Annotated in this window: 81 protein-coding genes and 2 pseudogenes (2 of these 83 running past the window's edge); 67 read left to right on the top strand and 16 right to left on the bottom strand. The window is 48.3% G+C overall.

Annotated elements, in window-relative coordinates; all coding sequences use genetic code 11:
• From MHI45_RS13325 to MHI45_RS13285, 9 genes are all read left to right on the top strand, one after another.
• Positions 1 to 1,362 carry the 3' portion of a UbiD family decarboxylase gene (locus tag MHI45_RS13325; RefSeq protein WP_076112592.1) on the top strand. It extends 63 nt beyond the left edge of the window, so only the last 1,362 of its 1,425 coding nucleotides appear in the window; the start codon falls outside the window, past its left edge; it ends in the stop codon at positions 1,360 to 1,362.
• Entirely contained in the window at positions 1,349 to 2,380 is a 1,032-nt protein-coding gene (locus tag MHI45_RS13320; protein WP_076112593.1) for a DUF1611 domain-containing protein, read from the top strand. The genes MHI45_RS13325 and MHI45_RS13320 overlap by 14 nt, the downstream gene beginning before the upstream one ends.
• Entirely contained in the window at positions 2,377 to 3,405 is a 1,029-nt protein-coding gene (locus tag MHI45_RS13315) for an enolase C-terminal domain-like protein (protein WP_076112594.1), read from the top strand. The genes MHI45_RS13320 and MHI45_RS13315 overlap by 4 nt, the downstream gene beginning before the upstream one ends.
• Positions 3,398 to 3,997, top strand: a complete 600-nt coding sequence (locus tag MHI45_RS13310; RefSeq protein WP_076112595.1) for a UbiX family flavin prenyltransferase — start codon at positions 3,398 to 3,400, stop codon at positions 3,995 to 3,997. The genes MHI45_RS13315 and MHI45_RS13310 overlap by 8 nt, the downstream gene beginning before the upstream one ends.
• Positions 3,998 to 4,011: 14 nt before the next feature.
• Entirely contained in the window at positions 4,012 to 5,418 is a 1,407-nt protein-coding gene (locus tag MHI45_RS13305) for an MATE family efflux transporter (protein ID WP_076112596.1), read from the top strand.
• Positions 5,397 to 7,106, top strand: coding sequence for a hypothetical protein (locus MHI45_RS13300; RefSeq protein ID WP_076112597.1), 1,710 nt, complete (start codon positions 5,397 to 5,399; stop codon positions 7,104 to 7,106). The genes MHI45_RS13305 and MHI45_RS13300 overlap by 22 nt, the downstream gene beginning before the upstream one ends.
• Before the next feature lie 106 nt (positions 7,107 to 7,212).
• Complete coding sequence (locus MHI45_RS13295) at positions 7,213 to 8,031, top strand: YwmB family TATA-box binding protein (RefSeq protein WP_076112598.1); 819 nt, start codon at positions 7,213 to 7,215, stop codon at positions 8,029 to 8,031.
• A gap of 320 nt (positions 8,032 to 8,351) precedes the next feature.
• Complete coding sequence (zwf, locus tag MHI45_RS13290; RefSeq protein ID WP_038596372.1) at positions 8,352 to 9,902, top strand: glucose-6-phosphate dehydrogenase; 1,551 nt, start codon at positions 8,352 to 8,354, stop codon at positions 9,900 to 9,902.
• A 486-nt stretch (positions 9,903 to 10,388) separates the two neighbouring features.
• Positions 10,389 to 11,975 (top strand): peptide chain release factor 3, encoded by a 1,587-nt coding sequence (locus MHI45_RS13285; protein WP_038596370.1) that lies wholly within the window; start codon positions 10,389 to 10,391, stop codon positions 11,973 to 11,975.
• Positions 11,976 to 12,117: 142 nt separating this feature from the next.
• Here MHI45_RS13285 and sspI read toward each other — a convergent pair whose 3' ends face one another.
• Positions 12,118 to 12,354 (bottom strand): small acid-soluble spore protein SspI, encoded by a 237-nt coding sequence (gene sspI / locus MHI45_RS13280; protein ID WP_076112599.1) that lies wholly within the window; start codon positions 12,352 to 12,354, stop codon positions 12,118 to 12,120.
• Positions 12,355 to 12,664: 310 nt separating this feature from the next.
• Here sspI and MHI45_RS13275 point away from each other — a divergent pair, with 310 nt between their 5' ends.
• From MHI45_RS13275 to MHI45_RS13225, 12 genes are all read left to right on the top strand, one after another.
• The gene (locus MHI45_RS13275; RefSeq protein ID WP_038596366.1) at positions 12,665 to 13,324 is read left to right on the top strand and encodes a potassium channel family protein; all 660 of its coding nucleotides are present in this window, start codon (positions 12,665 to 12,667) and stop codon (positions 13,322 to 13,324) included.
• A 391-nt stretch (positions 13,325 to 13,715) separates the two neighbouring features.
• A complete protein-coding gene (locus MHI45_RS13270) occupies positions 13,716 to 14,510 on the top strand; it encodes a TrmH family RNA methyltransferase (protein WP_076112600.1) in 795 nt (264 codons plus the stop codon).
• A gap of 1,242 nt (positions 14,511 to 15,752) precedes the next feature.
• Positions 15,753 to 16,049 carry a helix-turn-helix domain-containing protein gene (locus tag MHI45_RS13265; protein WP_076112601.1) on the top strand — a complete coding sequence of 99 codons (297 nt, stop codon included), beginning with the start codon at positions 15,753 to 15,755 and terminating at the stop codon, positions 16,047 to 16,049.
• 746 nt (positions 16,050 to 16,795) lie between these two features.
• Positions 16,796 to 17,293 (top strand): hypothetical protein, encoded by a 498-nt coding sequence (locus tag MHI45_RS13260; RefSeq protein ID WP_076112602.1) that lies wholly within the window; start codon positions 16,796 to 16,798, stop codon positions 17,291 to 17,293.
• A 122-nt stretch (positions 17,294 to 17,415) separates the two neighbouring features.
• Positions 17,416 to 17,787, top strand: a complete 372-nt coding sequence (locus MHI45_RS13255) for a hypothetical protein (protein ID WP_076112603.1) — start codon at positions 17,416 to 17,418, stop codon at positions 17,785 to 17,787.
• Between the two features lie 846 nt (positions 17,788 to 18,633).
• A complete protein-coding gene (locus MHI45_RS13250; protein ID WP_179091804.1) occupies positions 18,634 to 20,157 on the top strand; it encodes a KAP family P-loop NTPase fold protein in 1,524 nt (507 codons plus the stop codon).
• A 35-nt stretch (positions 20,158 to 20,192) separates the two neighbouring features.
• The gene (locus MHI45_RS13245; RefSeq protein ID WP_144024401.1) at positions 20,193 to 20,777 is read left to right on the top strand and encodes a hypothetical protein; all 585 of its coding nucleotides are present in this window, start codon (positions 20,193 to 20,195) and stop codon (positions 20,775 to 20,777) included.
• Positions 20,778 to 21,021: 244 nt separating this feature from the next.
• Positions 21,022 to 21,555, top strand: a complete 534-nt coding sequence (locus tag MHI45_RS13240) for a hypothetical protein (protein ID WP_076112605.1) — start codon at positions 21,022 to 21,024, stop codon at positions 21,553 to 21,555.
• Positions 21,556 to 21,960: 405 nt separating this feature from the next.
• Positions 21,961 to 22,239, top strand: a complete 279-nt coding sequence (locus tag MHI45_RS13235) for a hypothetical protein (RefSeq protein ID WP_076112606.1) — start codon at positions 21,961 to 21,963, stop codon at positions 22,237 to 22,239.
• 210 nt (positions 22,240 to 22,449) lie between these two features.
• Positions 22,450 to 23,100: a hypothetical protein gene (locus MHI45_RS13230; protein ID WP_076112607.1), complete on the top strand. Its 651-nt coding sequence runs from the start codon at positions 22,450 to 22,452 to the stop codon at positions 23,098 to 23,100.
• A 198-nt stretch (positions 23,101 to 23,298) separates the two neighbouring features.
• A complete protein-coding gene (locus tag MHI45_RS35170; RefSeq protein WP_076112608.1) occupies positions 23,299 to 23,394 on the top strand; it encodes an AbiH family protein in 96 nt (31 codons plus the stop codon).
• 756 nt (positions 23,395 to 24,150) lie between these two features.
• Positions 24,151 to 25,338, top strand: a complete 1,188-nt coding sequence (locus MHI45_RS13225; RefSeq protein WP_076112610.1) for an RES family NAD+ phosphorylase — start codon at positions 24,151 to 24,153, stop codon at positions 25,336 to 25,338.
• Positions 25,339 to 25,821: 483 nt separating this feature from the next.
• Here the strand turns inward: MHI45_RS13225 and MHI45_RS13220 are convergent, their stop codons facing one another.
• The gene (locus MHI45_RS13220) at positions 25,822 to 26,316 is read right to left on the bottom strand and encodes a PTS sugar transporter subunit IIA (protein ID WP_341119124.1); all 495 of its coding nucleotides are present in this window, start codon (positions 26,314 to 26,316) and stop codon (positions 25,822 to 25,824) included.
• Between the two features lie 63 nt (positions 26,317 to 26,379).
• Between MHI45_RS13220 and MHI45_RS13215 the strand changes: the two genes are divergently transcribed.
• Positions 26,380 to 27,087, top strand: a complete 708-nt coding sequence (locus MHI45_RS13215) for a GntR family transcriptional regulator (RefSeq protein WP_076112612.1) — start codon at positions 26,380 to 26,382, stop codon at positions 27,085 to 27,087.
• Between the two features lie 73 nt (positions 27,088 to 27,160).
• Here MHI45_RS13215 and MHI45_RS13210 read toward each other — a convergent pair whose 3' ends face one another.
• Positions 27,161 to 28,360, bottom strand: coding sequence for an enolase C-terminal domain-like protein (locus MHI45_RS13210; protein WP_038596358.1), 1,200 nt, complete (start codon positions 28,358 to 28,360; stop codon positions 27,161 to 27,163).
• A 253-nt stretch (positions 28,361 to 28,613) separates the two neighbouring features.
• On the opposite strand from MHI45_RS13210, the gene MHI45_RS13205 reads away from it, so the two are divergent.
• Positions 28,614 to 30,008, top strand: a complete 1,395-nt coding sequence (locus tag MHI45_RS13205; protein WP_340896589.1) for a PTS transporter subunit EIIC — start codon at positions 28,614 to 28,616, stop codon at positions 30,006 to 30,008.
• A gap of 335 nt (positions 30,009 to 30,343) precedes the next feature.
• On the opposite strand, the pseudogene MHI45_RS13200 reads toward MHI45_RS13205, so the two are convergent.
• Positions 30,344 to 31,453, bottom strand: a pseudogene (locus tag MHI45_RS13200) (NADH-dependent flavin oxidoreductase); the annotation flags it as partial.
• A gap of 385 nt (positions 31,454 to 31,838) precedes the next feature.
• Here MHI45_RS13200 and MHI45_RS13195 point away from each other — a divergent pair.
• Positions 31,839 to 32,342: a MerR family transcriptional regulator gene (locus MHI45_RS13195; protein WP_341119123.1), complete on the top strand. Its 504-nt coding sequence runs from the start codon at positions 31,839 to 31,841 to the stop codon at positions 32,340 to 32,342.
• 201 nt (positions 32,343 to 32,543) lie between these two features.
• Here MHI45_RS13195 and MHI45_RS13190 read toward each other — a convergent pair whose 3' ends face one another.
• Positions 32,544 to 33,095 carry a helix-turn-helix domain-containing protein gene (locus tag MHI45_RS13190; protein ID WP_038596349.1) on the bottom strand — a complete coding sequence of 184 codons (552 nt, stop codon included), beginning with the start codon at positions 33,093 to 33,095 and terminating at the stop codon, positions 32,544 to 32,546.
• Positions 33,096 to 33,242: 147 nt separating this feature from the next.
• Here MHI45_RS13190 and MHI45_RS13185 point away from each other — a divergent pair, with 147 nt between their 5' ends.
• The 11 genes from MHI45_RS13185 (at position 33,243) to MHI45_RS13135 (ending at position 46,509) form a co-directional block, all read left to right on the top strand.
• Positions 33,243 to 33,647 (top strand): DoxX family protein, encoded by a 405-nt coding sequence (locus MHI45_RS13185; RefSeq protein ID WP_341119122.1) that lies wholly within the window; start codon positions 33,243 to 33,245, stop codon positions 33,645 to 33,647.
• Between the two features lie 23 nt (positions 33,648 to 33,670).
• Positions 33,671 to 34,330 (top strand): alpha/beta hydrolase, encoded by a 660-nt coding sequence (locus MHI45_RS13180; RefSeq protein WP_341119121.1) that lies wholly within the window; start codon positions 33,671 to 33,673, stop codon positions 34,328 to 34,330.
• Positions 34,331 to 34,336: 6 nt separating this feature from the next.
• Positions 34,337 to 35,107: a DODA-type extradiol aromatic ring-opening family dioxygenase gene (locus MHI45_RS13175; protein ID WP_341119120.1), complete on the top strand. Its 771-nt coding sequence runs from the start codon at positions 34,337 to 34,339 to the stop codon at positions 35,105 to 35,107.
• A gap of 297 nt (positions 35,108 to 35,404) precedes the next feature.
• Complete coding sequence (locus MHI45_RS13170) at positions 35,405 to 37,180, top strand: cache domain-containing sensor histidine kinase (protein ID WP_341119119.1); 1,776 nt, start codon at positions 35,405 to 35,407, stop codon at positions 37,178 to 37,180.
• Positions 37,177 to 38,028 carry a response regulator transcription factor gene (locus tag MHI45_RS13165; protein ID WP_341119118.1) on the top strand — a complete coding sequence of 284 codons (852 nt, stop codon included), beginning with the start codon at positions 37,177 to 37,179 and terminating at the stop codon, positions 38,026 to 38,028. The genes MHI45_RS13170 and MHI45_RS13165 overlap by 4 nt, the downstream gene beginning before the upstream one ends.
• 236 nt (positions 38,029 to 38,264) lie before the next feature.
• Positions 38,265 to 39,560 carry an ABC transporter substrate-binding protein gene (locus tag MHI45_RS13160; protein ID WP_341119117.1) on the top strand — a complete coding sequence of 432 codons (1,296 nt, stop codon included), beginning with the start codon at positions 38,265 to 38,267 and terminating at the stop codon, positions 39,558 to 39,560.
• An 89-nt stretch (positions 39,561 to 39,649) separates the two neighbouring features.
• Positions 39,650 to 40,534 carry a carbohydrate ABC transporter permease gene (locus MHI45_RS13155; RefSeq protein WP_341119116.1) on the top strand — a complete coding sequence of 295 codons (885 nt, stop codon included), beginning with the start codon at positions 39,650 to 39,652 and terminating at the stop codon, positions 40,532 to 40,534.
• 12 nt (positions 40,535 to 40,546) lie between these two features.
• The gene (locus MHI45_RS13150) at positions 40,547 to 41,374 is read left to right on the top strand and encodes a carbohydrate ABC transporter permease (protein WP_076113204.1); all 828 of its coding nucleotides are present in this window, start codon (positions 40,547 to 40,549) and stop codon (positions 41,372 to 41,374) included.
• Between the two features lie 23 nt (positions 41,375 to 41,397).
• Positions 41,398 to 43,044: a bifunctional metallophosphatase/5'-nucleotidase gene (locus MHI45_RS13145; RefSeq protein ID WP_341119115.1), complete on the top strand. Its 1,647-nt coding sequence runs from the start codon at positions 41,398 to 41,400 to the stop codon at positions 43,042 to 43,044.
• A 370-nt stretch (positions 43,045 to 43,414) separates the two neighbouring features.
• Positions 43,415 to 44,443, top strand: a complete 1,029-nt coding sequence (locus MHI45_RS13140; protein ID WP_038596330.1) for an ABC transporter substrate-binding protein — start codon at positions 43,415 to 43,417, stop codon at positions 44,441 to 44,443.
• Positions 44,444 to 44,451: 8 nt separating this feature from the next.
• Positions 44,452 to 46,509 (top strand): iron ABC transporter permease, encoded by a 2,058-nt coding sequence (locus tag MHI45_RS13135; RefSeq protein ID WP_341119114.1) that lies wholly within the window; start codon positions 44,452 to 44,454, stop codon positions 46,507 to 46,509.
• A 217-nt stretch (positions 46,510 to 46,726) separates the two neighbouring features.
• Here the strand turns inward: MHI45_RS13135 and MHI45_RS13130 are convergent, their stop codons facing one another.
• The gene (locus tag MHI45_RS13130) at positions 46,727 to 48,163 is read right to left on the bottom strand and encodes a DHA2 family efflux MFS transporter permease subunit (RefSeq protein WP_341119158.1); all 1,437 of its coding nucleotides are present in this window, start codon (positions 48,161 to 48,163) and stop codon (positions 46,727 to 46,729) included.
• Positions 48,164 to 48,456: 293 nt separating this feature from the next.
• On the opposite strand from MHI45_RS13130, the gene MHI45_RS13125 reads away from it, so the two are divergent.
• From MHI45_RS13125 to MHI45_RS13110, 4 genes are all read left to right on the top strand, one after another.
• Complete coding sequence (locus tag MHI45_RS13125) at positions 48,457 to 49,029, top strand: TetR/AcrR family transcriptional regulator (RefSeq protein WP_341119113.1); 573 nt, start codon at positions 48,457 to 48,459, stop codon at positions 49,027 to 49,029.
• Positions 49,030 to 49,115: 86 nt separating this feature from the next.
• Positions 49,116 to 49,805, top strand: a complete 690-nt coding sequence (locus MHI45_RS13120; protein WP_341119112.1) for a TetR/AcrR family transcriptional regulator — start codon at positions 49,116 to 49,118, stop codon at positions 49,803 to 49,805.
• A gap of 62 nt (positions 49,806 to 49,867) precedes the next feature.
• On the top strand, positions 49,868 to 50,791 hold the full coding sequence (locus tag MHI45_RS13115; RefSeq protein ID WP_341119111.1) for an ABC transporter ATP-binding protein: 924 nt from the start codon (positions 49,868 to 49,870) through the stop codon (positions 50,789 to 50,791).
• Entirely contained in the window at positions 50,788 to 51,537 is a 750-nt protein-coding gene (locus tag MHI45_RS13110; protein ID WP_341119110.1) for an ABC transporter permease, read from the top strand. The genes MHI45_RS13115 and MHI45_RS13110 overlap by 4 nt, the downstream gene beginning before the upstream one ends.
• Before the next feature lie 17 nt (positions 51,538 to 51,554).
• On the opposite strand, the gene MHI45_RS13105 is transcribed toward MHI45_RS13110, so the two are convergent.
• The 5 genes from MHI45_RS13105 to MHI45_RS13085 all read right to left on the bottom strand — a co-directional run bounded on the left by MHI45_RS13105 (position 51,555) and on the right by MHI45_RS13085 (position 58,000).
• On the bottom strand, positions 51,555 to 52,952 hold the full coding sequence (locus MHI45_RS13105; RefSeq protein WP_340896611.1) for an ATP-binding protein: 1,398 nt from the start codon (positions 52,950 to 52,952) through the stop codon (positions 51,555 to 51,557).
• A 2-nt stretch (positions 52,953 to 52,954) separates the two neighbouring features.
• Complete coding sequence (locus MHI45_RS13100; RefSeq protein WP_341119109.1) at positions 52,955 to 53,641, bottom strand: response regulator transcription factor; 687 nt, start codon at positions 53,639 to 53,641, stop codon at positions 52,955 to 52,957.
• A gap of 20 nt (positions 53,642 to 53,661) precedes the next feature.
• Positions 53,662 to 55,131, bottom strand: a complete 1,470-nt coding sequence (locus MHI45_RS13095; protein ID WP_341119108.1) for a VCBS repeat-containing protein — start codon at positions 55,129 to 55,131, stop codon at positions 53,662 to 53,664.
• 160 nt (positions 55,132 to 55,291) lie between these two features.
• The gene (locus MHI45_RS13090; RefSeq protein WP_341119107.1) at positions 55,292 to 56,188 is read right to left on the bottom strand and encodes an ATP-grasp domain-containing protein; all 897 of its coding nucleotides are present in this window, start codon (positions 56,186 to 56,188) and stop codon (positions 55,292 to 55,294) included.
• 771 nt (positions 56,189 to 56,959) lie between these two features.
• Positions 56,960 to 58,000 (bottom strand): LacI family DNA-binding transcriptional regulator, encoded by a 1,041-nt coding sequence (locus tag MHI45_RS13085; protein ID WP_076113196.1) that lies wholly within the window; start codon positions 57,998 to 58,000, stop codon positions 56,960 to 56,962.
• A 479-nt stretch (positions 58,001 to 58,479) separates the two neighbouring features.
• Between MHI45_RS13085 and MHI45_RS13080 the strand changes: the two genes are divergently transcribed.
• The 6 genes from MHI45_RS13080 to MHI45_RS13055 all read left to right on the top strand — a co-directional run bounded on the left by MHI45_RS13080 (position 58,480) and on the right by MHI45_RS13055 (position 68,531).
• Complete coding sequence (locus tag MHI45_RS13080) at positions 58,480 to 59,382, top strand: ABC transporter permease (RefSeq protein WP_076113214.1); 903 nt, start codon at positions 58,480 to 58,482, stop codon at positions 59,380 to 59,382.
• Between the two features lie 17 nt (positions 59,383 to 59,399).
• Positions 59,400 to 60,281: a carbohydrate ABC transporter permease gene (locus tag MHI45_RS13075; protein ID WP_076113195.1), complete on the top strand. Its 882-nt coding sequence runs from the start codon at positions 59,400 to 59,402 to the stop codon at positions 60,279 to 60,281.
• 59 nt (positions 60,282 to 60,340) lie between these two features.
• Positions 60,341 to 61,951, top strand: coding sequence for an ABC transporter substrate-binding protein (locus tag MHI45_RS13070; protein WP_076113194.1), 1,611 nt, complete (start codon positions 60,341 to 60,343; stop codon positions 61,949 to 61,951).
• 285 nt (positions 61,952 to 62,236) lie between these two features.
• Positions 62,237 to 63,721 carry a glycoside hydrolase family 32 protein gene (locus tag MHI45_RS13065; RefSeq protein WP_341119106.1) on the top strand — a complete coding sequence of 495 codons (1,485 nt, stop codon included), beginning with the start codon at positions 62,237 to 62,239 and terminating at the stop codon, positions 63,719 to 63,721.
• An 18-nt stretch (positions 63,722 to 63,739) separates the two neighbouring features.
• Entirely contained in the window at positions 63,740 to 64,630 is an 891-nt protein-coding gene (locus tag MHI45_RS13060; protein ID WP_341119105.1) for an ROK family protein, read from the top strand.
• Between the two features lie 97 nt (positions 64,631 to 64,727).
• Complete coding sequence (locus MHI45_RS13055; protein WP_341119104.1) at positions 64,728 to 68,531, top strand: GH32 C-terminal domain-containing protein; 3,804 nt, start codon at positions 64,728 to 64,730, stop codon at positions 68,529 to 68,531.
• Between the two features lie 106 nt (positions 68,532 to 68,637).
• On the opposite strand, the gene MHI45_RS13050 is transcribed toward MHI45_RS13055, so the two are convergent.
• Together MHI45_RS13050 and MHI45_RS13045 are read right to left on the bottom strand one after the other, a co-directional pair.
• A complete protein-coding gene (locus tag MHI45_RS13050; protein ID WP_179091829.1) occupies positions 68,638 to 68,781 on the bottom strand; it encodes a hypothetical protein in 144 nt (47 codons plus the stop codon).
• A gap of 74 nt (positions 68,782 to 68,855) precedes the next feature.
• Positions 68,856 to 69,329, bottom strand: a complete 474-nt coding sequence (locus MHI45_RS13045) for a DUF2798 domain-containing protein (RefSeq protein ID WP_341119103.1) — start codon at positions 69,327 to 69,329, stop codon at positions 68,856 to 68,858.
• Positions 69,330 to 69,465: 136 nt separating this feature from the next.
• Here MHI45_RS13045 and MHI45_RS13040 point away from each other — a divergent pair, with 136 nt between their 5' ends.
• Together MHI45_RS13040 and MHI45_RS13035 are read left to right on the top strand one after the other, a co-directional pair.
• Positions 69,466 to 69,882: a MarR family winged helix-turn-helix transcriptional regulator gene (locus tag MHI45_RS13040; RefSeq protein WP_076113189.1), complete on the top strand. Its 417-nt coding sequence runs from the start codon at positions 69,466 to 69,468 to the stop codon at positions 69,880 to 69,882.
• A gap of 745 nt (positions 69,883 to 70,627) precedes the next feature.
• Positions 70,628 to 72,874, top strand: a complete 2,247-nt coding sequence (locus tag MHI45_RS13035; protein ID WP_076113188.1) for an AraC family transcriptional regulator — start codon at positions 70,628 to 70,630, stop codon at positions 72,872 to 72,874.
• A gap of 94 nt (positions 72,875 to 72,968) precedes the next feature.
• Here the strand turns inward: MHI45_RS13035 and MHI45_RS13030 are convergent, their stop codons facing one another.
• Positions 72,969 to 73,853: a carbohydrate ABC transporter permease gene (locus MHI45_RS13030; protein ID WP_038596286.1), complete on the bottom strand. Its 885-nt coding sequence runs from the start codon at positions 73,851 to 73,853 to the stop codon at positions 72,969 to 72,971.
• A gap of 295 nt (positions 73,854 to 74,148) precedes the next feature.
• Between MHI45_RS13030 and MHI45_RS13025 the strand changes: the two genes are divergently transcribed.
• The 9 genes from MHI45_RS13025 to arfA all read left to right on the top strand — a co-directional run bounded on the left by MHI45_RS13025 (position 74,149) and on the right by arfA (position 92,556).
• On the top strand, positions 74,149 to 75,090 hold the full coding sequence (locus tag MHI45_RS13025) for an ABC transporter permease (RefSeq protein WP_076113213.1): 942 nt from the start codon (positions 74,149 to 74,151) through the stop codon (positions 75,088 to 75,090).
• Positions 75,091 to 75,175: 85 nt separating this feature from the next.
• Positions 75,176 to 76,723 (top strand): extracellular solute-binding protein, encoded by a 1,548-nt coding sequence (locus MHI45_RS13020; protein WP_076113187.1) that lies wholly within the window; start codon positions 75,176 to 75,178, stop codon positions 76,721 to 76,723.
• Positions 76,724 to 76,825: 102 nt separating this feature from the next.
• Positions 76,826 to 77,980: a glycoside hydrolase family 88/105 protein gene (locus MHI45_RS13015; RefSeq protein ID WP_076113186.1), complete on the top strand. Its 1,155-nt coding sequence runs from the start codon at positions 76,826 to 76,828 to the stop codon at positions 77,978 to 77,980.
• A 10-nt stretch (positions 77,981 to 77,990) separates the two neighbouring features.
• On the top strand, positions 77,991 to 79,361 hold the full coding sequence (locus MHI45_RS13010; protein ID WP_076113185.1) for a glycoside hydrolase family 28 protein: 1,371 nt from the start codon (positions 77,991 to 77,993) through the stop codon (positions 79,359 to 79,361).
• A gap of 33 nt (positions 79,362 to 79,394) precedes the next feature.
• Positions 79,395 to 80,981, top strand: a complete 1,587-nt coding sequence (locus MHI45_RS13005) for a glycoside hydrolase family 43 protein (RefSeq protein ID WP_076113184.1) — start codon at positions 79,395 to 79,397, stop codon at positions 80,979 to 80,981.
• Between the two features lie 75 nt (positions 80,982 to 81,056).
• Complete coding sequence (locus tag MHI45_RS13000) at positions 81,057 to 88,433, top strand: pectinesterase family protein (protein ID WP_341119102.1); 7,377 nt, start codon at positions 81,057 to 81,059, stop codon at positions 88,431 to 88,433.
• 266 nt (positions 88,434 to 88,699) lie between these two features.
• Positions 88,700 to 90,526 (top strand): APC family permease, encoded by a 1,827-nt coding sequence (locus MHI45_RS12995; protein WP_341119101.1) that lies wholly within the window; start codon positions 88,700 to 88,702, stop codon positions 90,524 to 90,526.
• A 71-nt stretch (positions 90,527 to 90,597) separates the two neighbouring features.
• On the top strand, positions 90,598 to 90,822 hold the full coding sequence (locus tag MHI45_RS12990; protein WP_052092303.1) for a DUF6199 family natural product biosynthesis protein: 225 nt from the start codon (positions 90,598 to 90,600) through the stop codon (positions 90,820 to 90,822).
• A gap of 216 nt (positions 90,823 to 91,038) precedes the next feature.
• Positions 91,039 to 92,556: an arabinosylfuranosidase ArfA gene (gene arfA, locus MHI45_RS12985; RefSeq protein ID WP_341119100.1), complete on the top strand. Its 1,518-nt coding sequence runs from the start codon at positions 91,039 to 91,041 to the stop codon at positions 92,554 to 92,556.
• On the opposite strand, the gene MHI45_RS12980 is transcribed toward arfA, so the two are convergent.
• Complete coding sequence (locus tag MHI45_RS12980; protein ID WP_038596270.1) at positions 92,553 to 93,443, bottom strand: helix-turn-helix transcriptional regulator; 891 nt, start codon at positions 93,441 to 93,443, stop codon at positions 92,553 to 92,555. The genes arfA and MHI45_RS12980 overlap by 4 nt on opposite strands.
• A gap of 174 nt (positions 93,444 to 93,617) precedes the next feature.
• Here MHI45_RS12980 and MHI45_RS12975 point away from each other — a divergent pair, with 174 nt between their 5' ends.
• The 7 genes and pseudogenes from MHI45_RS12975 (at position 93,618) to MHI45_RS12945 (ending at position 107,357) form a co-directional block, all read left to right on the top strand.
• Positions 93,618 to 94,979: an ABC transporter substrate-binding protein gene (locus MHI45_RS12975; protein WP_341119099.1), complete on the top strand. Its 1,362-nt coding sequence runs from the start codon at positions 93,618 to 93,620 to the stop codon at positions 94,977 to 94,979.
• Positions 94,980 to 95,126: 147 nt separating this feature from the next.
• Positions 95,127 to 96,050: a carbohydrate ABC transporter permease gene (locus MHI45_RS12970; RefSeq protein WP_038596266.1), complete on the top strand. Its 924-nt coding sequence runs from the start codon at positions 95,127 to 95,129 to the stop codon at positions 96,048 to 96,050.
• Positions 96,051 to 96,053: 3 nt separating this feature from the next.
• Positions 96,054 to 96,911, top strand: a complete 858-nt coding sequence (locus MHI45_RS12965; protein ID WP_052092302.1) for a carbohydrate ABC transporter permease — start codon at positions 96,054 to 96,056, stop codon at positions 96,909 to 96,911.
• A 50-nt stretch (positions 96,912 to 96,961) separates the two neighbouring features.
• On the top strand, positions 96,962 to 98,923 hold the full coding sequence (locus MHI45_RS12960) for a glycoside hydrolase family 127 protein (protein ID WP_038596265.1): 1,962 nt from the start codon (positions 96,962 to 96,964) through the stop codon (positions 98,921 to 98,923).
• A 169-nt stretch (positions 98,924 to 99,092) separates the two neighbouring features.
• Positions 99,093 to 102,995, top strand: a pseudogene (locus tag MHI45_RS12955) (DUF5695 domain-containing protein); the annotation flags it as partial.
• The gene (locus MHI45_RS12950; RefSeq protein WP_341119157.1) at positions 102,969 to 105,590 is read left to right on the top strand and encodes an Ig-like domain-containing protein; all 2,622 of its coding nucleotides are present in this window, start codon (positions 102,969 to 102,971) and stop codon (positions 105,588 to 105,590) included. The pseudogene MHI45_RS12955 and the gene MHI45_RS12950, both read left to right, overlap by 27 nt.
• A gap of 1,017 nt (positions 105,591 to 106,607) precedes the next feature.
• Positions 106,608 to 107,357 carry a hypothetical protein gene (locus MHI45_RS12945; protein ID WP_341119098.1) on the top strand — a complete coding sequence of 250 codons (750 nt, stop codon included), beginning with the start codon at positions 106,608 to 106,610 and terminating at the stop codon, positions 107,355 to 107,357.
• 246 nt (positions 107,358 to 107,603) lie between these two features.
• Here the strand turns inward: MHI45_RS12945 and MHI45_RS12940 are convergent, their stop codons facing one another.
• Positions 107,604 to 109,937: a helix-turn-helix domain-containing protein gene (locus MHI45_RS12940; protein ID WP_038596261.1), complete on the bottom strand. Its 2,334-nt coding sequence runs from the start codon at positions 109,935 to 109,937 to the stop codon at positions 107,604 to 107,606.
• A 214-nt stretch (positions 109,938 to 110,151) separates the two neighbouring features.
• Between MHI45_RS12940 and MHI45_RS12935 the strand changes: the two genes are divergently transcribed.
• From MHI45_RS12935 to MHI45_RS12920, 4 genes are all read left to right on the top strand, one after another.
• Positions 110,152 to 111,675 (top strand): extracellular solute-binding protein, encoded by a 1,524-nt coding sequence (locus tag MHI45_RS12935; RefSeq protein ID WP_341119097.1) that lies wholly within the window; start codon positions 110,152 to 110,154, stop codon positions 111,673 to 111,675.
• 637 nt (positions 111,676 to 112,312) lie between these two features.
• Positions 112,313 to 113,875, top strand: coding sequence for an extracellular solute-binding protein (locus MHI45_RS12930; RefSeq protein ID WP_076114233.1), 1,563 nt, complete (start codon positions 112,313 to 112,315; stop codon positions 113,873 to 113,875).
• Positions 113,876 to 114,003: 128 nt separating this feature from the next.
• Positions 114,004 to 114,972 (top strand): ABC transporter permease, encoded by a 969-nt coding sequence (locus MHI45_RS12925; protein WP_038596257.1) that lies wholly within the window; start codon positions 114,004 to 114,006, stop codon positions 114,970 to 114,972.
• Positions 114,973 to 114,994: 22 nt separating this feature from the next.
• Positions 114,995 to 115,343, top strand: partial view of a carbohydrate ABC transporter permease gene (locus MHI45_RS12920; protein ID WP_076114232.1) — the 5' portion only. It continues 527 nt past the right edge of the window; 349 of the gene's 876 nt are visible here — the first part of the coding sequence; it begins with the start codon at positions 114,995 to 114,997; the stop codon falls past the right edge of the window.

The following is a 115,343-nucleotide window of genomic DNA, read 5'->3' as shown; positions in this document are numbered from 1 at the left end:
GCCATTGAAGTTATGGACAAAGAGATGGATACCTGCTGCGAGATTCCCAATCATTACGCCTATTACGGGTCCGGTATTCCGAACAAACACCAACCGGCTTATGGCCATCCTGTAATTTATAATCGTGTAAAGGGACACTCGATGCCGGTGCTTATCGGGTTGCTCAACTCAAGAGAAGCTTGTGCCGAACTGCTGGGAGTAGGACCGCATTCCATTGGTCGTGAACTGGCCGGGATGATTCATGACCGTTATGAGCCGGAATTGATCGATTCTCCTCCTTCACAGGAAAATATCATTAACCAAAACATCAACTTGTATCAACAGCTGCCTGTGCTTACCTATACTCCTGAAAGTGCAGGGCCATACATTACAACGGGTCTGGTGTACGCCCAAGATCCGGAAACTGGAGAGGAAGATGTAACGATACATCGCCTGTGCATTCAATCCGAGGATACGATGTCCATTTATTTTGTTCCGGGCAGACATATCGGCCACTTTTACGAGAAGGCGAAAAAACGGAATAAGCCGCTACCGGTTACAATCAATATTGGCCTTGATCCGGCGATTTATATCGCGGCAGGTTTCTCTTACCCGGCCTGTCCTTTGGGCTTCAACGAGCTGAATATAGCAGGTGCCATCCGCAAAAAAGGGGTAAAGGTAGCCAGGGCGGTCAGCAACGGGGCGAAATGCATTGCGTTCTCTGAAATCGTAATTGAAGGTTTTGTGCTGCCGGAAGAAGTGCAGGAGAATCCGCGCAAGCACGACGGCGACTCTCTGCCGGAGTTTCTGGGATATATCGGCGCGGCCCAAAGTAAGCTTCCGCTTGTCAAAGTAACGGCTATTACGTACCGTAGCCGGCCTATATATCAGACCATTGTAGGTCCTGGAGCGGAAATGTCCAATTTATGCGGCATTCCCACCGAGGCCAGCTTGTACAAGAGCATCAAAGAATCGATAACCGGCAACATATTGAACTGCTACTGCAGTGCAAGCGGCGGGGGGAAATTGCTGGCGCATCTTCAGTTCAGCAAATACGAGCCCCGCGATGACGCCAAGACGAGGCAAGCCGGAGTGGCCGCGTTTACTGCGTTTCATGAACTGAAGAATGTGTTTCTGCTGGATGATGATGTGGATATCTTTGACGAAAGAGAAGTGCTGTGGGCATTATCTACGAGATTCCAGGGCAACCACTCTATCATTTCCATTCCAAATTTGGATGGGCATCCTCTCGATCCTTCACAAAGGCCGGAGTTCTCTTCCTATAACACCGAGATCGGATCAACATATAAGACGGTGTTCGATTGCACGGTTCCCTACCGGATGAAGGAGCATTTCAGGAGGGCTGACTATGCCTTCAAATAAAAGAATAGCCATTCTGACTGGCGGCGAACTGGACACCTTACAGGCCAAGATGGCCCATGGAGTGATGAGGTACCGTAATGACATTGCTGTTGTTATCGACGCTAAGCACGCCGGCGGGAATGTGAAGATCATTGTGCCCTATGTGGACAAGGACATCCCGGTGGTAGCGGATTTCAGCGGAGCGTCGGCTTATGAATTGGAGGAGCTTCTGGTAGGTGTTGCCCCCCCGGGGGGGCAACTGCCCCCGGACTGGATAGGAATTATTATTCAGGCGCTTCAGGCAGGAATCCGCGTAATCAGCGGGCTGCATCATAAGCTCAATGAGATGGACCAGTTATTGAGGTATGCCCAGCCCGGTCAAATGATTGACCTGCGGTATGCCGGCCGGTACGAGGAAGTAGCCAAGGGACAAGCAGGGGCGCTGAACAACAATGTTATTTTGACCGTCGGATCGGATTGCGCCAGCGGGAAAATGACCACCGCCTTGGAGCTTTACAACGCTTCGCTGGACCGGGGGCTCCGGGCTGACTTTATTCCAACCGGGCAAACCGGAATGTACATTGCAGGTAAGGGATTTGCCATTGATGCGGTTGTATCAGATTTTATGGCCGGGGCGATTGAACATTTTGTCTGCCAATCGGCCACAGAGCATGACTTTATTTTTGTAGAAGGCCAAGGCTCCATTCTGCACCCGGCTTATTCGGGCGTAACACTTGGCCTGCTGCATGGTTCTGCACCTAACCTGATTGTCTTTGCCCATGATGTGTCCAGACCTAAACTGGCTTACTATGATAAAAGTATTCCGGCGCTGGAAGAGCAGATCGAACTTGTGGAGCGGCTGGCTAATTATCAAAGAGGTTGCAGAGTTCTCGGCATATCGCTGTTTGCCAAGGATCTGCATCCCGAGGAGGTCCGGGAAATGATTTATCAAATGGAATTAAAGCACCGCATTCCTGTATTTGCCCCGCTGGTATTTGGGTGTGACAAATTTATTGATATTTTGGAGGAGTACAGATGAGCATACGCTGCCAGCCGATGCCGCTGCAATTAAAGCAGCCGTTCAGAATTAGTCATTCCGTGTTCATCAAGCTGGATCATCTGTTATTGAGCATACACGCGAGGGGCGTATCAGCATTTGGAGAAGTGGCCCCCCTGCCTTTTTTTAATGAGAATTATGATATCGCTGAGCGGCAAATTCGCTATATTATCGAGCACCACTCATCCGCCATTATCCACATTGAGGATAGGGAGCAGCTCGTGGCCTTTGTCTGTACATTGAGCGAAGGCCCTTATCTAAAATGTGTCGTCTGCGGCTTCGAAATGCTGCTTCTGGATTATGTGGGCAAGCTTCTGAAAAAGCCTGCCTGGTCGCTCCTGCAGGTGGAATGTCCAAGGCCGAGGAAATCGGCGGTAACTCTGCCCATCTGCGAAAGAGGGGCAGTGGGAGCTCTTGCAGATATTCAGTTACCCCTCGTCAAGCTGAAATTGGGGGGAGAAGGTGACCTTGCGCTGTTGGATTATATCCGGAACGAAGGAAACCCAGGGCAGAAATATATTATCGATATGAACCGGGGCTGGACGCTGGAGGAACTCGCCACTCATCGTGACCGGCTGGCGCATGAATCCATCCTGTTTGTGGAGGAGCCTGTCGCCGTCAGCTCGATTGATATGGCCCGGAAAATTGCGGATCTGAAACTGGAGGTCCCAGTCTTTTTGGATGAGTCGATTACGTCGGAAGCGGAGCTGCACCGGTACCTGCCATTTATTGACGGGGTGAATATTAAAATTATCAAGATGGGCGGACTGCTGAAGAGTCTGAGTCTTATCGATTCTGTCGAAGGGCAACTGGATTTGCTTCTGGGATGCTTCCTGGAATCCAGCCTCTCGATTGCTTATGCTTTTCAGATTTCCGCGAAATTCAAATATGCGGATCTGGACGGGGCCAGTTTTATCGGGAATGATCACTTTACAGGCCTGAGATTCAATGACGGACAGATCGGCTTGCCGGATGACTATTACGGTTTAGGAGTTCAATATGTGTGATAAAAAGATCATTGTGGCGGTTACGGGCGCTTCCGGCGCATTGTATGCCTTGCATCTGATTGAACAATTGAAGAAGCGGAGCTGCAGGGTCTATGTCATTATGTCACAGGCGGCTGTGATCACTATGAAGCATGAAGTAGCGGACAGGCGCTATATCAGACAGGTGCTGTTCGCTGCTGACGGATTCTTTGACAATGACAATATCGGCGCTTCACCTGCGAGCGGTTCCTTTCACTATGATGCTCTGGTAGTGGTTCCTTGCTCTGTTAACACCATAGGGATGATTCATTCGAACCTTGCCCACAATCTGATCGCACGGACCGCTGCGGTTGCTCGGAAGGAGAGGCGGCAAGTCATTCTGGTCCCCCGGGAAACGCCAGTGTCGGCAGGGACACTGAAGCAATTATACGAACTGTGCCTTGAAGGGCTGGATGTTTGTTTTGCTGCGCCGGCGTTTTACTCCAAGCCGCAATCGCTGGACGATATCATTGATTTTATGGTGTTCAAAATCATGAATCTATTGAAGATAGACAACGATTTATCTCCGGAGTGGAACTCCGGCTGCCTGCATGAAACGGAACACTCAAGTTGAACGGAGGAGACAATTTGGGATTTAGAGATAAAGAGTTTAGGAGGAGCATCTTTGTCATTGCCCTGCCCATTATCATTCAACAGCTGGCCACGTCGTCTTTGAATTTCATTGATGTGATTATGGTGGGACGGCTGGGAGAGACTTCAATCGCCTCCGTGGGGCTGTCCAGCAACTTCACCTTTATTTACATCTGTCTGCTTAACGGAATCAGCACCGGGGCATCTATATTCGCCGCGCAATTTTGGGGAAAGAAGGAGGTACATCATGTACGGTCTGTCCTTGGCTTTTCATTGCTACTCAGTTTATCCGTCAGCCTGTTATTTTCCTTTGCGTCCATTTTCTTTCCCGGCCGCATCCTGTCCATATACACCAATGATCCGGAGGTTATTGAACAGGGCAGGATCTTTTTAAGGCTCGTCGGCTTCAGTTTCGTGGCTACCTCTATTACCTTCTGCTATTCGGCGGTGTTGAGGAGCATAGGGAATGCCAAGATTCCAATGTTTGTCAGTGTGTTTGCGTTAAGTCTGAATACGCTGCTTAATTACTTGCTAATCTTTGGAAATTTGGGGTTTCCTGCGCTCGGGCTGAAGGGAAGCGCTATCGCCACGCTGGTCTCAAGGCTGGTAGAGTTCGGATTAATTGTCAGTTCAGTTTATATTTTTAAGATACCGCTCGTCTTTAAAAGGATCAGGGATTTCTTTTCGGTTGGTTCAGGGTTTGTAAGAAAGTATTTTATAACGACGCTCCCCCTTATTTTAGGGATAACATTTTGGTCGTTAGGCCTGAACTTTTACAACATATCGTATGCCCATATAGGTACTCAGGCAGTAGCTGCCTATAGTGTGGCGGGTACGGTGGAACAGATCGCTTTCGTAGTGTTCACCGGTCTCTCGGGAGCCTGCAATGTGCTGATTGGAAACAGAATCGGCGCGGGACACAAGGACAAGGTGCTCAGTTATTCGCGAAGTTTCATATGGCTCGCTTTTACCGGCTCTCTAATTGTGGGGGCTTGCATCTACTTGCTCTCCGGACCGGTTCTTACCCTCTACAGTATGTCAGCTGAGGCACACACGACGGCCAGAACGCTGCTGCTCCTCATGTCTTGTTTCCTCTGCGTAAAAGTTGTCAATATGATACTGATTCAGGGTGTACTGAACGCCGGAGGAGATACAGTCTTTACGTTTGTGCAAAATAGTGCAGCCATGTGGGCAGTCGGCTTCCCAATGGCTTATATTGCGGTTTACCGGCTGCATCTTCCCATTTACTGGGTGTACATTTTCATTATGTCGGAGGAATTTGCAAAGCTGATTATCGGGGTGCCCCGTTTCTTGTCCAAAAAGTGGATTCATAATTTAACGGAGAATACAGCTTACCCAAATCAAAGGGGGCAAAGTGAAGAATGGATCGAAAACTCGATGTGACGGAGCTCGATGTGGCCATAGACAACCGGATGAAGGTTATTCCGCAGGCGCTTAACAGCAGATATGTCAGAATCATTGACCAGCTGCTTCCCAATGATGATCGTTTTTCTTGGAAGCAGCTGAACTGCTTTTATAAGCCGCTCGGAATGATATTTGGTTCCTTTCAGCAGCAGTACAATAGCCTTTTTTTGATGTATGTGACCTACTACAGCACGTATATGGCTGAGTCCTGGTTTCAGGAGGTGCCGATGAGCATGGAGGATTTGCTGGAATCCTTTTTTGAATATTATGAAGATTATCTGAAGAAACGGTTCCTGCTGGACATTCAGACGCACACTGTTGTTGACGAGGCCGATTTTAGACGAAGGATTGTTGAGCAGATTGACAGGAATGCGCGCGTGCTTGTCCCCGGAGATTTATACACCATTTACTATGACAATTGGTATAAGGCGAAACATCATCAACATTTCTTTCTGATTAAGGGTTACGACCAGCTCAGGGATATTTGCTATGTGCTCGATTCGCTGCAAATTGACGGGGGGACGAATGCCCTATACAAGGATTTTACCATTCCGTTCAATATGCTCTACGATACCCTGGCGGGCTATGCCCATACCTTTGCCAAACAGGAAGGGACAATGTTTTTCTGGACGGTTTCTGATCACGGGAACAGCACATGTGGTCTGAGTATGGAGGATGCTCTCAAGGACCATCTGGTTCATCTTAGGGAAGTGGAAGCCGGAAAAGTGGAAGTGAAGTATCCTGAACGGGAGATTACCCGGGTTATTAATGCTAACGGATATGACCACAATACATCGAGGCTGCTGGAATCGACATTTCTCGTTATGAATATGAGATCAGTCTATTATCAGCTGGTTTTTTCGTTCATAGAGCAAGCTGGCGCTGAAAAACCGGAGGTGGACAGCTTACGGGCCAGTCGTGAACAACTGGATGTAGAATGGGGACAGGTAAAGTCCAAGCTGATCTATAAGACACTGAAGCATAAACTGGATTTTGCGGATGTCGATTCCTCTATAAAGGTCTTAATTGGTAAGGAGGACTGCTTTAGATCTCAACTAATCGGCGTATTGTCTGGAGCTGTTCAGGGGAGCGGAGAATTCAGTACTGCAGACACCCATAGTTCGTCATTCACTCCAATCAATGAAAAGAATGCGGAAATCGTAATTCAGCAAGATCAAATCATATTAATTCATACGAGCGAGAAGCTGAATCTCAGCAGCATTGCTTACGATAATGCACCTCAAGCGCTTATGGCTGTTGGCGAACATAAAAATTGCAATCTGGAAGCGAAAGTTCAGATCAATGCTTCGGTCGGACGATATTTCAAAAGCGGACTTATGCTGAAATTCGGCAATGGCACTAAGTTGCTATTTGGAACGAACCAGGGACAGTCCTTGCAAATCGAGCATCTCGGTGTATTGAACGATCTAATGTATGATGAGGTTTTCCTGGATAATCCTTTCTTTCTGAAAATCAGCAAAATGGATAACATATATACGATGAGCTATAAAATAAAACAGTCTGAGCAGTATACAGAAGTGTACAGCTTTCATTGTGATGAAAAGGCGCTTGCGGCAGGGTTCTATTCTTTGACCTTCGAGCCTCTGGACCTCAAGTCGGTTTTCTCTGAATATAAGTTTACGGAAGAAGAACTTTCCGGAATTTAGCTGGATGTTCCTGAGTATTGGGATTCTGGTCTCTGGTGTATATCCCCTCTCAAAGTTGGTTATCCTGTCTAGTAGATTGCTAGATTGGATGAGAGGGAGATGCCGTATGGGACTGGGGAACGGGGGACAAGGGAAAGGTAAAATGCTGATGCTGATTCTTTGCATGTGTATGCTGGTGCTCCTGCTGGCCGGGTTCCGCAGCGGGGCTGACCAGGGAAGTGCAGCCGCATCAGCGGCCGCTCCCGCTTCATCAGACCCGGCAGCGTTGCCGCAGTCGCTGGAACTCCTGGCAGCTGTAGGACAAGAAGTTACGGCAGCAGGGTCTCCGTTGCGGCTTGTCCTGAAATGGCAGGGGGAATACAGCGGGAATGCTGTGGACACCGTTAGGGACGCAGACCTGCTGGCTGCACAGCTCGGACTCGGCAAGGCGGAGTCTAGCGAAGAATATGGACATGCTACTTACAGATCTTCCGGCTCTCCGGATTTGTATAGTAAGATATCGATGTTCTGGAGTGTGCTGGGTCAAGGCACCAGCTATGTGATTGTGACCGTTGAAACAGAGGATCTGCTGAAAGCTACGGCTTTGCAGAAAGTAGCACAAGAAGCGGGGACACTGATGCAGGCGGCTGGCATTACGCCGGAGTGGAATGCTTCACTTCAAGGTGTAGCGTCACTGCAGGACTCCCCCCGTGAAGCACTTGCCGGAATTGAAGGAACGATTTCCGGGCGGTTATCCGGGCTGAAAGCGGTGGAAGATTATGAGGATGATACGACCTACAGCCGGTCTTATAATGTTTCGGGGCTGAACAGGTTTGTGAATAGCGGAGATCATAAGGTAGCTCTGCAGGCAGCCGTACATAAGAACGGCAATGACAACAGCAATCGTGTGACAATCGGTTTGCCGCTGATTACCATTGAGTATTGATTCCGCAAAATATTAATAATCAGCAAATTTCAGCAAAAGCTTCGTATACCGGCTCCGCGTTTGCGGAGCTTTTTGCGTAACGTTATAATAGAAAATGGCTGGCAGTGGCCTACCCTTATCCGGGAGTATAAGCTGGAGTATGTAAACGAATAAGAAAGATTAATGGAAAATTACGAAATCCCGAGAAAAACTGTCAGGAATGTGATAGCATCCTTTCTGCGAATATGATAAAATGACATCACGTCGTCATGCGTTTTTTATTATTTGACGGACGTTGAGAATGATTGTCAACTATATTACATACAGAGAGATGAGGAGCCATGGCTGAAAATCAAACCCTTGATGCACTGCATACACCCGGCGCTGTATTTTTTATCTTTGGGGCAACCGGAGATCTAGCCCGGCGTAAGCTTTTTCCGGCGATTTACAGTTTGTACCGTGAAGGTAAGCTGACACATGATTTTGCGGTAATTGGCGTGGCTCGGCGTCCCCGCACCCAGGAGGAATTCCGGGAAGATGTGAAAGAGTCCATTCGCGAATTCTGCCGCTACCAGGCGGGAGATGCTGCAGAATGGAATGAGTTTGTGCAACATTTTGAATACAAGTCTTTGGACATCAATAATATCGACGGCTTCCGCGAGCTCAACGCGCAAACGGAGGCAATCGAAGAGAAATTCCGCATTCCGGGTAACCGTCTGTTCTATCTCGCCCTTGCTCCTGAGCTGTTCGGCAGCGTGTCGTTCAACCTCAAAGCCGGTGGCATGCTGCAAAGTTCAGGCTGGAACCGTCTGGTGATCGAGAAGCCGTTCGGTTACAATCTGGAGTCTGCTGAGCAGCTGAACGAACAGATCCGCCAGGTGTTTAAGGAAGAAGAGATTTACCGGATCGACCACTACCTGGGCAAGGAAATGGTGCAGAACATCGAAGTCATCCGTTTTGCGAATGCCTTCTTTGAACCGCTCTGGAACAACAAGCACATCGCCAACATTCAGATCACCCTCGGTGAAACCGTTGGGGTGGAAGAGCGCGGCGGATATTACGATCATGCGGGAGCGCTGCGCGACATGGGCCAGAACCATATTTTGCAGCTGCTGACGATGATCGCTATGGAACCGCCAAGCCGTTTGCTGGCTGAAGATATCCGTGATGAGAAGGTCAAGGTGCTTCGTTCGCTGCGTCCGTATGCTTCCTCCGAAGAAGTGCGCGAGAACGTGGTGCGCGGCCAGTACACCCAAGGCCTGTATAAAGGCAAGACCCTTCCGGCTTACCGCCAGGAAGACAAAGTGGATCCTGAATCCAATACCGAGACGTATTTCGCGGCGCGTGTATTTGTGGACAATTTCCGCTGGGCAGGCGTTCCTTTTTACATCCGTACGGGTAAACGTCTCCCGGTGAAGACGACGGAAGTGGTTGTAGAGTTCAAGGGTATGCCGACCAATGTCTATTTGGGCCAAAAGCATAACCTCGAGCCCAACCTGCTCGTCATCCGCGTGAATCCGATGGAAGGCATCTATGTGAAGATCAATGCCAAGAAACCGGGCTCAGAATCGGAAATTCAGCCACTGGCCATGGATTTCTGCCAAAGCTGCATGGTGGGGATCAACTCGCCGGAAGCTTATGAGCGTCTGCTGCATGATGCGGCGCGTGGAGATTCAACCTATTTCACCCGTTGGGATGAGGTTTCGTCGGCATGGTCGTTCGTGGACCGTATCGCCAAAGCGTGGAAGGAAGAAGCGGCTGATCTGGCTTCGTACCCTGCAGGTTCGTGGGGTCCGGTGGAAGCCGATCAGTTGCTGGCTCAGGAAGGTTTCCATTGGTGGCCGGTAAACGGACAGGAAGAAGACAATGTGGTCTGGCGGGTTAACAGCTAAGACCTGAATAAGCTGCAAGATTTAAGCTCCCCCTGCAGAGGCTGCAGGGAGAGCTTTTTTGCGATACCCCCGTTAGCGTGGGGACGGGTTTGTCCAAATATAAGAATTTATATGTTTCACACGATAACTTATCCTTCTATTTCTCGCTGAAACGATACCGTCCTTAAAAAGGACGGTAAAGCCGTTTCCACTTGGTGAAATTCACGCAAAATAGCCTCGTATAGGCCGAGGACTGTACAGAATAGGCTGCAATCGCTGTTTTTCTTACAAGATATTTGGTATAAGCCGCTTTTTTATAGATAAAGTTTGCCGGATTTTGATATACTTTAAAGGATGCTTTCACTAGAAGCGGAACTGGAGACTATTATGGGATAACAATGAATTCACCAATGAAGGGATTTGTACTCATGAGCAGAGCGCCGATTTGATGAACAACCCGTGTGATATAAGCAGAAGCATGAATTTATATATGAAGGGATATGTGCAATGAATAAGGCACCGGATCAGAAGCTGCAACAGGAAGTGGACAAACGCAGAACCTTTGCGATCATTTCCCACCCGGATGCGGGTAAAACAACACTTACGGAGAAGCTGCTGCTGTTCGGCGGAGCCATCCGGTTAGCGGGAACGGTTAAAGCCCGCAAGGCAAGCAAACATGCAACAAGTGACTGGATGGAAATAGAGAAACAGCGCGGGATTTCCGTTACTTCCTCTGTGATGCAGTTCGACTATTTAGACCATCGGGTGAACATTCTGGATACCCCGGGTCACCAGGATTTCAGTGAGGATACCTACCGTACGTTAACGGCTGCGGATAGCGCGGTTATGCTGATCGACGTGGCGAAAGGCGTAGAAACACAGACCATCAAGCTGTTCCAGGTCTGCGCCAAACGCGGTATTCCGATCTTTACGTTCATCAACAAGCTGGACCGCGAAGGCCAAAGTCCGTTTGATCTGATGGAAGAGCTTGAGAATGTACTGGGCATCCGTTCTGTTCCAATGAACTGGCCAATCGGCAGCGGACGTGAACTGTGCGGTGTGTACGACCGGATGAAGAATCAGGTGGAGCTGTTCCAGGGTGATGACCATTCCGTAATTAAAGTGCAAAAGGTGGAAAGCTACCGTGACCCGATCATCCGTGAGATGGCCGGTGAGTACCTGCATGATCAGCTGTGCCAGGAGCTGGAGCTGCTGGACGTTGCGGGCGATCCTTTTGACTATGAGAAGGTACTTCGCGGAGAGCTTACTCCGGTATTCTTCGGCAGTGCGATCAACAATTTCGGGGTGCAGACGTTCCTGGACAACTTCCTGGATCTTGCACCGAAGCCGGAGCCGCGCCGCAGTACAGTTGGCTCCATTGAGCCGACCAATGAGAAATTTACCGGCTATGTATTCAAAATCCAGGCGAACATGAACCCGGCCCACCGCGACCGGATTGCTTTCCTGCGGATCGTGTCCGGCAAGTTCGAGCGCGGCATGAGTGTCAAGCATGTCCGTGCAGGCAAAGACATCAAGCTGTCCCAGCCGCAGCAGTTCCTGGCTCAGGACCGCGATATCGTCGAAGAGGCGTATCCGGGCGATATTATCGGGCTGTTTGACCCGGGTATTTTCCGGATTGGCGATACGCTCAGTCAAGCCGGTGATATGGAGTTCGATGAGCTGCCGACGTTCTCACCAGAGATTTTCTCCAAAGTAAGCATCAAAAACGCGCTGAAATCGAAGCAGTTCCAAAAGGGTATTGATCAGCTGACGGAAGAGGGCATGATTCAGGTGTTCCGTACGGTCAACTTTGACGATATTCTGCTCGGAGTAGTCGGACAGCTGCAGTTTGAGGTGTTCGAGTACCGGATGAAGGGTGAATATGGCGTGGATGTTCAGCTGCAGCGGATGTCATACCAGTTCGCGCGCTGGATTGTGGATGAGAATAAACCTGACCCGGGCAAATTCCGCATCAACTCTACACTGGTTACCGACAAGAAGGGCAACTACGTGGTGCTGTTCGAGAACGAGTATGCGATGCGTACAGCGATGGAGAAGAACCCGACCGCGAAATTCCTGGAAACAGCTCCTTGAGTGTAGGCTGTTGACGAATTCAGGCTGCAGGTGCAGGGGATACAGCTGCACCTGCGGCAGTTTCAAATAGGTAGTAAAAACCTCCGCCCCCATGTGTGCAGATGCACCTTGGGTGACGGAGGTTTTTGGCTCATGAGGCTTTCTAGGATGTGATGGATCCGGGAGTAGTCTCCTCCAGATGTCTGTGGAGCAGACTAATCACATGATCCTGCTTGGCCTCTCCGAGGTCTTTCCAGACCATTTCAAACACGACGCCAAGTCCGGGAAGCGCAGCTTCCGGCCCGTCCACAGAGCCTTCAATCATGTGCCGCAGGTCTTCTTCGGACTGACCGTGTACTTTATGGAGAATCGCCTGGCGCAAATCAATGGTAACTGGCATAATGTACCCCCTTAAAAGTTTTGTGAGCAAAGCTTCCTGCAATTCTTCGTACAAAACTGCTTCGAAAGCATGTGCTTGGTTTTGTGAGCAAGGCTTCCTGCCAATTCTTCGTACAAAACTGCTTCGAAAGCATATGCTTAGTTTTGTGAGCAAAGCATCCTGCCAATGGTTCGCAGAACTGGCTTAGGAAGCCTGCTCATGCTGAAACGCCCTGTACTAATGTGCCCTGCGGCGATGCTGAAAATTCAAGTTTGTGTGTGCTTATGCTATACTGTGTGAGATGTAAAATGTGAGCGGGAGGTACACGGACATGGCTAAAAAACAATATGCCATCATCGGAATGGGACGTTTCGGCTCAAGTGTAGCCAAGGCGCTCAGCGGGATGGGATTTGATGTGCTGGCCATCGATTCGGATGAGCAGCGCACACAGGAAATTTCGGGAATTGTTACCCATGCTGTATCTGCAGATTCCACCGATGAGGAAGCGCTGCGCGCACTGGGCATTCGAAATTTCGATGTTGTCGTTGTGGCAATCGGAGAAGATATTCAGGCGAGTATTCTTACGACGCTGATCTTGAAGGACCTTGGGGTGCCGGCGATTCTGGTCAAGGCCAAAAGTGAGCTGCACGGCAAGGTGCTAAGCAAGATCGGTGCAGACAAAGTCATTTATCCCGAACGGGACATGGGCATGCGGGTGGCGCATCATCTGGCCTCGCCGAACATCCTTGACTATATTGAGCTGTCGCCGGATTACAGTATTCTGGATATGAAGGTTCCCAGGCCGATGCTGGGCAAAAACCTGCAGGAGCTGAATATCCGCGCCAAATATGGCTGCAATGTGATGGCGATCCGCCGGGGCGAAGAAATGAATATTACTCCAAGAGCCGAGGACCGGCTGGCCGATGGCGATGTTCTTGTCATCGTTGGCCACAAGGACAACCTGACCAAGCTGGAGATGGCGTATCAATAACGCACGAGCAAATGAAGTGTAACGTGGCTCTCGTGGTGCTGTAGGAAGTGTTAAATGCGCTGCCGATAGTGGCCGGATTTGCTTAGTTGCACTCTGTACAGCTATTTGCTTCGTTAACCGCTTGTTCAGAAGGATAGATGTATTTCGTGCAATTAAAATTTAGCATACCCCCGGTTTATAGCCATAATGATGATTATAAATGTACAGACTACAACTAAATTGGAATTAGCGGTAAAAAGCGTGATTTTAGTTGCAGGAAATACACTTAAAATGAAGCTGTGTGCAGGTGCAGCGTGTTAGAGAAATACATGGGAAGATCGTAGTGACTGCAAGGAAAAAGGCAGCAAAGATGCGATAACTAAGCTGCAGGTGAACAGAAAGGTAGGACCTCATGGAAATTATGTCTCCGCAAAATACGCGGGTGAAGGAATGGGCCGGACTGCAGGAGAAGAAACACCGCGATAAGTCCGGCAAATATATTGTGGAAGGTATTCATCTCGTACAAGAGGCGCTGCTGGCCGAAGTCGATGTGGAAATAGTGGCGTATGACCTCGATAAGGGCATGCCGTCTGAGCTGAAGGAACTGCTGCAGGCGGTACAGGGTATGGAGGTCATCGGCGTATCAGCGCCGGTGATTGCGAAGTGCAGCAGCACCAATACGCCGCAGCCGGTATTTGCGGTGGTGCGCAAGGAACAGCAGGGCGTGGAGACGATCCTTGCGAAGCCGGATAGTCTAGTCGTTGTGCTGGACGGAGTTCAGGACCCCGGCAACGTGGGGACGATCATCCGCAGCGCGGATGCGGCAGGCGCAGACGGCGTGATCCTCGGCCAAGGCTGCGCCGATCTGTACAACCCGAAGACCATCCGTTCCACGATGGGCTCGATGTTCCATCTCCCGGTGGTGGAGGGCGATTTAAGTGTTGTTTTGCCGCAGGCGCGGGAACGCGGCGCGCTCTTAGTCAGCACCTCGCTGACCGGTGAGGACTCCTGCTACACCCACGATTTTCACGGCAGCCAGTGGCTGCTGATCGGCAGTGAAGGCAAGGGCATCTCGCCGGAAACGGCCGCGCTCGTCGATAAAAGCATTATCATCCCGATGGCTGGCCGTGCCGAATCGCTCAATGCGGCGATGGCAGCGACGATACTGCTGTTTGAGGGGATGCGGCAGCGGGGGTTTAACAAATAAAAAATTCCTGTCCAATTTCAAAATAACCGTCCAGGAATAAAAATTAGTGTCCACAAGAAGACCAAAGACTGGAGAAGATCGATTTTCCCTCGATCAATTTTCCAGTCTTTTTGTCACTGCGGTAGAACATAATGCAGGATTTTTAGCCTGTTTCTCGAATATTTACTCCATCAGAAACCCAAGCAGCTCAAGGGTTCAGAGGTTGTGGGAGGTCTTTACTCAAGCTTTTACTCAAGCCATTGCCCTGGTTTATAAGAACCTGATCCCAGTGTTCCCCTGACATTTACCCTGTCTTTTCAGACACGAATTATTATTCGTTTTCGTTCACAATTGAACCAGTTTTCTTCCAATTCTCCATGGGTTAAACCTCACATGGGCGGACAACAATTATTATCTTGGAATTGGCGGTGAAGCCTTGTGGGGCAAGGGATTGGGGAGGGTTGGAAGAGGGAAACATTTGGGACAGGAATTTTTATGTCTTTACAGGGGGTTTAACTAAACAATAATTCCTGTCCATTTTCAATAAAACTGTCCAGGAATAAAAATTAGTGTCCACAAATACCCAAATACTGGAGAAGATCGATTTTTCCCTCGATCCATTTCCCAGTCTTTTTGTCGTTGCGGCAGAACATAATGCAGGATTTTCAACCTGCTTCTCGAATAATCACTCCATCAGAAACCCAAGCAGCTCAAGGGTTTTAACAGTTTTCGGGCTGGATTCATCTCAATCCTTTAACTCAATCTTTTTCTCAATTGTTTTAATCCGATTTCCAATTTCAGGACATGAATTATTATCTCGTTTCGTTCACAATTGCTCAGATTTCGCCCCCGATTTTTATCCGATTTCTCTCCCGAAAAAAACAACAATTATTATCTCGATTTTTCTTCGATTATACCTCGGAAGCCTTGTGGGGCAAGGGATTGAGGGAATTGGGAGGGGTTGGTAGTTGTGGACAGTTATTTTTATTTTCTTACAGGGGTATCCACCGCAAATAAACCCATCTCATGTGAGTTGTAATTCATCTTGTCATCGTTTGTAACGTAGTTTGGCACCGATTTGGAACGTAGTTTGTCACAACAAAGTCAGCCCCGATGTGTCTGAAAGCCTTGGTACATCGGGATTTTTTTGTTCTTTATATTTAAGTGGACGATTTTTTATCAGAAAAACAAAAAGATGATAGGCAGAAAAATACATTGAGAAATCGTTGTAACAACCTTTGACACAATTCGTCTTATGGAGGGGTGAATTTTAATGTCATTGGAGAGAACATAAAAAGACTTAGAAAGATACATAACTATAATCAAATTGAGTTTGCAAAGTTAATCGGAATATCCCAAGGTAGTTTAAGTGATATTGAGGCAGGAAAAAGTAAACCTTCAATTGATACAGTTATTTCAATTCATCAGTATCTTGGTTGCTCGCTTGAGTGGTTATTAAAAGGAAATGAGGATTCATCCTCTAGCGTTGAACCTCATAAAATAAACAACAAATTAGATAAAGAATTAAGACTCTTTGAAACTGAACTAGTAAATATTTAAAAAACTAGATACACATAATCAATTAGAAGTCTTGGGAATTATTAAACTTAAATCAAAAAATGGAGGATAATGAGCAGTAGCGAGTAATATTTTCGTCATGATGGTTCGAAAGAAAAATAGGGTTAAACGAATATTGATAAGCCGGCAACGTAAAAGGTATTTACTTTTGCTGTCCGGCTTATTTTTATATAAAATGGAGGGTAATAGTTAACCGCCATTAACCTAAGAGCGATTTCTTGTACCTACAAATAGTTGAAGCAATCACTATAGCATTACTTTTTTAAATGACTCATCCTCAGTATCTCTTCGTACAACCATCCGTTCAGATCCTATTTCGAACATTAAACCTACTATAGCACCAAGGTCTTCTGAGAGTAATGATCAGTGACTTTTGTCGGAAAACAAAAATGTGTTCCGTATGGAATCCGCATAAATTGTGGGTTTTTTCTTTGATTCTTGTCAAAAGCTAATGTCAAGAATCTGCACCAATTTCCGAATTAGGCCGAGAAGGTATACCGCTAACCGATTTATTAAAAGTAATGGCCGGAGCTAGGGTATTCAAAAAGGGAAATGTCAAGAAAACACTAATATTCTGTACGGGAAGTAAGTGTTAATTATGGATTGGGCTAACAGGAAGGAAAGTTCAATGATTTCGCGAATACCCTTAAGATAGACTATTTTACGAAGCTCGTAAAAAAGACGTTATGTGAAATCAGCATAAATAAAAGATTGAAAGAGTGGTATGAATGACTGGATGCAGATATTTATTTGTTTCTAATGGAGATAAGATTATAAAGATCTCCCAACCCAAGAATCACAAATATAAGTCTGTACCTCAATTAGCAAATCAGGATGTACTTGAGGTCATTTTGTATTACAAAAATAAAGACAGGAAGCCACACCAATTGCTTACGGTCGGATTTGATCGATTCCGATTAGATTCCAATGGTAATTATGAAGAAACAGAAGCAGATAGGAAAAGAGCTTTTCATAATTTCTTTGCTTTTGGAATGCCTAGTTTACTCGAAGAAGTAGAATCAGAGGATAAACCACTACCTATACCTGTTGCTCCGATAGTTCCAACCTATAATGAGAAAAGATTGTTATACAGTTACATAAATGAGAAGTTACCTAACTTAGCAGCTGATGCCCCGTATATAGTAGAGAGTAAAATTAAAGCATTGAGAGAGAAATATGAAGAGTTTAAAATGATGGCAAAGAAATCCAAGAACCGACTTAAGTAGTTCGGAGAAGATGCTGACATCACATAACATTATATTCGCGCATCGGGCATATGCCCTCGGTCCGGCAGAGGGATTTCACGGAAGCAGAGGGCAGCCGGACACATCCGACTACGTCGGACGTCGTGAATACGGGAACGTTAGCTGAAATTCCAAAGAAAGGAAGAGAGTATGGAAAATCTATTAAGCAAATATCTTTCTTTGAAGATGAAATGATTCAATTAAGTGAAGAAAAATATAAAGAGTATTTTCATTATCCAAATAATGCACTATCACTCTTACTTCATTTTGTTGAGAACGTTAATGAAAAAGGATATGTTTTTATTCTATTCCTTACACAATTCCAAAATTCTATGTATTTATCAATGTTATCAACACTTAGTAGACATGATATTCAAGCTATGATGATACTTCGTTACGCTCTTGAATCATCCGTCTTGGCTGCCTACGGACTGACCAATACTAATATATATGAATTTGTGAAAACAGATAAATAAGGATACGCTCACGAAGTAAGAGAGGTTAAGAAGAAAGCATACAAATGGCTTGAAAACAATTATCCCGAACATAATGAAATGATTAAAAGAAATAAAGACCTAATTAATGATTACTCTACCCATTCTAATATTATCCCGACATTTGGGAATATTGATTTTTCCTCGTTTCCCAGTACGACTATATCCTTCTTTGATGTTGAGGATGATCTAATAATTAAACAGAGACTGTGGTGGTTAGGTAATATAATCTTTTGTTTACTAGACCTCTACGACGAACTTTCAAGTGAAACAAAAATATTCAATGTGAAGAAAGATTTTTATAGTTCTATGACAAAACTTGCTTCACAAAACAATAAAATTTTAGTTGAAATACAAAAAAATGAAAGATTTAAAAAACATGAAGGAATTGTACTGAAGAACTCTCTTTAAGCATCTCGAAGGAACTTCAGCTAACACAGTATTCACGCTGCGGGCCATACGGCCCTTGGTCTGCAGAGGCATTTCGGAGAAGCGGAGTCAGCAGACAACCCTGCACTGGCTAAGTCCGTCGGACCCGGAGCTAGCGCCCCTTAAGCCAGTGAGGGTTCGTGATTACGGGAACGTTAGCTAAAATTAATTAAATATATATATTGGTATAAGTTATTTATAGAAGATCCGGTGATAGGTCGACTTTGTCCATTGTATGCCTACTTGGTTTGTATAAGTATTTTCTGAGAAGCTAAGATATTGGGCAACATTGTATTCTCAAAGATAAGAGCTATCCAAGTCGGAATAGAATTTGAGAGCTATTAGGCGACCGAGAGAGAGAATTAATGAAGTTATATTTTTCTGAGAGGAATGGGTAATGTGATTTTTAAATTGTTCCAGAAATCATCTTCATCTGAAGGCACCGAAGTTATTGAAGTAGATAATTCCTCAAGAGGGGAAAAGTTAAATGAATTTAATGTAATTAGTGATAATCCTATAACTCTATTGCAAGATGATACACTTGGTAGAGCAGAATTTTCCCAATCATTTGCGCAACAGATTCTTTCACTTGATACGAGATCAGGTAATGTAGTTGGAGTACTTGGACCATGGGGCTCAGGGAAAACGTCTTTTGTTAATTTAGCAAGAAACGAATTCCAAAATGCTGGTGTGGCAATTTTAGATTTTAATCCTTGGATGTTTAGTGGCGCCGTGCAACTTATAGAATCATTTTTTAATGAGCTAGCGGCTCAGTTAAAAATGAAAACAGAACTCTTGGAGTTGGGGAAAGAGCTTGAAGAATATGGAGAATTGTTTTCTGAAATGGCCTGGTTACCTTTTGTAGGTCCATGGATTGAGAGAGGACGAGGAACCGTTAAGATTATAAGCCAGATACTTCAAAAAAGAAAAGAGGGTGTAGGTGGTCGAAGAGCAAAAATAGAGAAGGTCCTTAGAGATCTTAATAAAAAAATAATAATTGTACTGGACGATATTGATCGTCTTTCTACATCTGAAATTAGAGATATCTTTAAGTTAGTTCGACTTACAGCTAATTTTCCAAACATAATTTATATTGTAGCTTTTGATCGGGCGCGGGTTGAAGAAGCATTGAGTGAACAAGGAATACCAGGTCGCGATTACTTGGAGAAAATCCTTCAAGTTACAGTCGACTTACCGGCTATACCAAGCCAAGTACTCAACAAACAAATTACTTTGGCAATTGATCAATCCTTAAATGCTATTGAAAAGACAGGGCTGTTTAACGAACAAGCCTGGCCAGATGTCTTTATCGAAATCATAAGACCGCTTATACGTAATATGCGAGATGTTCGAAGATATGCAATATCTATTAAAGTAACTGTAAGCGCCTTAGACGGTAACGTTGAATTAACTGATGTACTTGCATTAGAAGCTATTCGTATATTTATTCCTAATGTATTTATACTATTGCATGAAAACATTGAAGCACTTACAACTACCTCAGGAATTGGCTATAGAGAGCGTGATTCTCAGCAATCAAAGGGTAGGATTGAAAACTTAGTTAAAGCTGCTGGAAAAAATTCAGAGATAGTGCTAGCTCTGATAGAAAGACTATTTCCTGCAGCTCAAAGACACATTGGTGGTAGCAACTACGGCTATGAATGGAAAAAAGAATGGTTGCAAAACCGTCGAGTTGCTCATGAAAATGTGTTACGGTTGTACTTGGAACATTTAGTAGGTGAGGAATTAAAAGTATTTTTTAATGCTGAGCAAGCTTGGGTGTATATGGATAATCGTGACCTACTTGAAGGTTATCTTCATTCGCTCGATTCGACTATACTCAGGATGTTATTGCTTCGCTTGAAATTTATGAGGATAAATTCTCGCCAGAACATGTTATTCCTTCAACAATCGTACTTCTAAATTTACTACCTAAGCTTCCAAAGAGACAGCGTAGCATGTTTGATATAGATACTCGTGCAGTTGTCGGGCGAGTAACATACCGTCTTATTAGATCATTGAAAGATCCTATTTTAATAGAATCGGCCGTTAGAGAAATTTCGCCAGAAATAAAATCACTTTCTTCAAAATTAGAGTTAATAAACCAAATTGGTTATCGAAAAGGAATAGGACATAAGCTTGTATCTGAAACTGCTGCAAAAGAATTTGAGGAAAAATGGATTAGCGAAGTAACATCAGCTAAAGTAGAAGACCTGTTAAATGAGAGTGAACTTTTTAAGATCTTATCTATTGTAAAGAGAGAAATGAATGAATCTGGAAATCCATTTGTCATTGACGCCTCTCCACAACTAACATTAGCTATTCTTATGACTTCTCGGAGTGAAGTAATTACCCAAGCAATGGGGAAACGTGCGTTCAATAGATCTGGGCGTTTAGCTTGGGATGCGCTAATTAAACTCTATGGCGATGTGGAAACTCTTAAAAATCGAATTGAAGAACTTAAGTTAACCGAGCCAGGAGAGTTGGATGATGTGGTGCAATTAGCTGATAAATATATTAGCGGTTGGCGTCCGCAAGACTAATATTATAAGTTACCATTTATCAAAAACACCTCTACAAGAGAAAAGAGATTTAAATAAAAAATAGCATTTTAGAGGTGTTCGAAGAGGAAATTAACTTCAGCTAACATAATATTCAAGCAGCGGCTCCTTACGGAGCCTTGGTCTGCTGGATGTATTCCGAAGAGGCATTTCAGCAGACACATCCGACTACGTCGGACGTCGTAAATACAAGAACGTTAGGCGAAATTCCTTAAAGGAGAACAACATGAAAAATTCTTTGAGAAGTGCAGATGCAATATTAACATCAATTCTCAAGTTATTATTTTTGTATGACTTAATTTTTATAATGGTAATGAGACCAATTGAGTGGTTAATTGCTAAAAGATTATCTAACGCGCTAGTTCTTTCTAAGAAGACTTTAAATATGAGCATTAAAGGAAAGCTATTAAAGAGTTTAAAACAGAGAGACTATTTAAAAGACGAAGCATCAATAATGATTAGTTTACGAACTGAATTCTCAAAAGGAATAATGGCTTTGGATTTCACAAAAAGTAATGAGTATTTTACAGAAGTAAATGAAAACTTTTATAAAGTGGTTATACGAGAACTCAATAGAAATAAATCAAATACATTAAAAGTAGAAGTAATAAAAGAGTATCAAAGAAAACAATTAGGAGCCAAGTTATACGTAATTAGTGGAAGATATATTTGGTTATGTATCTTTAATAGAAAAATTAAAGAACTTAAAGAGAGACTTAATAGAATAGAAACAATTAAAAAAATTAAAATTTATACCTAAAACTATTAAATCATTTTCTATGAAGAAGGAACTTCGCCCAACAACATATTCACGCTGCGGGCCATGCGGCCCTTGGTCTGCAGAGGCATTTCGAAGAAACTCAATCAACAGACAACCCTGCACTGGCTAAGTCCGTCAGACCCGGGGCTATCGCCCCTTAAGCCAGTGAGGGTTCATGAATACACCAACGTTAGGCGAAAGTAATGCAAACTCAAAATTGAGGGTGAAGCATCGATGGAAGAAGAATTGAATGAAACATTACAATCAATACAGGATCGAAAAGTTTGATTAGTTCGATTGGCTGGGAATTCATTAATTATATATTGTGATTGTGAACCAGGTAACCTGAACCAAGGATTTAGTATTTGGTTAGAACCGACATGGCATTTTAGGAATACTGAACGAGTGATTACCGGATCAAGAGAAGCTCAAACCGAAGATGAAGTAGAACATTCCAATATTACAGAACAATTAAAAACCCTATACTTTAAGACAATAAAGAAATTATCTATAGAACCAATAACGAATGATGTAGTGATCGAAATAGATGAAGGAAACATAATAAAAACATTTGTATCAGATCCGAATGATAAGGAATCATGGCAGATTAGAAACTTTAATAAAGGTATAAGAATTATAGGAAACCCAAGGGCTATTCAATTATTAAAGACCTACCGTAAGTAATTTCAATGAAGGCATTTTATTCGCCTAACAACGTATTCACGCTGCGGGGCATACGGCCCTTGGATCGCCAGAAGGTGAGAAGCCAGGAGGCGGAATCAGGCGATCAACTCCTGCGAGGCTAAGTCTTCACCCGGCGCTGACGCGCCTTAAGCCTCTCGGGTTCGTGAATACAACAACGTTATAAGAACTTGGCCCATAGAGGAGAAGACAATGGAAACTTATGCTCACTTTGTTTCAAAGAAAACGAATCAAGGGATAAAAATATTTAGACACCATACAGATTTTCATTCTATAAACGGCCCTGGTAAAGCAATAGGCTTAGTTGTAATGATGAATCCAGGAGATGCGAGACCTGTTGATGATATCCTCTTTAGTACACTCGAAAATTCTGAATATGAAACTGAAGAACCAGTTCTGACATTGCCTGATAATACAATGAAAAAGGTTATGCGGATGATCCGAGAAGCTTATGATGATAATGGAATCACACTTCCACATCAATATTCAATCCATGTTGAGAATATATTTAATATTCGTGAGAAAGACAGTGATAAGGCTAAAAGATATGCAAGAAGTATAAGCGGAATAAACCATCTAATGTTTAAATCCAGAGAATTATTGAACAACTATGATTTTGTATTTTTCGCTTGGGGCAAATTAGATATAGGGGTAGAACGTCAAAAAGACCTACTTACAAAATACCCACAAGCAATAGTCGTTAAAAAATTGAATTACAAAGGTACTCTCATGGATGTAAGTTATCCAGTACATCCTCTATACATGAAAACTGAATACTTTCTAAAGGCATCAAAAGATAAGATAATGGTTAGATTGCTCGAAGAAGACACCAACATCTTATAACACAGTATTCACGCTGTGGGCCTGACGGCCCTTGGTCTGCAAGAGGCATTTTTAGGGGAGTGGAATCAGCAGACAACCATGCACTGGCTAAGTCCGTCGGACCCGGGGCTGTCGCCCCTTAAGCCAGTGAGGGTTCGTGAATACAACAACGTTATCTGACATACATGCATTAGAGTAAAATTAAAAGGAGCGGACAATATGGAACTATTTGTAATAGGGAATGGCTTTGATATCGTTCACAAACTCAGCACAAGATATACTGATTTTAGAAGTTACATAGAGGAGAAATCATGAGGTTTTCTTTCTAGGTTCGAAGAGTTATACGGCTTTTATTCTGAAGGTGATAAAAAAATCTGCAGAAGATTACCTATGGAAAGACTTTGAGAACAATTGATCTGAAATTAGAGAAGAGATATTGGTGGATAGCGGGACATCTATTGAATTAGAGTTAGAATCTGGTGATGTTGGTATATTGGAGTGGATACATTGGATTCCTATTGGGAGCAGGAATATGGTTTTATCGAAGAGTTACAGAATTACCTTTATGAATGGGTTTCACAGATTGATATTGATGTAGAGAGAAAGACGGAACTAATAAAAAGCGATCGTGATGATCTCTACTTGACATTTAATTACACATACATGGCTCTCGCTGCATCAACGAGTGGAATTTATAATTGTATAAGGTCATATCTGGCAACATTGGTTTCCTATAATATACAGCATCTATGTGATCCTCTTTTAATTCTCCAATCGGACCATTAATGATGAGTCCTGTGGTAGTTACTTTGATTTGATAGTCTTCTGGCTTATCGGTATTAATTCTATAAAACTTTACTCTGTGTTTGAAATTACTAATCAAGTAATCCACAGTTTGATCAATTGTGCTTGTAATAACCAATATTGTTTTTATAAAGAGCACCCCTAGGTTTTTTGTATATGACTAGTATACATTATTAGTTATTCTCTCATCATGTGCGGTAGTTAATCTGTGAATTATATCTTTGTTAATTAAAAATTTAGAAACTATCGCGAGGAGGATGCAGAAAAATGGACCTTCAAAAATACATAGAGGATAGCTTTGAATCATGTGAAGAATGCAATGAAGAGTATATTAACTTTTTAGAGGAACAGAATGAGGACTTTCCAACTGAAATATGTTTTGAAGTGTGGAGGTTACTAGAAGAATTAGATATTCCACTTGAAGAATGGAAAAAAATTGATGCAAAGTGCCCCATGTGTGAGGAGTTTCTTATGTTAAGTACAATTTTGATAAGAAATACTTCGGAATTTGAAAAATGGACGGAAGATAAAGCAGTGGAATTATTAAGCGATGAAGTATACGAATGTCAAGCGTGTAACTCAGGTGAGATTCCTTCAACCCAGAAATATGGTGATCCATTTGATTTGAAAATAATATCGGATTTATATAGTGAATTTGGTGTTCCAAATTCGCTTGAAGAAAAGATCGAAGGACGTATAAGATGTAATTGTGGTGAAGCATTGGATTATGATCAACCTTATGTAACTGAAAATAATGTTAAAATCTGGTATGGAGATGATTTAGAAGCGGATTTTACAGAACAAATAATTAATACTTTTTTAGTTTCGAGTGATGATGCTACAGTATTTACTAGACTTTTAATAAACTATCCAATGATGGCTTTAGAACATGATGTTGGTCGAAAAATTTATGAGGCCTTTCTTAATAAATCTGTAAAGGGTTTAATAACACTATCACAAGGAACCATCCTCTATCGGGGTAGAAAAAGAAATGTTATAGAAAGGCATGTACCGTTTGTAGAGTCTGAATTATGGGCTCCACCAGAAGGGATTCCTGGTCAAGGACGCTACAACCCCAGTGGAGTTCCAGTTTTGTATTTGACGGATAATAAATCGACAGCGTTAAAAGAAATTGACCTTCAGAATGGAGAAGCCGCTGAAATTGGGCAGTTTGTTACTTTAGCTTCTTTAACCATCTGGGATTTGGAAAATTTGGATATTGATGAATTTGTTTCTCTCCCATCATTAAATCGGGGATCAATATCGAAAGAATATGTATTCCCTAATTTTCTCGCTCAATGTGCTGGAAAAGCAGGGATTAATGGCATCAAATATAACAGTGTCAAAGATAAAAATGGCAACAATATTGCTCTTCTAAATTATAAAAGGGATTATAATTTGCATCTTCTTTCTAAGAAAATAGAAACAATCGACTATTCAGTAATGCTTCGTTGAAGACAAGCCTCACCTATGTTAAGGTGTATTCAATGTCGGAAACTCTTTGTGCCAGGTGTTGTTACAAAAATCAACGGTTTATGCCAATTGTAGGTACAAGCTGTGCTAAAATAGCGTTACAAATTCGCTCGAATTGGCCCTTTTTTATGCCAACTTGAAATACAACTCACATCCCACTGTGAGTTATAACATAAAGTAGGACTGTTTTTAAGCATGAATGAGACCGTTTATAGCTTCAAAATGAGACCGAGAAATAGCAGCAATCCCTTGTGTGACAAGAGATTGCTGCTATTGGTATGTGGGCAGGGCTATAAGTAATACAGCGTACAACCGTTATTTATACCACACTGAATTTTTATATCATATGTTAAGACATACCAGACCAATTTGTACTTCTGTAATCAAATTATTAGCGGAAACCCATTTAATTATCAAAATATGAAATGCAGACTTCAAAACTGCTACAAGGCAGCCCTGAACAACTTAATAAAATATACGTAACACCGTCTCGTTCTTAGGTTGTTTACTCTCGCTTACAACCTCGACCCGCGATATGTTGTCCTGTCCTCCTGGAATAACAATGGGCGTAACAGTAGAACATCCGTTTTCCCGGAGAGTTTCCATATCAAATTCCAGCAGAAGTTGCCCTTTTTTCACCCGGTCGCTGTTGCTTACATGAGCTGTAAAACCCTTTCCTTTAAGAGAAACGGTATCCATGCCAACATGAATGAGCAATTGAACGCCGGAATTGTGCTCGATGAGAATAGCATGCTTACTCTTTTCCATGATATGGGCGATAATGCCGTCAAAAGGAGCAATGACCCTGCCGGAATCTGGCAAGATGGCGAAACCCTCGCCCATCGCTTTACTTGAGAAGGCTTCGTCCTGAACTTCATCCAGAGCTAAGAATTGACCGGAGAGAGGCGATGAGATATCTATGGAAAGCGATTCTATCTTTTTTTTCTTAAACCCAAACATAGGTTTTCCTCCTGTAACTGTGTGTTAGAATAGCAATGAAACAACGAATAGGGGGCCTGCCTTGTGAACAAAAGAGACTTTGTCATCCATGATCTGCTCAGTAAAATCTATCAAAAACATTATTCAGACTGGAAGCTTCCTACAGAAAGAGAATTGGCGGCGCAATATAAGGTTTCCAGATTTACAATACAAGAATCCATTAAGAAGCTGAAATATATGGGTATGGTTAAGGTTGTCCAGGGCTCGGGTATTTTTATTAACAAAAATATTCAAGCCAGTCCGCTGATCTACAACTCACTTACAGAGAATCCTTATTCCAATATTCAGTCTAAGGTCATCGAGCTGCAGAAGCTTCCTTCCACCCCTAGTGACCAGCAAATCTTTAATATAACTGCCGAGGATGAAGTGTGGATGTACCAGCGCTTGAGAATCGTTAACTATCAGACAATGCAGATTGAGCAGTCGAGATTGCCTGCGACATTATTCCCTGTATTAACACAGAAGGATGCCGAGAATTCCATTCAGTCATTTGTGAAAAAGCATAAGTTCACTATCTCACATTACCTGAATACTTATGAGGCAATCTCGCTTGATAAAGAACAAGCGATGTTCTTGCAGCAAAAAAAGAAAAGTCCAGCAATGAAAATTTCAAGCCGTGGAATACTGAATAACGGTACCATTTTTGAAATCAGTGAAATTGTGGCTGTCGACTATAAGTGCACGTACTTGACGGCCTTCAACAACGAGCATCACAAAAGAAGAAACCTCTGATACGCAGCTAATCATTGACCTGAAACTCTCCGTGCTGACCGCCTGTGCCGGAGAGTTTTTTGCTGCGCCTTAATTACGGCGTCATTAGCGTCCCGTCGGGTAATCTGGCCTGTGTCCATTCATGCATACGGTATTCCACCGGGAAGGCACCTGCCTGTTCCTCATTGAACTCCACGCCGATGCCCGGCAGATCAATCGGATAAATATAGCCATCAATGGCGTCAATATTGTGCGAAAATACGCTGCGGGTGTTTGCTTTAATCGGAATATTCTCCTGAATCGCTGCATTATGCAGATGAATGTTGAGATGTGTATTGACGGCAATTCCAATTGGCGTAATATCGGATGGTGTATGCCAGGCGATACGAACCCCGAAAGCCTCGCATAATGCTCCAAGCTTCAGCGCAGGTGTAATTCCCCCGATTTGGGATACATGGCAGCGGATGAAATCAATCTGTCTACCCGCAATCAGGTTTCTCCATTCCAGCGGATTGTTGAACAGTTCGCCTGTGGCAATCGCCGTTGACGTTTGTGAGCGGATCTGCCCTAACCATTCATTCTGATCCGGCGGCAAAATATCCTCGATAAAGTAGGGTTTATACGGTTCGACCGCTTTGGCAAATTGCACGGCCTGATTGGGGAATAACCGTTCGTGAACATCATGAAGAATATGGAACCGGTTGTTATACTTTTCCCGCAAAAGAGCAAACATTCTGACCGTAGTCTCCATATACTCGTCCTGATCATAATAGGAGCCCGCTGTGGAAGTGGCCGGAGAGTGCAGCTGTGAAGGATTCCCTCCGTAGAAGCCAAGCTGGCAACGGATGTGCTTGTATCCTTGTTCAAGGAGTCCATCGATCTCGCTGTACAGATCTTCAATATTGTCAGCAACTGCATGAGTATATGCCGGAATGGCATCCCGTGATTTGCCGCCAAACAGCTGATACAATGGCATACCGGCGAGCTTGCCTTTAATATCCCATAGAGCCATATCAACACCGGAAACTGCATTATTCAGAATAGGTCCGTTGCGCCAGTATGAATTGACCATCATCATATGCCACAAGTCTTCAATATGGTTGGCGTCACGGCCAAGTAAAATCGGTCTGAGGTATTCCTCTATGACGAGCTGGACGGCTTTGGGCCGTTGCTGAAAAGTGGCGCAGCCATATCCAATGACTCCATTATCCGTAGTTACCCTGACAACCACCAGATTATGACGGTCAGGTTTTAGTATAAAGCTTTCCACATTAGTGATGATGGAAGGGTTCATGTTTCTCCTCTTTTCTACAATTTCTAAGAGTATTGAACCATAGTTTGAAAGGAAGAATCAATTTGGTTTGGTAAACCGGTTGAATAACGAAAGATATCAGTCCAATTATGATGGAAATTGAATAAAAACCCTTTGTTATAAAGGTTTTTTTGATAAAGGCGAACCGTTTTGGACTGCTTTTATTAGAAGTTTCTTTATGATACTATTCAGTGTGTAAACGGAACCAATATCCATTAGGACAGGAGAATTCTTGATGAGCAAAGAGAAAGCTATTAAGGACATGATTGCAGGTATAGGTGGTGAGGAGAATATTGAAAACGCTTGGCATTGTATGACACGACTTAGATTTGAGCTGAAAGATAAAAATAAAGTAGATATTGCGAAAATCAAAGAGTTGGACCCAGTACTTGGTGCGCAGTTCAATCAAGACCAGTTTCAAATAATACTAGGTCCTAAAGTCGGAGAATATTACACCGTTCTGGCTAATGAGCTCAAGCTGAAGGATGCGCAGAGTCCTGAAGAGGAGAAGGGAAGCAAGCAAAAAGTAGGTTTTGTTACTCTCTTCATGAACATAGTATCTGGCGTATTCGGGCCCATTGTACCAGCAATTGCAGGTGCGGGATTAATCAAAGGACTTATTGCCGGTTTGACTGCACTTCATTACATCTCGGATAAAAGTGAGACCTTTCAAATAATAAATATGATGGCCAGCGGTGTGTTCACTTTCCTGCCATTCTTCCTGGCAGCTTCGGCGGCCAAGATTTTTAAGACCAATCAGTATTTGGCCATTGCCATAGCGGCAACTATTATGTTCCCAACGATGGTGGATGCGGCGAAAGCCGGTGAAATATCCTCCTTTCATTTCCTTAATCTGCTCCCGATTCCTGTTTTCAACTATAGCGGAACCGTCATCCCGATTATTTTTGCCGTTTGGGCGATGAGTTATATTTATGGCTGGGTTAACAAGATTGTTCCGGAAGTGCTCAGAACGGTAGTTACCCCAACGTTGACTCTATTTATCTCTGGATTTATGGCTTTAGCTGTTATTGGTCCAATCGGTGTCTATTTAGGAAACGGACTGGCTTGGCTGGTTCAAGGCTTGTTTGACATCTCCCCTGTTCTGGCTGGTGTGGTTGTTGGTGCGATTCGTCCAATAGCTGTCTTTACGGGCATGCACCATGCCATGACCCCAATTGCGCTGCAGAACTTTGCAACACAAGGCTACGATATGTTAATGCCAATGATGTGTATGGCTAACTTCTCGATTGTAGGCGCAACCTTTGCCGTGTATTTTAAAGTGAAGACCCCGAAAGAAAAAACAATTATCGTCTCCGCTGCCGTCTCCGGCTTGCTGGGAATAACAGAGCCCGCTTTGTTCGGGGTGTTAGCAAAGTACAAAAAAGCCTTCTTGGCTGCCACGATTGCCAGTACGGTTGCTTCCGCCTACATTAGTTTCTTCGGTGTCCGTTTGTACGGATATGTACTGTCCAGTATTTTCAGTATTCCGGCATACATCGGCCCCTACTTTGTCTATGCAATTTCGGGAATGTTCATTGCGGTTGCGGTAGGTTTTACCGTTTGCAATCTACTTCTGAGTAAAAATGATGTTGAAAATGCCAATAAAGCCTCCCTGCAGTCTGCACAGTAATGCAGCAAATATGTTATTTGTGGGAAGAATTACCGGCCCGAACTTAATTTTCGCAGGATATTGAAAAGCCCGCACTCGGCCTAACTGGCTGACTGTGGGCTTTTGTCTAGGGAGGGAGAATTTATCCTATTGCAAAGTTTGTGCCAAAATAACGTTACAGAATACCCTAAATAGGGACGCTTTTTGTGCCATAGTGAATTACAACTCACATTAGTGTCCACAAGAAGCCAAAAGACTGGAGAAGATCGATTCTTTCCCCGATCCAATTCCAGTCTTTTTGTCGTTGCGGCAAATTTCCATCTTCTTATAAGGGGGGGGTAACCTTGATTTGCAAACGGGAACCATCCTGGGGTATTGATAATTTTCTGCCATAATGGATCAGAGATCCCCAATTGTTCTTGATCATTTAAAGTTAACTCAGTACGAATTTCAATTTCCTTACCTTGAGTTATTTTTTCAACCCAATCTGGATCGATAATCAATTCTCGTCCAAGTGCTATAAAAGGGACACCTGATTGTAACGCTCTAAGCGCTTCATCAGGTGTGTGGATTGAACCTACACCGATAACGGGAACTCTTTGCCCAACGAGCTCATAAATAATTTCCATTCTAGAGCGATTGTCCTCTACTCCACGTCTAGGCTTAGACCAGAAGTTCATTAAAGAGACATGCAAATAATCCAAGTTTTGGTTTGCCAGGGCATCTATCAATTTTAGTGTATCGGCCATTGTAATACCGGGTGTCATTTCTTCTTCTGGGGACAACCGATATCCCACTAGAAACGGCTGTTTGGCATGTTCAGCCACCACTTTTTTCACTTCATCTACAATTGCGAGCGGAAACGCCATACGTTTGTCCACATTTCCTCCCCAGCGATCATCACGCCGGTTTGTGTATGGTGAGAAAAATTGTTGAATAAGGAATCGATTTGCCCCGTGAATCTCTACCCCGTCGAAACCAGCCTCGATCGCCCTACGGGTGCTAGCGCCAAACGCATGAATGATCTCTATAATTTCCTGCTCTTCGAGTGCTCGAGGAATCACACTTCCCCCTTCCTTAGCAACCGCACTCGCACTTACAATCTCACCATTGGGTACCACTTCAGGCAGACATTCGCGACCACCATGAAAGATTTGTAGAATGGCTTTTGCCCCGTGTTTCTTTATTGCTGTTGCCAAACGTTGCAGGCTTGGGATCATATCATCACGATCAGCCCCCACCTCCCCGCCAAACATCTTCCCATTTGGTGTCACCACGGTACTTCCAGTGACAGCTATTCCAACACCGTTCGAACGACTTTCGTAATACGCGGTTATCTCATCAGATAGCGTACCGTCTTGCTGAGAATAAGAAATGGTCATGGGTGCAAGAACGACGCGGTTCTTTACTTCGACCCCATTCTTGAAACGAAACGGCTCCATTAAAGGTTGATATTTAGAGTTCATAGTTGTTCACTCCTGTTATCTTTACTGTAATTACTAAACGTATTATATAGATTGAACTTATAATTCTTCTATTTTGGGATTGGTCGTGACTCCAGAGAATGTTTGGACTTCCGGCCGCTATCGCTCCTGCAGTTCCAAAATTCCCCTCCACCACTTTTCCCTAAATGTATATTCTCAAGCTCAATCTATATAGTGCGATATTTTCACGTTGGTTCGTATCCGCTGTAGGTTTCCTCCTTCCCCGTATAACGGCTATGTTATTTGCCGGAGTCGGCTCAAAGTCAAGACATAAATACAGAATTAGTTGTTCCAAGGTTAGAGACTTGACTTGGAGCCGACTCTAAGATGTATAATGCCCCTAAGTTTCAATTTCCGGAGGTGCGGGATGATAACCGAGCAAACGTTCACGATAAAGCAAACTGCGGAGCTAACTGGACTTTCTGAGGACACGATCCGTTATTACGAAAAGATTAATTTGCTTCCTCAGGCGGACAGGAAGGACAATGGGCATCGCGTCTACCACCAGAAGGACATCAATACGATCCGGTTGATAGTCTGCCTGAAAAAAACGGGGATTTCCCTGGAGGCAATGAAGCCATTTTTGAAGGTATCCGCTGATGCTGATCCCACCGAACATCTGGAATTGGTTGAGGAATTAAGGAGCCAACGGGATAATATTGTCAGCCAAATCTCATCACTTCAGCAAATCGTTGATTTCATTGACATAAAATTAGAAGAAGGGCGACCCCGAGGGGAATGCTCAGATCAAACTCCAGACGGCGTTCTAGAAGAATTTAAGGAGACAAAAACAAAGCCCATTTCCGTCGTAGAGATGAGTTATTTTTCTGCATCTGCGAAAACGGGCAAGTTACCGAATGCGATTAAATAAGCTTATTAGCTCATAAAACAGTGGCAGTCTATGACTGCCACTGTTTTATGTAGTTGGGGTCAATATAATATTTTGTTTTCTTTAGATTTGCATGTGCGGAGTGAAAACTCTAGCTTTATACACGACAAGATATTCGCTTTAGTTTTCATTTGTAATATCGGTGCGCGTTGGCAGGTGGTTCTTGTATAGAGGGCTTTTGGCTTAGATGAGGTCCTGTCCGTTCTCGTTCTCTGTATAGATGGAGATTAGCACGATTGCTGTATCTTCCCCAATATTTCTTACTAAATGGGGTGTACAAGCATTCCAGCTAAAGGAATCCCCTTCACCAAATTCAGCCCCATCTTCCCCTTGTTCCGCGTATATACTCCCTTTTATGACCACATGTACCTCCTCGCCTTCATGCGCATGGGGGGCATCTCCAATCATTGTACCCGGAGGAAATTCTACGATCATCATCCGTACGTTCTTTGTGGAACTCAAGTGTTCCACTTTTAGATGTTCTGAACCGCTAGTTGTGATGGTCCGTTCGTCTTTCCGGACAATTCGCATTCGTTCTTCTTTCTTTAAAAGCAAATAGGCTAGCGGTACTTTTAAGGCGTGGGCTATATTTTCCAGCGTTGAAATGGACGGTGAAGTCTTATTTGTTTCAACCTGACTCATAAAGCCTTGGGACAGGCCGGTCATTTCGCATATTTGAGCGATAGTGATATTTTTACGTTTCCGGATTGCTCGTATAGTAGAGCCAATATCCATCTGAGCACACCCCCCAAAAAAATATTTGTAATACAAAACTTAATTTCATATTATCAATTTTTATATTGACAAGTCAACGCAATTCGTTTTTAATTACACATATAGATTTTATATTTTTATTACTAATATTTTAGGGGAGAGAGACGAATGAATAGAACAACTGTTGTTTCCATTATTATGCGTGTGGTGCTGGGCATCATCTTTGTATTTCATGCTGTAGATAAGTTTCAAATGGGTCTTGGCAATGTAGAAGCGTGGTTTAGCTCACTGGGGGTTCCGGGATTTGTAGCTTATGTTGTTGCAGTGATTGAGCTTGTCGGCGGTATTATGCTTATCCTGGGATTGTTTACTCGTTATGTATCAGGATTATTTGTGATTGTGCTCATCGGGGCCATTATGACGGCCAAATTATCAGTGGGATTACTAGGTAATGGTCAGATGGCTGGGTTTGAGCTGGACCTTGGATTCATATTGATCTCGTTGTATCTGGTTGTTGCTGAACGAACACCGCTATCTGTTGACCATTTTATTATGAGCAAGCGCAGTAGATAACTTACAGCAAGGAGGAGACTAAGATGAATCCTATTTATCAATATGACGTTCACTTACCGGTTAATCTGGAGCAGGGGAAGACATATCCGACGATTTTTACATTGCACGGCAAAGGATCGAATGAACAAAATATGTTCGGTTTGGTCGCTCCATTAGCTCAAGATTTCATCATCATTGGGATTCGCGGTAATTTGCCGCTTGGTGCGGGATACCAGTATTACGAATTGAAGAGTCTGGGAAACCCGATTCGGGAAATGTTTGACCAAGCGGTTAAAGATCTCGAAGCTTTCATTCATTATGCGACGGAGAAGTATCCGATCGATCCTGACAAACGTTATTTGCTCGGTTTTAGCCAAGGTGCAATCCTGTCTATGACGCTTGCGCTCACGATGGGAGAACAGTTAAAGGGAATCGTAGCACTCAACGGATATATTCCTGAATTTGTGAAAACGGAGTATTCACTTCGAAGTGTTAAGGATGTTTCCATATTTGTCTCGCATGGAGAATATGATTCCGTGTTCCCGGTTCGTATTGGGCGCGAGACATCTGCCTATTTAAAAGACCAAACGGAGCGCATAACTTTCAAGTTATATCCGACCGATCATGGCGTATCTGAAGAGAACCAGCTGGATTTTTTGAAGTGGCTTAAGAAGGATGCCGAATCAAATATAAATAAGGAGTGAAGACACATGATGCCATCCTATTTTTTTGCACATGGCGCACCATCAATCGTACTAGAGGATAACGAATATACAAAGCTGCTTAAACAATTTAAAGACCACACGCCAAAGCCGAAAGCGATTGTTCTCTTCTCCGCTCATTGGGAGGAGGCGGTACAGACGGTTGGCGCTGCTGCAACGTATGAGACCATTTATGATTTTGGCGGGTTCCAGGATGAGCTGTACCAGATGACTTATCCGGCCCAAAGTGACCGCTCGTCAGTAGAGCAGATTCAAAACCTGTTTACCAAGCATGGGGTTGAGAATACCCGAAATGAAACAAGAGGTCTGGATCACGGGGCATGGGCCGTTCTAAAACTGCTATATCCGGATGCGGATATCCCTGTCATAGCGCTATCTGTAAATCGTTATCTGTCTAATGAGCAGCAGTATCAAATTGGGAAGGCATTGGCGGAGCTTCGCGAGCAGGATGTGCTTATCATCGGAAGCGGTGGAACCGTTCATAATTTAAGTGCATTGAATTGGCGGTCCGAGGAGGTTGACGAGTGGGCGGAACAATTCGACAACTGGATTCAAAGTAAACTGGAGCTATGGGATGCGGAAGCCCTGTTCCAATACCGCGAGCTCGCTCCTCACGCCCAAGAGGCCGTACCAACCAGTGAACACTTCATTCCGCTTCTTCTCGCGATGGGAACGGGTGACGCTAACCGTAATGCGAAACTTCTTCACCGAAGCTACCAGTACGGTAACCTAAGCTTAAGTTGCTGGCAATTCAATTAAGATCGTATGGCAGTCGCAGAGATGAGATGTTTTTCCGCATCTGCGAAAACGGGCAAGTTACCAAATGCGATTAAATAAGCTTGTTAGCTCAATCATACAGTGGCAGTCTAGGACATTTTTCTTGTCTAGGACTGCCACTTTTTATGTGCCGGGGTCATTCTATATAGATTGAACATCCTGTACTCTGAGATTAATCTATATAATCAACAGACTTGCTTTAAAATGTTATAGTTATATAAAAAATATGATTATCAATTTCGCTGAAATATTTAATATACAACGGAGGTCAGACGAAATATGCCACTGCGGCAAAAGATTCTAATCAGCAACATTCTTATCGTATCACTGGCTCTGGTAATCTTTATAATAAGCATTCATAGAATTGTCTTTAATCAGACCTTGGAAAGGACTTCAGCAAGCTCGCAGCAAGAAGTGAAACTGATAAAACAATCTATGGAGACCGTGTTTCAATCTGTTCAGAACTTCTCGAAATTCGCTTTGATAAATCAGGATACACAGAAGGTGCTCAGTAGAGATACCGTAGCAAGCGATGACGTTTCTGCTCTGAAGTCAATACATAATACGCTGGCTGCGATGCTGGAGACCGAGCCGAATATTGATTCCGTTATTATCGAATCCTTAAGCGGCGAACTCTATTATACCTCCAATTTGACCGGTGTTACTTTGCAGAGTCTCGGTATTTATCCCAAAGAAGCGATTGATGCTGCAAAAGGTGGAGCGGTCTGGGGAGATACACTGCAGCCATCATTTCTGTCAGGTATGAAGAAGAAGAATATGATTAGTGTGTGCAGAGTTATTATGAGCATGGAGAAGGGGACTCCGCTTGGTTATATTTATGTGAATATTGACGAGCGGACACTCGCCCGGATGTACCATAATGAACATTCTAATCAGAATCCTACTTTGGTCATTAACCAGGACGGAATTATAGTATCCTCGAATGAAGCATCACTGGTCAGTCAGGCGATTCAAGATGACTCTCTTGCCAAATGGGCGAAGTCAGCGTCTGAAGGGAGCAGGACCGATCAAGTCGATGGAATGCGTTATTTAGTATCCTTACAAAGCCTTGATCCCTATGGCTTGAAGGTTGTCCATCTTGTTACCACTTCGGAGTTGACCTATGGGTATTGGAAAATCGCATTATTAATGGTCGGCTTCGGACTGATCAGCATGCTCTCGGCAGCGTTTTTGTCCTTTGTGTTCTCGCGGCTTCTAACTCGGCCCCTCAGCCAGCTCAGTGAGGTGATTGTTGAAGTAGGTGCCGGGAACTTTGATGTACGTGCATCCGCCGAAACGCAAGATGAAATTGGCAGGCTGGGAGCGACATTTAATGAAATGGTGGAGCATATTCAGGGGTTGATGCTAAGAATTGAAGGTGAAGAGAAGACGAAGCGGCTGCTGGAGCTAAGGCTGCTGTATTCGCAGATCAAACCGCATTTTTTGTATAATACGCTGGACACGATACGTGCGATGGCTGTGATGACGAATGCTAAAGAAATAAGCAGCATCCTTAAGGCGCTCGGCGAATTCTACCGGATTTCACTTAGCAATGGACAGGAGCTAATTGCTGCTGCACAGGAAAAAAAACATCTGGAAAGCTATCTGTACATTCAGCAAATCCGCTTTAAAAAGCTAGATTACCGGATTTCGTTTGAACCGGGAATAGAGGCCTGCCAAGTGCCTACGATGCTGCTGCAGCCTCTTGTCGAGAATGCGATCCACCATGGAATCAGAGGGATGCCTGACGGAGGATTGTGCGAAATCATAGGCTATACGGAAAGGACGGGCGAGCAGAGCAATCTCTGCTTTATTGTACGTGACAACGGCAAAGGCATGAGTGAAGAGGAAAAACGGCTTATTTGGTCGGACAATGGCGAAGAAGAGGTATACAGCTTCGGACTTAAAAATATTCAGGACCGGATTCAACTGAGGTTCGGTGAATCTTATGGCATTGTCCTGACATCTGAACCAGGCAATGGAGTAGAAGTGCAGGTACGCTTGCCGCTGATCTTGAAAACGAGCGGACAGGAGGAGGGGACAGCTAGACTATGAATACAGCGCCGGTAGCCCGCGTCCTGATTGTAGATGACGAATATTATTTCAGGCAGCTTTTGATCCATTTGATTGATTGGACTTCTGCCGGTTTCGAGGTGGTCGCAGAGGCTGAAGAGGGTTCGGCAGCCTTGAAGATTATGGAGGAACAAGCGATTGATCTCATTATTACAGATATTGAAATGCCGAATATGAATGGGCTCGACTTTGTAAAGGCCGTCCGCGCCCTAGACTCAGCTGCAAAGCTGATTTTCATCACAAGCTACGACAACTTTACTTATGCACAGAAGGCTATTTCGCTCGGAGCGGATCATTATTTGTTGAAGCCCATTGATGAGGAAGCGGTTGAACAAGCACTTATAACTATCCGTACGCAATTGACTGAGAAATGGGAAGCAGAGCGTTATATTAATCGTTTGAAAAAAGAAGCGGGTTATGTACAAGAACCGGAAGCGGGACAGTCAACTGAGGAAGGAAGGCGTCAGGGCAGCGGTAAACGGCTGGTTCGCAAAGCGGTTGATCATGTGACTGCGCATTATGCCGATGACAGCTTGTCGCTTCAGAGTACAGCGAGTGTCCTCTTCGTGAATCCGAGCTATTTAAGTCACATGTTTAAGAAGGAGACAAGTGAGTCTTTTGTAGAATATGTGACCAATGTCCGCCTTGGCAAAGCTATGGAGCTGTTGCGCAAAGGGGCTGCTGCGGATGAATCCCTGGCTCCAAAGGTAGCGACGATAGCACATCAGGTCGGCTATAGAGATCCGTTCTACTTTAGCAAATGCTTCAAGAAGAAGTACGGAATTACCCCAAATAAGGTATACGAGGGGTCCAATGTAGAGAGAGAGTGAGCAGTTTCTAGTTGAAGTCCGGTTTTCCAGCCGGGCTTTTTTGTTCGTGCAAAGTAAACCTGATGTTCAGGGGATGTTAACACGGGTGTGGTTTGTAAACTCAGTGTTAAGTAATATAACATACCTAAAAATTTTACTGTCAAAACCAATATATATCCATTCGAACCTAGCTTCACACTTGTTAAGATTGTACCTGTAGCTCGTATCCGTAAATTTTGAAAGGTGGTCCAAATCAGATGTTTGGTAAAAAGTTTGGGGTTATTGCAGCATCCGTCGCGCTTGTTAGTGTAGTGCTTACTTCTTGTGGAGGTGCGGAAGTAAACAATGGAGGGACTCAGAGCAAGGAAGCGACAGCAGCGGATAGTAAGAAATCTATCACGTTATGGATATTCGATGCAGATCCGATGTACCAAGCAACTGCCGAAGCTACCGCAGCGGAAATTGGCGCTGAACTGAATTATGAATACATACAAGATGAGACATACAAAACTAAACTAAGTGTTGCGCTTGCCGCAAATGAACTTCCGGATGTTTTCCAACAGCATGCCGGAAAGTCATACCGGACCCCTGTTCTGCAGTCGAAGACAGTTGCTCCATTGAACGACACGCTGGATTCCACGGGACTAGGCTCGCAATTTCTGGACAATCAGTTGGTAACAGAGGACGATGGCAACATCTATTCCGTTCCATCCAACATCAGTACAACACTGGTTCTTTACTATAACAAAAAGCTGATGGGTGAGCTTGGCGCTTCTGCTCCAACAACGTGGGATGAACTTCAGGCGTTGATTAAAACCGCAAACGATGAAGGTGTGATCCCAATCGCACTCGGCGGAAAAGAAAGATGGCAGGCAGATCTGCTCTACAACATGCTTGTAGCGCGTGAGGACGTTAATGCCTTCGATGAGGCGATTAAAGGACAAGCTAAATTCACAGACGCACCATTTGTTGATGCAGCGAATCAGGTGGTAACATTGGTGAACTCAAATGCCTTCCAAAAGGGTTTCCTCGGCTCCGCCTACCTGGATGCACAAGAACTGTTTAAGAATGATAAAGCCTTGATGTGGATCGACGGCAGCTTTAACTTCACTTCTCTGTCGACTGCAATGGGCGACAATTTGGGGTATATTGCATTTCCGAAAACGGGTGCGGAAGAGATCCACAGTTCAACAATCGGTTTCCAGAATGCCGAGGCGCCTTACTCATTGTTTGTCAACAACAGCTCCAAAAATGTGGATGCAGCCAAAGAATTTGCCATTCGCATGTCTTTGAAGCTCAATGACGAATTTGTTAGAAAAGGTCTGCCCGGATATGCCAAAAGCGACGTTAAGTCTGAATCACAGAATGAGCAGCTTTCAGCTTACGCTACAGATATCGGTAAAACCACTAAAACACAGGCGATGTGGTTCGGTCTGCTTTCAGCAGATGCAGGTCAGGAATACCGTGATCTGACACAGCAGCTATATGGTGGCGTGTTGACAGCTGCGCAGTTCACAACTGAACTGGAAACCTTGCTTCGCAAGGCAGAGTAAGCTGTAGCGTTTCAAAAATATATTCTGGGAAAAGCGATGCAGTCAGTTGGACCGCATCGCTTTTCTGCAACTTGACAGGTGGGTAAGTGATGGAAAAAGCGCTCTCAAATAAAAAAATATTAGCTTTGTTTTTATTGCCCGGATTAATCGTGTTTCTGATCTTCTATTTTGTGCCTATTTTGATTACAGCCTATTACAGTCTCCAAGATTGGGACGGCATCAATCCCATGACCTTCATTGGACTAGACAACTACATTGAGATGTTTACGGTTGATAAAAGCTTTTGGCAGGCGGTATGGAACAGCTTCGCCTTTTTGCTTGTAGGTGTGTTTATCCAGTTGCCGATTTCGTTTGCCTTGGCGATGCTGGTCTCCCGAAAAATAAAGGGGCGTAAATGGTTCCGCAATATTTACTTTTTCCCTGTAGTGATGTCAACAACAATGGTGAGCCTGCTATGGGTCAAAATCTATGATCCGAATATCGGCATGCTGAACACGTTAATGGATGCCATGGGACTGGGCAGTTGGACACAAGCGTGGCTTGGGGACACTAAGACGGCACTACTGTCCGTATTAATCGTAACCACTTGGCATTACGTTGGTTACAATATGCTGATCCTGTTCGCCGGAATGCAAGGTATCCCGGAACAGTATTATGAAGCAGCGAAGCTGGACGGAGCGACAGGCTGGAAAGCGGTACGTTATATCACTTTTCCTTTATTATCCGATGTGCTGCGGATCTGTATCGTCCTGAACGTTATATATGCACTGAAAACATTCGAAAGTGTGTATGTGATGACTAACGGAGGACCGCTTGATTCAACAACTGTGATTGCGCTGAAAATGTTCCAGGAAGCGTTCCTGAAGCAGAATTTCGGTTACGGCAGCGCGCTTGCTGTATTTATGGTGCTGGAATGTCTCATTATTGCCTGGGTGATTAATAAGTTGTTGACCCAGGAGAAAATTGAATATTAAGGAGGACAGGTCATGCTCAATAAAACGAGAAATACAGCTATTTACATACTGATGATCATCATCGCCGTCCTCCAGTTGTTCCCGCTCTACTGGCTTGTGGTAAGTGCGTTTAAGGATAACTCGGAGATTATTGGCGGAGCGGTCTGGGCGTTGCCCACCAAATGGCGTTTAGACAATTTCACAGAGGCTTGGGTAAGCGCTAAAGTCAGCCAATACTTTTTCAACAGTGTGACCGTCACGCTGGTTACACTCTTTTTTGTGCTTCTGTTTGCTTCTATGATGGCGTATGCTTTGACACGCATGAAATTCAAATATAACGGTGTGATCTTGTTCATTCTTTTGATGGGCGTCATGGTTCCGATTCACGCTACGCTAATCCCGCTCTTTATGATACTCAAGAATCTTGGCATTCTCAGTTCGAGATTATCTATTATTTTGCCGTATATTGCTGTGAATTTGCCTATTGGCGTATACATGCTGTCGGCTTTCCTGCGGACTATGCCGAAGGAACTGGAGGAAGCTGCATTTATGGACGGCTGTGGAGTCGTTAAATCCTTCTTCAAAGTTGTGCTGCCCCTGCTGAAGCCGCCACTCGCTTCGGTAGCGATCTTCGTGTTTTTAGCCGTATGGAATGAGCTCCTTATGGCTGCGACCTTTATTCAAAAGCAAGAGCTGCGGACTTTGCCGCTGGGCCTGATGAATTTCAGCGGTCAATACAGCATTAGCTGGGGACCGCTCGCAGCAGCCATGGTCATATCGACCCTTCCCATTCTACTGGCTTACGTGCTGTTCAGTGACCAGATGGAGAAGAGTTTTACCGCAGGTGCAATTCTGAAGTAAAGAGACGAGAGAAGGATGGAATTATGATTGAACGGGCGGACACCAGTAATATATTGAATATCGTAATTATTGCCACCTCGGATCTTCACGGAAATCTGTGGGGCTATCGTTACGAAGACGGTGTGGATACAACGAATGACGGGATGGCCAGAGTCGCCTCCTATGTCCGGGAGATCAGACAGAGTGGAGCCGAGGTCATTCTGATTGATAATGGTGATGTGTTCCAAGGGAATATGCTGACTGATGATGTCTTCAATAAGCGGCTGGATAGTGTACATCCGGTCTCTGTGGCGCTGAATGCAATGGGGTATTCGGCCATGACCTTGGGCAATCATGAATTTAACTTTGGTCTTGCCCTGATTGAGAAATTCAGGCGGGAGCTGGAATTTCCAGTGCTTGCTGCGAATGCCTGTTATCACAATGGGGAACTGTTTGCAGAGCCTTATACGCTTGTTGAGGTACAAGGTATTAAGATTGCTGTTATCGGTCTGACTAACCCTAATGTCCCGCGCTGGGACGGCGGGAAGGTGGAGGCTCTGCGCTTTGGCCCCATGGCTGAAACGGCACAGACGATTGCAGCCTCGCTGAGGGCTGAAGGTAAGGCTGACATTATTATGATCAGCGCGCATGCCGGAATGGTGGCGGAATTCGATGAAGAAGGCGGTTCGGATGCCGCTGAACACATTGCCAGGCTGGTTCCTGAGGCTGATGTGCTGCTGGTCGGTCATATGCACATTACGGTTAAAGAACGTATTGGTGATACCGTCATTGGAGGACCGCGCGACCGGGGGCGGGAAGTGGTACGCTTCGACCTTACGGTCGAGCTTGGCGGTGAAGGACCCCGGGTTGTGAACCGGGAAGTCTCGATTGTTGATATGGCCGGCTGGGAGCCGGACCCGGATTTCCGGAGTCTGGTCTCAGAAGCGCATGAAGAAACACTTCGCTTCATCGAGCAGGGAGGTGGAGTATCCTCAACAGAAATGGACGGTGGCGTTCTGGGCTATGCGACAGCCGACTTCCAGCCACAGGATGAAATCAGTGGCGTGCCAGCGGGAAGATTGCAGGATACAGCAGTCATTACATTGATTCAGAAGGCGATGCTTCAGGCCAGCGGTGCGGATGTTGCCGCCACGAGCCTTTTTTCGGACAAGGCGGATTTGAAGCAGGGCCCATTGACGTACGCTGATGTGTACCGCATTTATCCATTCGATAATTTGCTGTACATTGTCACTGTAACCGGTAAGGAGCTTAAGGCTTATATGGAAGCCTCAGCAACGCATTTCAAACAGTGGCAGCCAGGTGACTCTGCGATTAGTATCAACCCCGAGGTGCCGAGTTATCTCTATGATATGTTCGCTGGTATCGATTATCAGATCGACCTGTCGCAACCCTCCGGTAGCCGGATCATAAATGTGATCTACAAAGGCAAACCGCTTGCCGATACCGGACAGCTGCAGCTTGCTGTCAACAATTATCGCTACAGCAGCTTATTGAAGGCGTCCAAATTGGTTAGCGCGACAAAACATTGGGAATCGGCATGCAGCATCCGGGACATGCTTGTAAGCTACATCCGGGATCGTAAGACGTTATCGCCGGAAGTTGATGACAACTGGTCCATTGTTGGGATAAACAGGCAGGGTGTTTCTGAAATTAGTGATAAGGCTAAATAATCAAGAATCCTTGATATACCAGGTTTCTTATCAGGGAGGACATAAGCAGTAAAAAGGCTCCAAACGTCAATACTGCTTGTCATCTACTCAATAATTCCGGCAAACTGCATGTTGTTTGCCGGAATTATTTGTGTCCCGGGCTATGCTCTCTGTGTTTTTGATCAACGGCTGCTTGCTTGAGCAGATTAGGCGCAAGAGACAGCTACCCGACCTCAAGTTTCACTTTCTCCATAAATTTAAATTTTAACTTTGACATTCCGGGAAATCGCATATAAGATAGCTAATATGAATAGAAATGATAATCATTATCAATATAACGATAACGATTATCATAGAGAACTTATATCTGAATATCAGGGGGATTTACAAAATGCACAAAAGGTTGTTGAGTTTAGTTCTGGTTATTGCTGTCATACTGGTTGTGGCAGGTTGTGGATCCAACAATACGAAAAGTCCGGCAGCTAACGAAAGCGCAACTGGCAATGCAACTGCAACTGCAACGAATGCTGGCAGTGAAGCGGCGAGTGGCCCGATTGTACTGAAGGATGCTAAAGGTGAGGTTAAGCTGGACAAGCCTGCGCAAAAGGTCGTAGTGCTGGAGTGGACATTTACTGAAGATATTATTGCCCTCGGCATGCAGCCGGTAGGGAATGCCGATAACGAAAACTATAAGGTGTGGGTAACTGGCGAAGCGCCCCTGGATGCAGGCGTGACTGATGTCGGTACACGCGGTGAGCCGAATCTGGAGACAATTGCGGCACTGAAGCCGGATTTGATTATTGCGAATACAGACAGCCATGAAGCCATCTATGAGCAATTGAAGGGCATTGCGCCAACGCTGATTTTCGGCCTGTATCCGCCTGAAGGCCAAGGCGATCAATACACGATGATGGAAGATATCTTCAAAACGATTGCAGCCGCTGTCGGCAAGACCGCGGAAGGTGATAAGGTCCTGGCAGATTTGGATGCGCATTATGCGGATGCCAAGACGAAGCTGGCCGCTGCAGGCAAGGAAGGCTTGAACTATGTACTGACGCAAGCCTACAGCTATCAGAATGCAGCGACGATGCGTCTCTTTACGGATAATTCTCTTGCGGTACAGACGCTGGACCGGATCGGCTTGAAGAACGACTGGAAACCCGAAGCTTTTGAGGCTTACGGATTCAGCACATCGACAGTTGAAGCATTGCCTGCGGTTCAGGATACCAATCTGATCTATATCGTCCAGAAGGATGATGATATTTTCTCGAACGAACTGAAGGATAATTCCGTCTGGAAAGGCCTTACCTTCGTGAAGGAAAAACGCACCTTTGGATTAGGCAGCGCAACTTGGGTGTTCGGCGGTCCGGTCTCCTCCAAGGTTATCGTGGATGAAGTTGTAAATAGTTTAACGAAATGAGTACTTTGATGAACGAGAATAGTAGCAAGGCATCCTCAATCGGAATGACCTGGCGGCTAATTGGAATATTTGGGGGCGGCCTTGCCGTCCTCTTCGTTCTATTCCTCCTGAGCCTCGGCTTCGGAGAGGCCAAAATTCCGGCAGCCACCCTATTGGATGGATTGCTGAACCGCCAGGATGTGATGGAGCATAATCTGCTCTGGGATATCCGGATGCCGCGTACGGTTATCGGGATTCTGGCCGGGGCTGCTTTAGCTGCGGCTGGCGCATTACTGCAAACCATAACGAAGAACCCGCTCGCATCCTCGGATACGCTGGGGATTAATGCCGGGGCTTACTTTATGGTTGTCCTAGGTGTGGTTGCTTTCCCGGCTATGCAGCAGCAGTTCCCGTTTTTGCTGGCTGCGGGAGGGGGACTTCTGGCGGCAATGGCCGCCTATTTCCTGGGCGGAGGCAAGGCGGCTACGCCTGTCCGGCTGGCCTTATCGGGTATGATCGTATCTATGGTATTGGGTGCGTTCACATCTGCCTTACATATCTTCAAACAGACGGAAACACAAAATTTATTCTTATGGGGCGCAGGTTCCCTGATTCAACTGGACTGGGATGGTGTCCGGTACGCTTGGCCTTTCGTCCTTGCGCTGATTGGGGCGGCAGTATTCGCCGGCCGGCAATTCGATGCGCTTGAGCTTGATGAGTCAACCGCCCGCTCGCTGGGACAGCGTGTGGGGTTAACCCGGGCAGTGGGCCTGGGCATATCGGTGCTCATGGCTGCGATCGTGGTCAGTGTGGTCGGACCGATAGGTTTCGTCGGTCTGGTCGCTCCGCATCTGGTCCGGCTTAGCGGTATCCGCAAGCATCGCCTGCTTATTCCCGCGAGTGCCTTGTGGGGAGCATTGCTTATTACGGCAGCGGATACGCTTGCGCGTGTGGTGCGGAGCAATGTAGGTGAGATACCGGTCGGTGCGGTTATGGCGATTATTGGAGCGCCATGGCTCATTTGGCTGGTGCTTACCAAGATGAAGAATATTTCCGGTTCGGGCTCCGGACAGTCATCCATGAGTGTTGGGGGAGCCGCGCTGCGTATGCGTTTTGTTCCTACGGCGATATTCATGACCGCACTGCTCCTCGTTGTCATCCTTGTGAGCTTATCGCTTGGGGGAACGAGAATTCCGCTGGCTGATTTGCTGGGCAGTCTTATCCCCGGGGGAGATCAATCGTTTTCTGTACTGCTGAATCTGCGGCTTCCGCGTACTCTCGTTGCAGCTTGCGGCGGTATCGCGCTGGCCATCAGCGGTGTCTTAATTCAAAGCGCTGTCCGCAATCCGCTGGCCGACGCTTCGATTATCGGCGTGACCTCAGGCGCCGGACTTGGTGCGATGATCGTACTGTTCGCATGGCCTGCATTGACGGTAGTGGTTTTACCTTTTGCCGCAATTGCGGGTGGGGTTGTCGCAGCAGCCTTTGTATTCTTTCTGGCCTGGCGCAAAGCCTTGAATCCGTCCGTGCTCATCCTGCTCGGAATTGCTGTATCGGCCGTCGGCTCTGCGGGCATACAGGTTATGATCGTTAAGGCAAGCCTGTGGAGCAGCAGTTCCTTTATTTGGCTGACGGGTTCGACCTATGGCCGGGGCTGGAATCAGTTTTACAGCCTGTTTATCTTTCTGATTGTCCTTGTGCCGATTGCATATTATCTGGGCCGGAAATTTGATTTGCTGGCGTTTGGCGACGAGAGTTCAACAGGTTTTGGCTTGCCGGTTCGGGGAACTCGGCTATGGGCTATGATTATCGGCGTTTTGCTTGCAGCGGGAGCCGTTGCCAGCGTAGGGACAATCGGATTTCTCGGGCTTATGGCGCCGCATGCAGTACGGATGATGATCGGGCATCACACAAGACGCTCCATTATTTTGTCGGGACTGCTGGGGGGATTAATGCTGGTCATTGCTGATACGATCGGAAGAACCATAATGGCCCCGATAGAAATACCATCAGGCCTGATTATTATGATCATTGGAGCTCCATATTTCCTGTTTCTAATGTACCGTTCACTTGTCAGCAAGAAGTAAAAGGGATAGAGAACTAGAATGGCTTAAAACCGGTACCTTTTTAGGTATCGGTTTTTGTTTGTACGCTCAGTCGATTGTATAAATCACCCAGTCTCCCTGGTCGTTCTGACCAAGAGCGTACATCATTTTGACATCCTCAATCGTCTGAGTATTCGTATCCAAACGTTTTTCTCGTTATCTGGAACTTCGTTGTGGTGTGTACTGGTTATTCTGTAATCTAGACTTCTTCCGCAGTGATTGTTTTCAGTTTCTGTCCGGACTCTTTCCCGGAGGTTTGTCCCACTTGTTTGATGAAGAAGGAGAGCAGCAATCCGATAATGCCGATTCCTACAATAACGAGATAGGCGTCATTGATGCCCTGAATCGAAGCTTCCATTATCATGTGCTCCTGTGTTGCGCCCTGGGCGCCACCTGCAGCCATCATCTCCTGCATATGTGTTGTGGTACGGCTTGTCATCACCGTTACGAGCAGAGAAGTGCCTACGGCACCGGCCACTTGTCTAACGGTATTGGAGATGGCTGTACCATGAGCATTAAGCTTGGCTGGCAATTGATTCAACCCTAAGGTTTGTATAGGCATGAGGAGCAGAGCCATCCCGATCCGCCGGCCTGTTGACATAAGTACCAGATAACTGTAGCTGGTCGAATCTGTCAAGTTCACAAAGCTTAGCGTCGTCGCAATCGTGATCAGTAGCCCGATGATGGCCAGCCATTTTGCGCCGAACCGGTCAAACAGCTTGCCGGTGACCGGCATGAGCAGTCCCATTATAAGCGCGCCGGGAAGCAGCAGCAGACCGGATTCCATGGCCGTATATCCGCGTGCATTCTGAAGATACAGAGGCAGCAGCATCATATCCGCGTACATCACGATCGTAACGGCGATACTTATGACAGTGGTTAAAGAGAACATATTGTATTTGAAGGCCCGGAGATCAAGAAGCGGGTTTTGGGAAGCCAGCTGCCGCCAAGTAAACAAGGCGAGAGAAAGGATGCCTGCACCGAGAGACAAAAGCACCTCCGCGCTCGACCAGCCTGCGCTTGCAGCCCGGCTGAAGCCATACAGCAAAGTTCCGAAACCGATGGTGGAAAGGATGACGCTGACCATATCAATTTTGGGATAAGAACGTGTCGATACATTCCTCAAATAAATAAATCCGCAGATGATCACAATGACAGTAAGTGGGATCATCCCGTAAAACATCATTTCCCATGTGTAATGTTCCAAAATATATCCGGCCAGAGTTGGCCCTATCGCAGGTGCGAAAATAATCGCTAGCCCGACCATACCCATGGCTGCTCCCCGCTTTTCACGAGGGAAGAGGGCTAATATGACATTGGTAAGCAGCGGCATAATAATCCCGGCGCCGGCTGCCTGAATCATGCGCCCGGTCAGCAGAACAGGGAAGCTTGTGGCAAGGGCCGATACGATCGTTCCTGCCAGGAAAATAAACATGGAAGTCTGGAAAAGCTCACGCGTAGTAAATCGTTGCATTAAATAAGCCGTAATCGGAATCAGCACTCCGTTAACGAGCATATAACCTGTTGTCAGCCACTGGGCTGTTGCCGCTGAGATGTTAAAATCAATCATTAATCCCGGCACGGCAACGCTCATTACGGTCTGATTCAACGTCGCAAGAAAGGCTCCCAAAATCATAATGAATAAGATGGGTCCCTTTTTTATGGAACTGCTTGTTGCTTCTATCTCTTTACTCACTCCACTCCATCCTTTCAAATCGTAGATCTTGGACTTAATATACAAGGTGTTGTATAGTTTACAATGTATAAATCAGATTATAAATGAAATTTACATGTAAGCAAGCAACGCTTTCTGAAAAAGTGTTTATTAGTTTACAGTTAATTCGAATTTGTTGTTTTACTGTTTAAAAAGCTACAATTATATAGAAGATGTAGTTTACGATGTGAAAGCAGAAGAATGGAGCGAGAAAAATGAATAAAACAACGTCTCGAACAGATCCACGCATACTCCGCACGCGTCAATTGCTTAGAAATGCCGTGATTGAACTGTTAGAAGAAATGGACATCGAGAAAATTTCGGTAAACCGCATTGCAGAGCGGGCAAAAATCAATCGCGTTACGTTTTATCTGCATTACCGGGATCTCCCGGATATGCTGGAAAAGATGGCAGATGATATGGTCGAGGACATTCATCAGGTAATAAACAATCATTCGGAGTTGGCAGACAAGGAGGATTGGCCGCTGCTGGAGAACCTTCTCAAGCATATTGAGGAGAATGCAAGATTTTACAAAGTTATTCTTACATCGAGACAAATTACGATCTTCACAGACCGATTGTTCAAGCTGCTGTCGGAAATGATTGCTGAAAGACTGGAGCGAAAGCAAGGCGACCCGGGGGACTCATCAGCAAACATACAAAGAGAGATTGCTATTTGGTACGGTTCCGCAGCCTTGATTGGTACGATTGTCGCCTGGCTTCGAAAGGACATGCCCTATACACCGTCCTATCTGGCCAGACAAATAACGTTGCTCCGCTCACAATAACAGATCAATAGAATATAGGTATTCTTGACTTCGGTAGTACATTTAAATATAATCTAACTAGTTAGTTATAAAAAGAGGTGAAAACCATGACGCCAGCAGAGAGCGGGAGCAAGGACAATGGCAAGCGAAGTTCACGGACTTACGATGCAGCCCGAACCAAGGGGATGATTCTTGACGCAGCGGAAGAGACGTTTGCCGAGCTTGGTTATTCAGCAGCGCGAATCGACGGGATTGCGAAGGCTTCGGGGTATAACAAAAGCCTGATCTATCAGTATTTCGGCGATAAGCTGGGACTTTACACCGAAGTAGTCAAACGTGCCGACCAGATTAGTGAACAGGTAACCGGGGCGGCAATCGCCGAGCTGTTGAAGAACCCAAGTCTCATGAGTGACCCTGTTGTATTCAAAAGTTTTCTGGAGAAGATTACACGGCAAATGTATGAGTTTCTCCTGGAGTACCCGCGATATTTGAAAATCCTGTTCTGGGAGGCCGCTGAGGATTGGAAGACCTGGAATCAAATCACCTACCGCCCGGATGATATGACTCAGCTGCATGAGCTGGCCATAGCCGCGAAGCAGAATGGAATCCTCCGGCAGGATTTCGATCCGGCGATGTTTCCGATTCTGATTCTGAATGTGACGACAGCGACGCTTCAGTCCTTTTCACGGTATAAGGAAGTGATGGGCAAGCTGGACTCCCCGGAGATGAAGGAGCACACCATGGATCAGATTGCGAAGTTTGTCATTTATGGTGTCATGGAGCCATCTTTACTGTAGAAGATGGCTTTTATTTTCATCAAATATAACTAACTAGTTAGTTTATAAAAGGAGGCGATAATGTGAATGCTATTATTCAGACTGAAGGCTTAACGAAACATTACGGAAGCCATCATGCTGTAGACGGAATATCACTGCATGTTGAGCAAGGGGAAATCTACGGATTTCTGGGACTGAATGGTGCGGGCAAAACGACGACGATACGCATGCTGCTGGGGATGATCCGGCCGGATTCCGGAGCTTCCTATTTGTTCGGACAACGTGTGGATGCCGGCAGTCACAAGCTGTGGGCGAACGTCGGATACATGGTGGAGACCCCGTATTCTTATCCTGAGCTAACGGTCCGGGAGAATCTGGAGATCATCCGCCGTCTGCGGGGCATACCGGAACACGATGCCATAGATTCTGTAATGGACAAGCTGCAGCTAACCGCCTACCGGGACCGCAAGGCCGGTAAATTGTCACTCGGCAACGGGCAGCGGCTGGGTCTCGCCAAAGCAATGCTGCATAATCCAAAAGTGCTGATTCTGGATGAGCCGACGAACGGACTGGATCCCGCTGGAATTGTTGAGGTACGGCAGCTGCTTAACGAGCTTGCCCTGACTCACGGGGTGACAATATTTATCTCCAGCCATATCCTGGGCGAGGTCGCCAGACTGGCGACACGGATCGGTATTGTTCATCATGGCAAGCTGCTTCAGGAAACGGAGGTCAGGGAGCTGCAGCATGTTCTTCAGAAACATCTGCTTGTGCAGACCCGTAATCCTGAAGCTGCCCGGATAAAACTGGTTCAGCACGGCTATAAGGTGAAATTCTCCGAGGAAGGACTACGGCTCTCTGACGATCATGCGATAGCTAGTCCGGAGCAGATATCGAGGCTGCTGGTCCATGCAAATATGCCGCCCATTCAGTTGAGTGTAGAAGAAGAGGATCTGGAAGCTTATTTTCTTAGAAAAATTGAAACCGGAGGGGGAGCAACAGAATGAATCAATGGTTATCAGCCATAGGGGGAGAAATCTTAAAGCTTCGCCGGTCCAGGCTGCTTTGGATATCACTCGGCACCAGCATCCTGCTGCCGGTTATGCTGGGGCTTGTTTTTTCCGGATTGCTGGGTTCTCAGAACAACATAGAGAGTATATTGGATGTGCCGGGGTTCATGGATGAGCTTGGTTATGTGGTTTCGATCGGAGGATTGATCGGATTCGGTTTTATATACAGTTGGATATTCGGCCGGGAATACTCCGACCGTACGGTTAAGGATTTACTGGCATTGCCGCTTTCCCGTTACAGTGTGGCAGCCGCTAAATTAATGGTTGCCACAGTTTGGTGTGAGGTCCTGGCACTCCTTATGTTTGCGGTTGGAGGCCTTACCGCCTGGTTTGTCCAGTTGGATGGCTGGAGCCTTGAGATCATCGCGCAAAGCTTCAGGGAATATGTATTGCTCTGTCTTATGGTTATCTGCCTATGCATCCCGGTAGCCTGGATGGCCAGCGTTGGACGCGGGTATATGTCTGCGTTTGGGTTCATTGTGCTTACCATCGTGATATCCCAGCTTGGCGGAGGCATTGGAATTACGGAATATATTCCATGGGCCATCCCCGGGCTCCTCAGCGGCGCTTCGGGGGAGGAAAATGCCCATTTGCAGGCTCTGAGTCTCAGCCTTCCGTATCTGACCGGTGGTATTGGCTTGATCGGCACACTCTCCTGGTGGCGTTATGCTGATCAAGCATAATTGATAAAAGGGGCACCTCACTCCACCGGGTAGCGCGGCAGCTCCACGATGACTGAGGTTCCCTTGGTGAATTCGCTCTCGATGCGCAGGCGGCCGCCATGCAGCTCGATAATTTCTTTGCAGATGGCAAGGCCCAGTCCGCTTCCGGACTGGCGTGATCTGCCTTTGAAGAATTTGGTCCCGAGCTTCGTGAGGTCGTCAGCTTCGATGCCTTCCCCGTTATCCGCGACTGTGATGATAATTAGGGTTTCATTATAGTCCGCCGTGAGGCGGACCTCCCCCTGGGCAGGAGTGAATTTGAAAGCATTGTCCAGCAGATTTACAAAAACCTGCTTTAACCGGTTGAAATCCCCATCCACGGGCAGCGGCTGATCGGGAATATCGGCATAGAGCCGGATTTGTTTGGTCTGGCCCCGGTACCTGAACTGCAGCAGCAGATCCTCAAGCAGACCCCTGAGGTCATAAGGCTGGAGCGAGACTTTTATCTCCCCAGCCTGGAATTTGGAGAAATCCAGCAAATCCTCGACCAGACCGATCAGACGATCCGTTTCCCCGGTCATTACCTCAAGACCCTGCAGGGTCTCTTTTTTATCAGACAAATCACCCACAAGCAGCGTTTCACCCCAGCCTTTGATCGAGGTAAGGGGAGTGCGCAGCTCATGCGTGACGGAAGAGATGAAATCATATTTGATTTTTTCGCTTTTGACCATTTCCTCTGACATGTAATTCAGTGTGACCGCCAAGGTGCCGACCTCATCGTCATACCGTTTTTCCGCCCTTACGTCAAAGTTTCCGGTAGCCATCTCTTTGGCGACAGAGGTTAATTGCTGAATAGGTCCAACGATCCGTTTAGCAATAATCAGGCTGAGTACAAAGCCAAAAAGAATGACGAGCAGCCCGACCCAGGCGGCATTCAGGACAATGTTGATAATAACGTCGTAGAGGGGCTCTGCTGAAACAGAGTAGCGCAGTACCCCAATGTTCTCCCCGGATTCCCTCAAAGGAATGGAAACGGCCATTATCCGTTCACCGTTGAGAGGGGTAATACTCTGATAGGTCCCCTTGCCGCTGATCAAAGCATCTTTGACGTCAGGGGTCTCAATATGCTCCGAGCTTGCGAAGCCGAATGAATTGATAATGACATCACCTGCCGGACTGAGCACTTCAACCTTGCTGCTCTCTTCAGTCGAAAGGTTCTCCAGAATGTACCGGGCCCGTTCATTGATCGAGTAGCCCTCCAGATACTTGTTGAAAAAGGTGGCGGAGGTAACGGCCCGGGAAGACAGGGTCTCCATCGCGCTGCCCAGGTAGTAGTAATGGACTGCTACAATAAATACCCCCTCCAGCAGCAGGACGATCAGGAGCAGAACAATGGTGATGTAGACGATAAGCCTAGACCTGATTCCCTTCAGCAATGTTAGACCCTCCATAGATAGCCGAATCCCCAGACCGTTTCGAGGTATTGTGGTCCGGAAGAGCCCTGCCCGATTTTTTGGCGGATTCGGCTGATATTCACATCTACAATCTTAAGCTCTCCCATAAAATATTGCCCCCATACGGAGGTGAGAATATCGTCACGGTTCATAGCCTTATTAGGCTGCTCCATAAGCAGTTTGACGATGGAGAATTCCGTGGGCGTCAGGGGAAGCTCGAGCTTGTCTTTCAGTAATTTGCGTTCATCCAGCATCAGTGTAAATGGAGGAAGCTCAATATGGTTCTCTTGTGCGGACACTTCTCCCGGATACATCCGCCGGTAGAGCGACCGGACCCGGGCAACCAGCTCAACCGGACTGAAGGGCTTAACTACATAGTCGTCTGCACCGGCTTCCAGCCCCATCACCTTATCGACTTCCTGGCTTTTGGCAGTCAGCATAATAATGCCAAGCCGGGGGAACATGCCCCGCAGGCGTTCACACACCTCGAAGCCGCTGACACCGGGAAGCATCAGGTCCAGAATAGCAATATCAAAATCCTTCTGATCCCGGGCGGCAGCCAGAGCCTCTTCGCCTGTGGAGGCCTCGACAACCTCGAAGCCCGCACGCTTAAGATTGACAAGCAGAAAATCGCGTATGGGCTTCTCATCTTCCAGTACCAGCACTTTCATGGGTGCCCTCCTTGTTCTAGCTATTGCTGGGGCTTCTGCGGCGTGCCGGCCAGCTGCTGCACTTCGTCAAGCGTCAGCTTTAGCTGTTCATACTCCTGAAGGGAGGAGCCGGTCAGCTTGCCGGCTGCATCTGCGGATGGAAGAACAGCAACAAGCACGGACGGCGCTGTACTATCCTCCGTATTTTGCAGCTCATACAGCAGTTTATAGGTTGTGTTCTTCGCCAGCAGTGCCGCTTCGGCAGTCTGCCAATCCTTTTTGGAGATCTGGCGCAGCTCCAGAAGCGGGGCCTGCTCATTAGACGCTGCATTGGTGTAGCTAAACTGGATATGCTCCCAAGCCGTAGGGGATTCCTCCGGGGCCACAAGCTTGTATTTACCGGTCCAGGATTGCGGAATGTGGAAATTGTAGCCCCATCTGTCGAAATGCTCCTCCACAAACTTCAGTCCCGATTGCCCGTCCCACTGATAATATTTGGTGATGAAGGGAGTGGCCAGCGGGGCAAAGCTCTCTGTACCCGCAGGAGGGACAAGGAATCCGATCTCGACAATGCCATCACCGTTAATATCTGAGCTATACAGCGGGTAATCCTTGATCGCCATATTGTTCTCACCCAGCAAACCGTTTGTTTTCGAAACAAGTGGCCCCAGCACAATATCCCTGCTGTCTGCCAATTCGTCACGCTGATAATCCTCTGTTGCAAGTATATCAATAAATTTGCCATTTTCCCAAGTCAGCAGAGAAGTGTAGGAGGAATGTGCACCAACCGCCGCATCAATGAACAGGGCATTTTTGGATGGCGCCGCTTTTGTAAACAAGGCTTGAAACACATACCCGTCGATGGTCTGGTCGGACAGGGTATGCAGCTTGCCGTCATGAAGCCGGATAACCTGCAGGTGGGATTGCGGCTGGGTGTCCGTGGTGAACGTTCCCTGGATCAGGGCGATATCTGTCTGACCTTCATTGGTCAGATTGCCGACAACCAGCTGGTCATAAGGCTGCTTGAGCTTTTCGGTCAGCTCACCCCCACTCAGACTGTAGACGGACAGTTCCTTGCTCAAGCCTTCGCCGCCGCTGAACCCGAGCAGCATATCCGCTGCTCCGTCTGCGGTAACATCTATAAACTGTACGTAATCCAGCTCACTGCCGACTCCCGTAATCGTAGTCAGCTTTTTCCAGTCGGCGCCGGGTTTGGACAATACGAGGGTATTGATTTCATAATCCGTTTTGTCCGTCTTATAGAAGGCCAGAATTTCATCCTGACCATCCTTGTCGAGATCCTGCAATTGAATGGCACTGCCGGATTCGGAATTGATGGGCACCGTCAGGTGGGCATTCGCCGGAAGAAAAGACTTCACAATACTTGTAATGGTGCCATCGGCACTGCCCTGCGAAGGGGCCCGGAGTAAATCACTGGGAGTCTTGGGTGCACCGCAGCCTGCAGCAATAATCGATAATAAGAGAAGGGCGCTTAGGCCTGATTTGTTCATAAGATATAATCTCCTTTAGTTCATCTGTGGCTAGTATATCCCAACCCTTCGGCAAAGTAGTTTCAAAATGGTAAAGGCTAAACGGGAGTCTGGCTGTTTGGATAGTGCCTTGTATATAAGTGTCCAGCAAAAAGCTAGAGCAGCGGCGGATCGGTCATTATTAGTCTTGAAGTAACCCCTCATAAAACGCTCTGACATCCATCTGCTCGGGCAGCCCCGAAACTCCGCCGTCTCCCAGCTCTACAATAATCCAGCTTCCCTCTGCAGTTTTGGCGATGTCCATGGTGAAGAAGCGGCTTGTAATCGTGCGGGCAATTTCCATAAAAGGGGTCAGATCCGGCTGATCCTCATCGTAGGTAACATCATCCCAGTAATTCAGAAAAGCTATGATTTGATGATCCAGAAAAAATATCCGGTATTCCTTGGAAAGCGGCATGCCGCTCTTATCGTGTGATTGCAGGTACTCCAGAGGAACGAATTCACGGATAACGATTCCTTCGCTCAGTCCGGCCCCCTGTCTTTCGATGAAGTTCCACACCACCCGCTGTACATTGCCGTGGTCTGAAGCATCCGGGATATAGCAGGCATCAACCCATTCGTGCTTTCTTGACTTCACATAGTCCTTGACGATTAAAGGAGATTCGCCGAATACGGCAATTTGTTCGAACAGCTCCTTCCAGTCGGCGGGCTTGCTTGGACTTGTGCGCCAGATGGTGCGCGGTGTCAACGATGCGATCATCGAATAGGAATAGGGCAAGTAGTGACAGTGAGCATAGGCGGTAGAATCATTGATAAGTTCAATATTCTTTGATTGGAGTGCATCGTAGAGCTGCTGATAATGCTGCGGCTTCATCATCCAGCCCCGGTAAATTGCAGATTCCATAGAGAGCGCAGGTGTAATCTGCCGGATGGACCGGGCTGCCTGGCCTTCCATCAAGGCCTCCAGTGAAACGAGCTCCGTCTTGAAGCCGGCAGCTTGAGCTGCATGCCACTCCGTTTCATAATCCATATCCACCCTCTTGGCATCCAGCGGATCCTGGCAGAAAATAATCCTCATAATACTCTCCCTCATCCCTTAAGCTTGTTTACCTTCCATTATACTCTCTTAGGTAGCTCTGCGAAGCCAGCACGCCCAGCGATTACGGAAATCAGGGAACCGGGAAATATTGCGGGACAAATGCCCGCAGCTCATGTGCAGCTAGTAGCATTCAGTGTGTGACACATGTTAATTACAGATTTTTCTTGAAAACTTATAATAATTTGGCATTAGTAAAATAAGGGGATGAAAAGCAGAAATGAAGAGGGACACCGTGTTTTACATTGTAGCGGGAATGATTGCAATTACTCTGCTGTCTAATTTTATTGCGTATCGTTCATTACCGGACCAGCTGGGAATACAGGTGAAATCATTCCAGTTCAAGGCTGAGGATTTCACAAATTATATTCCTAAGCGGGTATTCCTTTTTTTGATACCGGGTATTCAAATTGTTGCATCTATTTTTAGGGGGGAAAGGAAATCTAAGACCTCTCTGTTAGTGTTGAACACGGTTTTAGTAATTGTGAACAGCTTCACCATTTATATAAATCTTTAGCTATATAAGTTGAACTTTAGACTTACCGATCCGGCATAGAACGCAACTGCGGTGAATGTTTGGACTTCCGGCCACTGTTGTCTCCCGATTTCTTGATTTATACCGCTATTTGCGGTTGAAATCCGGAGACAAAGGTGGTCGCTATCGCTCCTACAGTTCCAAAATTCCAGAACAAAAGCATCCCTTCACGTGAAAGGGATGCTTTTGTTGAATGTAAGCGTTTATAGGTTTCACAATCAGCTAATATTCGGGGTGGAATCTCTAATGATTGGTTTTGTGTAGATATGAGAGACCTGATAAGGCTGCTCTGGATAGGTGATGCGTGACAGCAGTATTTCGGCTGCTTTAATGCCCATTTCATTACTGTAGATATGAACGGTGGTAAGATGAGGCTCAATAATCTTTGATTCCGGGCCGTTATCAAAACCGCAGACGACAATATCACCGGGAATGGAGTGATTCAGATTCTTCAGTGATTTCATAAAGCTTACGGCGATGTAATCGTTCGCACATACAAAAGCGGACGGGAGCTCGGCAATGTCATTCAATCTTTCATCCGCCCAGCCGGGACTGGAGAAAAAGAGATTATCCTCATCGAGAACGCACTGGCCGGGATCGAGCGGGATTCCAGCCTCGGTCAGAGCACGATTAAAACCTACCCATCTTTCATTAAAGCTCCGGCAATGATTATAATCCCCGATAAACCCCAGGGTTTTGTAACCGCCCTCAATCAACTTTTTAGTAAGCTGATAGGTACTGTGTTCGTTCTCCATTAACAACACGTCCGCCCGGAATTCAGGGTAGCAGACATGTGCGGAACAGTCGATGAAAATGGTCGGAATCTCAAGGCTTGTAATCAGGTTACTGTATTCCAAGTTAAACAGCTCAATACATATGATTCCGTCCACATTGGATACATCGAAATTGTTAGGGAGGGACAGAGATTTCTGCTCAATCTCCCGGATGATGTGAATGGACAAATTATATCCTTCTGCGCTGATCCGCTTTTCCAGGCCGCTGATCAAAGTCGATCCAAAATGCGAAGTATTCGGCAAATTCTCCGTTAATAAAGCAATGTTTCTCGAGCTCTTTGGCAGGACACTTTCGGTTTCCATTAAAGAAAACTGCTTGTATTTCAACTCAATCGCCTTTTTGATAACTTTGTTTCTGGTTTCTTCAGGCAATCCTTCCGTTCCGTTCAAGGCTTTGGAGGCCGTGTTTCTGGAGATCCCCAGAGCATCAGCGATATCCTGTATCGTTACTTTTCCCCGTGCCATATATGTAATTTCACCTCTATATTATTGTTTTCTTTCACTCTGCAAATAGCGAGCGGGTGCGCTTCGCTTTACTCCCTTAAATGTATAATAGTTTTCTCAAAATAGCAACGTTAATTTTACAAATGAACAATTGAGTTTACATTATGTAATAGTATTGTTTGGTAATTATTTCTGCATTGGTGTTTGAAATGAATATATTAAGTTGAATAAATGCTCTTTTTCTAAGGGAAACCTCCCATTTATCAATTTTGACAATATTTTCAGGGATTTTAGATGCGAAATTATTGTCAAATGAACAAATATATTTTTACAAAATGTATTGACTCGTGATGAAGTCTTTGATAAATTGTAAATGAAGAAGGGCAAGAACGTCAAAATGTAAGCCTTTCACTAGTGAAAAACATTGTATAAGAATGGAGGTCAAGGCATTGCATAACTCAATTGAAGTGGATCACAGAAAACTGGTGACGGGGCGGAAGATGTCCCTGTTTGAATATTTGAAGAAACATTACTTCCTTTATTTAATGCTTGCACCGGCACTGGTTCTGACCCTTATTTTTAAATACGGTCCTATGTATGGTGCGATTATTGCCTTTAAGGATTTCAGCCCAATCAAGGGAATTATGGGGAGCGAGTGGGTAGGTTTTTACAACTTCGAGAAATTCCTGTCTTCCCCAAACTTCGAAGTGATTTTTATGAATACGCTTAAATTAAGTTTTTTCGGCCTGATCTTGAGCTTCCCTGTTCCCATCCTGCTGGCCTTGATGCTCAATCAGGTTCGCCGGGCCGGAGTCAAAAAGAACATACAGTTATTCTTGTATGCCCCTAACTTTATATCCGTCGTTGTTGTGGTCGGCATGCTGTTTATCTTCCTGTCCCCGACAGGACCTATCAACCAGCTTTTTAGCTGGGCAACCGGTGAACCGGTGATGTTCATGTCACGTCCGGAGTACTTCCGCTGGATCTATATTCTTTCGGATATATGGACAGGTGCGGGATGGGCCTCCATTATCTACGTTGCGGCTCTTGCCAATGTGGACCCTGAGTTACATAACGCAGCCAATCTGGATGGGGCTAATCTTCTTCAAAGAATACGTCATATTGACCTTCCGACCATTCGTCCGATTATGGCCATTGTATTTATCCTTGCCGCGGGCGGCATCATGTCGATCGGGTTTGAAAAGGCTTATCTCATGCAAACGGCAACGAACATGCCAACCTCTGAGATTATTCCGACGTACGTTTACAAAATTGGTTTGCAGTCCGGTGACTATGCATACTCAGCCGCAGTAGGACTATTCAACTCTATTATCAACGTCATCCTGCTCATTACGGTGAATTTCACAGTGAAGAAACTGAATGAGGGCGAAGGTCTTTTATAAGAAAGGAGCAACAAGTCATGTTCATCAAACATTCCCGGCTGGACCGCTTTATTCTTGTGCTGAACGCCACCTTTTTGACCCTTGCTGTATTGATTGTGGTGCTTCCGCTCATTTATGTGGTGATTGCATCCTTCATGGATCCGTCAATCCTGCTCAGCCAAGGGCTGTCGTTCAAAATTTCAGATTGGTCATTGGATGGCTACAAGATGATTCTTACCAATCCGGCAATGATCCGAGGATTCGGAAACGCTGTTTTTTACGCCTCTTCCTTTGCCATTCTTACCGTTTTGGTCTCAATCTGTGCGGGGTATGCCTTATCGGATGACCGGATGAAGGGTAGAGGTTTTTTTATGACAGTGTTCCTCTTTACGATGTTCTTTGGAGGAGGACTGGTCCCGACTTATCTGCTGGTTAAGAATCTGGGGCTGCTGGATACGGTCTGGGCTGTCATCATTCCCGGGGCGGTCAATGTATGGAATATTATTTTGTCCAGAACATTCTTCAAAGGCGTGCCGAATGAACTGAAGGAGGCGTCCAATGTGGACGGGGCTTCAGAGATGAGGATTTTCTTCAGCATTGTATTGCCGCTCTCTAAACCGATCATCTTCGTGCTTGCGCTGTATGCCTTTGTCGGCCAGTGGAATTCCTACTTTGATGCCATGATTTATCTGGATAATCCGAAGCTCCACCCGCTGCAGCTCGTGCTTCGTTCCATCCTGATTCAGAATCAGGTAGATCCCGGCATGATCGCTGACCAGATGGCCATGGCGGAAATGAAACGATTGTCTGAAATTATCAAGTATGCCGCAATCGTTGTCTCCAGCCTGCCGCTCATTATTATGTATCCGTTCTTCCAGAAGTACTTTGAAAAAGGTGTCATGGTCGGTTCCATCAAATAGGACACGGCTGCACATAGATAAAGTTCTTTCATTCCTATTTACTTTGGAGGTCATATTCTATGAAAAGATCAAAAAGATCAAAAGTGTTGTCAAAAGCAGCTTCTGCGTCTGTACTTGCTTCATTTATGTTCCTTGCCGCATGCGGCGGCGGGGGAGGAAATGCTGCCGGTGAAAAACAGGATCCTAGCGGCAAAGTCACCTTGAACTTCATTACCCAAAGCTCCCCGCTGGCACCTGCCGATCCGAACGAAAAGCTGATTAATAAACGTCTCGAAGAAAAAACGAATGTGCATATTAACTGGAAAAACTTCACCAGAGACGTGTTTGTGGAAAAAAGAAACCTGGCTGTCGCAAGCGGTGATCTCCCTGATGCTATTTTCAATGCCGACTACAGTGATTATGAGCTGCTGAAGCTTGCTAAAGACGGTGCTATCGTGCCACTGAATGATCTGATCGAGCAGAATATGCCCAATTTTAAAAAAGTGCTGGAAGAAGCCCCTGAATACAAAAGTATGATTACGGCACCCGACGGTAAGATTTATGCATTTCCTTGGATTGAAGAGCTTGGGAACGGAAAAGAAAGAATTCAGGCGGTAGACAGCATGCCTTGGATCAACGTGGAATGGCTTAAGAAGCTGGGCCTCGACATGCCGACAACCACGGAAGAATTGAAAAAGGTGTTGATTGCCTTCAAGACACAAGATCCGAACGGCAACGGTCAGGCAGACGAAATTCCCTTATCCTTTATCAACAAGCCGGGTGCGGAAGATCTGGCATTCCTCTTCGGTTCATTCGGATTGGGAGAGAATCCTGACCATGCGGTCGTAAGCAATGAAGGCAAAGTGATCTTTACGGCCAAGGAAGAAGGCTATAAAAAGGCGGTGTCCTTTATCAATGACCTTTATAAAGAAAAACTCATTGATATCGAAGCCTATACCCAAGACTGGAGTACTTACCTGGCCAAAGGCAAAGATCAGAAGTACGGCCTCTACTTCTCTTGGGATAAAGCCAATATCTCCGGAGCAAACGATGCTTATGAAGTGATGCCGCCGCTCGCAGGTCCGGATGGGGAAGTCAACGTAACCAGAACCAACGGTCTCGGCCTAGGCCGCGGCAAGATGGTTGTGACAAGCGCCAATAAAAACCTGGAAACGACAGCAAAATGGGTAGATCAGCTGTATGATCCCGTTCAATCCGTACAGAACAACTGGGGAACCTACGGGGACGACACACAGCAGAACATCTTCGAATTTGATGAAGCCAAAGGAATGCTGAAGCATTTGCCGCTGGAAGGCGCTGCTCCTGTGGAGCTTCGCGAGAAAACAAGTATTGGCGGACCGCTGGCTATTCTTGATTCCTACTATGGCAAATATACGACCATGCCGGATGATGCCAAAGGCCGTATGGACATCATCAAGAATATCATGGCTCCAAAGATGAAAGCAGAGAACGTAATGCCGAGCGTATTTCATTCGATTGATGAGCTTGACCGTCTGACGACGATTGAAACTGACTTGTTCGCCTATGTACTCAGAATGCGTACAGAATGGTACCAGAACGGAAAAGTCGATGCACAGTGGAATGATTATTTGAAGGAGCTGGACCGTCTTGGCCTGCAGGAGTGGCTTGAAATTAAACAGGCAGGCTACGACAGAGCGACGGGAAAATAAATATATAAAAAATAAATATAAGCTGAACTAAAGTACACCTAGAGGCGAAAGCGGCGGAGGGGAAGTTTGGAACTGTAGGAGCGTAAGCGTCCGCCTGAAAGCTTTCCGTAGGAAAGCTCGCTTCGAAAGCATAGGCAGTCTTCGGATTTCAACCGCAAACAGCGGTCATAATCAAGAAATCTGAAGACAACAGCGGCGGAAGTCCAAACATTCCCCGCAGTCCGCGTACTACGCCAATTGGATAATCTAAAGTTCAGCTTATCCAGGAGCAAAGGAGAAATCATAATGTCAGCTATTACAAAACAAAACTACCGGGGTGCCTATCATTTTTCACCCAAAGAAAAGTGGATGAACGATCCAAACGGCTTGGTATATTTCGAGGGAGAATATCATTTGTTCTTTCAGCATCATCCCGGCGGAATGACCATGGGGGACATGCATTGGGGCCATGCGGTCAGTAAGGATCTGGTGACCTGGGAAGAGCTGCCGATCGCGCTGGTGCCGGATGAACTGGGGATGATTTTCTCGGGAAGCGCCGTTGTCGACTGGAATAACACGACAGGATTTTTTGAGGATCAGCCAGGGCTGGTGGCCATTTTTACCCATCATTTTGACATGCCGGAAGGACAACCTGCCGTTCAGCGTCAAAGTCTGGCCTATAGCAAGGACAAAGGCAGAACTTGGACCAAATACGAAGGGAATCCGGTGCTTGAGCATGATACCTTCATTGATTTCCGTGATCCCAAGGTGTTCTGGAACAAAGAGAAGAGCGAATGGGTGATGATCGTAGCCTGTGGCCAAACGGTAGGTCTGTATAATTCCCCTGATCTAATTAACTGGACCTTTGCCAGCGAATTCGGCGAGGGCATCGGATCTCATGACGGTGTGTGGGAGTGCCCGGATTTGTTCCAGCTGGCTGTTGACGGAACCAAATCGGATACCAAATGGGTAATGCTCGTCAGTATTGGTGCAGATCCTGCCTTTGCGGAAGGCTCAAGAACGCAGTATTTCACGGGTGACTTTGACGGAGCGGTATTTACTCCTGACGAAGAGTCCCGGAGCATCCGCTGGCTGGATCATGGCAGAGATAATTATGCCGGTGTGAGCTGGTCCGATCTGCCCGAGGAAGACGGAAGACGCCTGTTTATCGGCTGGATGAGCAACTGGATGTATGCACCCCAGACGCCGGCGGAAGGGTTCCGCGGAGCAATGACGATTCCACGGGAGCTTTATCTGGAGTTAAGGAACGGGCAAACTACGCTCATTCAGAAGCCTGCAAAAGAACTCGAAGCCGCACGTGCCCCGGTCCTTTCCCTGAAAAATGTCTCTGTTCAAGAAATTAATGCAGCCTGTGCCAAGCTTCATCTTGAGGCTTACGTTATTGAGGCGGAGGTTGCTCATGGGACATCTGCCGGCTTTAAAGTAAAGGCAGGTGCACAGCAGCAAACCATGGTCGGGATTGATGCGCAGACGGAAGAATTGTATGTAGACCGGACAGCCTCCGGGAAGCATGATTTCCACAAGTTGTTCCCGGGACGCCACTCAGCGAAGCTTGCGGCACCGGGTACAGCCTATGATCTGCATATTTATGTGGACCGTTCCTCCGTTGAAGTGTTCTGTGGTGGAGGCCAGGCAGTCATTACAGATCTCATTTTCCCTGAATCCGAATCTACCGGTCTTGCTGCGTTTGCCGACAATGAAGAGGACTTGTTCCTTTCGCTGGATATCTACAATCTGGCTTCATCTACCGCAAACGGCAGCAACCAGTAACCGGGAGGGTTAAGTGACATGCGTATAGGAGCGATTGAAGCAGGCGGGACGAAATTCGTATGCGGGATCGGGGATGAAAACGGGAGATTTGAACATCGGATCAGCTTTCCGACCGAACATCCGGATCAGACCTTGCCCAGAGTCATAGAGTATTTTCAAGACAAAGGGGTAGAAGCGATGGGGATTGGATCATTTGGTCCAATTGACATCCGCCAAGACAGCCCGACCTACGGTTACGTTACGACAACACCTAAGCCGGGGTGGGGGAATTACAATCTGCTCGGGACTTTAAAGCAAGCCTTTCCGGTCCCGTTCGGCTTCGACACTGACGTGAATGCAGCTGTATATGGCGAGGTAAAATGGGGGGCTGCTCAAGGCCTGTCAAGCTGCTTGTACATTACGGTAGGCACGGGCGTTGGCATCGGCGTGTATTCGGAAGGCCAATTAGTTCATGGTCTTGTACATCCTGAGGGCGGGCATCTGTTGACGAGGCGCCATCCTGAAGATGATTTCGTTGGTAGTTGTCCTTACCATGGGGACTGTCTCGAAGGGATGGCGGCAGGTCCTGCTATTGAAGCCAGATGGGGGAAGAAAGGCCACGAGCTTCCGGTGGATCATAGAGCCTGGAAGATGGAAGCCTTCTACATCGCCCAGTCCATAACGGATGCTATTCTACTGCTCTCTCCGCAAAAAATAATTTTGGGCGGCGGGGTTATGCAGCAGCCTCAGTTGTACCCGCTCATCCGGGAGGCTGTGCTCCTGAACCTGAACGGATATGTCAGTTCAAGTGCCATACTGGACCATATGGAGGAGTACATTGTTTCTCCGGGCCTTGGCCAGCAGGCGGGGTTAGGCGGGGCTTTGGCATTGGGACTCACAGCATGGAATAATCGAGTTTCTTCTATATAATACAGCAAAAGATAAGGCCGGCCAGTTATGATGCGTAATTGGCCGGCCTTGCTCTTAGTAAGAGCGACATATCATTTACAGGAAGAGAGGGTAAAGGATGAACCGGAAATCAAAATTTACACTAACCATTCTGTTGGCTGCGGGAGTCATGATAACTTCAACAGGGATTGTTGCCGTTAATGAGGATACAGTCTGGGCCGCACCGGCAGAGCAGAAGTCCGGCAGACTGATAAAGGAGGGGCTTTCTATTTCTGAAACCGTTACCAAAACAGCTACAAACTTGACGGGATGGCGAACAGCCGGAAAAGGCAAGCTGGAGGATACATCAGAAGGGCTTCTGCTGACATCCGATCCTGAAGAAAAAGTGCTGGCGATTTCCGAAACGTCAGCAGATGATTTTATATATGAGGCTGATGTCATGATCAAGGACCGGCAGCCGGAGGCTGCGCTGCTTTTCCGTTCCAGCGAGGAGGGTCAGCGTTCATACATGCTGCAAATCGTACCGGATGCCGGACTTATCCGCTTAAAAGACGGAAGCAGCGGAGAAGGTAAATTGCATGAGGAACGTAAGGTTTCCCTGGTACAAGGTGAAATCTACCATCTTAAAGTGAAAGCGGAAGGGGCCCTACTGAAAGTGTATTGGGGGAATCAATACAAGCCTGTGATTGATATCCAGGACAATGCACATCTCTCTGGACGGCTTGGACTCCAGGTCTCGGGTGGAGCGGCCTTGTTCCAAAACATTAACATAAGCGATCTGAAGGGGAATCTGGATACGGTGCTGGCAAGTCAGGGACAGTGGCAGCCGGATATCAGCGGTAAAAAAGGGATCTCTGTAAATCAGAGCAAGGCGCTGCAGATCTATAGCAGGCAAGCTGCTGATCTGGTGTATGAAGGAGTGATCTCATTTCGTTCCGCTGCTGTTGCAGGCCTGGCCTTCCGTTCCTCTTCTGACGGTGCTAAGGGATATGAAGCCTCTCTTGGGAAAGAAGGGAATCAGGTACATGTCACTTTAACAAAAGCAAACGGCACAGTAATTGCCAGTTCCAAGCGGACTTATCCGAGTCCAGCGGGGGCAAAACATGCGCTGGAAGTGCAGGCGAAGGGGAACCGGATTCAGATTTTCGTGGACGGGTATACTCCGGCAGCAATAGATGTTAACGACAGTTCTTACGCTACCGGATACGCCGGACTTGTCGTAAATCATGGAACCGCTTACTTTCAGGACACCTATGTTACGGACGCTGGCAGTTACAATAATGAAAAATACCGGCCCCAGTATCATTATACGCCGATCCGCGGGGCCGTTAGTGATCCGAACGGGCTTGTCTATTTCGAAGGGGAATATCATCTCTTTCATCAGGATGGAGGCACATGGGCTCATGCCGTCAGCAAAGATATGCTGAACTGGAAACGCCTGCCGATTGCCCTTCCATGGAATGAGTACGGACATGTCTGGTCCGGGTCTGCTGTGGCAGATTTGAAGAATGCCTCCGGTATGTTCTCGGATTCAGGCGGCAAAGGCCTCCTTGCCTACTACACCTCCTTTAATCCGGATGCCTCTAACGGCAACCAGCGTATAGGTCTGGCCTACAGCAAGGATCAGGGACGGACATGGGAAACTGCCAAGGATCGTCCAATTGTCATTGAGAACCCCGGAAAGAACGGAGAAGAACCCGGGGGATGGGACTTTCGTGATCCCAAGGTGATCCGTGATGAGGAGAATAATCGCTGGGTCATGGTGGTATCGGGCGGTGATCATATCCGCTTTTTCACATCAACTAATTTGCTCGACTGGACCTTGACCGATAATTGGGGTTATGGGGATTATGTCCGTGGCGGGGTGTGGGAATGCCCCGACTTGTTTCCACTTACTGTACAGGGAACGACAGAGAAGAAATGGGTTCTAATGATTAGTACAGGAGCGAACCCGGCAACAGGGGGTTCAGATGCGGAATATTTTGTAGGGAGCCTGACTAAGGAAGGCAAATTCGTGAACGACAACCCGGCTGGAACCGTGCTGAGGACAGACGCCGGCAAGGAGTTTTATGCATCCATGTCCTTCTCTGATATGCAAGACGGCCGCAGAGTGATGCTGGCTTGGATGTCCAACTGGGATTATCCCTTCGCCTTTCCCACGTCTAACTGGAAGGGAGAGTTGACGATCCCGAGAGAAGTTATCCTAATCAACACCCAAGACGGAATTCGTCTGGCCCAGAGTCCGGTGAAGGAGCTGGAATCCCTGCGCAGTGAACTCTATTCCGCAGCTAACAAGGTGGTCAGTCCTTCTTCTCCTAATCTGCTGAAAGGCATGACCTCAGGTGCCTATGAAATTGAAGCTACCCTGGAGATTTCCGCCGGCAGCAGCGTATCGGAGTTCGGCTTCAACGTACGTGAGGGAGCGGATCAGAAGACAGTTATAGGTTATAAGCCGGGCGGGAGCACAATGTTTGTGGACCGCTCTCTTTCCGGGGAAACAGATTTCTCCAGCCTGTTCAGTACGAGACATGAAACGAAAATGCCGACAGAGAACGGCCAAATCAAGCTGCGGATTCTGGTGGATGAATCTTCGGTTGAGGTTTTTGTAAATGAAGGGAAGTCCGTGTTCTCCGAGGTCATTTTTCCGGACCCGGCCAGCAGGGCAATGAGTTTCTATAGCAAGGGCGGCAATGTGAAGGTTGTTTCTCTGAAAGTCTATAAGCTTGGATCGGTATGGAATCCTGAGTCGGGTTCGGCAACCCGGATTGTGCTGGATACCAGTGACCGTGAACTGGGGGTTGGGCAAAGCGAAACAGTGCAGGTGATCGTAGAAAACGGACCCGGCAACGGCGCCCAGCCGCTGAAGTGGAAGTCCAGCAATGAAGATGCCGTAATCATAAAGGCGGCAGGCAATTCCCGTGTAACCCTTGAGGCGAAAAAAGCGGGCGAGTCTATCATTACAGTATCTACACCGAATGGAAAGGCATCCGCAAGTTTTGATGTGAAAGTGTTCGGCGGAACATTTCATACCAACCTCAGCGGCTGGACGCAAGATGTGTCCAAGGCTTCTTGGCTAGTTAGCGGGGATGGAATTCGCGGAAGTCACTCCAGCGACGCAAATTATGTTGCTGAGGAGAAGGCGGGAAACTTCTCGTATGAAGCCGAGATGAAACTTGGCAAGTCGGGAGGTGCAGGCTCCCTTCTGTTCCGTGCAAGTCCGGACGGACGCAGCGGCTATTACTTGAATCTGGATCCTAATATGAAGGCAATCCGTCTGTTCTACAAAATCGATGGACGTTTTGAAGAACGGCAGGTTCTGGCGAAGGTTCCAGCCTTCATTCTGCCGGACCGGACGTATAGTTTAAAGATACAAGCGGACGGACCTCATATTGTGGTGTATCTGGGCGGGCAGAAAATAATAGATCTGAAGGACGGAACCTTTGCAGCAGGCCATTTTGGACTTCATGTATTCGGAGGGTCTGTCTCCTACCAGAATGTTAATGTGAACGGGGCAGCAACGGAGAACTTGATAACATCAAGCCTGGTGAACGAAACGTTCCGGAAATCCATTTATACAGCAAATCCGGTGAAGGGTGAAGCCGTAACGGTCCGGGATGCAAATGAGATATCTGATCAGAAGTGGGTATTCGTGCCGACGGGAGATGACGCTGATTCCTACTCGATCCGTACGGCCTCGGGTCAAGCCCTTGATCTGAACACAGAACACAATTCAATTCAGCTTTATGCTTATCTGGGTTACAATAATCAGCGTTGGATCATCCATAAGAATGGGGATGGTTCAGCATCCATCCTCTCTGTCCATAATCAGTTGGCGCTGGCTGTCTCTGAGGATGGTTCGAAGCTGACGTTAGAGGCTCCTCAAACCGGTGAAGCCCGTCAACAATGGCTTATTGAGTTTTGAATGTATATTCAGCGCAGTAGAAATTACTTGTAATACGTTAAACAGTCCCGATGCAGATCATAGGCATCGGGACTGTTTTTATTGCTGGAAAGCAAGGATAGAGAATTTAAATTTGCTTGCTGTTTTCGCCCTTTATCTCCTTGCGCAGAAGGAGGGATTCGGCATAGGTAATCATGGCCTGAAGGAAAAGGATGAGCACAAGCACCACGACTAGAATAACAAGAGAGACACCGTCCTTTTTGTTAAGCATGACGGATATCCTTTCTTGAAATGCTCTGAATATATACCCATTATTAGCCAAGGTGCCGGGCAATTAAGCAAAGCCTATGCGCTTTGCACAGCACTGTTTACCGGGTAGATCCTGGTGAACAGGAAACGGGTTAGCGGCCCTACAACAATCAGCTGTAGCGGCAGGGCGCAAATGATGTTCAGTCCGGCAGTGGACAGATAGTGACGGAGGAAGTTGTCTCCGAATCCGTAGTGTGCTAGTGTGCCATATAGGGACATGCAGAGCACCATACCGCAGACCATGAAGAAGGAAATGAACATCACCTTTTTAATCATAGGATCGGCCGGTTTAACCAATCTAAAGGCCAGACCCTTGGCCGCTTTACTGACGATGACAACATCACAGAATAAGGCGACGACGAGTGCAGGAAGTAGACCGATCGCAACATCACGGAATAAGGTATGGGTTAAGCCAGTGTTTAACATCACGTTGTAAAAGCTCATTCCTACGACCATCAACACGCACATCATACAGGTGAATACTAAAGCTTCTTTCTTGTTTCTGCCCATTGCTCAAACCCCTTAACATTTAAGTTTTTCAAACTTCACTCATAGTATCAGTGGGCGGAAATATTGTCAACCTAGTTGACAAAAATTCAATCTGATTGTTTATTTTAGTTGTATCTTTATATTGGGGGCCTTTTTTATGAAAGACTATATCCTTGGTTTGAACTTGATAGATTTAGTCAGTGAGAAGCATAATGCTCTGCGGGAAAAAGTAAATGAAACCAGCGGTGAGCAGTTGAACAAGACTGAGACACATATTCTGGCGAAGCTGGAGCTGCATGGCATGCTCACAATTTCGGAGATCAGCAGGCAGATCGGCATATCCCGCCAGGGTGCGCAAAAAACGATTAACGTTCTGCTGGCTGAAGGATATGTGGAAACCGCAGTGGTAGAAGGGAACTCCCGTGACAAGCATATTGTGCTAACACCTAAAGGTATTGCGGTCTGCCGGAGCATGCTGGAGATCAAGCAGAGCATCGAGGCGGAGATCGCCGCCAAAATTGGCCGAGACCAGGTGGAAACGTTGAGAAAGCTGCTTACGGAGGATTGGCTATGAGATTGTAAGGGGCTGCTGAGGAGCTGAGGAACTGAGGTTCTGGGATTCTGAGGTTCTAAGACTCTGAGGTTCTAAGCACTCAGGCTTCTAGTTTCTAAAGCGCAAATTAGTTCTAGATGAAACGTTGCTTTGGGAGACGCTGTAAGTTGTAACGGACTGAGGAGACGCTATTGTCCCGGAAAAAGCCAATTATTGATACAAGCGGACCGCAGAGACGTTATTTCAGCAAAAATGCAGCTGCCGCGCAGTAAAATAAGCAAATAAGGCCGCTGGGGTCCGCAAGACTCCGCCATTAGCCCGATTTCAGCAAATAGCTTCTCTGGAGTCCGTTACGAGGAGAATGGTGGCGGGGGAGGCAGTTTGGTCACCAGCAGAGTGAGCGCAGCTGCCCTCCCGCAGGATTTCCAAAGAAACCCCGCCCGGGAGCCTATAGAGATTTCGGATTCAAACGTACAACGCCGCGCATCAAGGATCTGAGTGTTCTGATCCAATTCTCAACTGCTCGCGAAGCCGGATGTGTGAATCCGATAAATAATTTTTTTCGGATTAGATGAGTTCGATAAATCAAGATTCCCGGTGGCTTACGGTGAGCCTTTTTATTTTGGGCGGGATGTTTCCTTTTCCTGTCTAGGCAGGAAAGAAGCTTGCAGGTTCAGCGGGTGTTATGCACACGTTAAAAATCCTTGGATTTCGATTCATGAAAACGCTATAATTGAAAATGATTACTTATTGAAGGAGCCTATCTATGAAAAAGGGCAGGATGTTTTATAAGATTTTTATTCCGATTCTGGTATTGGGCATCGGCCTCGTCATCAGCTTCGGCAGCTATATTTATTTGACGACGATTCATTCGGTTATTGATAGTGTTGCCAGCGGCAAGCAGAGTCTAATCACCCAAATCAAAAATACGCTGGAGCAGAAAATTAAAACCATAGAGTATGCCTTCAATACTTACAGTACGACCAGTTCCTTCAGCGAGGTCGTCAACAATCCGATGACAGAGGAGGACTTTCAGGCGTACCGGGATATCAATTCCCAGCTCAACTATATCGCTACGATGGGGATGGATGTCGGCGTAAAATATTCGCTGATCAGTCTGGTGCAAGACTGGAAAATTTCTGATGGAAGCCTTTCTCTTCTAACAGAGGAAAATCGGAAGAACCTGTACGAAAGTTATATCAACAATCAGAACAAGGGATTGTTCTGGATCAAGACGGATAAAGGAATCCGTTTTGTGAATACGCTTCCTGTATTCTCTCAGAACAAGCAGGCGATTGGCCTAGCCGATATTTCGCTGCAGACACTGCGGAATATTCTGCAGACGGAGGACAACACCACAGTGTTCATTCTGAACCGGCAGGGTGAACTGCTGTATGAATCGGCAACCGGGAAGAACCTGTTGACCAGCGGGCAAATGCAACGCATCACCAATATTGCCGAGAATGAAAGCCAGACTGGGACAGTAGCCCTGGAGAAAGCCAATTATCAAAAGGTTGAAGCCATTTATGCCAAATCTTCTTATAATAATTGGATTTATGTCACGCTTCTGGACCAGCAGGAAATCTCCGATGCCCTGGCCACGACCCGTTTCGGCTTAATCATCCTGGGAGTGGTGATCACCCTGCTAATTGTTGTGGTGGCCTATGTAATCTCCGTGCATTTCACCAAGCCGATCCGCCAGATTCAGCGCAGGCTGGCGGTCAGCACCCAGCCGGAGGACAAGAATGAGATCGACTGGATTATCAATTCAATTGATACGATTCTGTCGGAGAAGGAAAGTCTGGAGGGACTTTTGGAGTCAGAATTGCCGCAGCTGGAAACGCAGTTTATGCTGAACCTGTTCCGCAGCCGGATTACCGCCGAAGAGCTGGAGCTTAATATGTCCCGCTTCGGTTATTCCCCCACGGAGGATTCATTGTATTCCACGATGCTGATCCAGCTTGATAATTACGGGGAACGGCAGGCAAGCGACAAGGATCTGCTGCTTGTCGCAGTCAACAAGCTGGTGGAGGAATTGATTCCGAAAGCGCGGAGAATGATTCCGATCTTGCTGAATGACCGGACGCAGGCAACCATTCTGATCTATGAGGGAATGAATGAGCAGGAACACCGGAAGCAAGCGCTCGAGGATGCGAAGAAAATTATCAAAACAGTCAGGGATATCCTGAAGCTGTCAGTCAGTGTCGGCATTAGTAATCTCTATCAGGATTTGGCCTCCAGCAAGGAAGCCTGCGAAATGAGCAAGCAGGCGCTGCATCATCGTCTGAATCTGGGCAAAGAGTCGATTATCTTTTATGAAGATATAGCAACGGTTATTTCAGGTCCTGTCCTGCTGCATTATCCGGTAGAACTGGAATCACAGCTGTTCGACGCCATCCGGCTCGGGGATGAGGAGCTGGTATCGCGATCCTTGTACCCGCTTCTTGGCGAAATGATGAAGTATAGCAAGAACCCGCTCAATTTCGAAGTTACCCTGATCCGGTTCGTGAATAATCTGATTCAGCTGGAACAATTGATTGGCGTAGAGGTGCTGCTGACTCAGGACAATTATGCCTTGTATCACCGGCTGCTGGATATCCGCAATCCGGAGGAGATTGAACGCATTCTGGTGAATGAAGTCATCCGGCCGATGGTAACCAGCATGAAGGAGAAGACGACCCGCCAATTCCGCAGCCTCTCCGACCAGATTGCCGCCATTGTGCGCGCCGAATTTGATCAGGAGCTGTCGCTGGAGATTATCGGCGAGCGTCTGCATTACAGTCCGAACTATTTGAGCAGCATCTTCAAGAAGGAATTTGGTGTAACCTTCAGTGAATATGTCATGAACTACCGGCTGGAAATGGCCAAGAAATGGCTGGTGGAGAGCGAGATGACCATTAAGGAGATTGCTGAGCGGTTGCAATATCATAATCCACAGAACTTCATCCGCTCCTTCCGCAAGAAGGAGCATGTGACACCCGGTGCATACCGCGCAATGAAACAGGACAAGTAGGCGGTGGAATAGACGAAAACAGCCAGTCTCCGGTTGCCGGAGACTGGCTGTTTTCGTTGCTTGTAGGTTGTGAGAAGGCGAAGCTTATAGCATATCAGCCTTTTACCGCGCCCAGCAGTGCACCTTTCGTGAAGTGCTTCTGCACAAACGGATAAGCAATCAGCATCGGAACGGTGGCAACAACGATAACTGCCATCTTGATCGTTTGTGGAGGAGGAATGACATCGACTGAAGTATTCTCTCCCTGCATCCCGCTGGAGACGATAACAATCTGGCGCAGCAGCACCTGAATCGGCCATTTCACAGAGTCTGTGATATATAGAAGGGCGGTAGTGTAAGTGTTCCAGTAAGCCACCCCGTAGAACAGGGAGAGGGTCGCAATCGAAGGCAGCGCAAGCGGCAGCATGATTTTGAGGAATACGCCAAAATCATTAGAGCCGTCGATCTTGGCTGACTCCTCCAGACTGTCCGGAAGCGCCTGGAAGAAGTTGCGCATGATGATCAGGTTAAAGGCATTGATGGCCACAGGAAAAATCAGCGACCAGTAAGAATCAATGAGTCCGAAATATTTAACAACGAGGAAGGTAGGGATCATACCGCCGCTGAACAGCATGGAGAACACCACAACAAAATTGATGAGGTTTCTTCCATATAAATATCTGCGGGATAATCCGTAGGCCATCAGAGCTGTAAGAACCATACTTACCACCGTACCTACCAGAGTGACTCCAATGGATACGGACAGGCCTTTAAAGATCGTGGATGTTGACAGGATATAGCGGTAAGCATCCAGGGAGAAGGTGGTCGGGAACAGAATGAATCTCTTCTCCACTACTTCCTGTGTTGAGGCAAAGGAACTGGCAAATACATTGATAAAGGGTAAAAGACAGATGAGTGAAATGAGTGACAGCAGGGTGGTGTTTACTATGGTAAACAGCCGGTTGCCCAGAGATTCTTTTTTGAATGATGATTGCGCCATACGGTTTTCCTCCTTGTAATCGTTTCAATGAAACTTTATCAGGGGTGCTGTATTCCGTATATAATCATTAGCAATGGCTTTATTTAGGTTAGAAAAACGGGTTGATAGGGGGCATGATCTTTATGTATTATAGTAATCCCATTAAGGGGTAGAAGCTAAAAAAACAGCATAACAGCGCGGTTCGAGCCTCCTTCGTAACTAATGATTATATACGTAATCAGCAAATGACCGTAATCTGGGAATCGTAAAGAAACGCGATCAAGGAGGCCGAACATTGAAAGAGGCAAATGTCACTATGGAGTTGAACGCTGCGCCGGTGAGGAGAAAGCGAACCCCGCACAGCCTGCTGAGTTTAAAAAGACACAAGCTATTGTATCTGATGATACTGCCGGGATTTTTGTATTTTGTAATTTTTAAGTACCTGCCTATGGGCGGAATGATTATCGCCTTTCAGGATTATCAGCCGTATCTGGGCATCACGGGAAGTCCTTGGGTGGGGTTCAAGCATTTCGTCCGTTTGTTTACGGAACCAACCTTCTTTATGCTGCTGCGCAATACACTCATCTTGTTTGCGCTAAATATTGTAATCTTTTTCCCGCTGCCGATTATTCTGGCGCTGATGCTGAATGAGGTCCGGAACAAAATGTTCAAGAGTGTGGTTCAGACCATCATTTATATCCCGCATTTCCTGTCATGGGTTATCATTGTCTCCATTACTTATGTATTCATGAATGTGGACGGCGGGGTACTGAATGAGATGATTGCCGCGATGGGCGGACAGAAGATCAGCTTCCTGACTTCGCCAGAGTGGCTGCGCACCGTGTATATCGGACAGATCATCTGGAAAGAGCTTGGCTGGTCGACCATTATCTATCTGGCAGCCATTACTGTAGTAGATACCCAATTATATGAGGCTGCGGAGATGGATGGTGCAGGGAGATTGCGCAAAACCTGGCATATCACGTTGCCGGCGATTCGCCCGGTAATCATCACCCTGCTGATTCTGAAAATCGGACATACGCTGGATCTTGGATTTGAGCACATGTATCTCTTAATCAACTCCCTGAACCGCGAAGCTGGCGAAATCTTCGATACTTATATATACACCGCCGGTCTCAAGAATGGCCAATTGAGCTTCAGTACTACTGTCGGCCTGTTCAAAGGCGTGGTTGGTCTCGTCCTTGTCATGCTGTCAAACAAGCTGGCTAAGAAGGTCGGAGAAGACGGCGTATATTAAGCAATACACACTGAATTCAACCTCCGCCTTCTTGGCGGGGGTGGAAGATACAGCAACACCATTATGTATAAAAGGGGTAGTGTACATGAATCGCAATTACAAGAAGCTTGCAGCTTTGATGTTGTGCAGCGGGCTTGTGCTCACAGCTTGCGGGGGTAACAACAATAACGCTAATAACGGCCAGGCTGAAGCTACGAATGCAGGGGCAAATTCATCCGGAGCAGCCGAAACGACTGCCAAAGCCAAGATTAGCTGGATGAACATGCTGCATACGGCATCACCGCCAACAGACACTGTACTGAACAAAATTGAAGAATTGACGAATACGGAAATTGAATTCTCCTGGGTTCCGGATCCATCCAAAGAAGAACGCATCAATACCGCACTCGCTTCTGATTCCCTCGCGGATATGGTCACCCTGACGATCCTGGATAACTCTTCGGTCCGCAATGCCTTGAAAGCGGGCGTGTTCTGGGAAGTGAGTCCTTATCTGGATGAATTCCCGAATCTGGCGGCGATCTCCCAGGAAACCCGGACTTCGGCCTCGATCGAAGGAAAGCTATATGGCATCCCGTTCCAGAAAGCGGTAGCCAGAAATGGTGTCGTTATCCGCAAGGACTGGCTGGATAAACTGGGTCTAGCAGTGCCGAAGACTACAGACGAACTGATGGAAGTTGCGAAAGCGTTTACGGAGAAGGACCCGGACGGCAACGGCAAAAAGGATACAACCGGCTTTATGGACCGCAGCGACCTCGTCTACGGAGCGTTCAAAACATTAGGCTCTTACTTCGGAACACCAAACATCTGGGCTGTGGATGATGCGGGCAAGATGACACCGGAGTTCGATACGGAATCTTACATTAAAACCATGGATTATATGAAAGCTTTGTATGAAGGCGGCTACATCAACCAAGACTTTGCCGTAACGGCCAAAACCGACCAGCAGCAGAACTTTGCACAAGGTAGAGCCGGAATTTATGTAGGTGCTCTGTTTGACAGCAAAAACCTGATGAAAATGTCCAAGGGTATCCAGGATAACATGGAGCTGGTTATGGTCAATGACATCACCTCAACGGGCAATGAAGCGGACCGTGCGATTTGGGCGGGCGCCAACGGCATCGGCGGCTTGCTGTCCTTCCCGAAATCGGAAGTTAAGGATGAGAAAGAGCTGAAGCGTATTCTGCAATTTGTGAACGATACCATGAGCGATGAAATCTACGCCCTCATGACTTACGGTATTCAGGATGTTCATTATACGGTGGATGCCGATATGGCTGTTACTATTAAAGATGCCGATCTTTGGCAGCAGGAAGTGCAGCCGTTCGCGTCCTCCCGTGTAAAAGAAACCGGATATAAGATTCATGATTCGGATCCGCTCAAGGTTGAAGCCGAGCGGCTGATCGAAGAAAATGCCAAGTATGGGGTACTTAATCCTGCCTTTTCGCTGGAATCTGAGACCCACACAACCCAAGGCTCTGAGCTGACAAAGATTGTTACGGATGCCACCTATAAATATATTCTCGGTAAAATCGACTTGAACGGCTATAAGTCCGAGATTGAAAAGTGGAAGAAATCAGGCGGCAGCAAGATTATTACCGAATACGAAGCTGCTTACAAAGCAGTTAACCCTTAATGCAGCGAAAGCTGCCGGAACTATGAATTAAGCATAGCAAAGAGGTCCTATCCGCCGATGATGGCGGATAGGACCGTATTTTATCCAACCAAGGAGGAACACATGGCAAACACGAATAAATCTTCAGCAAACTTGAACTGGGCTGTAAAGATGGCGGATTCCATCATGGAACGGACGCCTAGATTATATGAGGACAAAGGGTATCAGGGCAAGTGGTCTTATGATTACGGTGTTATTCTGAAGGGCTTCGAACTGCTGTGGAAACAGACCGGTGAAGCGAAGTATTACCATTATATTCAGGAAAACATGGACTATTTCATCGGGGAAGACGGTTCAGTGAAGGGCTACCGGCTCGAAGAATACAATATTGATCATCTCAATAACGGAAAGCTGCTGTTCGTTCTTCACCGGGAAACAGGCCAGGAGAAATACAAAAAGGCAGCCGCATTGTTAAGAAAGCAAATCACAGCGCATCCCCGGACCTCGGAAGGTGCATTTTGGCATAAAAAAATTTATCCCTACCAAATCTGGCTTGATGGCTTGTATATGGGATCACCCTTCTATCTGGAGCATTTGCTCGCCTTCGAAGAAGGGAAAGGTCTGGAAGATGTAACCCGCCAGTTCATCCTTTGTGCGCGCCATACCAAGGACGAACACACGGGACTCTTGTATCATGCCTGGGATGAACAGCGTGTTCAGCCGTGGTGCGATCCTGAAACCGGACTGTCACCGAATTTCTGGGGGCGCTCCCTGGGCTGGTATGTGATGGCGCTGGCCGATGTGCTTGAGATGCTTCCTGCCGAACATACCGATTACGGCACGCTGGTGAGTATTCTTCAAGATACGCTCTCCACTTTGCGCAAGTATCAGGATCAAGACAGCGGGGTATGGTATCAGGTTGTCAATGAGGGTGGACGCAAAGGCAACTATTTGGAGGCCTCCGCTTCCAGCATGATTACCTATGCGATCGCCAAGGGCATCCGGCTTGGTCTGCTGGATAACAGCTGGCTCGAAACGCTGGACCGCGCCTATCAGGGGCTGATCGCGGAATTTGTGCTTGTGACGAACAGCGGCTGGGCTAACTTGAACAAAAACTGCCAAGTCGCCGGACTCGGCGGGGATGACCGGAGAGATGGCAGCTACGCCTACTATATCAGTGAGCCGATCATCACCAATGATCAAAAAGGGCTTGGCGCATTCCTGCTCGCTTGCGGGGAGTACGAATTCCTGCAGCGTCCGGCCGCCGGGAAGGAATAGGTGAAGCCATATGTCATTTTATAGCATTGATGACTTCGGAGCACACAAGAACAGCACGGAGCTGTCGACGGCAGCTATTGCCGGGGCGATTCAAGCGGCGAGCGAAGCCGGAGGCGGTACTGTATATATTCCTTCCGGCACCTATCGTACAGGCGCGGTCATTCTTAGCAGCAATATCGAACTGCGTCTAAGCCCCGGTGCTATCCTCTCCTTCAGCTCGGACCCTGAGGATTATCCAGTAGTGGAGTCCCGCTGGGAGGGAGTGAAGCGTGGGGTTCATGCTTCCTGCATCTTCGGCATGAACTTGGTTAATGTGTCAGTGACCGGCGGCGGCAAGCTGGATGGTAACGGCGGGCCGTGGTGGGAGAAGCAGCGCAATTCCCCCGAAGAGCTGCAGTATCCCCGGCCGAAGCTGATCAGCTTCGACGGCTGCAACAGGGTTACGCTTAAAGATTTGACCTTGGTGAACTCCCCGAGCTGGACGGTCAATCCCATCCGCTGCCAGGATGTGACCATTGATAATCTGTCGATCCACAACCCGGCCGATTCACCCAACACGGATGGCATTGATCCGGAATCGTGCGTGAATGTGCGGATCAGTAACTGCCATATCGACGTGGGGGATGACTGCATCGCCATTAAGGCGGGGACAGAGGACACGAAGGAACGGATTGCTTGCGAGAATATTGCAATTACGAACTGCACCATGATTCACGGTCACGGCGGTGTGGTGCTGGGCAGTGAAATGAGCGGCGATATCCGCAATGTCGTCATCAGCAACTGCGTGTTCAAGCAGACGGACCGCGGCATCCGGCTGAAGTCCAGACGCGGGCGCGGGGGTGTGGTCGAAGACATCCGTGTCAGCAACATTGTGATGGAGGACGTAATCTGTCCGTTTATCCTGAACCTCTATTACTTCTGCGGTCCACGCGGCAAGGACAAATATGTCTGGGACAAAAATCCCTATCCGGTGACGGAGGAAACTCCAAACTTCAGACGGATTCATTTTGCCAATATTACTGCGCGGCAGGTTCATGCGGCAGCAGGTTTTCTCTACGGTTTGGCAGAGCAATATATCTCGGAAATTACCTTCTCCGATATCGATATCTCCATGGCGGAGAATGCCGTTCCGGGACGTCCGGCGATGATGTCCGGGATTCAGGAGATGAATAACCGCGGCTTCTATCTCGGCAATGTCAGGGGTATCCGCTTCCGGCAGGTAACGATAGAGAATCATGAAGGGCCGGCGTTTTATATTGAGAACGGGGAAGAGGTGGAAATCAGCGGCTGCCAGTCCAGAAATACGCGCCAAGCGGAGGAACTGGTGCAGCAGGTGACAGTAGCCCCTTCACAGGAAGATCTCAGCGGTCTGGAAGAATGATATTGGAACATGACAAACGGAAGGAGCCAGGGAATGATTTCAGAGCACACGAAGACAGGCATTATACAGAATCCAATACTAAGGGGCTTTAACCCGGATCCTTGCCTGGTACGGGCAGGAGAAATGTATTATATCGCGGTATCCTCGTTTGAATGGCTGCCTGGTGTGCGGGTGTACCAGTCCGCAGATCTGGCCGAATGGGAGCATTGTACGGATATTCTGACCCATCAGGTGGATCTGAGGGGAAATCCGAAGAACTGCAGCATCTGGGCGCCGCAGCTCAGCTATCAGGATGGATTGTTTTACCTGATCTATACAGATGTGAAGAGCACGAAACGGCCGTTCAAGGACTGTCATAACTACCTGATCACCGCCCCGGACATCGAAGGGCCCTGGAGTGAGCCGGTGTATCTGAACAGCAGCGGCTTTGATCCGTCGCTGTATCATGATGAGGACGGGCGGAAATGGCTGCTGAATGAACTATGGGATTACCGCATCACCGAAGGAAATAAATCCTCCGGCATCGTCATTCAGGAATACGCTCCGGAGCAGCGCCGGTTAATCGGTGAACCGGTCAAAATCTTCGACTGCACCGACCTCAAGAAGACCGAAGCGCCGCATATTTACAAGCGCGGCGGCTATTACTACCTGATTACCGCAGAGGGCGGGACCGGCTCCGGCCATGCCGTAACTGTGGCGCGTTCCACTTCACTGCTTGGACCTTACGAAGTAGATCCGCTCAATCCGATGCTGACCTCCCGCAATAATCCTGAGCTGCCGCTGCAATGCGCCGGTCACGGCAGTCTGGTCGAGACACCGGACGGGGAATGGTATATGGCACATTTATGCACACGTCCGCTGGAGGGTGAATATGCCATTCTCGGGCGTGAAACCGCCCTGCAGCAGGTATATTGGACCGAAGACGGCTGGCTGCGGCTGACCTCCGGGGGCAGCACGCCTCTGCTGGAGGTGCAGGCACCAAAAGGAACGAAGGTAGGGAAGCAGAACCGCGCCTTGGATTTCGAGGATGATTTCAGCGGTCCGGTGCTGAAGAAGAACTGGAATACGCTGCGGATAACGGCAGATGAAAGCTGGTGTTCTCTGGCGGAAAGACCGGGATGGCTGCGGATCAGGGCCGGGGAATCGGTGCAAAGCCTGTTCCGGCACCATATCCTGGCTATCCGCCAGACAGACAGCAGCTTCCGCGCAGAGACAGCGCTTGAAGCCGAGCCAGCCAGCTATCTGCAAATGGCCGGTCTCCTGCTGTACCTCAATGAAGATAATTATCTGTACGCCTATATCAGCCATGAAGAAGGACGCGGTAAAGTGCTGCGGCTGATGCGCTGCGCGGCCGATGAATTTACTGCCGAGCCTGTCATCATTGATCTGAATGCAGGTGAAACTGTACAGATTGCAGTGGAAGTGAGCGAAGTGAACGCGCAGTTTATGTATCTCGCCGGTGAAGCAGCGGCGTGGAAGCCGCTGGGCGGAGAATATAATATAAGCTTCCTGTCTGGAGGCTTCACAGGCAACTTCGTAGGTATTGCTGCGCATGATATGGGGCAGTTCGGCGGCAGCAGCGCCGATTTCTCGTATTTCCGCTATCAAGGGAAGGCATAAAGAAGGCTTCACTTTCGGAGAGTTCCGGCAACTGCCGGAGCTCTCCGCATTCTCATATAACCTAGGAGGTTTTGTATGAAGAAAAAATGGTTGGCGGAGCTGCTGATAGCCGGTCTCCTTGCGACAAGTGTTCCATTCGGCACTGCTGAGGCCGCACTTTTGGAAGCGCTTCCCGCTTTCCCTGGTGCAGAGGGCGGCGGCAAATATGTAACCGGCGGCAGGGCACAGGCTGTGTATGAGGTTACAACGTTGGCTGATTACGGGCGCAACGAAACGCCGGTCCCCGGTTCTCTCCGCGATGCAGTAAGCGGGAGCAACCGGACGATCGTATTCCGTGTGGGAGGAACGATCCGTCTGAAGGAGTCGCTGAAGATCACCGGCTCCAATCTGACGATTGCCGGCCAGACCGCACCGGGCGATGGCATTACCGTAGCCGATTATACGACATCCATAGAAGCCGACAATATCATTATGCGTTATATGCGCTTTAGACTCGGAGACCGGGTCGTCAGTGAAGATGATGCCTTCGGCTCGCGGTATCACAAGAACATCATCATTGACCACAGCTCGTTCAGCTGGTCGGTCGATGAAGTGGTCAGCCTGTACGACAACGAGAATACTACAGTGCAATGGTCGATCTCCGCAGAAAGCATGCTGATGACCAGCCATCATAAAGGGCGGCACGGCTACGGCGGCATCTGGGGCGGCAAAAATGCCAGCTATCATCATAACCTCATTGCCCATAGTACCAGCCGCAATCCCCGACTGCCCACGATAACAAGGCTGGTCGATCTGACGGAAATGACGAACAATGTTATTTACAACTGGGGTTTCGCATCGACCTATGGCGGCGGAGCTGAAGGTTATTTGTACAATATCAGCAACAACTATTATAAAAATGGCCCCAATACTTACAGCAGCGTGAATAAACAGTTATTCGGGGAAGTAGCGCCGGTTACGAAGCTGTATCTGGCAGGAAATGTGATGGACGGCAGTCCGGAGGTCACAGCGGATAACTGGAAAGGCGTTCAGAGCCACTCGGACAGTTCAAAGCTGGCGGAGCCGGCAGTGATGCCGAACCCTTATGTGGAAGAGTCGGCCAGCGATGCGTATGCGAATGTTCTGGCCGGTGCCGGGGCCACTTTGCCGAGCCGGGATGCCTACGATGCGCGTGTGATGAATGATGTAAAGAACCGTACCGGGCAGCATATCAATTCTCCATTGGAAATTGGCGGGTATCCCGACTACCCGGAGACCGCTTCAAAGGTGGTCGATCAGGATCATGACGGAATGGACGACGCCTGGGAAACAGCAAGAGGTCTGTCGCCGTCCGATCCTGCCGACCGCAACGGAACGTCGCTGTCAAGTGAAGGCTACACCAATCTTGAAGTTTATCTGAATGATCTGATTGTTCAGGCCACAGCAAGCGGAGAACATACCGACAATCCTGTAACCGCTATCAGTTATCCAACCAACAATCAGATTCTGGAGGCGGGCAGTGATGTCACCTTAACGGCTTCCGCCAGCGACAAAGACGGGATAGCCAAGGTTGAATTTATCGTAAATGGTGTGAAGCAAGGAGAAGCTGCCACAGCGCCTTACCGCTTCGAATGGGAAAATGTGCAGGACGGAACTTATTATCTCGTTGTTCAGGCCACCGACAACAAAGGCCTTAAGACGCAGTCGGACAATGTTGCAGTTCATGTCAATGCCTCAGGCAGTACCGGTCCATGGACACCAGCAGATATCGGAAATCCGGGTATTGCCGGACATACCTCGGTTAATGCAGAGACCGGGCAGGTCACCGTCAAATCAGCGGGGCTGGTTGGTGCCGCCTCGGAGAGTGTCAAAACGGAGGATAACTTCCACTTTGCCTATCAGACCCTGGAGGGCAACGGAGAACTGATTGCCAAGATTGATTCCGTAACGGCGACAGATGATGATGCGAAAGCGGGAGTGATGATCCGTGACAGCCTGCAGCCTGATGCCAAGATGGCTATGATGGCGATTCCTTATGTGAAATATGGCAAAAAAGGAGTTCTGATTACCCGCTCCGTTACAGGGGCCAAGGTAGTTAGGACGGAACCTGATAGTTTTATCACCACCCCTTATTGGGTGAAGCTGGTCCGGCTTGGCGACGAAGTGACAGGGCTGGTCTCGCCGGATAAGGTGGCATGGAGCAAGGTGGGCACAGTGAACCTTGGGCTGAAAGAGACGGTTTATATGGGTCTTGCCGCCGATGCTGCCAAGGCGGATAACGAAGTGAACCGCTATAATATCTCCCGCTTCAGCGGTGTGGAACTGAAAACCCTTGACGATAAGTACCCGGCAACACCCCTTGGACTTACAGCTGCGGGAGGCAGCAAGAAGGTGGAGCTGAAATGGGAGCCTGTCCCTTTTGCTAAGACCTACAGCATTAAACGAAGTGAGGTTTCGGGCGGGCCCTATACGCTGGTAAGCAAAGACAACACAGGCAACCTCTATACCGATCTTGATGTAAGTCCGGGAAAAACCTACTATTATACGGTCAGTGCCGTGAACGAATTCGGTGAAAGCTTCGATTCGGACGAGGCGAGTGCCGAGCCTAAGGCTGAAGCGGGCAATATCTATTATGTGGATGAGGATTTCGAGCGGGTGGCTGCGGGCACCACACCCGAGTATTATGAGGTATCTCCGAATCCACAGACCGATGCGCAAAAAGTGGTTGTGTCTGCCACACCATCCGGAAGTAAGGGGAACACGTCGGCACAAGTGCTGAATGTGTATGATTCCGCGAACGGCAATGTGCAGTTTATCCGCAAGTTCACGCCAATGACAGGTGCGCTGGTGATTGATACCGATTTTATGTTCGCTGCGGAATCGGGCACTTCAGTGTTCCTGCAGGCCCAGAGTACAGATGGAAGCAAAACCGCGTTCTCCATTGAGAGCCGCAAACCGACGCTTCCGGCCGCAGCGGGCAAATACACACTGACGATGAGCAGGGGGAGCAGCCAATACCATCAGCTGATGAGCGCCTACGCACTGAACCAGTGGTATAACCTGAAGCTGAAGGTGGATGTGCAGGGTGATGAAGTCGAGGTCTATATCGACAACCAGCTTGCAGGTTCTTTTCCGTTCACCACCACAAATTTTGCGGGATATGGTATCGGGCGGATCCTGTCCAAAACACCGGGCGGCGGGTCCGGCAATTATTATCTGGATAATCTGAAAGTTTACGTGGAGCCAGTCGCAACGCCGCTCGGCTTAACCGGTCTTCCCGGCAACGGAGCAGCGCAGCTGAAATGGCCTGCACTTGAAGGGGCGGCCTCCTATAATGTTAAAAGGGCACTTACGGCCGGCGGCCCCTATGATACGGTTGCCAGTGCCATTACGGAGACTTCCTATGTGGATAAAGAGCTCACCAATGAAACAACGTATTATTACGTTATTACTGCCGTGGCTCTATCCGGTGAATCGGGCAACTCCAATGAAATCAGCATAACTCCTTCCGCTTCGGCAGTGAAATTGCCCGCGCCGGAGCAGCTTGCGGCGGTAAGCCGGAATGCCCAGCTAGAGCTGAGCTGGAATGCGGTGAAATATGCGGAAAGCTATACCGTCAAGCAGTGGAATGCAGCAGCGGACCGCTATGAACCGGTGGCGGAGGGCCTAAAGGATACCGCTTACCGCATCGGAGGGTTAACCAACGGGCAAACTTACCGTTTTGTCATCTCAGCGGTCAATGTTGCCGGGGAGGGTGAGGACTCACTGCCTGTGGAAGCACAGCCGCTCACGGCCTTGGCAACGCCTGAAGTTACCGTCCAGGCCGGTGATAGTGCCGTTAAGGTGAACTGGACGGCCGTCGGGGACGCGCAGAGCTATAGAGTAACACGGGCATTGTCGCCGGAAGGCCCATATGAATTGCTCGCTGCGGAGATCAGCGGCACCAGCTATGACGATACCGGACTGGCGAATGGCACGCCATATTATTACAAGGTGGCCGCCGCCGCAGGCACCCGCAGCGGGCTGGCATCGGATGTTGCCGGAACGGTTCCGTTCCAGAACGCCGGCCAGCCCGGTATTCCTCAAGGGGTTGCAGCTGAACCTGGTAACGGGGAAGTGAAGCTGAGCTGGACTGCAGCTGCAGGCAACAGCAGCTACCGGATTATCCGTTCGGAGACTGGCGGCGACTATAGGGTCGTTGCTGAAGGGATCGGTGAAGCAGCGTATACCGATACCGGACTGGCAAATGGAACCGTTTATGATTATGCGGTAATCGCCGTTGACGGCAGCGGAGGCGCGGCAGGTCTTCCGTCCATGGCAGTCAGTGCGGTTCCGGCCCCGGTCATGGTAGTCGATCAGAGCGGAGCGGGAGATTACAAGACCCTCAACGAAGCAATCCTGGCTTCACCTGATAACAGCACGCTCACGACGATCATCAAGGTGAAGAACGGAACGTATCCAGAGAAGGTGCTGGTGCCGGCAGGCAAGAAGAATCTGCGCATCATCGGCGAAAGCCGGGAAGGCACCTTGCTCGTCAACGCAGACTCGGCCAAGACGATAGGGCCGGACGGCAAAGAAATGGGCACCAGCGGCAGTTATACGCTTAAAGTGGCGGCAACAGATTTCACGCTGGAGAATATGACGGTTCAGAACAGTGCTGGCCGGACTGCCGGGCAGGCTGTAGCCCTATATGCCGAAGGGGACCGGGGCGTATACCGCAACGTCAAGCTGCTCGGATATCAGGATACGCTGTTCGCAGATAAAGGAAGAGCTTATTTCGTGGACAGCCATATTGAAGGGACTGTGGATTTTATCTTCGGTAACGCCGCTGCGGTGTTCGAGAACAATGTCATTCAAAGCGCGGGTGCCGGCTATGTAACTGCTCCTTCCACGGAAGCGGGTAAACCGGGATATGTATTCCTGAATAACCGCCTGACTGCCGGTGAAGGGGTGGCCGCGGGGAGCGTGGATTTGGGCAGACCGTGGAGAGACTATGGCAGCTCCACCTTCATCAATACAGATATGGGAGCCCACATCAAGCCAAGCGGCTGGCATGAATGGTATGAAGGCCGTTCCCGGACGGCACGTTTCTCCGAGTATATGAGCTATGGGGAGGGGGCTAACGCAGCCGCACGCTACAGCTGGTCCAAGCAATTAACTGCAGAAGAGGCGCAGGCCATTACCGTTCAGGCTGTGCTGGCCGGCAGCGACGGCTGGAATCCGCAGCCGCTGGTGCGCCTCTTGAGCCAATCTCAAGTGCCAGGAGAGAAGGTCTCTTCCATTACTATAAGTGGTGAAGAGGGCAGGAAGACGATCGAAACGGATAAAGGCGTTCTTCATCTTCAGGCAGTTGTGCTTCCGGAGAATGCGGCCAACCGCAACGTGCACTGGACCGTGACGGAGCCTGACGGAATGACTTCTACCCCTAAGGCCTCCATTGATGAGAACGGGCTGCTTGCGGCAAAAGCAAACGGGACCGTTCTAGTGACCGCGGCTGCGCTCGACGGCAGCCGGATCAGCGGCGGTCTGGAGGTGGTAATCAGCGGGCAGGAGGAAGTTGCAGCCGGGTTGCCTTCGGCGACGCTGAACGGGCCTGTCACCGTGTCGCCCGGGCAGGAATTTGCCTACCGGGTCGGTATTTCCAATGTTACTGATTCCGTCTACAGGTCGGTATACTCCGCCGACTTTACGCTGGATTATGCTGCGGCCGGGATAGAATTTATCTCCGCCCGGAGTCTCGTTGAGGGGATTACGCTTAGTCCTGTCTCCGCAGATCATCCGGGGCAACTCAGCGTCAGTGCAGCAGCGGCGGAAGGAGTTGCTCTGACCGACGCCAAGGAATTTATCGAAATCAGCTTCCGGGCCAAGGAGACGGCAGCTGAAATTTCAGTGCCGCTGAAATTCGCTGCTTTCAGCGGGTCGAATGGGATCCTGAATTTCCCGATTAAGCATGAAGCGCAGGCTGTTATCCGGGTCATTCCTAAAGTTGCTACCCAAATAAACGTCACTTCTGCAGGCAACGTGAGTGTACTGCAGACCGGGCAAAAGCTGCAAATGCATGCGGCTGTCCTGCCCGTAGGCACCACCGGTACTACGGTTACGTGGTCCGTGTATAATGCCGACGGTTCCTCTACGGTCAGGGCAATCATTACGGAAACGGGTCTGGTCACTGCAATAGCTGCCGGAAAGATCACCGTGAAGGCAGCTTCTGGTGAGAGTCCGGGCGTTGCGGGGACGATGAATCTGGAGATCAAGGATGGTAGCCAGACCCCGCAACCGGGCGGAAATCTGCCGTCTACCGTGACAACAGACAAACAGCCGCAAATTGCAGCAGGTACCAATGGAATTACAGTCTCCCTGGCAGCCAATGTGAATGGAAAAGTCACGGCAGAGCTATCCGCAATAATGATCACAAAGGCTGTGGAAGCCGTTCAGACGGACACACTCCGGATTGAAGTGCGCTCCCCTGCGGATACCACTGCCGTCCAGCTGACGCTGCCGGCGCAGGCAATGGTTCAAGCCGTCTCCGGGAGAATCCGGACGGTGGAGATAGACTTGGGACTGTCCAGCTTCCGGCTGGATGCGGAACTTATTCGGCGGGCAGCCGGATCAGCTTCCTCAAGCCTGACATTTACTGTTGCCAAATCAGGCAGTGAACAGATTACGGTTCAGGGTAACCTTGGCAATATCTATGAACTGGGCTTCTCCGTTGACGGGCAGCCGGTGAAGCAATTTGACGGCGGCCTGAAGGTATCGCTGAACTACGACCGTCCGGCTGCAGCTGCAGCCGAGAAAATAGTCATTTATCATATCCTTGATAAGGGTCAGGCGGAGGTCATCAGAAATTCCAAATACAACCTGCTGACCGGTAAAGTGGACTTCAGTCCGGCGCATTTCAGTAAATATGCTGCAGGTTATGCAGAGAGTATCTTTGGCGATATTGCCGGAATGGAATGGGCGAAGGGCAGTATTGAGGCACTTGCCGTCAGGGGAATCCTTGAGGGGACGGATACCCATACTTTCGGGCCCAGCTTGAAGGTAACCCGGGCAGAGTTCCTGAAGATGCTGATGCTGGCGCTAGATTTGGACGATAGCGAAGCGGCAAGCACCTTCACCGATGCTGCACCGGATGACTGGTATTACAGTTCCGTTGCGGCAGCCCAGCAGCTGGGCATCGTACTGGGCAGACCGGACGGAACCTTTGGTGCGGACGCACCCATCACCCGTGAGGAAATGGCGCTGATTGCATTCCGCGCAGCCCGGCAGGCCTATCTGCCGCTTCAGGGCTCGGGCCAAACCGCTGCATACAAGGATGCGTCCAACATTTCCGAATACGCACTGGCGGCAGTTCAAGCCATGAGCAGAGCGGGAATCATTCAAGGCGTAGGCAATAACAGCTATGCGCCTAAAGCACAGGCTTCCCGGGCGCAGGCGGCAGTGATTGTACAGCATTTGTTCCTGTTAAGACCGTAATTTCTTAAGCAATCCGTTGTCATCCACCAGTCAGCCTGAACCGCAGCTCATAACGAGCAGCCGGTTCAGGCTGATTGTTTTTGGGTGTCCAGAGATAGTCATAATTAAATCTATTGCGCAATCCGTCGCTGAAATGTATATTTATGGGATGAATTGTACCGATCAAGATATACTTTAAGCAATAAGGTAATTTATACTTCGGTCGGACTCAGATTATTATTTACTTCCAAGGGTAATATAACATTAAAAAAGTGCGGGTGAGGCTGATGATGTCTTCGGTAAAAAGATTGCTGATTGGACGTCCGCTTAAGTCGGATCAACTGGGCGACCAAAAACTGAACAAAACCAAAGCGCTGGCTATTTTATCTTCGGATGCTTTATCCTCTGTCGCTTATGGTCCTGAACAAATCCTGCTGGTTCTGATCACCATTAGTGCAGCAGCCTTCTGGTATTCCATCCCGATTGCCATCGGTGTTTTGGTGCTGCTGACTGCCCTGATTTTATCTTACCGGCAAATTATTTATGCTTATCCTCACGGCGGCGGAGCCTACGTCGTTTCCAAGGAAAACCTCGGGAAGTATCCCGGCCTGATCGCCGGCGGCTCGCTATTGGTCGACTATATATTGACGGTTGCGGTGAGTGTATCCGCCGGTACTGACGCGATTACTTCAGCTTTTCCAAGCTTGCATCCGTATAATGTAATTATTGCCGTTGTATTTGTCCTGCTGATTACGACGCTGAATTTGCGGGGGGTTACAGAATCGGCCTCCTTCCTTGCTTATCCGGTCTACTTATTTGTTCTTGCATTGTTTATTATGATCGGACTTGGTCTGTTCAACGTTTTAACAGGTCGAGTGCCTGCTGAACTGCATACCCCCATCGGTACACCGGTAGCCGGGATCAGCCTGTTTCTGCTCCTGAAGGCATTTTCCTCCGGGAGCTCGGCGCTGACGGGAGTGGAGGCCATTTCCAATGCCATTCCTAACTTCAAGGCTCCGGCACCGAACAATGCGGCCAAAACCTTGGCGGCGATGGGGATCCTACTTGCGGTCCTGTTTTCCGGAATTGTGCTCTTGGCTTATTATTACGGGATCATCCCTAGTGAAGAGGTTACGGTGGTCTCGCAAATTGCCGAGCAGGTCTTTGGCCGGAACTTTATGTATTTCTTTGTGCAAGGCACAACGGCCTTGATTCTGGTTCTGGCGGCCAATACCGGATATTCGGCTTTTCCGCTGCTTGCGGTCAATCTGGCCAAGGATAAATTCATTCCGAGAATGTTCACGGTCCGCGGCGACCGGCTGGGGTATTCCAACGGGATTGTCAGTCTTGGCGTATTGTCCATTATTCTGATCATTGCTTTTGAAGGCCGGACTGAACATTTGATTCCGCTGTATGCGGTGGGCGTATTTATTCCCTTCACCCTCTCACAGACCGGAATGATGATCAAATGGATCCGCCAGAAGCCGGAAGGCTGGGTCCCTAAGCTGATTATCAACACAACCGGGGCAGTCATCAGCTTCGTCGTCACGATGATGTTTTTCATGACTAAATTTACGCAGGTGTGGCCAGTGCTGATCTTTTTGCCGCTGATTATCCTGCTCTTTTACCGAATCCGTAAGCACTATGAAGCGGTGGCCGATCAGCTGCGGATTACGACCTGCGAACCGCCTCTGGCGATTGAGGGGAATATTATCATCCTTCCGGTTGCCGGAATTACGCATGTGGTGGAGAATTCGCTGCGTTATGCCAAGTCACTGTCCGCCGAACAGATTATTGCCGTCCACGTTCCTTTCGAGCGGGAGGATGATGCGATATTCGAAGAGAAGTGGAAGAAATTCCATCCCGAAGTGAGGCTGGTGACGCTGTATTCGCCTTACCGCAGCATCATACATCCGCTCACCAAATTTATCGACACCGTGCAGCGCAAGGCGAGTGAATCGAATTACCAGGTGACCGTGATTGTACCGCAGTTTATTCCGAAGAAGGGCTGGCATAACATCCTGCATAATCAGTCCAGCCTGCTGATCCGCGCACATCTGCTTTACCGCAGGAACGTTATCATAACTACAGTGCCTTATCATTTGAAAAAATAGCATTCCGAAAAAAGGGATTTAAAGAAACAAATTCCGGGTATGCCCGTATAATTTTAAAAGGGGCTGATCATATGATTACCGGAATTGTCATCATGATACTCGGACTCACCACTGTAGCGTTCGGGATATATATCCGTAAGAATCCGGCAAGTGGATGGCGGATGAATGTGGGATGGAAAGTGAAAGGGGATTCCGATCCCAGCGACTCCTATCTGGAATCGGTTAAATTTTCCGGAACCATTGCCATAAGTGTGGGTGCGCTTTTTACGATATTAGGAATCTTACCGTTGCTGTAAATACAGTAAACCTTGATTGGCGAAATGCCTTTCAAGGTTTTTTTGTCGTTGTAGGGTCTGCTGCCTGTCTCTTATTTATGCTTCCTAAAGGTTGAGAATTTATAAAAACAGATTCAATATCCTGGTATTAATAGCAGTGGAAGTGCAAGTAAAATAGAAAAGGAGACGCTTACTTCATAAGTTGAAAATATTGAAATAGGGGAGGAGATCCACAAGATGGAAATTCAACAAAAAGCTAAGATGACTATTGATAAAGCATATATTCTAGCCGAGGCCGATCCCCGGCTATACAGCTCGTTTATCGAGCATTTAGGGAGGGCTGTATATAGGGGAATCTACGAGCCGGGGCATCCGCAGGCTGACGAAAGAGGATTCCGCCAGGATGTGGCCGGTCTGATCCGGGAAATTGGTGTGCCGATGATCCGTTATCCCGGGGGGAATTTTGTATCCGGTTACAATTGGGAGGACGGTGTCGGTCCTGCTGCTTCGCGTCCGCGGAGGCTGGATCTGGCCTGGAGAACAGTGGAGACCAATGAAGTGGGGACCAATGAATTTATCCGCTGGGCAAAAGAATTAAATGCCGAGGTGATGATGGCTGTCAACCTCGGAACCAGAGGGGTCGATGCCGCCCGCAACCTGCTGGAATACTGTAATCATCCTTCCGGCAGCTATTATAGCGATCTGCGCATTTCGCATGGCTATTCTCAGCCCCACGGCATCAAGACCTGGTGCCTAGGCAATGAAATGGACGGCCCGTGGCAGATTGGGCAGAAGACGGCAGAGGAATACGGACGGCTTGCCGCCGAGACAGCAAAAGCGATGCGGCTGGTCGATCCTTCGATTGAACTTGTGGCTTGCGGAAGTTCGTTCCGGTCCATGCCCACCTATGCGCAGTGGGAAGCAGCTGTACTGGATCATACCTATGAGCAGGTAGATTATCTGTCACTGCATACCTATTACGGCAATGCGGAGAATGATACAGCGAACTATCTGGCCAAATCACTGGATATGGACTTGTTCATCAAGGAAATTGTCGCTGTGTGCGACTATATCAAGGCAAAGAAGCGCAGCAAGAAGACGTTGAATCTTTCCTTCGATGAATGGAACGTATGGTTTCATACTCTGGAGACCGACAAGGAAATAACACCGTGGCAGGTGGCTCCGGCACAGCTTGAAGACTGCTACACCTTCGAGGATGCACTGATGGTCGGCAGCATGCTGATTACGCTGCTGAATCATGCTGACCGCGTTAAGATTGCCTGTCTGGCCCAATTGGTCAACGCCATCGCGCCGATCATGACCGAAACCGGGGGCGCAGCCTGGAGGCAGAGTATTTTCTATCCTTACATGCACACTTCCCTGTACGGCAGAGGGACCGTATTACGGCCGGTGATTACTTCTCCGCTGTACGACAGCAAGGATTACACTGATGTGCCGCTGCTAGACTCCGCCGTGGTATGGAATGAGGCGGAAGGGGAACTGGTGATCTTCGCTCTGAACAGAAGTCTGCAGGAGAGTCTGCTGCTGGAATGTGATGTGCGCGGATTCTTGAATTACCGGGTAGAAGAGCATCTCGTGCTTGAGCATGACGATGTGAAAGCAGTCAATACCGTATCTGATCCGTACGCCGTGGCACCGCACAGCCGGGGGGAATCGTCGGTGTCGGAAGGCAGGCTGACAGCTGTTTTGTCCAGGCTGTCGTGGAATGTCATCCGGCTGCGTCAAAAGGATTAGCGTTCCCGGATGAACTTTCTGCGGAAGCCGGATGGAGAGAGCCCCTCTTTCTTGGAGAAGCAGGAGGAATAGTGGGAGACATGGTGAAATCCGACCTCTTCGGCGATGCGGGCAACAGACCAGGAAGTTTGCAGCAGTAGACGCTTGGACTGCTCCAGGCGATAGTTCTGCAGATAAGCCATCGGGGTCATTCCATAGACCTTCAGCATGCTTTTGGCCAAGTAGTTGGGATGATAATTCAGTTCCTTCTGCAGCATGGAGTTGGTGATGCCGGACGTGTAATTGTGGCGGATGAACAGCTCAATTTTCTCCGCGAGCTGAATGGCGGTCGCATCGGAGGGAGAGGCCAGATCGCGGTCCAGATGCTGCAGGAACAGCTGGAAGGAAGCCTGGCGCTTCCAGTTGCGCATGGACTGCGGCTCATGCTCCTGCTCAAAGAACATGTCCAGCACCTCCATTGCTTTTCCGGTGATCTTCATCGTCTTGGGAATAAAGATGGAACAGACATCGGCATGATTCAGGTAGGCCTTCTGCTTGTGGCTTTCGATCAGCTCTGCCTGATTGTCCAGACATTCATCCATGCTGAGGCATTCCTTCCAGCTGCCGAAGGTCTGGAAATGAATCCAGATAATCTTGGTGTCACAGGTACAGGGAGCGGAGCCGTAATGATAGCCGTCCGGCCGGAGAATAAGAATTTCTCCTTCCCGCAGTTCCCAGGTTGTGTCGTCTTCGCCAATAGGAAGAAGCCCTTTCAGAACGACGATCAGGTCGAATACGCCGATACAGTTGCGGTTGATGTGAACATCTCCGGCGGTGTAGGTGGCATGTCCGCAGTCCACGAAATAAGGAATGGGCGGCGAGATGAAATGAAGAATGGGTGAATTCATATAAAATTCCTCCAAGCAGGTTGAAATGGTGAAAAATGAGGTTGAATTCGTTTGTTTTTTTTCATAATACAACATGTATTATTATAAATAAAGCGCTTACTTGAAGGTTGGAATTGTATAACAGGCTTATCCCCTTAACTGGGCTAAGTATAAATCATTCAAGGAGGAAGTTGAATGAAAAAAGCATTTTTTTGCACGACGGTATTATTGTTGATTCTGGTCATGGGGCTCAGCGGCTGCGGCGGAGGGAACGGAAATAAAGAGACATCTCCGTCCAATCAACCGGCGCAGGACAACAGCAACAGCAAGAAGAGCGAGGGCAGTCAGAAAGAAAATACCGGAGGGGAAGCGCAAAAGGTGGTGTTCTGGACCTTTGTCGATGCACACCAGAAATTCTATGAGAGCATGGCGGCAAGCTGGAATGAGAGCCATCCGGACAAGGCAATTGAGCTGGAGGCAACGACCATTCCTTATGACGACATGCACACCAAGCTGCTGGTAGCGCTGCAATCAGGTGTAGGCGCACCGGATCTGGTAGATATCGAGCAGAGCAAATTCCCGAACTTTATGAAGGGCACACCGCAGCTCGTATCTCTGAACGATATCGTGGAGCCGGAGCTTGGCAACATTGTGAAATCCAGAGTCGAGATTTACAGCAAGGATAATACGTATTACGGCATTGATTATCATGTAGGTGCGACCGTCATGTATTACAACAAGGAAATGCTTGATAAGGCTGGAGTGAACCCGGATAACATCAAGACCTGGGCCGAGTTCGAGACGGCAGGCAAGCAGGTATTGGAGAAAACCGGCAAACCAATGATCACCTTCGAAGGCAACGGTAACTGGTCCTGGTGGCCTGCCATCAGCCAGCAGGGTTCAGATCAGGTGGACGCTGACGGCAATGTTACTGTGGACACACCAGTCAATGTGAAGACTATGGAATTCTTCCAGAAGCTGGTGAAGGAAGGTGTGGCGGCGGTTGCGCCGGGAGCAGGCCATGATACGGAGGAATACTTCGGCTATATGGATTCGGGCAGCGCGGCGTCGGTCTTTATGCCTTTCTGGTTCATGAACCGTTTCACCGACCATATCCCTGATCTGAAAGGCAAAATCATCATCCGGCCGATGCCGGCCTGGGAGGAAGGCGGCAACCGTTCGGCAGGCATGGGCGGAACGGCCACTTCCATTACCAATCAGGCCAAAAATCCGGACCTGATCAAGGAATTCCTGGCTTACGCCAAACTGTCCAAGGAAGGCAATCTTCAGGTCTGGAAGCAGCTCGGATTCGATCCGATCCGTACGGATGTATGGAGTGATCCGGCCATGAAGGAATCCAATAAGTTCACCGATTATTTCGGCACGGATATCTTTGATACGCTGCTCAGCGTCAAGGATGAAATTGCTCCGGTCCATATCCGCGAGAAGTCGCCGGAGGTGTTCGATGCGGTCCGCAACAAGGCGATGCCGGAAATCTTCATCAACATGAAGGACCCGGCACAAGTGCTCAAGGATGTGCAGGCCAGCTTGAAATAACGGGGAGGCTGATGGAGGGAAGTCCTGGCTGTGACAGGGCAGCAGGGAGTATGCCCCTGCTGCGGCAACAGGCTTGCCGGGACTTCCGCTGTCAGCCCGCCCGTCTTTATATTCCGCTACATTTTGAAATAGAGTGGAGGCATCGTTATGCAGATACAAAGAGAGCTCGGCCATAACGTCAAGCGAGGTTACCGACTGGGCAATTCGCAAAAAATAGCACCCTATGTGTTTGTGCTGCCGTTTCTATTGTCCTTTGCTGTCTTTTTTGCCTATCCTCTAATCAATGCCGGGGTGATGAGCTTTCAGGAGGTTCTCCCGGGGGAGGTATCCTTTGTCGGGCTGGAGAACTACCGCGGCCTGTGGAATGAGGATTTCGGTGCAGCACTCTACAACAGCAGCCGTTATACGATCTGGACGCTGCTGTTGCTGATTCCCGTACCGATGGTGCTCGCCGTATTCCTGAATTCCAAGAAAATGCTGTTCAGCAATTTTTTCAGATCTACTCTGTTCATCCCGGCGCTTACTTCTGTAGTTGTAGCTGGTGTAATCTTCCGTCTGATCTTCGGCGAACTGGACGGCGCATTGATGAATACCGTGCTGCATGCCTTTGGAATCCCCAGCCAGCGCTGGCTGTACAGCTCCAGCCTGGGGATGTTTGCGCTTCTGGTGCTTGCCGGCTGGCGCTGGATCGGGATTAATATTTTGTATTTCCTGTCCGCACTGCAGAGCATTCCCGGAGAATTGTATGAAGCGGCCGAGATTGACGGCGCGGGTACGATGCGCAAATTCATCCGGATCACTGTTCCTTTGCTGAAGCCGATCACGATTTATGTTGTGACGATCACCATCTACGGCGGCTATTCCATGTTCACGGAGAGCTATATGCTGTGGGCAGGCAAACCGTCTCCGCAGAATATTGGCTTAACCATTGTCGGCTATATTTATCAGCAGGGCTTTCAATATTTCAATCTCGGTTTCGGTTCGGCCATTGGCATCACCCTGCTGGCCATTACGCTGCTGGTGAGTCTGGTGCAATTAACGCTGACCGGTATGTTCAGGAAGGAGGATTAATTCATGCGGACCCCATCCAAATTTAAGCTTACCCCCTCCTCTCTGCTGCTGGTGATCCTGTTTGTCATCCTGGCTGCACTAATGCTGTTTCCATTATATGCGTTGTTTCTGGCTTCGCTGAAGCCGGCGACCGAACTTTTCCGCTATGGTCTGAATGTCCGGCTGGACTTTGATCTGATGAGCTTTACCAACTACAAAAGCATTTTTTCGGGGGAAGGAGCCGCCGCCAATTATTTTGGGTGGTACAAGAACAGTTTGCTCATCAGCGTGCTGTTTACGCTGCTGAGCCTGCTGCTCTCCTCGATGGTCGGTTACGGCCTCGGGATGTACCGCTTCAAGGGGCGTAATCTGATTTTTACCCTGGTGCTTGTCGTGATGATGATCCCGGTGGAGATTATTCTGCTGCCGCTCTATAAATTAACGATTTCCCTGAAGCTGATCAATACCATTTGGGGCGTCATTCTGCCGTTTGTTGTCGCGCCGCTGCCGATTTTCTTCTTCCGCCAGTTTGCGCTGGGGCTTCCGAAGGATTTCATGGATGCGGGGAGAATCGACGGATGCTCGGAATACGGGATTTTCTTCAAAATCATGGTGCCGCTGATGGCCCCCGCCTTTGGAGCGATTACCATCCTGCAGGCCATGAACAGCTGGAATAATTTCCTGTGGCCGCTGATTGTGCTCCGCACGACAGAGCAATTCACCTTGCCGATCGGACTGGCCTCCTTCGTCTCCCCGCTTGGGAACAATTATGAAGCTCTGATCGCGGGCGCTGTGCTGGCTATTCTGCCGATTCTGCTGGTGTTCCTGTTCTTCCAGCGCTACTTCATGGAGGGGCTGACCGTCGGCGGAGTCAAAGGATAAGGTGCTATAGGCGGGAATGCCCCGCAGAAAAAGAGAGGAGAGCTCCATCAATGAATCAAACAGAGAGTGCCGCTAAGCGCAACATCCAAATCAACGATCCTTTCTGGTCTGAATATATCCGGCTCGTACGTGAGGTCATGGTTCCTTATCAGTGGGAAGCGCTGAATGACCGCATCGAAGGCGCGGAGCCGAGCCACGCGATCCGCAATTTCAAAATCGCCGCCGGGAGGGAGGAAGGCGAGTTCTACGGCATGGTTTTTCAGGACAGCGATGTGGCCAAATGGCTGGAAGCAGCAGCGTACCTGCTGGAGACGAAACGTGATCCGGCGCTGGAAGAAATTGCGGACGGGGTCATTGAGCTGATTGCCGAGGCTCAGCGGGGTGACGGCTACATCAATACGTATTTCATGCTCAAGGAGCCGGGCAGGGAGTGGAGCGATCTTGCGGAATGCCATGAGCTATACTGTGCAGGACATTTGATCGAAGCCGCGACGGCCTATTTCCGGGCTACGGGCAAAAGAAAGCTGCTGAACGCCGTCAGCCGGTTTGCCGATTATATTGACACGATATTCGGGACGGATCCGGGCAAGCTCCAGGGCTATGACGGGCACCAGGAGATTGAACTGGCGCTGGTAAAGCTGCACCAGGCTACGGGAAATGAGAAATATCTGCGGATGAGCAGCTACTTCCTCGGGCAGCGCGGCCGTAAGCCGCACTACTTTGAGGAGGAGTGGGAGAAGCGTGGAAGAACCCTGCATTTCCCGCAGCTCTCAATGGTGCATGACCACTCCTACAGCCAGTCCCATCTGCCGGTAAGGGAGCAGGACACAGCGGAAGGCCATGCCGTACGGCTGGTGTACATGTGCACCGCTATGGCCGATATCGCTGCCGCCACGCAGGATGCAGGCATGCTTGAGGCCTGCCGGAAGCTGTGGGACAACATCGTCAGCAAGCGGATGTACATCACAGGCGGCATAGGCTCCATGGAGCAAGGGGAGTCTTTCACCGCCGATTATGACCTGCCTGGGGATCTGGCTTATGCTGAGACATGCGCTTCGGTCGGGCTGATCTTTTTTGCCCGCCGCATGCTGCAGCTGCACCGCAGCAGCAGATACGCCGATGTGATCGAGCGTGCGCTCTACAATACGGTTATCAGCGGCATGTCCCTGGACGGGACCCGGTTTTTCTATGTGAATCCGCTGGAGGTCTATCCCGAGGTGCTTGGCCGGAATAAAAACTACAATCATGTCAAAGCCGAACGCCAAGGATGGTTCAGCTGTGCCTGCTGCCCGCCGAATGTTGCCCGCCTGCTTGCTTCGCTCGGTGAATATATCTACTCGGTGCAGGGAGACACCGTCTACACCGAGCTCTATATCGGCGGCCGGGTGGAGACCGTTGTGGCCGGCCAGCCGGTTGTGATCGAGCAGCACTCCCGTTATGCCCCGGAGGGGCGGGTGTGCTTTGAAGTGACGGCGCAGCAGCCCGTTACCTTCACACTGGCTCTGCGTCTGCCGGATTGGTGTGACGCTGTGGAGGTTGCGGCTGGAGGGACGTCCCGGATAATTACATCCGGTGACGACGATGGCTATATCCGCTTAACCCGCGAATGGCAGTCCGGCGATAAGGTGGAACTGGCCTTTACCATGCCGGTCAAACGGATGAAAGGACATCCGCTGATCCGCCAGACCTTCTCGAAGATCGCACTGCAGCGCGGGCCGTTCGTGTACTGCCTAGAGGAAGCCGACAATGGCAAAAGGCTGTATCAGCTCCGTCTGCCCGAGGAGAGTGAATTTACACTTTCGGAGGAAAGCGGATTCCCGGAAGGAGTGAAGACCCTTGCGGCTGACGGTACGCGCCTGACTCCGGCAGGAAGCTGGGACCGCGAGCTGTACCGCAGTGACTCTTCCTGGACGAGAGAGCAGGTCCGGCTGACCTTCATTCCGTATTTCGCCTGGGCCAACCGGGGCGTCGGGGAAATGTCCGTTTGGGTTGGGGAAGAAGCAAAGAAATAAATGCGTATAACAACCATAATTGATGATGTTCATTGATCTGGAATCTGCTCCGGGATGCGGCTGTGCCTGATTCCGCCTTTCCCGGAGAGGAGGTGAAGCCGTCCTTACCTGTATCCGCTGTAAGAAACGGGAATGTCCGTAATCTAAGAAGAAGGGGATGATGAAGAGCATGATATTCACGACTTCAGATAGAGTACAGCCGCGTTTTAGGAATAGAAGGATACTTACGGGGGCGGTCTTTGTGGCGCTGGCGGTAGTATCAGCAGTCCTTTTTCCGTCAAAGGCCGGCGCGTATGAGCTGACAAGTGACAAGCTGCTGGTTGAAACCGGGTCATACGGCGAAATCTCTTCGATTAAAATCAAAGGGGATTCCTTCCCGACCGAATATGTGATGAACAAGAAGGTGTCGCCTGAGCAAGATACAGCTGATCATCAGTGGATGGGTGAGCTGATCTTTACCTATCGCCTGGACGGCGGGGCTTGGATCAAAGCGTCGACTAACCAGTCGGAAGATGTCCGGAACATCATTAAAGAAGGCAATAAAGTCACAGTTACGTATGAGAACTCCGGGAATGCGGAAGGTATACGTAATTTCAAGCTGGTTGAGACCTACACACTGGAAGCGGATGGGCATCTGCAGTGGGATATTCATGTCGTTAACACCAGCGGAAAGCAGCTGGAGATCGGCGACTTCGGACTTCCGCTTCCTTTTAATGAGCAGTGGACCTATGGGGACGCCATTTATGAAACCCGTGTGGTCACCCACTCTTTTGTCGGCAACAACAGCTCCTATATTACAGCGGGCAGACCAAGCGGTATTGGCTCATACCTGATGCTGATGCCGGATTCCGCTACGGGGGCGGGGCTTGAATATCAGGACCGCTGGCGCAATGAGGAGCATCCGGGCAGCAAATGGGCCTGGAACCCCGATAACGAAGGCAAATGGATTGAGGGCCTGAACGTATTCTATATTCATTCCAATGTGATCAAATCTACGAACCGCGGTTATTTGCCGAATACCAGCCTGGTGTTGGCAGCGGGAGAAGCACAGGATTACGGGTTTAAGTGGTTTGCCGTTGCGAATGAGCAGGAGGCAAAGAATACGCTGTATGAGCAGGGACTGATAGATGTAACTGTTGTCCCGGGAATGGTCGTGCCAAGCAACCAGAAAGTGAAATTCGATCTGCGCACCAAGGCGGACATTCATAGTGTGATGCTGGATGACGGCACGGAAATTCCACTGCTTGCCCGCAAGGGCGGGGACCACCATATTTATGAATTCAGCCTGACGAAGCTCGGTCCGCAGCATGTTACCATAAATTATGGAAGCGGTCTCACAACAGTGCTGCAGTTCTACGGCATCGACGCGGTTGACCAGGCTCTGGAGGATCACGCGGCTTTTATGGTGCAAAGCACACAGTGGAATCTTCCGGGCGATCTTCGAGACAAAGTTTTTGACGACTGGATGATGAACACGAAATCGAAACGGAACAGCTTCAGCGGGTATTGGGGCTGGGGCGATGACTGGGGGCTGACACACGGACAGTTTTTGGCGGAAAAAAATGCCCTAACCCCTGTAGCATCGGAAATCACGGCGGTCGACGATTATCTTGAGACGGCAATCTGGACGAATCTGATGAACGGCCACCATGAGGATTACCTGATTCATGACTTCCTGATGGCGGAGCCGAACACAACACCGACTTACCGGGGATACGCCTACCCGCATATCTATAATACGTACTTCAGCATGTATAAAATTGCCGCGAACTATCCTGAGCTGGTCAACTATAAGCATCCCAAGGAGACTTACCTGCTGCGGGCCTATAATATTTTGAAGGCGCTGTACGAAGGGCCCGTATCCTACAACTGGGAAACCGGGCTTATGGGCGAATTGACGACTCCGGATATCATTCAGGCGCTTGAAGACGAGGGTTATATGGATGAGGCCAATGATGTCCGGGCCAAGATGCTGCGCAAATACAACAATTTTAAAAATACCAAATACCCGTACGGCTCGGAGTACAGCTATGACAATACCGGCGAGGAAGCCGTATATACGCTGGCCAAGATGCAGGGCGGCAACGAAACGGAGCAGGCCAAAGCGCTCGAGATGATGGGCAAAATCAACTCCAAGACACGGGCGTCCCGGGGCCAAATGCCGGTGTGGTATTACTATGCCGACCCGGTTACCATCACGGGTGAGAACTGGTGGAATTTCCAGTATAGCGCGTCCCTGGCAGGTTATGCTATGGATGATTGGATTCGCTATCACGCCGGGACGGGCCGGGAAGAAGAGCAGCGGCTGTCCTATGCCGCCAAGCTGGCTAATCTCAGTGCGATCAACTCCGGCCAGATCAGCGATGATCCGGCAAACTTCGGAGCTGCAGCCTGGACCTATCAGGCGGAGAAAGGCAATCAAGGCACGAATGGAACCGGCGGCGGCCGGAATGTTCCGCTGCTGAATGGCTGGAAGGGCATGACCGGTGAAGCCGATCTCGGACTGTTCGGCGCGCTTCAGATTCTCAGCGCGGATATTGCGGTCGATCCGATCTTTGGGGTAACCGGTTACGGGGCGGATGTCTCTGTCACGGATGCCGTCTATTACGATATTACGCCCACGGATGGCCTGTACAAACGGGTCAACCTGATTACCGAGAAGCTCTATATCGAGCTGGACAAAGATCAGTTTACGGCAGCCAAACTGTCCATGAAGAAGGACTATGCCAGTTTCAATCTGCGCAATTTGACGCCGGGCAAGGCGCATGAAACAACGATTGCCTTCAGCGGCTTGAAAAAAGGTGCCTACCTCATCCGTATAGACGGTGAGCCGGCTGGCAAACTGAATGCCTTCGGCGATGAAGTTAAGCTGACCGTTGAAGCGGGTCCGGCTGTTGCCTACACTGTAGAGCTGAGCGGGACGGAGCCTGACGACAATCAAGCTCCGGCTGTTAATGCGGGGGAGGACTTCACATACACCTTGCGGGTGGATGATGCCGTGCTTCGCGGCCAGGCTAAGGACGACGGCTTGCCGGAGGGCAAGCTGACCTCCGAATGGACACTGCTGTCCGGGCCAACCGGCGGCGAGGCAACATTCGGCAACAGCAAAGCGCTGTTCACCTCGCTTGCGGTTACAGAGCCGGGAATCTACGTGTTCAAGCTGACCGTAAGCGATTCGGAGATTGAGCACAGCGATACGGTTAAGGTTGAAGCTGCTGCTGCACCGCCGCTAGCGGAGCTGCTGGCGCATTATACCTTTGACGAAACCGAAGGAACGGCAGTCTCCGATGCCACCGGCGGGGGTTATGACGCCAATGTGCTCGGCTCGGCAGTCTGGACTCCTGGTAAAATCAATCATGCCCTGGATTTGAGCGGGCAGGAAGGTTATGTGAAAATGCCAGAGGGATTGCTGAGCCGTGCCGATGAAGTTACGATTTCCGCCTGGGTGAAGGCGGACACGATCGGCACTTATTCACGGATCTTCGATTTTGGCACCGGAACGGGCACCTATATGTTCCTGTCGCCCAAAGCAGGCTCCATCACCCGGTTTGCCATTACTACCGGCGGCAATGCAGCCGGACGGGAGCAGGTCATTGATGCGCCTGCACTGCCTGCCGGCGAGTGGAAACATGTGGCCGTGACGCTCACGGGTTCTCAGGGTGTCCTGTATATCGACGGTGTGGAGGCAGGTAGAAATGACCACATGACGCTCCGGCCTTCCGACCTTGGCAAGACCAAAAATAATTACATCGGCAAATCACAATTCGCAGATCCGTATTTTGACGGTCTGGTTGACGACTTCCGCATTTACAGCAGAGCCCTTAGTGCTGCCGAAATTGCTGCTCTAATCGCCCCTGCCGGAAACATTGTTTCGGTTGAGGACGCCATCCTGACTACTCCGGCTCAGGAGGCGCCGAAGCTTCCGGCAACGGTCAAGGCGACACTGGAGGACGGCAGTGTGTCCGAGGTTCCGGTACAATGGGAGCCGGTAGATCCCAGTCTGTATGACAAGGAAGGCAGCCTATTCACGGTGAATGGAACTGTTGTGGGCACGGAAACGAAAGTCCGGGCTCATGTAACAGTGACGAAACGGGTTATTGCTCCCTTCCCGGAGCTTGCACTCCGCTATACCTTTGATGAAGGTCAGGGAATTACGGTTCAAGACGTTTCGGGAAGCGGGCGTGATGGAACACTTCACGGCTCGCCCGATTGGAGTGGACAGGGACACAAGAACCAGGCGCTCATCTTCAGCGGAACAAGCGGCAACTTTGTCCATGCGGGCAACGATCCGGAGCTACAGCCGGGCAGCCTGACGTTGTCCTACTGGATCAAGCGCACTGGCACCATGAATGACAAGGAGAATGTGCTGTTATGGTTCAAACCGGAGGGCAGCTTTGCCGGCAACGGATTTTTTGTCACCTACAACGGCAATTCCAGCATTGTATTCGTTGACGGAGCTAACGGCTTCTATGTGAAGCAGTCGCCGGAGGAGTTTCTGCCGCTGAATGAGTGGACGCATATTGTCTTTACCTTTGATGCGGCAACCAAGAGCGGGATGATTTACAGAAACGGAGTGGCCCAGCAGGTCGACCTGGAAGGCTCGCCGCAGTCGATCACGGCAACCAATGATGCCAAGAAGATCGGCGTCTCCGGCTATGGAGACGGCGCGCAGCTGAATGCCGGACTTGATGATTTCCGGATTTACAACGGAGCCATGAACGCATCGCAAGTGAAAGCCATATACGATGACAAGGACATCCAGAGCGTGGGCCGTATCGGTGTAACGACTGCTGCGGGGGTATCCCCTGTCCTGCCGGAAATGATTCCGGTGGTATACGAGAATGGAAGCGAGGGAACCGCAGCAGTGAGCTGGGAGCAGGTGCTGCCGGAAACTTATGCCCAGCCTGGAGAATTTACAGTAGGCGGCAGAGTAGAAGGAACAGCGCTGCCAGCAGTGGCTGAGGTGATCGTAACGGAAGCGGCGGAGCGGAACATTGTGGCGCTGCAGAAGGTGCATATCAGCACACCTGCCGGAGTTGCCCCTTCCCTGCCCACGGTAGTGCAAGCTACTTACTCCGACAATACCAGCGGGGAGACTCCGGCCGTCTGGCAGAAGATAGATCCGGGACAGTATGCAGCACCAGGCACATTCACAGTAAACGGAGCTGCGGAAGGAACGGCACTGCCTGCGTTGGCGGAGGTGTCGGTGCTTGAGGCGGAAGCACCTGGGATTGTCAGTCTTGAGGCTGTGGAGGTAACCACAACGGTAGGCATTGCACCTGCATTGCCTTCGGTGGTGACGGCTGTATACAGCGACAAGTCAATATCAGCAGTGCCAGTCGTCTGGCAGAGGATCGCACCGCAGCAATATGCAAATACCGGCAGCTTTATTGTGAACGGCACGGTGGAGGGGACGGGTGTGGCAGCCAAGGCAACAGTTACCGTAATTGGGGCTGCCCCAACGCCAACACCAGCACCGAACCCGACGCCAGCCCCGACCCTGGTGCCAACTCCGTCAGCCAGTGCGGGGACGGTCGGCATGAAGACACAAACGGTTGGTGAGGACATCTTCACCAAGAATCAGGGAGCCTCCAACGTCGAGGTGACTCTGAATGATGGAAAAACGGAGGCATTACTGCCCGTGAACGCCGGAGTACTGCTTGGCACGAGATCGCTTATCGTTAAGGACGGAGAGGCCTCGCTGGTCATTCCTGCTTCCGTACTGGTTGAACTCAGTGCAAGATTGCCGGAAAACGAACGGAAGGGCGCGGCCCTCGTGGTCACTCTCACTCCGGTTACATCGGGAACAATCCCGTCAGGCAGTGGCAGCGGGATCTACCGGCAGGAAGGTGCAGCCTATGAGTTTGGCCTTCTCCTGCGTAAGGGGGATGGAGCGGAGCTGGTCTTGTCTGCCTTCCCGCAGCCTGTACGCGCGGAGCTTCCATATTCCGCTGCGATATCAAATGATGAACTGTTGGGTGTGTATGTAAAGGAGAAGCCAAGCTCTCTGTGGGGTTATGCAGGAGGAAGTATAGATAGCACCCGCAATAAGGCTGTTATTATGCTGAATCATTTCAGTACCTACGCGGTGTTCTCCTACGATAAGACGTTCACGGATGTCGCATCCACCCATTGGGTTTACGCTGCGCTGAAGTCGCTTAGCGCAAAGCATGTAGTCACAGGTGTGACGGATAATCTATTTTCTCCAGGAGGAACGGCAACACGGGCTGAATTTACAGCGATGCTGGCCCGGATGCTTAATCTGAAGAGTGCCGGTGGGGAGCTTCCATTCTCTGATATTAACTCGGGCAACTGGTATGCCGAATCCGTAGCAGCCGCTTATCAGGCGGGGCTGGTACAGGGCGTAACGGCAACAGCCTTTTCACCCGATGCGGAGATTACCCGTGAGCAAATGGCTGTACTGCTGGTCAAAGCCTATGAATACAAGCTGGGCCGGGCAGCAGCTTCCGGTGAACCGCTAAGGATGGTTGATGCAGTTCAGGTGTCAGACTGGGCTAAAGCGCAGGTAGCACAGGCGCTAGCATCCGGCATTATGCAAGGGGCTCCGGATGGCCGGTTTGATCCGCAGGGTTCCGCTAGCCGAGCACAAACTGTTCAGGCGCTTGCGAATTTACTGAGTGCTACGGACAAGAAGGGTGCTATGTGATTAAGCCCTGCTAAGTCTCCGCTGCGAATGAGTTAAACATGATACTACAGATAGTTTGATTATGGGAAGGCCATTCTTCGGAGTCCGAAAGGACTCTGGGGAATGGCTTTGTTTTAAATATAAGCATTTATATGCTTCACGCTATAAATTATCCTTCTATTTCTCGCTGAAACCTATACCGTCCTTTTGAGGACGGCGAAGCCGTTTCCACTTGGTTGAAGTTACGCCTCCTTCTGAACACAGGATAAAATGATTAGATTTGAAACCACGCTGCGAATGGTTTAGACTTCTACGAAGCGGACTGCTATCATTAAACTGTTGAAAGACCATAAGAAAGCCACTCTGCCTCTGGAATGAAAGCTTCGCACCGCTATAAATGTATTTCCTGCAACTATATCAGGCCGAATCTGCTTTTTTTGAGAGATAGATGCAGTTTGTGCAATTAAAAAATAGTTTTGTGTGTTTTTAGCTAGATTTGGTTCATATAAGTGTATGGAGTGCAACTAACCTCCCCAAAGCAGCGAAACGGTCGGTTTTAGCTGTACAAAATACAACTATATAGATTGAACTAAAAACTTGAGATATAGGAAAGGAGCAACGGAGGGGGATTTTGGAACTGGTGGAACGGTAGTGTCCGTCTGAAAGCTTTCTGAAGGAAAGCTAGCATCGAAAGCATAAGCAGTCTTCGGATTTCTACCGCTAAATAGCGGTTAAAATCAAGAAATTCTTACGACAACAGCGACCGGAAGTCCAAATATTCACCGTAGTTGCGACTGATCCTGTACTCTAAAACCACAAGTTCAATCTATATAGTTTGCCCGGTAGAAGAACTATTCTGGCGGATGAATACTGGATAACTTGCTGATTTGCTGACTTGCCGACTTGTCAGGATAAAGGAAAAAGAGGTGCAACTGAAGGAGAGCTTTTGGTGGGGCGGATATGAGGACTGATTAGAATGAACGCATATCGCATATACAGCATCATAAAAAGACGAAAAAGAAGAATGGAGGCGCGGCATTGAACTTAAGACAACAGCAGCAATCGATGCTGCCCTCGTTAGGGCGGCGCAGACGTTACTTTGTGGTTCTGATGATTTCGATGCTTGTTCTGCTTACCGGCTGTGCCAGCGGTACGGCGCATATGACGGTGAAGAAGGATGGGAGTCTGGAGCTTGCGTTCAGCATTTTATTGGATTCCCGTGCGGAGGCGATGGTTGGCGGGAAGCTGGAGGATGTGCTGACCACCAGGCTGGAGGCTGCCGGAATTGAATTGAAGAAAAGCCAGAACGGTAAATCTACAGAATATCAATTCCTCAAAGCCTATGCTTCGCTGCAAGACCTGCAGGCAAACGCTGGCAAGCTGGACATTGTGGACGCGCAGGTTGAACAGGTTAATAATTGGCTGTACACCAAATACGATGTGGTAGCCCAGCCGAAGCTGAATGCCTATTCGGATGAAATCATTGACGGGATCGGAAGTTTGAGCGTGCCGAAATCTCTGGTCCGCATGCTGCTGCAGAACCTTGCGGTCGATTTTAAATTAACGCTTCCTTATGATTTGTATGGGGCCAACAATGCCGCCGAACAGGACGGAAATACGTTGACTTGGCATATTACAATGGCCGATTCGCAGCCGCTCGAGATGGTCGTTTACGTGCCAAACGTCAGGAATATCGTCATTGCCGGTGGCGGCGTAGTGCTAATCCTGGCAGTTGCCATCATTTGGTTCATAAGAGCAAGAAAAGCGCGCAAGCCCAAGAGTGCCTGAAAGTAACCCCGATAGGATCAACAACCTTTTGCTATTATCATCCAAAAGAGCCGTCAGCCTCAGCGTATACTGCTTGGGGTGTTGACGGCTTTTGTCAAAATATAAGAATGTATATGTTTCAAACGATAACTTATCCTTCTATTTCTCGCTGAAACGGTACCGTCCTTAAAAAGGACGGCAAAGCCGTTTCCACTTGTCTAAATCTGGCTGTTTAGGATTCATATCCGGCAGAGGATTCCCCGATGCTTATCCGGTCCCGCCTTGGGCCCTGGAACTAGCGTTGTCACGGTACTGCCCGGGGGTCATCCCTTCCTGCTTCCGGAAGGAGCGGATGAAATTCTGCGAATTGTTGTATCTGAGCCTTGCGGCAATGTCCTTGATCGGCATGTCGGTTTCTTCCAGCCATTTTTTGGCCATTTTGAACCGGTACATCGCCAGGTACTCACTGAAATAATATTGGGTCTCCTTACGGAAAACGCTGCTGAGATAGTTGGCGTTGTAATGAAGGCGTGAAGCGCACTCCTCCAGCGTAAGATCCTTGTCATAATCATGCTGGACAATATCAATGATTTTCTCTGAAATGTTGTGATATTGGGCATTTTGCCGGCTGTGAAAAATCCGGATCATCGGCAGAATAACCATACTCCAGAACCAGTCCTCGATTTCGGCTACAATGTGGAGGTCGGTCAGTTCTTCGAATAAGGAGCCGTTCACATGATAAATCTGGTTCAGGCTAATTCCCGATTCCTGCATCATAATGAGGATATTATTGAGCAGACGGGTCAGCGGAATCTGGTACTCCTGCGGGGACAGTCCCAGCGCAAAAATACATTTGAACAGCTTATGCAGCAGCTCCTTCGCTTTTTCAGTATCGGCCAGCTTGATGGCGTCCATCAGGTCATTTTCGGTATGCGAAGGATAGTTTAGGTTCAGATAATGTTTGCCGGAGTTGATGTTCTCGTATTGGATGATGATGCCTTTGCCGAGCGTAATCCGGTATTTCAGAGCTTCCAGGCCTTCTCTGTAGGCGATGGATATTTTATCAAAGGAATGGAAGGGCAGACTCAGGCCAATACTGACCTGCAGCTTCAGGTAGTTATTGATCTCCTGCTGCAGATTCTCTGTCAGTGAATAGAGCGACCGGTGAAAAGCTTCGGCATTGCCTTCCATGCTGCCAATCAAGGTCACCACGGCATGGTCCATAATGACAGGCGCAAGCCTGCTGTCCGGGGGAACCAGTTCCTCGATCATATTATGCGCGGCAAACAACAGCAGATGGAGATCCTTTTTCTCATAGCTGGTATCCTCAGAGAAGTCGATGCTCAACGTGATTACAGCCATCGTCTTCCATTCTTCCATCTGGGTGTGATAGCCATATTGCTCCAGCTCTTCGAACAGCTCGCGTTTTTTGACATTGCCCTGAAAGGCCTTGGTCAGGAAAAAGGTGCGGACCTGCCGGATATGCTGGCTGACCTCCTTCTCCAGCTGTGATTTGGACTGAAATAAATGATGCACCTGTTCGCCGATAAACTGAAACTCATCCGTATGCCTGGATTTGATTCCGGGTCTGCGCAGCCCCATCTGGTTGAGCAGTCTTTCGATCGGGCTGTACATGCGGCGGGAGCCGAGCCATGCGAACAGGATGGACAACAGCAGCATCACGGCACATACGTACAGGGTATAGGTTCCGATTTTGTTAGATTCCTTCGTCAAACTCTCAATGGAGGTGACCGAGAGATAGATCCAGCCGTTCAATTGGGAACGCAGGTAAGTGACGGAATAGTCCTTTTTGTCCATGACGGTTTTGAATTGTCCCGAAGGTTTATTAAGATCGGAGACGAGTGAAAGATCAGCAAAACCGCCCTTTTGCGCAGGCTCTCCGATCATCGAACGGTCCGGGTGAAGCAGTATGGTGCCGGACTCATTTAGCACAATAATGCTGTCCAGAGGATCTACTTCCGAGTTGATGAAGTCCTGCAGGCTGCAGGCCGGAATATTCGCCAGGGCAAGTCCGTATTTTTGCAGTTTGTTGGTCGGCAGCTTTTTAATCAGACTGATGCTGTAGTCGCAGCCCGTCACATTGATGCTCTCCTCACTGTAGAACAGCGAGGAAGGGTTCAGCACCCAGGAGGTGTTGTCGGGCACATTCATCAGATTGGAGAGCTGCTCATAGTTCTTGTATTCGTTCAGGCGGTAGAGGCCGGAGTTTTTGATCATCCAATTTTGCCGTTGATTTAACAGGATCACATCTTCGAGCTTTGTATCAAAGGATTGCATATTGCGGATTTCGTTTCTTAAGTCATTATATAAAATGAAATCGGTTACATTTAACGGGTTATTTAGTGCTTTTTTTAATACCGAAGAATTCACAACCTGGTTTAAGGTTTGGTTGACAGTAGTCAGCTTATGCTCTACATTTGAGTTAATTTGTAAAATAAGTTCCATTTTGCTTTTGTTAACATTTTTTTGAATTTCGCTGGAGGATGTGAGATAGGAGAAAGAGCCAATGAACACCACAGGCAGCGTACTGATGACAAAGGCGAATAAAGTTAATTTACTCAGGAAGCTTAAGTGTTTCACTGGATTTCAGCACCTTTACTTGGGTAGTAGCAACCGCCTCATTTAAGTGTATTCATCAGCTTGGATAATAACAATAATCATCTGGTGCCGCAATAATCATTATCTCTAATTATTACTTTGGATAGAAGATTATTCAATAATTAGCAGTTATATTTCAGAAATGAGCGTAATTATGCTAGGTATATACTAACCAAACTTTTAGGAGGATACAGGGATGTCCAGAGTTTTTGCAGGGAGAACAGTGCGCCGATATTGCTGTTGGGTGTTGCTGCTCTCGTTCATTTTGTTAAGCGCTTGCAGTGACAACGAGTCACCCCGGACCGGTCCCGGAGAGACCGCGCCGTTCATTTCCATCCTGGCACCTCTGCATTTCCCTCAGCAGCCCTCCAAGGATATTATGGCGGAACTTGAGAAGCTGACAGGGGCTAAGCTCGACATTACCTGGGTTCCTGAAGGTGTCTACACAGATAAAATGAATACAGCATTGACGACCAATTCGCTGGGCAAAGTCACCTTTGTGAAGTTCACGGATTATAATCTGCTGAAAAGTGCGATCCGCTCAGAAGCCTTTTGGGAGATCGGGCCTTATCTGCAGGAGTTCCCGAATTTGAAACAGCTGGACCCTGCGATTCTTAACCAGGCTGCTGTAGACGGCAAAATCTATGGATTGTATACCGAGCGCCCTTCCTCCAGGCAAGGAATCATCATCCGCCAAGACTGGCTGGACCATCTTCAGTTAAGCAAGCCGCAAACACTGGATGAACTGTATGAGGTCATGAAGCAGTTTACTTATAATGATCCGGACGGAAACGGCAAACAGGACACCATTGGCCTGGTCGACCGCAACGATCTCGTGTACGGCGTGTTTAAGACACTCAGCTCCTATTTCGGTACTCCGAATAACTGGAAGCTGAAAAATCATCAGTTTATCCCTGAGTTCGTGACTCCTGAATATATGAACACCATGAATTTCATGCGGAAATTATATAATGAGAAAATGATAAATCAGGATTTCGCCTTAACCAGCAAGGAGGTCCAGCGGGATAAGTTTATCCGGGGAACGGCCGGTGTTTTTATTGGCAGCATGACGGATGTGCAGCGGCTCTCCAGTGAGGCTCAGGCGATCAATCCGGCTGCTGAATTTACACTGATTAACCGGATTAAGGGGCCAAACGGATATAAAGTATGGTCCATTCCTAACTACAACGGCCTTTACCTGTTTTCCAAAAAAGCCATTGCCACGGAGCAGGAGCTGAAGCAGGTGCTTGGTTTTTTTGACCGGACGATGGACAGGGATGTCGCCAATCTGATGAAATACGGGTTCGAGGGCAGGCATTATAAGCTGGAAGGCGGGAAGGTAATTCTTCCGGAGGAGACCTCGCAGCTGCGTGTAAATGAAGTGAATCCGCTCTACTCCCTGATGATCGCCGACTTCGGCAACAAGAACATTATGGAAGTGGAGAAAAAAGAGCAGCTGACCGCCCTGGCCGACCAGCTCAGCAAGGATAACGAACAGTTTCTCGTGGATGACCCGACCCTGCGCTTAAGCTCTCCAACCTATGATGAGAAAAATGTGGAGCTGTCGACGATTATCGTAGATGCGACCTACAACTACATCATCGGCAATATCACTGTTGAGGAATTCAACGAGCAGGTGGAAAAATGGAGAACAAGCGGCGGCAACCTGATCATCCAGGAATACACCGCGGCAGAGGCCCGGGCAGAGGCGGGCAAGTAGGATAGAGGGGCGGGGGGAATTGTAATCAGTCTCATGGATTGACCCAGCCAGACTGCAGATTTCTCTCATTAGTAACTGTACATGTTCCCAATAATCTCCCCGCCTGCGCCATGACGGTTCAACTAACTGTTCCTTGTACTCCCTATGTTCCAATCTGCCTAACCTATTACCACTAACAACTGCTACACATCCTAAGTTCCATCCGTCGCAACTAACTTCTCCCCACCGCAGAAACCAGCGGTGGTTTTCACTCTGCCCCCTTTCCATATAAATGGAAGGGGAAACCCTTGGAGAGGTGAACGTAACGAAGGGGAAGTTTGATCCTTACGGAGCGGCAGCGTTCGCCTTTATGTTTGGATTTCTACCGCGGCGAGCGGTTCAAATCAGGAAATCCAAACATAACAGCGACCGGAAGTCCAAACATTCCCCGCAGTTACCCCACCGCTCCCAAATTCCCATCCCGATTAATCCCACTCCCCCAAACCAATGTTTTCCTTTCCATTTATAACCCAATAATCATTTGCTCACACCCGACCCCCAAACGCCCCATTATGAGTAAATGATTGTATTCGAAACCTGGCCGAGGCTGTAGTGTGTTGCTTGTAACCAATACAAGTCAAACGGAGGTCAAAATGGTATGAAGAAAAAATCCTTCACCCTGCTCCTGAGTGCACTGTTAACGTTCAGCATGTTGACAGCGTGTTCAGGCAACAACAACAACAATAAGGAAGCAGCGGCGACAAAAGATCCCGGTACAAGCGGGGGGACCAACACCGCGACAACAGAACCGGCACCAGAGCCGGAGAAACCGACAGAAATTAAGATTATGCTTCCACTGAACACGACAGAGACTCCACCGGACACAATCAAAGCGGAGGTGGAGAAATTGACCAATACGAAGCTGACCTATCAATTTTTCCCGGCGGATACCTATGAAGAGAAGCTGAATTCATCGTTTGCCACAGGTTCATTGCCGCAGGTGACCTATTTGAAGAATCAGACGACCTTCCTGCAGATGAAGGAAGCGATCAAGGATGGACAGTTCTGGGAGATCGGCCCTTATCTGACGGAATTCCCGAACCTGAACAAGCTGAAGCCGGAAATCCTCAATAACACCAAAGTGGACGGCAAGCTGTACACCGTGTATATCGGACGGCCGCTGGCGCGTCAAGGGATCATTTACCGCAAGGACTGGGCAGATAAATTGGGGCTGAAGGCACCTGCGAATCTGGATGAGCTGTTCGCTATGGCGAAGGCTTTTACGGAACAGGATCCGGATGGCAACGGTAAAAAAGACACCACAGGGATTGTGGACCGGAATGAGCTGGTATACGGAGCTTTCAAAACCGTCTCCTCCTGGTTCGGAACCCCGAACAACTGGGGCGAGAAGGATGGCCAGCTTGCACCGGAATTTATGTTCCCGCAATATATCGATGCGATGGACTACTTCAAAAAGCTTCGTGATTCCGAGTACATGAACCAGGATTTCGCGGCTACCAGTAAAACAGATGCTGTAAATATGTTCACCAGCGGTAAAGCGGGCCTGTATATCGGCGGATCCATGCCTGATATTGATAACCTCAATAAGGATCTGATCAAGAATGTCCCGGATGCCGTTTTGGATGCGCACAGTATGGTCGCCGGACCGGATGGAAAGATTACCCAATGGATGATTCCGGGCTATAACAACGTGGTCCTCTTCCCGAAAGGCGCAGTCAAGGATGAAGCCGAGCTGAAGAAGATTCTGGCGTTCTTTGACAAGATGATGACTCCTGAGGTTGCCAACCTGATGTACTGGGGGATTGAAGGCACTCACTACACCGTTGAAGACGGCAAAGCGAAACCGGCGGATGATAAAGAGCTGATTGAACGCGAGGTTAAAGGCTATAAGGACAGCGTTATCGGTGAATACGAAACCAACGGGATGTACCAGCCTTTGAACGTGCTGCCAGGCCGGATTCATGCTGATGAACTGGCGCTGGAGAACGTCAAATTCGGAGTGGCTGACCCTACGGCTGCCCTGGATTCGGCGACCTACACCTCCAAGGGCGTTGAGCTTCAACAGATTATTACGGATGCTACCTACAATTATATCTATGGACAGCTGGACAAGGCCGGATTCGAAAAAGAAGTGGAATCCTGGAAGAGCCGGGGCGGCGCAGCCATTATCGAAGAATACAACGCCGCATACAAGAAATAGGATGACAGTCGTGAACGGTTAGGCTAAGGCCCAGTGAAGAAGGCTGCCGAAGCAGCTTCAGCAGCCTTCTGATTCATACGAAACCGGCAGTCAGATGATCAATTTATGAAGCAGAAAGGAAGAGTATTATGCAGGAAGTCACCGCTCAGCCCAGCGCAATTCCTGAGCTGGAGCCCAAAAAATACAAAAGCAGCAGTGAACTCAAAAAGCGGCTGTGGAGAAATAAACTGCTTTACGTCATGCTGATACCGGGAGTGCTGTTTTTTGTTATTTTTAAATACTTTCCAATGTACGGGTTGGTCATTTCCTTTCAGGATTACAAGCCTTATCAGGGGATCCTCGGCAGCAATTGGGTAGGGCTTGAGCATTTCAAGCGGCTGTTCGCGGAGCCGGATTTTCTCAATATCCTGGGGAATACGCTGATTTTATTCGGAATGAATATCATCTTTTATTTTCCGATTCCGATTATCCTTGCCCTGATGCTGAATGAGCTGAGAGGCACATTTTTCAAAAGATTGTTCCAGACACTCGTTTATCTGCCCCACTTTATGTCATGGGTTATCGTCGTCTCCATTACTTTCGTTATGGTCACGATGGACGGAGGAATTATTAACGAGCTATTGGTCTATTTCGGCCTTCCCAAGGTGAATTTCCTGCTGAATCCCGACTGGTTCAGGCCAATGTATATCATTCAGGTCATTTGGAGAGAAGCAGGCTGGGGCACCATCATTTATCTCGCAGCCATTGCGGCTGTAGATCCCGGACTTTACGAAGCTGCGCGCATGGACGGAGCCGGCCGGCTGAGACAGGTCTGGCACATTACCCTTCCGGCGATCCGAAGCGTCATTATTACACTGCTGATTCTGAAAATCGGTTCCGTGCTGGATCTTGGATTTGAACACGCCTATCTGCTGCTCAACTCCATGAACCGGGAAGTGGCGGAAATTATTGATACGTACGTGTATACCGCAGGTTTGAGACAAGGACAATTCAGTTACAGTACGGCTATTGGCTTCTTTAAATCGGTGATTGGACTCATTATGGTCATGTCGGTCAACAAATTATCGAAGAAAATGGGAGAAGAAGGCGTTTATTGAGAGAAATGCGGGAGGAATTCAAATGGTAGAAGACAGAACGATCGGCGGCCGGATTTTTGCTGCTGTTAACTTTACGCTGCTGGCCCTCATTGCACTGGTGACGGTGCTTCCATTTATCCACGTGGTGGCAGGCTCCTTCACAACCAGTGCGGAGCTCGCGGCCAACAAATTTGTGCTGATTCCAAAAGTATGGAGCTTTGAGGCGTACAAGTTTATTTTCTCGACGAATACGATTTTTAGAGCGCTGGGAGTTTCGATTGGGGTTACGCTCATCGGTACAGCATTCAGTATGTTTATAACAGCTTTGATGGCTTATGGCCTCTCCAGAAGAGATCTGGACGGGCGCAACGTTATTAACTTTCTGGTTGTGT

Origin of the sequence: Paenibacillus sp. FSL H3-0321 (assembly GCF_038002865.1) — a bacterium.
In the GTDB taxonomy this organism is placed as follows: Bacteria; Bacillota; Bacilli; order Paenibacillales; family Paenibacillaceae; genus Paenibacillus_AQ.
Note: the sequence above shows the minus strand (reverse complement) of the source record. Positions and strands in the feature narration are given on the sequence as shown.

Bases quoted from the DNA above. Each gene is read 5' to 3' on its own strand.
- MHI45_RS13320 (WP_076112593.1), top strand. From the start codon at position 1,349: ATGCCTTCAAATAAAAGAATAGCCATTCTGACTGGCGGCGAACTGGAC.
- MHI45_RS13315 (WP_076112594.1), top strand. From the start codon at position 2,377: ATGAGCATACGCTGCCAGCCGATGCCGCTGCAATTAAAGCAGCCGTTC.
- MHI45_RS13310 (WP_076112595.1), top strand. From the start codon at position 3,398: ATGTGTGATAAAAAGATCATTGTGGCGGTTACGGGCGCTTCCGGCGCA.
- MHI45_RS13300 (WP_076112597.1), top strand. From the start codon at position 5,397: ATGGATCGAAAACTCGATGTGACGGAGCTCGATGTGGCCATAGACAAC.
- MHI45_RS13295 (WP_076112598.1), top strand. From the start codon at position 7,213: ATGGGACTGGGGAACGGGGGACAAGGGAAAGGTAAAATGCTGATGCTG.
- zwf (WP_038596372.1), top strand. From the start codon at position 8,352: ATGGCTGAAAATCAAACCCTTGATGCACTGCATACACCCGGCGCTGTA.
- MHI45_RS13285 (WP_038596370.1), top strand. From the start codon at position 10,389: ATGAATAAGGCACCGGATCAGAAGCTGCAACAGGAAGTGGACAAACGC.
- sspI (WP_076112599.1), bottom strand. From the start codon at position 12,354: ATGCCAGTTACCATTGATTTGCGCCAGGCGATTCTCCATAAAGTACAC.
- MHI45_RS13275 (WP_038596366.1), top strand. From the start codon at position 12,665: ATGGCTAAAAAACAATATGCCATCATCGGAATGGGACGTTTCGGCTCA.
- MHI45_RS13270 (WP_076112600.1), top strand. From the start codon at position 13,716: ATGGAAATTATGTCTCCGCAAAATACGCGGGTGAAGGAATGGGCCGGA.
- MHI45_RS13260 (WP_076112602.1), top strand. From the start codon at position 16,796: ATGACTGGATGCAGATATTTATTTGTTTCTAATGGAGATAAGATTATA.
- MHI45_RS13245 (WP_144024401.1), top strand. From the start codon at position 20,193: ATGTTTGATATAGATACTCGTGCAGTTGTCGGGCGAGTAACATACCGT.
- MHI45_RS13240 (WP_076112605.1), top strand. From the start codon at position 21,022: ATGAAAAATTCTTTGAGAAGTGCAGATGCAATATTAACATCAATTCTC.
- MHI45_RS13230 (WP_076112607.1), top strand. From the start codon at position 22,450: ATGGAAACTTATGCTCACTTTGTTTCAAAGAAAACGAATCAAGGGATA.
- MHI45_RS35170 (WP_076112608.1), top strand. From the start codon at position 23,299: ATGGAACTATTTGTAATAGGGAATGGCTTTGATATCGTTCACAAACTC.
- MHI45_RS13225 (WP_076112610.1), top strand. From the start codon at position 24,151: ATGGACCTTCAAAAATACATAGAGGATAGCTTTGAATCATGTGAAGAA.
- MHI45_RS13220 (WP_341119124.1), bottom strand. From the start codon at position 26,316: ATGTTTGGGTTTAAGAAAAAAAAGATAGAATCGCTTTCCATAGATATC.
- MHI45_RS13210 (WP_038596358.1), bottom strand. From the start codon at position 28,360: ATGAACCCTTCCATCATCACTAATGTGGAAAGCTTTATACTAAAACCT.
- MHI45_RS13205 (WP_340896589.1), top strand. From the start codon at position 28,614: ATGAGCAAAGAGAAAGCTATTAAGGACATGATTGCAGGTATAGGTGGT.
- MHI45_RS13195 (WP_341119123.1), top strand. From the start codon at position 31,839: ATGATAACCGAGCAAACGTTCACGATAAAGCAAACTGCGGAGCTAACT.
- MHI45_RS13190 (WP_038596349.1), bottom strand. From the start codon at position 33,095: ATGGATATTGGCTCTACTATACGAGCAATCCGGAAACGTAAAAATATC.
- MHI45_RS13185 (WP_341119122.1), top strand. From the start codon at position 33,243: ATGAATAGAACAACTGTTGTTTCCATTATTATGCGTGTGGTGCTGGGC.
- MHI45_RS13180 (WP_341119121.1), top strand. From the start codon at position 33,671: ATGAATCCTATTTATCAATATGACGTTCACTTACCGGTTAATCTGGAG.
- MHI45_RS13175 (WP_341119120.1), top strand. From the start codon at position 34,337: ATGATGCCATCCTATTTTTTTGCACATGGCGCACCATCAATCGTACTA.
- MHI45_RS13170 (WP_341119119.1), top strand. From the start codon at position 35,405: ATGCCACTGCGGCAAAAGATTCTAATCAGCAACATTCTTATCGTATCA.
- MHI45_RS13165 (WP_341119118.1), top strand. From the start codon at position 37,177: ATGAATACAGCGCCGGTAGCCCGCGTCCTGATTGTAGATGACGAATAT.
- MHI45_RS13160 (WP_341119117.1), top strand. From the start codon at position 38,265: ATGTTTGGTAAAAAGTTTGGGGTTATTGCAGCATCCGTCGCGCTTGTT.
- MHI45_RS13155 (WP_341119116.1), top strand. From the start codon at position 39,650: ATGGAAAAAGCGCTCTCAAATAAAAAAATATTAGCTTTGTTTTTATTG.
- MHI45_RS13150 (WP_076113204.1), top strand. From the start codon at position 40,547: ATGCTCAATAAAACGAGAAATACAGCTATTTACATACTGATGATCATC.
- MHI45_RS13145 (WP_341119115.1), top strand. From the start codon at position 41,398: ATGATTGAACGGGCGGACACCAGTAATATATTGAATATCGTAATTATT.
- MHI45_RS13140 (WP_038596330.1), top strand. From the start codon at position 43,415: ATGCACAAAAGGTTGTTGAGTTTAGTTCTGGTTATTGCTGTCATACTG.
- MHI45_RS13135 (WP_341119114.1), top strand. From the start codon at position 44,452: ATGAACGAGAATAGTAGCAAGGCATCCTCAATCGGAATGACCTGGCGG.
- MHI45_RS13130 (WP_341119158.1), bottom strand. From the start codon at position 48,163: ATGATTTTGGGAGCCTTTCTTGCGACGTTGAATCAGACCGTAATGAGC.
- MHI45_RS13125 (WP_341119113.1), top strand. From the start codon at position 48,457: ATGAATAAAACAACGTCTCGAACAGATCCACGCATACTCCGCACGCGT.
- MHI45_RS13120 (WP_341119112.1), top strand. From the start codon at position 49,116: ATGACGCCAGCAGAGAGCGGGAGCAAGGACAATGGCAAGCGAAGTTCA.
- MHI45_RS13110 (WP_341119110.1), top strand. From the start codon at position 50,788: ATGAATCAATGGTTATCAGCCATAGGGGGAGAAATCTTAAAGCTTCGC.
- MHI45_RS13100 (WP_341119109.1), bottom strand. From the start codon at position 53,641: ATGAAAGTGCTGGTACTGGAAGATGAGAAGCCCATACGCGATTTTCTG.
- MHI45_RS13095 (WP_341119108.1), bottom strand. From the start codon at position 55,131: ATGAACAAATCAGGCCTAAGCGCCCTTCTCTTATTATCGATTATTGCT.
- MHI45_RS13090 (WP_341119107.1), bottom strand. From the start codon at position 56,188: ATGAGGATTATTTTCTGCCAGGATCCGCTGGATGCCAAGAGGGTGGAT.
- MHI45_RS13085 (WP_076113196.1), bottom strand. From the start codon at position 58,000: ATGGCACGGGGAAAAGTAACGATACAGGATATCGCTGATGCTCTGGGG.
- MHI45_RS13080 (WP_076113214.1), top strand. From the start codon at position 58,480: ATGTCCCTGTTTGAATATTTGAAGAAACATTACTTCCTTTATTTAATG.
- MHI45_RS13075 (WP_076113195.1), top strand. From the start codon at position 59,400: ATGTTCATCAAACATTCCCGGCTGGACCGCTTTATTCTTGTGCTGAAC.
- MHI45_RS13070 (WP_076113194.1), top strand. From the start codon at position 60,341: ATGAAAAGATCAAAAAGATCAAAAGTGTTGTCAAAAGCAGCTTCTGCG.
- MHI45_RS13065 (WP_341119106.1), top strand. From the start codon at position 62,237: ATGTCAGCTATTACAAAACAAAACTACCGGGGTGCCTATCATTTTTCA.
- MHI45_RS13060 (WP_341119105.1), top strand. From the start codon at position 63,740: ATGCGTATAGGAGCGATTGAAGCAGGCGGGACGAAATTCGTATGCGGG.
- MHI45_RS13055 (WP_341119104.1), top strand. From the start codon at position 64,728: ATGAACCGGAAATCAAAATTTACACTAACCATTCTGTTGGCTGCGGGA.
- MHI45_RS13050 (WP_179091829.1), bottom strand. From the start codon at position 68,781: ATGCTTAACAAAAAGGACGGTGTCTCTCTTGTTATTCTAGTCGTGGTG.
- MHI45_RS13045 (WP_341119103.1), bottom strand. From the start codon at position 69,329: ATGGGCAGAAACAAGAAAGAAGCTTTAGTATTCACCTGTATGATGTGC.
- MHI45_RS13040 (WP_076113189.1), top strand. From the start codon at position 69,466: ATGAAAGACTATATCCTTGGTTTGAACTTGATAGATTTAGTCAGTGAG.
- MHI45_RS13035 (WP_076113188.1), top strand. From the start codon at position 70,628: ATGAAAAAGGGCAGGATGTTTTATAAGATTTTTATTCCGATTCTGGTA.
- MHI45_RS13030 (WP_038596286.1), bottom strand. From the start codon at position 73,853: ATGGCGCAATCATCATTCAAAAAAGAATCTCTGGGCAACCGGCTGTTT.
- MHI45_RS13025 (WP_076113213.1), top strand. From the start codon at position 74,149: ATGGAGTTGAACGCTGCGCCGGTGAGGAGAAAGCGAACCCCGCACAGC.
- MHI45_RS13020 (WP_076113187.1), top strand. From the start codon at position 75,176: ATGAATCGCAATTACAAGAAGCTTGCAGCTTTGATGTTGTGCAGCGGG.
- MHI45_RS13015 (WP_076113186.1), top strand. From the start codon at position 76,826: ATGGCAAACACGAATAAATCTTCAGCAAACTTGAACTGGGCTGTAAAG.
- MHI45_RS13010 (WP_076113185.1), top strand. From the start codon at position 77,991: ATGTCATTTTATAGCATTGATGACTTCGGAGCACACAAGAACAGCACG.
- MHI45_RS13005 (WP_076113184.1), top strand. From the start codon at position 79,395: ATGATTTCAGAGCACACGAAGACAGGCATTATACAGAATCCAATACTA.
- MHI45_RS13000 (WP_341119102.1), top strand. From the start codon at position 81,057: ATGAAGAAAAAATGGTTGGCGGAGCTGCTGATAGCCGGTCTCCTTGCG.
- MHI45_RS12995 (WP_341119101.1), top strand. From the start codon at position 88,700: ATGATGTCTTCGGTAAAAAGATTGCTGATTGGACGTCCGCTTAAGTCG.
- MHI45_RS12990 (WP_052092303.1), top strand. From the start codon at position 90,598: ATGATTACCGGAATTGTCATCATGATACTCGGACTCACCACTGTAGCG.
- arfA (WP_341119100.1), top strand. From the start codon at position 91,039: ATGGAAATTCAACAAAAAGCTAAGATGACTATTGATAAAGCATATATT.
- MHI45_RS12980 (WP_038596270.1), bottom strand. From the start codon at position 93,443: ATGAATTCACCCATTCTTCATTTCATCTCGCCGCCCATTCCTTATTTC.
- MHI45_RS12975 (WP_341119099.1), top strand. From the start codon at position 93,618: ATGAAAAAAGCATTTTTTTGCACGACGGTATTATTGTTGATTCTGGTC.
- MHI45_RS12970 (WP_038596266.1), top strand. From the start codon at position 95,127: ATGCAGATACAAAGAGAGCTCGGCCATAACGTCAAGCGAGGTTACCGA.
- MHI45_RS12965 (WP_052092302.1), top strand. From the start codon at position 96,054: ATGCGGACCCCATCCAAATTTAAGCTTACCCCCTCCTCTCTGCTGCTG.
- MHI45_RS12960 (WP_038596265.1), top strand. From the start codon at position 96,962: ATGAATCAAACAGAGAGTGCCGCTAAGCGCAACATCCAAATCAACGAT.
- MHI45_RS12935 (WP_341119097.1), top strand. From the start codon at position 110,152: ATGTCCAGAGTTTTTGCAGGGAGAACAGTGCGCCGATATTGCTGTTGG.
- MHI45_RS12930 (WP_076114233.1), top strand. From the start codon at position 112,313: ATGAAGAAAAAATCCTTCACCCTGCTCCTGAGTGCACTGTTAACGTTC.
- MHI45_RS12925 (WP_038596257.1), top strand. From the start codon at position 114,004: ATGCAGGAAGTCACCGCTCAGCCCAGCGCAATTCCTGAGCTGGAGCCC.